The 113391-nt window shown below is 58.1% G+C and carries 102 protein-coding genes and 1 riboswitch (2 of these 103 running past the window's edge); of the genes, 52 read left to right on the top strand and 50 right to left on the bottom strand.

Annotation, left to right across the window (positions count from 1 at the left end):
• The 5 genes from ilvG to ilvA all read left to right on the top strand — a co-directional run.
• Positions 1 to 1487: the 3' portion of an acetolactate synthase 2 catalytic subunit gene (ilvG, locus tag AC6I7A_RS18730; protein ID WP_058956896.1), read on the top strand. It extends 160 nt beyond the left edge of the window; only the last 1487 of its 1647 coding nucleotides appear in the window; the start codon falls outside the window, past its left edge; it ends in the stop codon at positions 1485 to 1487.
• Entirely contained in the window at positions 1484 to 1741 is a 258-nt protein-coding gene (ilvM, locus tag AC6I7A_RS18725; RefSeq protein ID WP_008926359.1) for an acetolactate synthase 2 small subunit, read from the top strand. The genes ilvG and ilvM overlap by 4 nt, the downstream gene beginning before the upstream one ends.
• Positions 1742 to 1759: 18 nt before the next feature.
• Entirely contained in the window at positions 1760 to 2689 is a 930-nt protein-coding gene (locus AC6I7A_RS18720; RefSeq protein WP_009087986.1) for a branched-chain amino acid transaminase, read from the top strand.
• A 62-nt stretch (positions 2690 to 2751) separates the two neighbouring features.
• Positions 2752 to 4602 carry a dihydroxy-acid dehydratase gene (gene ilvD, locus AC6I7A_RS18715; RefSeq protein WP_009087985.1) on the top strand — a complete coding sequence of 617 codons (1851 nt, stop codon included), beginning with the start codon at positions 2752 to 2754 and terminating at the stop codon, positions 4600 to 4602.
• A 2-nt stretch (positions 4603 to 4604) separates the two neighbouring features.
• A complete protein-coding gene (gene ilvA, locus AC6I7A_RS18710; RefSeq protein WP_058956897.1) occupies positions 4605 to 6152 on the top strand; it encodes a threonine ammonia-lyase, biosynthetic in 1548 nt (515 codons plus the stop codon).
• On the opposite strand, the gene ilvY is transcribed toward ilvA, so the two are convergent.
• Entirely contained in the window at positions 6153 to 7034 is an 882-nt protein-coding gene (ilvY, locus tag AC6I7A_RS18705; RefSeq protein WP_058956898.1) for an HTH-type transcriptional activator IlvY, read from the bottom strand.
• 161 nt (positions 7035 to 7195) lie between these two features.
• On the opposite strand from ilvY, the gene ilvC reads away from it, so the two are divergent.
• Positions 7196 to 8671, top strand: coding sequence for a ketol-acid reductoisomerase (gene ilvC / locus AC6I7A_RS18700; protein WP_058956899.1), 1476 nt, complete (start codon positions 7196 to 7198; stop codon positions 8669 to 8671).
• Between the two features lie 649 nt (positions 8672 to 9320).
• Here ilvC and AC6I7A_RS18695 read toward each other — a convergent pair.
• The 3 genes from AC6I7A_RS18695 to AC6I7A_RS18685 form a co-directional block, all read right to left on the bottom strand.
• Complete coding sequence (locus tag AC6I7A_RS18695) at positions 9321 to 10652, bottom strand: MFS transporter (RefSeq protein ID WP_058956900.1); 1332 nt, start codon at positions 10650 to 10652, stop codon at positions 9321 to 9323.
• A 272-nt stretch (positions 10653 to 10924) separates the two neighbouring features.
• Positions 10925 to 11944, bottom strand: a complete 1020-nt coding sequence (gene yhjD, locus AC6I7A_RS18690) for an inner membrane protein YhjD (protein ID WP_009087977.1) — start codon at positions 11942 to 11944, stop codon at positions 10925 to 10927.
• Positions 11945 to 11989: 45 nt separating this feature from the next.
• Complete coding sequence (locus tag AC6I7A_RS18685; RefSeq protein WP_058956901.1) at positions 11990 to 12889, bottom strand: LysR family transcriptional regulator; 900 nt, start codon at positions 12887 to 12889, stop codon at positions 11990 to 11992.
• A gap of 115 nt (positions 12890 to 13004) precedes the next feature.
• Between AC6I7A_RS18685 and AC6I7A_RS18680 the strand changes: the two genes are divergently transcribed.
• A complete protein-coding gene (locus AC6I7A_RS18680) occupies positions 13005 to 13763 on the top strand; it encodes an SDR family NAD(P)-dependent oxidoreductase (RefSeq protein WP_058956902.1) in 759 nt (252 codons plus the stop codon).
• 45 nt (positions 13764 to 13808) lie between these two features.
• On the opposite strand, the gene AC6I7A_RS18675 is transcribed toward AC6I7A_RS18680, so the two are convergent.
• Positions 13809 to 14657, bottom strand: coding sequence for a PhzF family phenazine biosynthesis protein (locus AC6I7A_RS18675; RefSeq protein ID WP_046100810.1), 849 nt, complete (start codon positions 14655 to 14657; stop codon positions 13809 to 13811).
• Between the two features lie 108 nt (positions 14658 to 14765).
• On the opposite strand from AC6I7A_RS18675, the gene AC6I7A_RS18670 reads away from it, so the two are divergent.
• Complete coding sequence (locus AC6I7A_RS18670) at positions 14766 to 15389, top strand: glutathione S-transferase family protein (RefSeq protein ID WP_058956903.1); 624 nt, start codon at positions 14766 to 14768, stop codon at positions 15387 to 15389.
• Here the strand turns inward: AC6I7A_RS18670 and AC6I7A_RS18665 are convergent.
• On the bottom strand, positions 15356 to 16843 hold the full coding sequence (locus AC6I7A_RS18665) for an aminotransferase-like domain-containing protein (protein ID WP_058956904.1): 1488 nt from the start codon (positions 16841 to 16843) through the stop codon (positions 15356 to 15358). The two genes, AC6I7A_RS18670 and AC6I7A_RS18665, sit on opposite strands and share 34 nt — an antisense overlap.
• 134 nt (positions 16844 to 16977) lie before the next feature.
• On the opposite strand from AC6I7A_RS18665, the gene AC6I7A_RS18660 reads away from it, so the two are divergent.
• Positions 16978 to 17565: a LysE family translocator gene (locus tag AC6I7A_RS18660; protein ID WP_058956905.1), complete on the top strand. Its 588-nt coding sequence runs from the start codon at positions 16978 to 16980 to the stop codon at positions 17563 to 17565.
• Here the strand turns inward: AC6I7A_RS18660 and AC6I7A_RS18655 are convergent.
• From AC6I7A_RS18655 to AC6I7A_RS18645, 3 genes are all read right to left on the bottom strand, one after another.
• A complete protein-coding gene (locus tag AC6I7A_RS18655) occupies positions 17562 to 19946 on the bottom strand; it encodes a phosphoketolase family protein (RefSeq protein ID WP_058956906.1) in 2385 nt (794 codons plus the stop codon). The genes AC6I7A_RS18660 and AC6I7A_RS18655 overlap by 4 nt on opposite strands.
• A 126-nt stretch (positions 19947 to 20072) precedes the next feature.
• Positions 20073 to 21686 carry a malate dehydrogenase (quinone) gene (mqo, locus tag AC6I7A_RS18650; RefSeq protein ID WP_058956907.1) on the bottom strand — a complete coding sequence of 538 codons (1614 nt, stop codon included), beginning with the start codon at positions 21684 to 21686 and terminating at the stop codon, positions 20073 to 20075.
• Positions 21687 to 22196: 510 nt separating this feature from the next.
• The gene (locus AC6I7A_RS18645) at positions 22197 to 22652 is read right to left on the bottom strand and encodes a carboxymuconolactone decarboxylase family protein (RefSeq protein WP_058956908.1); all 456 of its coding nucleotides are present in this window, start codon (positions 22650 to 22652) and stop codon (positions 22197 to 22199) included.
• A gap of 57 nt (positions 22653 to 22709) precedes the next feature.
• Here AC6I7A_RS18645 and pdxR point away from each other — a divergent pair, with 57 nt between their 5' ends.
• Entirely contained in the window at positions 22710 to 24155 is a 1446-nt protein-coding gene (gene pdxR / locus AC6I7A_RS18640) for a MocR-like pyridoxine biosynthesis transcription factor PdxR (protein ID WP_058956909.1), read from the top strand.
• Here pdxR and AC6I7A_RS18635 read toward each other — a convergent pair.
• Positions 24145 to 24387: a DUF1158 domain-containing protein gene (locus tag AC6I7A_RS18635; protein ID WP_009087958.1), complete on the bottom strand. Its 243-nt coding sequence runs from the start codon at positions 24385 to 24387 to the stop codon at positions 24145 to 24147. The two genes, pdxR and AC6I7A_RS18635, sit on opposite strands and share 11 nt — an antisense overlap.
• 317 nt (positions 24388 to 24704) lie before the next feature.
• Here AC6I7A_RS18635 and mntP point away from each other — a divergent pair, with 317 nt between their 5' ends.
• The 6 genes from mntP (at position 24705) to AC6I7A_RS18605 (ending at position 30899) form a co-directional block, all read left to right on the top strand.
• Complete coding sequence (gene mntP, locus AC6I7A_RS18630; protein WP_058956910.1) at positions 24705 to 25280, top strand: manganese efflux pump MntP; 576 nt, start codon at positions 24705 to 24707, stop codon at positions 25278 to 25280.
• 117 nt (positions 25281 to 25397) lie between these two features.
• Complete coding sequence (gene azuC / locus AC6I7A_RS18625) at positions 25398 to 25475, top strand: stress response protein AzuC (RefSeq protein ID WP_111207900.1); 78 nt, start codon at positions 25398 to 25400, stop codon at positions 25473 to 25475.
• 614 nt (positions 25476 to 26089) lie between these two features.
• Positions 26090 to 27022: an SMP-30/gluconolactonase/LRE family protein gene (locus tag AC6I7A_RS18620; RefSeq protein ID WP_058956912.1), complete on the top strand. Its 933-nt coding sequence runs from the start codon at positions 26090 to 26092 to the stop codon at positions 27020 to 27022.
• A 38-nt stretch (positions 27023 to 27060) separates the two neighbouring features.
• Positions 27061 to 28416, top strand: a complete 1356-nt coding sequence (locus tag AC6I7A_RS18615) for an MFS transporter (RefSeq protein ID WP_058956913.1) — start codon at positions 27061 to 27063, stop codon at positions 28414 to 28416.
• A 187-nt stretch (positions 28417 to 28603) separates the two neighbouring features.
• Positions 28604 to 29515, top strand: coding sequence for an alpha/beta fold hydrolase (locus AC6I7A_RS18610; RefSeq protein WP_058956914.1), 912 nt, complete (start codon positions 28604 to 28606; stop codon positions 29513 to 29515).
• The gene (locus AC6I7A_RS18605) at positions 29508 to 30899 is read left to right on the top strand and encodes a hypothetical protein (RefSeq protein ID WP_058956915.1); all 1392 of its coding nucleotides are present in this window, start codon (positions 29508 to 29510) and stop codon (positions 30897 to 30899) included. The genes AC6I7A_RS18610 and AC6I7A_RS18605 overlap by 8 nt, the downstream gene beginning before the upstream one ends.
• A 21-nt stretch (positions 30900 to 30920) precedes the next feature.
• Here the strand turns inward: AC6I7A_RS18605 and AC6I7A_RS18600 are convergent, their stop codons facing one another.
• Both AC6I7A_RS18600 and AC6I7A_RS18595 read right to left on the bottom strand, forming a co-directional pair.
• Positions 30921 to 32273: an MFS transporter gene (locus tag AC6I7A_RS18600; protein WP_058956916.1), complete on the bottom strand. Its 1353-nt coding sequence runs from the start codon at positions 32271 to 32273 to the stop codon at positions 30921 to 30923.
• Positions 32274 to 32442: 169 nt separating this feature from the next.
• On the bottom strand, positions 32443 to 33345 hold the full coding sequence (locus AC6I7A_RS18595) for a GntR family transcriptional regulator (RefSeq protein ID WP_009087945.1): 903 nt from the start codon (positions 33343 to 33345) through the stop codon (positions 32443 to 32445).
• A gap of 137 nt (positions 33346 to 33482) precedes the next feature.
• Here AC6I7A_RS18595 and AC6I7A_RS18590 point away from each other — a divergent pair, with 137 nt between their 5' ends.
• Positions 33483 to 34511, top strand: coding sequence for a zinc-binding alcohol dehydrogenase family protein (locus AC6I7A_RS18590; protein WP_058956917.1), 1029 nt, complete (start codon positions 33483 to 33485; stop codon positions 34509 to 34511).
• Positions 34512 to 34528: 17 nt separating this feature from the next.
• On the opposite strand, the gene AC6I7A_RS18585 is transcribed toward AC6I7A_RS18590, so the two are convergent.
• Complete coding sequence (locus AC6I7A_RS18585) at positions 34529 to 35449, bottom strand: nucleoside hydrolase (protein ID WP_058956918.1); 921 nt, start codon at positions 35447 to 35449, stop codon at positions 34529 to 34531.
• A gap of 128 nt (positions 35450 to 35577) precedes the next feature.
• A riboswitch (Fluoride riboswitch) is annotated at positions 35578 to 35653 on the top strand.
• Positions 35654 to 35740: 87 nt separating this feature from the next.
• On the opposite strand from AC6I7A_RS18585, the gene crcB reads away from it, so the two are divergent.
• Together crcB and AC6I7A_RS18575 are read left to right on the top strand one after the other, a co-directional pair.
• A complete protein-coding gene (gene crcB, locus AC6I7A_RS18580) occupies positions 35741 to 36118 on the top strand; it encodes a fluoride efflux transporter CrcB (protein WP_009087940.1) in 378 nt (125 codons plus the stop codon).
• Between the two features lie 117 nt (positions 36119 to 36235).
• A complete protein-coding gene (locus AC6I7A_RS18575) occupies positions 36236 to 37051 on the top strand; it encodes a sugar phosphate isomerase/epimerase family protein (RefSeq protein WP_058956919.1) in 816 nt (271 codons plus the stop codon).
• On the opposite strand, the gene AC6I7A_RS18570 is transcribed toward AC6I7A_RS18575, so the two are convergent.
• The 3 genes from AC6I7A_RS18570 to AC6I7A_RS18560 form a co-directional block, all read right to left on the bottom strand.
• Positions 37048 to 37653: an alpha/beta hydrolase gene (locus tag AC6I7A_RS18570; RefSeq protein WP_009087936.1), complete on the bottom strand. Its 606-nt coding sequence runs from the start codon at positions 37651 to 37653 to the stop codon at positions 37048 to 37050. The genes AC6I7A_RS18575 and AC6I7A_RS18570 overlap by 4 nt on opposite strands.
• A 10-nt stretch (positions 37654 to 37663) precedes the next feature.
• On the bottom strand, positions 37664 to 38605 hold the full coding sequence (locus AC6I7A_RS18565; RefSeq protein WP_046100793.1) for a glutathione S-transferase family protein: 942 nt from the start codon (positions 38603 to 38605) through the stop codon (positions 37664 to 37666).
• A gap of 99 nt (positions 38606 to 38704) precedes the next feature.
• Positions 38705 to 39604 carry a LysR family transcriptional regulator gene (locus AC6I7A_RS18560; protein ID WP_058956920.1) on the bottom strand — a complete coding sequence of 300 codons (900 nt, stop codon included), beginning with the start codon at positions 39602 to 39604 and terminating at the stop codon, positions 38705 to 38707.
• 140 nt (positions 39605 to 39744) lie between these two features.
• On the opposite strand from AC6I7A_RS18560, the gene AC6I7A_RS18555 reads away from it, so the two are divergent.
• Entirely contained in the window at positions 39745 to 40869 is a 1125-nt protein-coding gene (locus AC6I7A_RS18555) for a GNAT family N-acetyltransferase (RefSeq protein WP_046100792.1), read from the top strand.
• Here AC6I7A_RS18555 and AC6I7A_RS18550 read toward each other — a convergent pair.
• Positions 40866 to 42698 carry an ABC transporter ATP-binding protein gene (locus tag AC6I7A_RS18550; protein WP_009087928.1) on the bottom strand — a complete coding sequence of 611 codons (1833 nt, stop codon included), beginning with the start codon at positions 42696 to 42698 and terminating at the stop codon, positions 40866 to 40868. The two genes, AC6I7A_RS18555 and AC6I7A_RS18550, sit on opposite strands and share 4 nt — an antisense overlap.
• A gap of 72 nt (positions 42699 to 42770) precedes the next feature.
• Between AC6I7A_RS18550 and AC6I7A_RS18545 the strand changes: the two genes are divergently transcribed.
• Complete coding sequence (locus AC6I7A_RS18545) at positions 42771 to 43271, top strand: GNAT family N-acetyltransferase (protein WP_058956921.1); 501 nt, start codon at positions 42771 to 42773, stop codon at positions 43269 to 43271.
• 35 nt (positions 43272 to 43306) lie between these two features.
• Here the strand turns inward: AC6I7A_RS18545 and AC6I7A_RS18540 are convergent, their stop codons facing one another.
• From AC6I7A_RS18540 to AC6I7A_RS18525, 4 genes are all read right to left on the bottom strand, one after another.
• Positions 43307 to 44224, bottom strand: a complete 918-nt coding sequence (locus AC6I7A_RS18540; RefSeq protein ID WP_058956922.1) for a sugar ABC transporter substrate-binding protein — start codon at positions 44222 to 44224, stop codon at positions 43307 to 43309.
• 223 nt (positions 44225 to 44447) lie between these two features.
• Positions 44448 to 44834, bottom strand: coding sequence for a hypothetical protein (locus AC6I7A_RS18535; RefSeq protein WP_230200826.1), 387 nt, complete (start codon positions 44832 to 44834; stop codon positions 44448 to 44450).
• Between the two features lie 93 nt (positions 44835 to 44927).
• Positions 44928 to 45317 (bottom strand): hypothetical protein, encoded by a 390-nt coding sequence (locus AC6I7A_RS18530; protein WP_058956923.1) that lies wholly within the window; start codon positions 45315 to 45317, stop codon positions 44928 to 44930.
• Positions 45307 to 46317 (bottom strand): hypothetical protein, encoded by a 1011-nt coding sequence (locus AC6I7A_RS18525; RefSeq protein WP_058956924.1) that lies wholly within the window; start codon positions 46315 to 46317, stop codon positions 45307 to 45309. The genes AC6I7A_RS18530 and AC6I7A_RS18525 overlap by 11 nt, the downstream gene beginning before the upstream one ends.
• A gap of 437 nt (positions 46318 to 46754) precedes the next feature.
• Here AC6I7A_RS18525 and AC6I7A_RS18520 point away from each other — a divergent pair, with 437 nt between their 5' ends.
• The 7 genes from AC6I7A_RS18520 (at position 46755) to AC6I7A_RS18490 (ending at position 55687) form a co-directional block, all read left to right on the top strand.
• Entirely contained in the window at positions 46755 to 47921 is a 1167-nt protein-coding gene (locus AC6I7A_RS18520) for an HD-GYP domain-containing protein (protein ID WP_009087920.1), read from the top strand.
• Between the two features lie 108 nt (positions 47922 to 48029).
• Entirely contained in the window at positions 48030 to 48119 is a 90-nt protein-coding gene (gene kdpF, locus AC6I7A_RS18515; protein WP_009087918.1) for a K(+)-transporting ATPase subunit F, read from the top strand.
• On the top strand, positions 48119 to 49807 hold the full coding sequence (gene kdpA, locus AC6I7A_RS18510) for a potassium-transporting ATPase subunit KdpA (RefSeq protein WP_058956926.1): 1689 nt from the start codon (positions 48119 to 48121) through the stop codon (positions 49805 to 49807). The genes kdpF and kdpA overlap by 1 nt, the downstream gene beginning before the upstream one ends.
• On the top strand, positions 49804 to 51852 hold the full coding sequence (kdpB, locus tag AC6I7A_RS18505; protein ID WP_058956927.1) for a potassium-transporting ATPase subunit KdpB: 2049 nt from the start codon (positions 49804 to 49806) through the stop codon (positions 51850 to 51852). The genes kdpA and kdpB overlap by 4 nt, the downstream gene beginning before the upstream one ends.
• A gap of 10 nt (positions 51853 to 51862) precedes the next feature.
• A complete protein-coding gene (gene kdpC / locus AC6I7A_RS18500) occupies positions 51863 to 52429 on the top strand; it encodes a potassium-transporting ATPase subunit KdpC (protein WP_058956928.1) in 567 nt (188 codons plus the stop codon).
• Between the two features lie 30 nt (positions 52430 to 52459).
• Complete coding sequence (gene kdpD, locus AC6I7A_RS18495) at positions 52460 to 55135, top strand: two-component system sensor histidine kinase KdpD (protein WP_058956929.1); 2676 nt, start codon at positions 52460 to 52462, stop codon at positions 55133 to 55135.
• Positions 55136 to 55189: 54 nt separating this feature from the next.
• The gene (locus AC6I7A_RS18490) at positions 55190 to 55687 is read left to right on the top strand and encodes a TIGR00645 family protein (protein WP_009087908.1); all 498 of its coding nucleotides are present in this window, start codon (positions 55190 to 55192) and stop codon (positions 55685 to 55687) included.
• A gap of 93 nt (positions 55688 to 55780) precedes the next feature.
• On the opposite strand, the gene AC6I7A_RS18485 is transcribed toward AC6I7A_RS18490, so the two are convergent.
• Positions 55781 to 56737, bottom strand: a complete 957-nt coding sequence (locus AC6I7A_RS18485; protein WP_058956930.1) for a LysR family transcriptional regulator — start codon at positions 56735 to 56737, stop codon at positions 55781 to 55783.
• 93 nt (positions 56738 to 56830) lie between these two features.
• Between AC6I7A_RS18485 and AC6I7A_RS18480 the strand changes: the two genes are divergently transcribed.
• The 4 genes from AC6I7A_RS18480 to AC6I7A_RS18465 all read left to right on the top strand — a co-directional run bounded on the left by AC6I7A_RS18480 (position 56831) and on the right by AC6I7A_RS18465 (position 60894).
• Positions 56831 to 58033 (top strand): MFS transporter, encoded by a 1203-nt coding sequence (locus tag AC6I7A_RS18480; RefSeq protein ID WP_009087904.1) that lies wholly within the window; start codon positions 56831 to 56833, stop codon positions 58031 to 58033.
• 62 nt (positions 58034 to 58095) lie between these two features.
• Complete coding sequence (locus tag AC6I7A_RS18475; RefSeq protein ID WP_009087902.1) at positions 58096 to 59442, top strand: cation:proton antiporter; 1347 nt, start codon at positions 58096 to 58098, stop codon at positions 59440 to 59442.
• Positions 59443 to 59464: 22 nt separating this feature from the next.
• A complete protein-coding gene (locus tag AC6I7A_RS18470) occupies positions 59465 to 59809 on the top strand; it encodes a hypothetical protein (RefSeq protein WP_009087900.1) in 345 nt (114 codons plus the stop codon).
• A gap of 167 nt (positions 59810 to 59976) precedes the next feature.
• On the top strand, positions 59977 to 60894 hold the full coding sequence (locus AC6I7A_RS18465) for an alpha/beta hydrolase (protein ID WP_058956931.1): 918 nt from the start codon (positions 59977 to 59979) through the stop codon (positions 60892 to 60894).
• A gap of 104 nt (positions 60895 to 60998) precedes the next feature.
• On the opposite strand, the gene AC6I7A_RS18460 is transcribed toward AC6I7A_RS18465, so the two are convergent.
• From AC6I7A_RS18460 to AC6I7A_RS18430, 7 genes are all read right to left on the bottom strand, one after another.
• Positions 60999 to 62078: a porin gene (locus AC6I7A_RS18460; protein ID WP_058956932.1), complete on the bottom strand. Its 1080-nt coding sequence runs from the start codon at positions 62076 to 62078 to the stop codon at positions 60999 to 61001.
• Positions 62079 to 62276: 198 nt separating this feature from the next.
• Positions 62277 to 63023, bottom strand: a complete 747-nt coding sequence (locus tag AC6I7A_RS18455) for a glycerophosphodiester phosphodiesterase family protein (RefSeq protein ID WP_498004099.1) — start codon at positions 63021 to 63023, stop codon at positions 62277 to 62279.
• A 37-nt stretch (positions 63024 to 63060) separates the two neighbouring features.
• Positions 63061 to 64164: an extracellular solute-binding protein gene (locus AC6I7A_RS18450; protein WP_058956934.1), complete on the bottom strand. Its 1104-nt coding sequence runs from the start codon at positions 64162 to 64164 to the stop codon at positions 63061 to 63063.
• A 31-nt stretch (positions 64165 to 64195) separates the two neighbouring features.
• On the bottom strand, positions 64196 to 65032 hold the full coding sequence (locus tag AC6I7A_RS18445; RefSeq protein ID WP_058956935.1) for an ABC transporter permease: 837 nt from the start codon (positions 65030 to 65032) through the stop codon (positions 64196 to 64198).
• Complete coding sequence (locus AC6I7A_RS18440; RefSeq protein ID WP_058956936.1) at positions 65032 to 65898, bottom strand: ABC transporter permease; 867 nt, start codon at positions 65896 to 65898, stop codon at positions 65032 to 65034. Before AC6I7A_RS18440 ends, AC6I7A_RS18445 begins: the two co-directional genes overlap by 1 nt.
• Complete coding sequence (locus AC6I7A_RS18435; RefSeq protein ID WP_058956937.1) at positions 65895 to 66995, bottom strand: ABC transporter ATP-binding protein; 1101 nt, start codon at positions 66993 to 66995, stop codon at positions 65895 to 65897. The genes AC6I7A_RS18440 and AC6I7A_RS18435 overlap by 4 nt, the downstream gene beginning before the upstream one ends.
• Positions 66996 to 67277: 282 nt before the next feature.
• Positions 67278 to 68051, bottom strand: coding sequence for an inositol monophosphatase family protein (locus AC6I7A_RS18430; protein WP_058956938.1), 774 nt, complete (start codon positions 68049 to 68051; stop codon positions 67278 to 67280).
• Positions 68052 to 68348: 297 nt separating this feature from the next.
• Between AC6I7A_RS18430 and AC6I7A_RS18425 the strand changes: the two genes are divergently transcribed.
• Positions 68349 to 69479: an ROK family transcriptional regulator gene (locus tag AC6I7A_RS18425; protein ID WP_046100819.1), complete on the top strand. Its 1131-nt coding sequence runs from the start codon at positions 68349 to 68351 to the stop codon at positions 69477 to 69479.
• Positions 69480 to 69541: 62 nt separating this feature from the next.
• Here AC6I7A_RS18425 and gorA read toward each other — a convergent pair whose 3' ends face one another.
• On the bottom strand, positions 69542 to 70894 hold the full coding sequence (gene gorA, locus AC6I7A_RS18420) for a glutathione-disulfide reductase (RefSeq protein ID WP_009087879.1): 1353 nt from the start codon (positions 70892 to 70894) through the stop codon (positions 69542 to 69544).
• Positions 70895 to 71021: 127 nt separating this feature from the next.
• Here gorA and rnz point away from each other — a divergent pair, with 127 nt between their 5' ends.
• Complete coding sequence (gene rnz / locus AC6I7A_RS18415; protein ID WP_058956939.1) at positions 71022 to 71933, top strand: ribonuclease Z; 912 nt, start codon at positions 71022 to 71024, stop codon at positions 71931 to 71933.
• On the opposite strand, the gene AC6I7A_RS18410 is transcribed toward rnz, so the two are convergent.
• Both AC6I7A_RS18410 and AC6I7A_RS18405 read right to left on the bottom strand, forming a co-directional pair.
• On the bottom strand, positions 71930 to 72748 hold the full coding sequence (locus AC6I7A_RS18410) for a CPBP family intramembrane glutamic endopeptidase (RefSeq protein ID WP_058956940.1): 819 nt from the start codon (positions 72746 to 72748) through the stop codon (positions 71930 to 71932). The two genes, rnz and AC6I7A_RS18410, sit on opposite strands and share 4 nt — an antisense overlap.
• Before the next feature lie 14 nt (positions 72749 to 72762).
• Positions 72763 to 73605 carry a 23S rRNA (adenine(2030)-N(6))-methyltransferase RlmJ gene (locus AC6I7A_RS18405; protein WP_009087873.1) on the bottom strand — a complete coding sequence of 281 codons (843 nt, stop codon included), beginning with the start codon at positions 73603 to 73605 and terminating at the stop codon, positions 72763 to 72765.
• 112 nt (positions 73606 to 73717) lie between these two features.
• Between AC6I7A_RS18405 and AC6I7A_RS18400 the strand changes: the two genes are divergently transcribed.
• The 3 genes from AC6I7A_RS18400 to rsmJ are packed head-to-tail and all read left to right on the top strand — an operon-like array spanning position 73718 to position 76715.
• Complete coding sequence (locus AC6I7A_RS18400; protein ID WP_058956941.1) at positions 73718 to 73900, top strand: hypothetical protein; 183 nt, start codon at positions 73718 to 73720, stop codon at positions 73898 to 73900.
• Between the two features lie 11 nt (positions 73901 to 73911).
• Positions 73912 to 75954 (top strand): oligopeptidase A, encoded by a 2043-nt coding sequence (gene prlC, locus AC6I7A_RS18395; protein WP_058956942.1) that lies wholly within the window; start codon positions 73912 to 73914, stop codon positions 75952 to 75954.
• A gap of 8 nt (positions 75955 to 75962) precedes the next feature.
• Positions 75963 to 76715 (top strand): 16S rRNA (guanine(1516)-N(2))-methyltransferase RsmJ, encoded by a 753-nt coding sequence (gene rsmJ, locus AC6I7A_RS18390; RefSeq protein ID WP_058956943.1) that lies wholly within the window; start codon positions 75963 to 75965, stop codon positions 76713 to 76715.
• A gap of 120 nt (positions 76716 to 76835) precedes the next feature.
• Here the strand turns inward: rsmJ and AC6I7A_RS18385 are convergent, their stop codons facing one another.
• Entirely contained in the window at positions 76836 to 77078 is a 243-nt protein-coding gene (locus tag AC6I7A_RS18385; RefSeq protein ID WP_058956944.1) for a hypothetical protein, read from the bottom strand.
• A gap of 305 nt (positions 77079 to 77383) precedes the next feature.
• The gene (gene uspA / locus AC6I7A_RS18380) at positions 77384 to 77821 is read right to left on the bottom strand and encodes a universal stress protein UspA (protein ID WP_009087866.1); all 438 of its coding nucleotides are present in this window, start codon (positions 77819 to 77821) and stop codon (positions 77384 to 77386) included.
• Positions 77822 to 78234: 413 nt separating this feature from the next.
• Here uspA and uspB point away from each other — a divergent pair, with 413 nt between their 5' ends.
• Complete coding sequence (uspB, locus tag AC6I7A_RS18375; protein ID WP_009087864.1) at positions 78235 to 78570, top strand: universal stress protein UspB; 336 nt, start codon at positions 78235 to 78237, stop codon at positions 78568 to 78570.
• Between the two features lie 35 nt (positions 78571 to 78605).
• Here uspB and pitA read toward each other — a convergent pair whose 3' ends face one another.
• The gene (gene pitA / locus AC6I7A_RS18370; RefSeq protein ID WP_146239924.1) at positions 78606 to 80108 is read right to left on the bottom strand and encodes an inorganic phosphate transporter PitA; all 1503 of its coding nucleotides are present in this window, start codon (positions 80106 to 80108) and stop codon (positions 78606 to 78608) included.
• A 243-nt stretch (positions 80109 to 80351) separates the two neighbouring features.
• On the opposite strand from pitA, the gene AC6I7A_RS18365 reads away from it, so the two are divergent.
• The gene (locus AC6I7A_RS18365; RefSeq protein WP_072215474.1) at positions 80352 to 81536 is read left to right on the top strand and encodes a BaiN/RdsA family NAD(P)/FAD-dependent oxidoreductase; all 1185 of its coding nucleotides are present in this window, start codon (positions 80352 to 80354) and stop codon (positions 81534 to 81536) included.
• Positions 81537 to 81543: 7 nt separating this feature from the next.
• Here the strand turns inward: AC6I7A_RS18365 and AC6I7A_RS18360 are convergent, their stop codons facing one another.
• On the bottom strand, positions 81544 to 82530 hold the full coding sequence (locus tag AC6I7A_RS18360; protein ID WP_058956945.1) for an aldo/keto reductase: 987 nt from the start codon (positions 82528 to 82530) through the stop codon (positions 81544 to 81546).
• 293 nt (positions 82531 to 82823) lie between these two features.
• Between AC6I7A_RS18360 and AC6I7A_RS18355 the strand changes: the two genes are divergently transcribed.
• The 3 genes from AC6I7A_RS18355 to AC6I7A_RS18345 all read left to right on the top strand — a co-directional run bounded on the left by AC6I7A_RS18355 (position 82824) and on the right by AC6I7A_RS18345 (position 84711).
• A complete protein-coding gene (locus AC6I7A_RS18355) occupies positions 82824 to 83021 on the top strand; it encodes a hypothetical protein (protein ID WP_058956946.1) in 198 nt (65 codons plus the stop codon).
• Between the two features lies 1 nt (position 83022).
• Entirely contained in the window at positions 83023 to 83850 is an 828-nt protein-coding gene (locus AC6I7A_RS18350; protein WP_058956947.1) for a hypothetical protein, read from the top strand.
• A gap of 183 nt (positions 83851 to 84033) precedes the next feature.
• Complete coding sequence (locus AC6I7A_RS18345) at positions 84034 to 84711, top strand: SDR family oxidoreductase (protein WP_058956948.1); 678 nt, start codon at positions 84034 to 84036, stop codon at positions 84709 to 84711.
• A gap of 15 nt (positions 84712 to 84726) precedes the next feature.
• On the opposite strand, the gene AC6I7A_RS18340 is transcribed toward AC6I7A_RS18345, so the two are convergent.
• Positions 84727 to 86115, bottom strand: coding sequence for a sugar porter family MFS transporter (locus AC6I7A_RS18340; RefSeq protein WP_046100768.1), 1389 nt, complete (start codon positions 86113 to 86115; stop codon positions 84727 to 84729).
• A gap of 261 nt (positions 86116 to 86376) precedes the next feature.
• Here AC6I7A_RS18340 and AC6I7A_RS18335 point away from each other — a divergent pair, with 261 nt between their 5' ends.
• Entirely contained in the window at positions 86377 to 87033 is a 657-nt protein-coding gene (locus AC6I7A_RS18335; RefSeq protein ID WP_009087852.1) for an epoxyqueuosine reductase QueH, read from the top strand.
• Here the strand turns inward: AC6I7A_RS18335 and AC6I7A_RS18330 are convergent, their stop codons facing one another.
• The gene (locus AC6I7A_RS18330; protein WP_058956950.1) at positions 87034 to 87537 is read right to left on the bottom strand and encodes a helix-turn-helix domain-containing protein; all 504 of its coding nucleotides are present in this window, start codon (positions 87535 to 87537) and stop codon (positions 87034 to 87036) included.
• A gap of 299 nt (positions 87538 to 87836) precedes the next feature.
• Between AC6I7A_RS18330 and AC6I7A_RS18325 the strand changes: the two genes are divergently transcribed.
• Entirely contained in the window at positions 87837 to 88859 is a 1023-nt protein-coding gene (locus AC6I7A_RS18325; RefSeq protein ID WP_058956951.1) for an alpha/beta fold hydrolase, read from the top strand.
• A 26-nt stretch (positions 88860 to 88885) separates the two neighbouring features.
• On the opposite strand, the gene AC6I7A_RS18320 is transcribed toward AC6I7A_RS18325, so the two are convergent.
• From AC6I7A_RS18320 to uxuA, 5 genes are all read right to left on the bottom strand, one after another.
• Positions 88886 to 89854 (bottom strand): GGDEF domain-containing protein, encoded by a 969-nt coding sequence (locus tag AC6I7A_RS18320; RefSeq protein ID WP_058956952.1) that lies wholly within the window; start codon positions 89852 to 89854, stop codon positions 88886 to 88888.
• Positions 89855 to 89957: 103 nt separating this feature from the next.
• Positions 89958 to 90935 (bottom strand): porphobilinogen synthase, encoded by a 978-nt coding sequence (gene hemB, locus AC6I7A_RS18315; RefSeq protein ID WP_009087843.1) that lies wholly within the window; start codon positions 90933 to 90935, stop codon positions 89958 to 89960.
• Between the two features lie 126 nt (positions 90936 to 91061).
• The gene (proP, locus tag AC6I7A_RS18310; protein ID WP_009087842.1) at positions 91062 to 92567 is read right to left on the bottom strand and encodes a glycine betaine/L-proline transporter ProP; all 1506 of its coding nucleotides are present in this window, start codon (positions 92565 to 92567) and stop codon (positions 91062 to 91064) included.
• 435 nt (positions 92568 to 93002) lie between these two features.
• Positions 93003 to 94592 carry an EAL domain-containing protein gene (locus AC6I7A_RS18305; protein ID WP_058956953.1) on the bottom strand — a complete coding sequence of 530 codons (1590 nt, stop codon included), beginning with the start codon at positions 94590 to 94592 and terminating at the stop codon, positions 93003 to 93005.
• A gap of 288 nt (positions 94593 to 94880) precedes the next feature.
• A complete protein-coding gene (uxuA, locus tag AC6I7A_RS18300; protein WP_009087838.1) occupies positions 94881 to 96065 on the bottom strand; it encodes a mannonate dehydratase in 1185 nt (394 codons plus the stop codon).
• Positions 96066 to 96212: 147 nt separating this feature from the next.
• Here uxuA and AC6I7A_RS18295 point away from each other — a divergent pair, with 147 nt between their 5' ends.
• Positions 96213 to 96896, top strand: coding sequence for a FadR/GntR family transcriptional regulator (locus AC6I7A_RS18295; protein WP_058956954.1), 684 nt, complete (start codon positions 96213 to 96215; stop codon positions 96894 to 96896).
• Here AC6I7A_RS18295 and AC6I7A_RS18290 read toward each other — a convergent pair.
• Positions 96885 to 97940, bottom strand: coding sequence for an AI-2E family transporter (locus AC6I7A_RS18290; protein ID WP_009087834.1), 1056 nt, complete (start codon positions 97938 to 97940; stop codon positions 96885 to 96887). The genes AC6I7A_RS18295 and AC6I7A_RS18290 overlap by 12 nt on opposite strands.
• A gap of 256 nt (positions 97941 to 98196) precedes the next feature.
• On the opposite strand from AC6I7A_RS18290, the gene AC6I7A_RS18285 reads away from it, so the two are divergent.
• The gene (locus tag AC6I7A_RS18285; protein WP_058956955.1) at positions 98197 to 99420 is read left to right on the top strand and encodes an MFS transporter; all 1224 of its coding nucleotides are present in this window, start codon (positions 98197 to 98199) and stop codon (positions 99418 to 99420) included.
• Between the two features lie 46 nt (positions 99421 to 99466).
• On the opposite strand, the gene AC6I7A_RS18280 is transcribed toward AC6I7A_RS18285, so the two are convergent.
• Complete coding sequence (locus tag AC6I7A_RS18280) at positions 99467 to 100282, bottom strand: TIM barrel protein (protein ID WP_058956956.1); 816 nt, start codon at positions 100280 to 100282, stop codon at positions 99467 to 99469.
• 420 nt (positions 100283 to 100702) lie between these two features.
• Between AC6I7A_RS18280 and AC6I7A_RS18275 the strand changes: the two genes are divergently transcribed.
• Both AC6I7A_RS18275 and iolB read left to right on the top strand, forming a co-directional pair.
• The gene (locus AC6I7A_RS18275; protein WP_009087827.1) at positions 100703 to 102208 is read left to right on the top strand and encodes a CoA-acylating methylmalonate-semialdehyde dehydrogenase; all 1506 of its coding nucleotides are present in this window, start codon (positions 100703 to 100705) and stop codon (positions 102206 to 102208) included.
• Positions 102209 to 102335: 127 nt separating this feature from the next.
• Positions 102336 to 103151, top strand: coding sequence for a 5-deoxy-glucuronate isomerase (iolB, locus tag AC6I7A_RS18270; protein ID WP_058956957.1), 816 nt, complete (start codon positions 102336 to 102338; stop codon positions 103149 to 103151).
• A 76-nt stretch (positions 103152 to 103227) separates the two neighbouring features.
• On the opposite strand, the gene AC6I7A_RS18265 is transcribed toward iolB, so the two are convergent.
• On the bottom strand, positions 103228 to 104070 hold the full coding sequence (locus AC6I7A_RS18265; protein ID WP_058956958.1) for a MurR/RpiR family transcriptional regulator: 843 nt from the start codon (positions 104068 to 104070) through the stop codon (positions 103228 to 103230).
• A gap of 399 nt (positions 104071 to 104469) precedes the next feature.
• Positions 104470 to 106383 (bottom strand): bifunctional 5-dehydro-2-deoxygluconokinase/5-dehydro-2-deoxyphosphogluconate aldolase, encoded by a 1914-nt coding sequence (locus AC6I7A_RS18260; RefSeq protein WP_285064223.1) that lies wholly within the window; start codon positions 106381 to 106383, stop codon positions 104470 to 104472.
• A 548-nt stretch (positions 106384 to 106931) separates the two neighbouring features.
• On the opposite strand from AC6I7A_RS18260, the gene iolD reads away from it, so the two are divergent.
• The 3 genes from iolD (at position 106932) to iolE (ending at position 110889) form a co-directional block, all read left to right on the top strand.
• A complete protein-coding gene (iolD, locus tag AC6I7A_RS18255; RefSeq protein WP_058956959.1) occupies positions 106932 to 108872 on the top strand; it encodes a 3D-(3,5/4)-trihydroxycyclohexane-1,2-dione acylhydrolase (decyclizing) in 1941 nt (646 codons plus the stop codon).
• A 62-nt stretch (positions 108873 to 108934) separates the two neighbouring features.
• Positions 108935 to 109945, top strand: a complete 1011-nt coding sequence (iolG, locus tag AC6I7A_RS18250; protein ID WP_009087818.1) for a bifunctional inositol 2-dehydrogenase/D-chiro-inositol 1-dehydrogenase — start codon at positions 108935 to 108937, stop codon at positions 109943 to 109945.
• 47 nt (positions 109946 to 109992) lie between these two features.
• Positions 109993 to 110889, top strand: coding sequence for a myo-inosose-2 dehydratase (gene iolE, locus AC6I7A_RS18245; protein ID WP_009087817.1), 897 nt, complete (start codon positions 109993 to 109995; stop codon positions 110887 to 110889).
• A 52-nt stretch (positions 110890 to 110941) separates the two neighbouring features.
• On the opposite strand, the gene AC6I7A_RS18240 is transcribed toward iolE, so the two are convergent.
• Positions 110942 to 111496, bottom strand: coding sequence for a DcrB family lipoprotein (locus tag AC6I7A_RS18240; RefSeq protein WP_009087815.1), 555 nt, complete (start codon positions 111494 to 111496; stop codon positions 110942 to 110944).
• 117 nt (positions 111497 to 111613) lie between these two features.
• Positions 111614 to 112279, bottom strand: a complete 666-nt coding sequence (locus AC6I7A_RS18235) for a 7-cyano-7-deazaguanine/7-aminomethyl-7-deazaguanine transporter (protein ID WP_058956960.1) — start codon at positions 112277 to 112279, stop codon at positions 111614 to 111616.
• A gap of 204 nt (positions 112280 to 112483) precedes the next feature.
• Here AC6I7A_RS18235 and tusA point away from each other — a divergent pair, with 204 nt between their 5' ends.
• The gene (tusA, locus tag AC6I7A_RS18230; protein WP_009087811.1) at positions 112484 to 112735 is read left to right on the top strand and encodes a sulfurtransferase TusA; all 252 of its coding nucleotides are present in this window, start codon (positions 112484 to 112486) and stop codon (positions 112733 to 112735) included.
• A 52-nt stretch (positions 112736 to 112787) separates the two neighbouring features.
• Here tusA and AC6I7A_RS18225 read toward each other — a convergent pair whose 3' ends face one another.
• A protein-coding gene (locus AC6I7A_RS18225) for a zinc/cadmium/mercury/lead-transporting ATPase (protein WP_058956961.1) crosses the window boundary here: on the bottom strand, positions 112788 to 113391 show its end. The gene runs 1685 nt beyond the window's last position; 604 of the gene's 2289 nt are visible here — the last part of the coding sequence; the start codon falls outside the window, past its right edge — the gene reads right to left on this strand; the stop codon is at positions 112788 to 112790.

Raw genomic sequence — 113391 nt, 5'->3', positions numbered from 1 at the left:
CGATTGGCTATGCGCGCTCCACCGGCAAAACCGGTGTCTGTATTGCCACCTCTGGTCCTGGCGCTACCAACCTGATCACCGGTCTGGCTGATGCCATGATGGACTCCGTGCCGATCGTTGCGGTAACCGGTCAGGTCTCGTCTGCGTTTATCGGTACTGATGCTTTCCAGGAGATCGACGTGCTGGGACTCTCCCTGGCCTGCACCAAACATAGCTTCCTGGTTGAGTCGCTGGATGAGCTGCCCGCTATCATGGCTGAGGCTTTTGCCATGGCGCAGTCAGGGCGTCCGGGGCCGGTACTGGTTGATATTCCCAAGGATATTCAGATTGCGCAGGGGGAACCCGCGCCGCATCTGGTTTCGGTGGAGGAGGAAGAGTCGCTGCCGCATCATGCTATCCGCGAGGCGCGGGCAATAATGACCCAGGCCAGAAAACCGATGCTCTATGTTGGCGGAGGCGTGGGCATGGCGCAGGCGGTTCCGGCACTGCGTGCATTTGCAGAAGAAACCGGCATCCCTGCCGTTGCGACCCTGAAAGGTCTGGGCAGCGTCGATGCGCAGAGCGAGGTTTATCTGGGCATGCTGGGGATGCACGGCACCAAAGCCGCTAACTATGCTGTTCAGGCGTGTGACCTGCTGATTGCGGTCGGTGCCCGTTTTGACGATCGGGTGACCGGCAAGCTGGATACCTTTGCGCCGCACGCCAGCGTGATTCATCTCGACATCGACCCCGCAGAGTTAAATAAGTTACGTCGCGCGCACGTCTCACTGCAGGGCGATCTCAACGCGCTGCTGCCCGCGCTGAGTCAGCCTTTGCACATCGACGCCTGGCGCGACGAGGTGAAGGCACTCAAGGCCAGTCACGCCTGGCGCTACGATCATCCAGGCGAGGCAATTTATGCACCGCTGCTGCTGAAGCAGCTCTCCGAGCGCAAACCGGACAGCGCGGTGGTCACCACCGATGTCGGACAGCACCAGATGTGGACGGCCCAGCATATGGCCTTCAGCGCGCCGGAGAACTTCATCACCTCCAGCGGCTTAGGCACGATGGGCTTTGGTTTGCCTGCCGCCATCGGTGCACAGGTCGCCCGTCCGGAAGATACGGTGATCTGCGTCTCGGGCGACGGCTCAATCATGATGAATATTCAGGAGCTGGGCACCATTAAGCGTGGAAAGCTGCCGGTCAAAATCGTGCTGCTGGATAACCAGCGTCTGGGCATGGTGCGTCAGTGGCAGCAGCTCTTCTTCGACGGTCGCTACAGCGAAACCAATCTCTCTGACAATCCCGACTTCCTCACGCTGGCCAGCGCTTTCAACATTCCCGGCCAGCGCATTACCCGTAAAGATCAGGTCGACGCCGCACTTGATGCTCTGCTGAACAGCGAAGGTCCTTACTTCCTGCATGTTGCAATTGATGAGCATGAAAACGTCTGGCCACTGGTACCGCCGGGTGCCAGCAATGCAAACATGATGGAGAAAACCGTATGAACCAGCATCAATTGTCTATCGAAGCCCGCTTCCGCCCTGAAATATTGGAGCGCATTTTACGCGTCGTGCGCCACCGCGGTTTTCAGGTCTGTTCTATGAACATGGCCTCAGTCGCCAACGCGGAAAACATTAATATTGAAATGACCGTTGCCAGCCAGCGCTCCGTCGATTTACTGTCTTCGCAGTTAAGTAAATTGATTGACGTTGCATGCGTTCAGATTCAACAACAGACAACACAACAAATCCGCGCCTAGCCGCGAGAGGGAATAACAATGAGCACGAAGAAAGCAGACTTTATTTGGTTCAATGGCGAGATGGTTAAGTGGGAAGAGGCGAAGGTCAGCGTCATGTCCCACGCGTTGCACTATGGCACGTCGGTGTTTGAAGGCGTCCGCTGCTACGACTCTCACAAAGGACCGGTTGTGTTCCGCCACCGTGAACACATGCAACGTCTGCACGACTCCGCCAAAATCTACCGTTTCCCGATTAAAAGCAGCGTTGATGAGCTGATGGAAGCGTGCCGCGAAGTCATCCGCGTGAACAAACTGAAAAGTGCTTATATCCGTCCGCTGGCCTTCGTGGGTGATGTGGGCCTGGGCGTGAACCCGCCAGATGGCTTTACCACCGACGTGATCATTGCAGCCTTCCCGTGGGGCGCGTACCTGGGTGCGGAAGCTCTGGAAAACGGCATTGATGCGATGGTCTCCTCCTGGAGCCGTGTGGCGCCGAATACCCTGCCAACTGCCGCAAAAGCGGGCGGTAACTACCTCTCCTCACTGCTGGTGGGCAGCGAAGCCCGTCGTCACGGCTATCAGGAAGGTATCGCGCTGGATACCAATGGCCTGATCTCAGAAGGTGCGGGCGAAAACCTGTTTGAAGTGAAAGATGGCGTGCTCTTTACCCCGCCATTCACCTCTTCAGCTCTGCCGGGCATCACCCGCGATGCCATCATCACCCTGGCGCGTGATATGGGCATTGAAGTGCGCGAGCAGACCCTGTCGCGTGAATCCCTCTATCTGGCTGATGAAGTGTTTATGTCTGGTACCGCTGCAGAAATTACCCCGGTGCGCAGCGTTGACCGCATTCAGGTGGGCGAAGGCAAATGTGGTCCGGTGACCAAACGCATCCAGCAGGCCTTCTTTGGTCTGTTCACCGGCGAAACCGAAGACAAATGGGGCTGGTTAGATCCGGTTAATCCATAATCAGATACAGCGCGGACGTCATCTGACGTCCGCGAGCTTTTTCTTACTGGAGTAAATAGAGCATGCCTAAGTACCGTTCCGCCACCACCACCCACGGCCGTAATATGGCGGGTGCCCGTGCCTTATGGCGCGCGACAGGAATGACCGATGACGATTTCGGTAAGCCGATTATCGCTGTGGTTAACTCATTCACCCAATTTGTCCCGGGCCACGTTCACCTGCGTGACCTTGGTAAACTGGTCGCCGAGCAGATCGAAGCATCAGGCGGTGTGGCTAAAGAGTTCAACACGATCGCGGTGGATGACGGTATTGCCATGGGTCATGGCGGCATGCTGTATTCACTGCCTTCGCGTGAACTGATTGCTGACTCGGTCGAGTACATGGTGAACGCACACTGCGCCGACGCCATGGTCTGTATCTCCAACTGCGACAAAATCACGCCGGGGATGCTGATGGCGTCACTGCGCCTCAATATCCCGGTGATCTTCGTTTCAGGCGGACCGATGGAAGCCGGTAAAACCAAGCTTTCTGACCAGATCATCAAACTGGATCTGGTGGATGCGATGATTCAGGGCGCCAACCCGAACGTCAGCGACGCCGACAGTGAGCAGATCGAACGTTCTGCCTGTCCGACCTGCGGCTCCTGCTCCGGCATGTTTACCGCGAACTCAATGAACTGCCTGACCGAAGCACTCGGCCTGTCGCAGCCAGGCAACGGCTCCCTGCTGGCCACCCACGCCGATCGTAAAGAGCTGTTCATCAACGCCGGTAAGCGCATCGTCAGCCTGACCAAACGTTACTATGAACAGGATGACGTCAACGTGCTGCCGCGGAGCATCGCCAACAAGGCCGCTTTCGAAAACGCCATGACGCTGGATATCGCCATGGGCGGTTCCACTAACACCGTACTGCACCTGCTGGCAGCCGCGCAGGAAGGCGATATCGACTTCAATATCTCTGACATCGATCGCCTGTCACGCAAAGTGCCTCAGCTCTGTAAAGTCGCGCCAAGTACCCCGAAATACCACATGGAAGATGTGCATCGCGCGGGTGGTGTCTACGCGATTCTCGGCGAGCTGGATCGCGCAGGTCTGTTCGACAGCAGCGCCCGAAATATCCTGCAGCAGACGATGCGTGAAACGCTGGATCAGTACGACATCATGCTGACCAGCGATCAGGCGGTAAAAGAGATGTTCCGTGCCGGTCCGGCAGGCATCCGTACCACCCAGGCATTCTCGCAGAGCTGCCGCTGGGACACGCTGGATGATGACCGTGCTGAAGGCTGTATCCGTACCCGCGAAAACGCCTATTCGCAGGATGGTGGTCTGGCCGTACTTTACGGCAACATCGCAGAAGATGGCTGTATCGTTAAAACCGCAGGCGTAGACAAAGAGATCCTGACCTTCACCGGCCCGGCTAAAGTCTACGAAAGTCAGGATGATGCTGTTGAAGCGATCCTGGGCGGCAAAGTGGTGGCGGGCGACGTGGTCGTGATCCGCTACGAAGGGCCAAAAGGCGGGCCGGGCATGCAGGAGATGCTCTATCCGACCACCTATCTGAAATCGATGGGACTGGGCAAAAGCTGCGCCCTGATCACCGATGGTCGTTTCTCTGGTGGCACCTCCGGTCTCTCTATCGGTCACGCCTCACCTGAAGCGGCAAACGGCGGCACCATTGCGCTGGTGAAAGATGGCGACACCATTGAGATCGACATCCCGAACCGCGGCATCAGACTTGCCGTGCCGGATAACGAACTGCACGCCCGCCGTGAAGAGCAGCAGGCACGTGGCGATGCGGCCTATACGCCGATCAATCGTCAGCGTGAAGTCTCGTTCGCGCTGCGTGCTTACGCCTCACTTGCGACCAGTGCTGATAAAGGCGCTGTCCGCGATAAGAGCAAGCTGGGAGGCTGACCATGGCCGAGTCTCAACCGCTACCCGACGCACCCTGCGGCGCCGAGTATTTGCGCGCGGTGTTGCGTTCACCGGTGTACGAAGTCGCACAGGTAACGCCGCTGCAGAAGATGGAAAAAATCTCATCGCGTCTTGGCAACACCATTCTGGTGAAGCGGGAAGATCGCCAGCCAGTGCACAGCTTCAAGCTGCGCGGTGCTTACGCGATGATTGCCGGCCTGAACGAAGAGCAGAAAGCGCGCGGCGTGGTAACGGCCTCCGCCGGTAACCATGCACAGGGCGTGGCGCTCTCCGCCAGCAAGCTGGGCATTAAGTCACTGATCGTGATGCCGCTGGCGACAGCCGATATCAAGGTGGATGCGGTGCGCGCGTTTGGCGGTGAGGCTTACCTGTTTGGTGCCAACTTTGATGAGGCGAAAGCCAAAGCGATCGAACTGTCGGAACAGCGCGGCTACACTTTCGTGCCACCGTTTGACCATCCGGCAGTGATTGCCGGACAGGGCACGCTGGCGATGGAGCTGCTGCAACAGGATGCGCATCTGGATCGGGTCTTTGTCCCGGTTGGCGGGGGCGGTCTGGCAGCCGGTGTGGCGGTGCTGATTAAACAGCTGATGCCGCAAATCAAAGTGATTGCTGTGGAGTCAGAAGATTCAGCCTGTCTGAAGGCGGCGCTGGAGGCGGGTCATCCGGTCGATCTGCCCCGCGTCGGGCTGTTTGCCGAAGGCGTGGCGGTGAAGCGTATTGGCAGCGAGACCTTCCGCCTGTGCAAAGCGTATCTTGACGACATTATCACCGTCGACAGCGATGCCATCTGCGCAGCGATGAAGGATCTGTTCGAAGATGTCCGTGCCGTGGCGGAGCCTTCCGGGGCGCTGGCGCTGGCGGGCATGAAGAAGTATATCCAGCAGCATGAGATCAAAGGCGAACGGCTGGCGCATGTCTTATCCGGGGCCAACGTCAATTTTCACGGTCTGCGATATGTCTCTGAGCGCTGCGAGCTGGGCGAACAGCGAGAGGCGCTGCTGGCTGTGACCATTCCGGAACAGCAGGGGAGCTTTTTACGCTTCTGCCAGACGCTGGGTGGGCGTGCCATCACGGAGTTCAACTACCGCTACGCTGACGCAGATAAAGCCTGCATCTTTGTTGGTGTCAGGCTGACCCGTGGCGTCGAGGAGCGCAGCGAGATTATCAGCGAACTGACCCAGGGCGGCTATCAGGTGGTCGATCTCTCTGATGATGAGATGGCAAAGCTGCACGTGCGTTACATGGTGGGCGGACGACCTTCCAAACCGCTGCGTGAACGGCTTTTCAGCTTTGAATTTCCGGAGGCACCCGGCGCGTTGCTGAAGTTTCTGCAGACGCTTGGCACGCACTGGAATATCTCGCTGTTTCACTACCGCAGCCACGGCACTGATTATGGCCGCGTGCTGGCGGCCTTTGAACTGGGCAGCGATGAGCCGCGTTTCGAAGAGCATCTCACCGATCTGGGCTATGACTTTCATGATGAAAGCCAGAACCCGGCGTTCCGCTTCTTCCTGTCAGGCAACTGATTACAGCTGGCTCCAGAAGGCACTGATCAGCGGCTCACCGAGCCGCTTTTTTTGTACGCAGATGCCGAGTTCAAACGGCGCGACCGATTCAACATTTTCCAGCATCATCACGCGGTTACGCACCGGTTCCGGGCTGTTTTCCAGCACCACATGCGGCAGCAACGCGATGCCGCATCCCAGCGCCACCATTGAGACAATCGCTTCATGCCCCGACACCGTTGCGTAAATCAGCGGGTTAGGAATGCGATAGCGGCGGAACCAGAGATCGATACGCCGCCGTGCCGGGCCCTGGTCCGGCAGAATAAACGGAATCTGTGCCCAGTCTGGCTGTGGCTGTGTAGCCTGAGTGCGAACGGCACAGGGTAAGGCGGGCGCAATCAGGACCAGCGGGATCAGCCCCAGTGGCATAAAATCAATGCTGGCTGGCAGCGTTTCAGGGCGTCCGGCAATCGCCAGATCGGCATCACCGGAGTGAACTTTTTCCAGCGCATCTGCGGCATCGCCGGTATTCAGTTTAATTTCCACCTGCGGATGTTCGGCGCGAAAGCGGTCGAGGATGGGCGGCAGATGGCTGTAGGCCGCCGTTACCGAGCAGAACAGCCGCAGCTCGCCACTGAGCGACGGACCATTGAGATCCATGACATGACGCAGTTGCTGGTACTGCAGCAGCGTCTGCTGGGCAAACTGACGCAGGCGCTCACCCGCCTCCGTCAGCGTGACGGTACGGTTATCACGCAGAAACAGCGCATGGCCGACATCCTCTTCAAGCCGCTGGATCTGGCGTGACAGCGTGGAAGGGCTGACGTGCATAGCACGCGCGCTGCGCCCGAAGTGGCAGCTTTCTGCCAGATGAAGAAACAGTTTCAGATCCCGTAAATCCATGTGCGCGTCGCCTCTGGGTGGTGTTGCATTTATTGCAATGTGACGTTGTTAATATATCAATTTAAGCAACAGAATTCCTGTCATATGATGGGGTCATTCGCGGCGCTGCATGACACGCCGTTCCTGAACAAAAAAAGCAAACACAACTTACCGGAGTACCCATGGCTAACTATTTCAACACACTGAATCTGCGCAATCAGCTGGCGCAATTAGGCAAATGTCGTTTCATGGCGCGCGATGAGTTCGCAGATGGTGCGAGTTTCCTGAAGGGCAAAAAAGTCGTTATCGTTGGCTGTGGCGCACAGGGCCTGAACCAGGGTCTGAACATGCGTGATTCCGGTCTGGATATCGCCTATGCACTGCGTGCTGAAGCGATTGCTGAGAAACGCCCTTCATGGCGCAAAGCGACCGATAACGGTTTCAAAGTGGGAACCTACGAAGAGCTGATCCCGCAGGCGGACCTGGTGGTGAACCTGACGCCAGACAAACAGCACTCCGCGGTGGTTCAGGCTGTTCAGCCGCTGATGAAAGATGGCGCTGCGCTGGGCTACTCACACGGCTTCAACATCGTTGAAGTGGGCGAGAGCATTCGCAAAGATATCACTGTCGTCATGGTGGCACCGAAGTGTCCGGGTACAGAAGTGCGTGAAGAGTATAAGCGTGGCTTCGGTGTTCCGACCCTGATCGCTGTTCACCCGGAAAATGATCCAAAAGGCGAAGGCATGGCGATTGCTAAAGCCTGGGCAGCCGCAACCGGTGGCGATCGTGCTGGCGTGCTGGAATCCTCTTTCGTGGCAGAGGTCAAATCTGACCTGATGGGTGAGCAGACCATTCTGTGTGGCATGCTGCAGGCTGGTTCACTGCTCTGCTTCGACAAGCTGGTGGCGGAAGGTCATGACGCGGCTTACACCGAAAAACTGATTCAGTTCGGCTGGGAAACCATCACCGAATCGCTGAAGTTCGGCGGCATCACCCTGATGATGGATCGCCTCTCAAATCCGGCAAAAATCCGTGCATACGCGCTGTCTGAGCAGCTGAAAACCATCATGGCTCCGCTGTTCCAGAAGCACATGGATGACATCATCTCGGGTGAATTCTCTTCCGGTATGATGGCCGACTGGGCGAACGACGACAAAAACCTGCTCACCTGGCGTGAAGAGACCGGTAAAACTGCGTTTGAAAATGCGCCGCAGTTTGAAGGTAAGATCGACGAGCAGGAGTACTACGACAAAGGTGTCGTCATGGTCGCGATGGTCAAAGCGGGCGTGGAGCTGGCGTTTGAAACCATGGTTGATGCGGGCATCATCGAAGAGTCTGCTTACTATGAATCCCTGCACGAGCTGCCGCTGATTGCTAACACCATTGCCCGTAAGCGTCTGTACGAAATGAACGTGGTTATCTCGGATACCGCCGAATATGGTAACTATCTGTTCTCCTTCGCGGCTGTACCGCTGCTGAAAGAGTTCATGACCACGCTGCAGCCAGGCGACCTGGGTAAAGCCATTGAGGGAACGCAGGTAGACAACGCGCAGCTGCGTGACGTCAACGAAGCGGTTCGCCAGCATCCGATTGAAATCGTGGGCCGCAAACTGCGTGGCTACATGACCGACATGAAGCGTATCGCTGTCGCAGGCTGATAAGCGGCACCCCCGTTTTCAGCAAAACAAACCCCGGCTTGCCGGGGTTTTTTGTTTGCTGACAATGTCTGAGAAGTTCGCTGGTGGAATGGTGCCTGCACTGTCTGCTTCGCTGTGAGACCGAGCCTGCACAGGCAATACGGTCAGATCGGAAAGGCGCTTAAGCCAATCCCTGGCCGCTCGGCCCGCGCGATTACGCACCTCATCCCTGAGGTGCGCCCGTAAAAGGGCCAACGCGTTGCGTTGTTTAAAAACGCTCCCGGCGTTTTTGTCCCTGCGCGGGACGCTTTCCTCTTCTGACCGTGTTCCCTGTGCCCTTAAGCTTCTGCATTGCTGCCAGAATAACCCTGCCCATTAGCACGATGCAGGATCTTCAAACAGACAGCCAATCAACTCAAAGCGATGGGAGCATACGCCTGTAGCCAAAGCATAGCGGGCCAGGGATGGCCCGCGCTGAGCCCGCCAGGGATAGCGTCTTTTGCGTCTTTGCGAAAGGCGTATGCTCCCTGAGCCTGTCGGCTAACCTCAAGGCGACACTTTAAACCCTGCGAAGTAAATGTATGCTCCCTGAACCGCCCTTTATTTACTAAACCCAACCCATAAAAAAACCCGGCATCTGCCGGGTTTTACTGACCTTCATCCCACCGGACTATACGTCATACAGCGTCTGGTGACGCGTCTCTTTACAGGCGAGCAACGCAATCAGTGTCAGCACCGCCATCGACGCCAGATAGAACCCTACCGCCTGTAAGCCATAACTGGCATTCAGCCAGGTGGCGATATAAGGCGCAACCGAGGCACCCAGAATCGAGGAGAGATTGTAGGAGAACGAGGCACCGGTATAACGCACTTCGGTCGGAAACAGCTCCGGCAGCAGTGCGCCCATCGGGCCAAACGTCAGCCCCATAATGCTCAGACCCAGCAGCAGGAACGCCATCACCAGCGCCTGTGAACCCGAACCGAGCATCGCCGGGAACAGGAACGAAAACGCGATAATCATCAGCGTGATGGTAATCATGGTCTTGCGACGACCAAAGCGATCCGCCAGCACGCCCGCAATCGGCACCATCACGCCAAAGCCAATGACCGCCAGCATCAGCATCCACAGCATACTGTTACGCGGAATGCCCAGACCCGCTGGCGCTGGCGTGGTGCCGTAACTCATTGAATAGACCGTCATGATATAGAACAGCGTATAGGTCGCCAGCATGATAAAGGTGCTGAGAATGGTGGCAGTCAGGTGCCTGCTCAGCAGCGCCGCAATTGGTACCCGAACCTGCTTCTGCTCTTTCTGCACTTTGGCAAACACCGGACTTTCATGCAGCGAAACGCGCACATAGAGGCCAATCAGCACCAGTACGGCAGAGAGAATGAAGGGAACGCGCCAGCCCCACTGCATAAACTGCTCGTCAGTCAGCAGCCACGAGAGCAGCAGAAAGGTGCCGTTAGCAAAGAAAAAGCCGATCGGCGCGCCCAGCTGCGGGAAGGAGCCATAGAGCGCACGCTTCTTCGCCGGAGCGTTTTCCGTTGCCAGCAGTGCTGCGCCACCCCATTCGCCGCCCAGCCCCAGCCCCTGACCAAAACGCGCCAGCGCCAGCAGCAGCGGCGCCATCACACCAATGGTTTCATAGCCCGGCAGCAGGCCAATCACCACGGTGGAGATCCCCATGGTCAGCAGCGAGGCAACCAGGGTGGCCTTACGGCCCACGCGGTCGCCAAAGTGGCCAAACAGGGCAGAGCCAATCGGACGCGCAATAAAGGCGATAGCGAAAGTGGCGAGCGACTGTAGCGTGGCGACGGTGGCATCACCCTGCGGGAAGAAAATATGGGGAAAAACAATCACCGCAGCCGTGGCATAAATATAAAAGTCGAAGAATTCGATGGCCGTGCCGACCAGTGAGGCTATCACCACTTTACTGCGTGAGTTAACCGGTGCGGGGTCCTGCTGTTTGTCGAGTGTGTCTGAGAGGGAGGCTTGCATAACTGTTTCTTATTTGTAAATACAGACAAAGAATCTTACGCACCTGACTGACCGCATTCAATGGCGAAAACCCGCGCCGCGCCTGGCTTCAGCGGGCAAAAAGAGGATAATTTCTGTGGTGCGGCGAATGCCGGGTGATACCGGGGTAAACCGGACGATATCTGGCGGGATACTCTGTGAAAGGGCTAAATAAAAGTGACCCCTCAGCTATTCATCCTGTTATCTGAATAAAAAATAGCCGAGGGGAGGTGTTTTCCGCTGTTGTTAACAGATCAGGACGTTTTGCGTCGTGCTGCGCTGCCCGCTTCAGGCATCTGCGGATCGTCTTTATATTTAGCTGTGGCGATCCAGGCCGCACAGAACAGCGTCAGACGGGCGAAGAAGTAGAAGAACGCCATCAGGCCGAGCACGGAACCAAAGGCCGCTCCTGAAGGGGAGGTTGCCAGCTTTGGCAGGGTCAGCGTCATGACAAACTTGATCACCTCAAAACCGATGGCCGCCAGCAGCGTCCCGCGGAACAGCGCCTTCTTGCGTGGCTTATGTCGTGGCAGGATCCAGAAAATCCAGAGAAACAGCAGGTAGTTAGCCAGCACAGAAATCGAGGTGGCGATAATGGTCATCGCAGGCCGCAGCCAGTCGATGCCATCCAGCCCCAGGGCGCTCACGATGGTCGCCTGGGCAGACCCCGCTACTGAGGTCAGCGAAAGCGTAATGATCAGGGCCAGCATCAGGCCGGTCAGTGACAGGAAATCGCGGATGTAGCGTTTCCAGATCTTCTCCTGGTCATCAGGATTGCGTTCCCAGACGTCGCGCGACTGGGCACGAATGGCTTCCCGCAGATTCCCCATCCAGTTCAGACCGGAATAGAGCGCCAGCAGTAAACCGGAGATCCCCACCGTGGCGCGCTGCTGAATGGCGGTATTCACCGTATTCTTCAGCGTGGTCGCCAGCGTCGGGTCGCTGATGCTGCTGACGATTTTATTGATGATATCGGTCAGCAGATCCGGATTGGAGGCGAGTACAAAACCGACGGCGGCAAACGACACCATCAGAATCGGGATCAGCGATAAAAATGAGAAATAGGTAATGGCCGCACCAAACTGGCTGCCGAGCCGGTCGTTAAAGCGCTCAAGGGCACGGATAAAATGCGCCACCGCCGGAATGGCCTGAAACCAGGCGGCAAAACGCGACACGCGGACAATCGACTGGTCCACGGTCTGATTGCCGGTTTTAATGTCGATAAGCGGTTTCTCTGGCTGTGTATCCTGCGAATGTTCCTGCTTGTCTGTCATAGACCTTCACTGTCCTGTTTGTCATTAAAATCAGAGTATAGTCGCTCAGGTGACGTACTCCTGCAGCACCTGACTCAGCCACTCCATAAAAACCCGCACGCGACGCGCCACATTGCGCCGGTGTGGATAGAGCAGGTGGATCGGCATGGGCCTGGCGGGGAAGCGATGCAGCACCTCGACCAGCTCGCCGTTTTCCAGCAGGGGCTGAATGCCGGCCGCTGGCACCTGAATAATGCCTAATCCTGCCAGACAGGCGGCGCGATAGGTTTCAGTGCTGTTCACGGTCACCGTGCCGCCGGTGTGAACATAGTGGCACTGTCTGCCATCAAAATATTCAAAGCCCGGTGCGGCCTGGCCCAGCTGCTGGCTGTAGTGGACCATCGCATGCTGCGACAGCTCCTCCAGCCGGACCGGCATCCCGAAACGCGAAAGGTAGCCAGGGCTGGCGCAGTTGATCAAGGTGTGGGTGCCAATTTTTCGCGCGATCAGTCCCGAATCCTTCAGCTCGCCGACCCGGATAACACAGTCAAAGCCTTCCCGAATCACATCCACCTGACGGTCACTGCTGCTCAGTTCAATCTCTACGCCAGGGTAGTGCTGCAAAAATTCCGGCAGGCGGGGAAGGATAAAACCGGTCGCCATCGCGACGGACATATCGACCCGCAGCTTGCCGCTGAGCGTGGCGGGATCGTGCTGGAACAGACTGTCCAAATCGTCAATCATCGACAGCAGGTCCAGACAGCGATCGTAATAGACCAGTCCATCCTGAGTCAGTTGCACCCGGCGCGTAGTGCGATGCAGCAAACGGGTTGCCATTTGATTCTCCAGCGCCTGTATCTGCCGCGATACGCTGCCTTTAGGCACGCCTAAACTCTCTGCCGCGCGGGTAAAACTGCCCATTTCGGCCACCCGCACAAAAACCTGCATTGCGTGAATTTTGTCCATGTTGTTCACCGATTGTTGTTTTTATTGAAACAGTGATGCGCTTTTTACACTGTTTATAGATCAATAATTCGCGAATATCCTTAACACGTGTTCAACTTTTCAACAGGTGTGAGAGATGAATCAGAAAGTTGCGTTAATTACCGGTGCAAATCGCGGTTTAGGCCGTAACGGCGCGTTAAAACTGGCTGCCAGAGGCACCGATATCATTCTGACCTACCGCACTCATGCCGATGAGGCGCAGGCGGTTGTCAAAGAGATTGAGGCGGTGGGACGGCGTGCAGTGGCGCTGGCGCTGGATGTCGGCGACACCGGTCAGTTCGATCGCTTTGTCGGGCAGGTGAAAGAGGCCCTGCAGCAGCAGTGGCAGCGGGATCGCTTTGACTATTTAGTGAACAACGCCGGGCACGGTCACTATAAGCCGTTTACCGATACCACGGAGGCGGAATTTGACGCCCTGGTGAATGTCCATTTCAAGGGGCCCTACTTTCTGACCCAGAAGCTGCTGCCGCTTATCAACGACGGAGGCCGCATCCTGAACATCTCCAGCGGTCTGACCCGGCTGGTCTATCCGGGCTCTGCGACCTATGCATCGATGAAAGGGGCGATGGAGGTGCTGACCCGCTATCAGGCGAAGGAGCTGGGGGCGAGACGGATTCGCGTCAATATTCTGGCACCCGGGGCGATAGAAACGGACTTCGGCGGAGGCCGGGTGCGCGACACCCGGGAGATTAACGATCAGATTGCTGCACTGACGGCGCTGGGCCGGGTGGGGTTACCGGATGACATCGGCGATGCCATCAGCGCGATTCTCAGTGATGAAACCGGCTGGATCACCGCGCAGCGCATCGAAGCCTCAGGCGGGCAGGGCATTTAACCCCCGGCGGCATCGCGGCAGACCGGCCCGCCGATGCCGCCAGCCTTACAGCGCGATTGTGCCGTCGATGACGGTGACGGTATGGCCGCCAATCCAGATCGTGCCACTATCGAAGGTCACGTTTACCCGACCGGCACGCTGCAGCGCCGTGCCCTGACGCACACGATAGCCCGTGGTCTGTCCCGCCATGGCAAAGTAACGCGCCAGACAGGCGTTGGCACTGCCCGTCACCGGATCTTCGGTCAGGCTGCCATTCTCGACCAGCAGGGCGCGTACTTCATACTGCTCCTCTTCTCCCTGCGGCAGGCGGCCAAACACCATTATCCCCGATACGTCCGCCTGTTTAAGCAGACGATCAAGTTCGCTGACGCTGGGCTGCAGCGCCAGCACCGCGTCGGCGCTGGTCATCGGCACCAGCAGCCAGCGGATACCCATATCAACCACCGTCGGGCTTTGCGTCAGATCGAAAGCCTCGCTGTTTAACGCTTTCGCCATCAGTGCATCCTGCCAGGGTGTCAGCGTGGCAGCCGGGGCGGCAAACGCCAGTTCACCCGTCTCATTAATCTTCACCGTGACGTTACCGACACCGCACTCCTGCACAATCTCACCGGGTGTGCGGGTTGGCCAGCCGGCCTCCAGCAGGGCGTGCGCCGTACCCAGCGTGGGATGACCGGCAAACGGCAGCTCGCCTTCAACGGTAAAAATGCGCACCCGATAGTCGGCTTCCGCATGCTCAGGCGGCAGCACAAAGGTGGTCTCCGACAGGTTAGTCCAGCGGGCAATGGCGGCCAGCTGGCTGTCGCTTAACCCCTGCGCATCCATAATGACCGCCAGCGGATTGCCGTTAAAGGCTGATGAGGTAAACACATCGACTTGCTTAAACGCGACCTGCATGGTGACTCCTTACTGAGGGTGTTCAGGGTGGCCTTTTCTCTGCCAGATGATTGCTTATAACAGCTAACAGCGTTATCAATAAGTTAAAGATTCTACCGGAGACTCTGCATGCTAACGATCCTGGGACGCGCCTCCTCAATCAACGTGCGCAAAGCATTATGGCTGTGTGACGAGCTGGATCTGGATTACCAGCGCGAAGAGTGGGGCGACGGTTTTCGCTCCACGCATCTGCCGGAGTTCATGGCACTCAATCCGAATGCGATGGTGCCGGTGCTGAAAGATGATGACCTGGTCATCTGGGAATCTAACGCCATTCTGCGCTATCTGGCGAATGCCTATGGCGGCGAATGGCTTTATCCGCCCAATCCGCAGGCGCGTGCACCGGTCGATCAGTGGATGGACTGGCAGGCCACAGAACTGAATACCTCCTGGCGCTACGCTTTCATGTCGCTGGTAAGAAACTCTCCGGCTCATCAGGATCCGCGCCTGCTGGCAGCGGCCTGCAAAGGCTGGGCGCACACCATGAGCATCCTTAATCAGCAGCTGGAAAAAACCGGTCGCTACGTTGCCGGACGCAATTTCACCCTGGCCGACATTCCGATTGGTCTGGCGGTAAACCGCTGGTTTGAGACGCCGCTTGAGCATCCCGATTATCCGGCGGTTCGCACCTATTACGAGCGCCTGACCGAACGGCGTGGTTACACTGTCTGGGGCCGCAACGGGACGCCCTGAGCCTCGCCAGCCGGGAGTCCTGACAGTTCACAGGCAATCTCTCCGGCGCGCTGAATCGCTCTGCTATAGCGCGCATCAAACGGATAACAGCAGGAGAGACGCAGCGCATGGTTGTAACGCTCGCTCAGGGAATAGAGCGCGCCAGGCGTGACGCAGATCTGCTCCTGCAGCAGCCGGTCAAACATCTCCGTGGTCTTCACGTTGCCGGGTAACTCGACCCAGAAGACGAATCCTCCGCGCGGCAGCGTGGCGCGGGTGCCCTGCGGGAAGTAGCGGGCGATCAGTCCCCGCGCCTCATCCAGATTGGCTGCGTAGCGACGGCGCAGGGTGCGCAGGTGGTGATCGTAACCGCCGGACGCAAGAAACTCCGCCAGTGTTTCTGACAGCAGGGCCGATTCAGCCATCGACGAAACCGCTTTGAGCCGGGCAATCGCGTCGTGAAAACGGCCGGCAGCGGTCCAGCCAATCCGGAAGTCGGGTGCCACGGTTTTGGTGAAGCTGGTGCAGTAGATTACCCAGCCATCGCGATCAAACGCTTTCACAGCGGGCGAGAGGGGCCAGTCGAACTGCAACTCGTCATACAGTCCATCTTCGATCAGCGGAATATGGTAAGTATTCACTAACTTTGCCAGCCGCTTCTTGTTTGCCAGCGACATGCCGCAGCCCAGCGGGTTCTGCACACCGGGCATGGCAATCAGTGCCTTGATGCGCTGCTCCTGCAGCAGCATCTCCAGCGCATCCAGCGACAGGCCATGCTGCGGATCGGTGGGGATTTCCAGCGCTTTAAGGCCCAGCGACGCCAGCAGTGGAAACAGGAAGAAGTAGGTCGGCGACTCCAGCCCGACACAGTCGCCGGGCTGCGTGACCGCACGTAATGCCAGCTGAAGGGCTTCCATGCAGCCGTGGGTCAGGGTGATCTCATCGGCGGTCAGCCGCTGTCCGGCGTGCAGCGCCCGGCGCGCAATCTCCTCCCGTAAGCGCTCACTACCGGGCGGAAGCGCATAGCGCCCGATCAGATTGGGATGACGGCGCAGCAGTGAAGCCGTGATCCGGGCGATGCGGGTCGCAGGGAAAAGTTCACTGTCCTGCGGGCAGGCCAGCGAGATATTGACGTAGTCGGGATGGTTCTGTGCGGCAAACACCTTATCAATCAGGTCGAGTTTACCGCTGCCGGGGTCGCGTACCCGGGTCTTATGCTCACCGTGACGGGTCACGGCGGGCAGCACGCCGCGCACGTAGTAGCCCGACTGCGGCCGGGCCTCAATCAGACCGCGATCTTCCAGCAGCTGCCAGGCATTCAGCACCGTATTCACACTGACCTGATGGGACTGAGCGACACGCCGGATCGCTGGCAGGCGTTTGCCAGGTTTCAGCGTGCCCTGGTGGATAGCCTCAGCGAAGCTGTCCGCCAGCTGCTGATAAAGACGCTGATCGGAAGAGGGAGCAAGGGACACAGTAGCCTCCGGATTGGATGGGTACAATTACTGCAAACGTAAACTGTAACCATCACAATAGTGATTTTGTGTCACTGTTACCATTCTTTTCCGCGCCGTAGCATAGAGCTCTGTCCACTTTCAGGAGCGCCACTATGCTTGATCCCTCTTTCTTCAGTTATGTCACCGTCATGTCGATTACGCCAGGCCCGAACAATCTGTTGCTGGCGACCTCCGGGGTCAATTTTGGCATGCGTCGCACCCTGCCGATGATGTTCGGCATTTTACTGGGCTGTGCGGTGCAAACGGTGATTGCCGGAATGGCGCTGGAGGTGCTGCTGCACTGGATGTCGGCGATTCGCCTGCCGCTGACGCTGGCAGGCTGCACCTATCTGTTGTGGCTCTCCTGGAAGATCTTTCGTGCTGCCGCTCCCGAAACGCGCACCCGGCCGCAGCCGATGACGCTGCTGGGTGGCGCCTGTTTCCAGGCGATTAACCCCAAAGCCTGGCTGATGGCCAGCAACGTGGCACTGCTCTACAGCGCCAGCAGCGGCGTCGTCACGGTGATGATCTGCTTCATGCTGCTTAATCTGCCCTGCATCCTGATCTGGGCTGCGCTGGGCGACCGCCTGCGCAGCCATCTGCAGATTGCCTGGAAGCGCCAGCTGTTTAACAGCCTGATGGCGCTGTCGCTGGTGGCGACCACCGTCTGGATGGTGACCGACGCGCTGCAGGCCGCTTAGTCAGGCGCGCCTGGTGCAGTGGCGGATGGCCATTTCCAGTTCTGCACCTCCGGCAGATCCTCGCCATGTTCGCGGACATACTGGTGATGCGCGGCCAGACGCTGCTGCAAATCCTCCAGCAGCGCGGGATGAGCATCCGCCAGCCCGGGCACGCGCAGAATCGCCTCCTGCGCCAGATGATAGCGGTCCAGCTCGTTGAGCACCGTCATATCAAATGGCGTGGTGGTGGTGCCCTCTTCATTGAAGCCACGCACGTGGAAGTTGCGATGATTGGTGCGCTGATAGGTCAGGCGATGCACCAGCGTCGGATAGCCGTGGAAGGCAAAAATCACCGGTTTATCCTGCGTAAACAGCGCATCAAATTCCGCGTCGGATTTGCCATGCGGGTGCTGATCCTGCGTCTGCAGCGCCATTAAATCGACCACGTTTACCACCCGGATCCGCAGTTCAGGCAGCATCTCGCGCAGCAGATCGACGGCCGCCAGGGTTTCCATGGTGGGCACATCACCGGCACAGGCCATCACCACATCCGGCTGTGCATTATCGGGCGTGGTGCCCGCCCAGCGCCATTCGCCCATGCCCGCTTCGCAGTGGGTTATGGCACTGGCCATGTGGAGCCACTGCGGCGCAGGCTGTTTGCCCGCCACAATGACATTAATGCGGTCCCAGGTGCGCAGACAGTGGTCGCCTACCCAGAGCAGCGTATTGGCATCGGGCGGCAGATAGATACGCACGATGTCCGCTTTCTTATTGGCAACGTGATCGATAAAGCCGGGGTCCTGATGGCTGTAGCCATTGTGGTCCTGGCGCCAGACGTGCGAAGAGAGCAGATAGTTGAGTGAGGAGATGGGTTTACGCCAGCCCAGCTTACGCGTGACTTTCAGCCACTTGGCATGCTGGTTAAACATGGAATCGATAATGTGGATAAAGGCTTCATAGCAGTTGAACAGCCCGTGACGGCCGGTCAGGAGATAGCCCTCCAGCCAGCCCTGACACTGATGCTCACTGAGAATTTCCATGACGCGGCCATCGCGCGCCAGCTGCTCGTCATAGGGCTCTGTTCTTTCCAGCCAGGTGCGGCTGGTCACGTCGAAGACCGGCGTCAGGCGGTTTGAGGCGGTCTCATCCGGGCCAAACAGCCGGAAGTTGTCGCGGTTTCGCTGAAACAGCACGCTGAGGTAGCGTCCCAGATGCTCGGTGGCCTGCGCCATCTGTGAACCCGGTTCGCCGACCTCGCAGGCAAACGCGGCGAGCTCCGGCGTCTCCAGCTCACGGCGCAGCAGGCCGCCATTAGCGTAAGGCGAAGCCCCCATGCGCTTGTCGCCCTCCGGCGCCAGCGCCTGCAGCTCCGGCTTCAGGCGACCCTGTTCATCGAACAGATCATCCGGCTGGTAGCTTCGCATCCACGTTTCCAGAATCTGACGATGACCTTCATCTTCACGACAGGCGGCGACCGGCACCTGATGCGCCCGCCAGAAATCCTCTACTTTTTTGCCGTCGACCGTTTTGGGGCCGGTCCAGCCTTTGGGGCTGCGCAGGATAATCATCGGCCAGCGCGGCACATCGGTCTTGGCGTTGCCCTGGCGCGCCTCACGCTGGAAGGCGGTGATTTTTGCCAGAGCATTGTCCAGCGCTTCCGCCATCAGCGGATGCATTTTCTCCGGCTCATGCCCGCTGACAAACAGCGGTTCATAGCCGTAACCGCTGAACAGCTGTCGCAGATCTTCATCGCTGCTGCGACCCAGCAGCGTCGGGTTAGCAATCTTGTAGCCGTTGAGATGCAGAATAGGTAACACCGCGCCATCACGTTGCGGATTGAGGAATTTAATGCCGTGCCAGCTGGACGCCAGCGGTCCGGTTTCCGCTTCGCCGTCGCCGATGACGCAGGGCACCACCAGGTCGGGATTATCGAAAGCCGCGCCAAATGCATGAGAGAGCGAATAGCCCAGCTCCCCCCCTTCATGAATTGAGCCGGGCGTCTCCGGGGCCGCGTGGCTGGGAATGCCGCCCGGGAAGGAGAACTGTTTAAACAGGCGCTGCATGCCCGCCGCATCCTGGCTGATGTGCGGATAAATTTCGCTGTAGCTGCCCTCCAGCCAGGTGTTAGCCACCATGCCGGGGCCGCCGTGCCCGGGTCCGCAGATGTAGATCATGTTCAGATTTTGCTGCCGGATAATCCGGTTGAGGTGGGCATAGATAAAATTCAGCCCTGGCGTGGTGCCCCAGTGGCCCAGCAGGCGCGGTTTGATATGTTCCGGCCTGAGTGGCTCGCGCAACAGCGGGTTATCCATCAGGTAGATCTGCCCGACGGAGAGGTAGTTCGCCGCCCGCCAGTAGCGGTCAAGCAGCGTGAATTCCGGTGAAGCAGGGGAGTAAGACATGCCTTTTCCTCCTGAGTGTTCAGCTAAAAGATCTCTTAACCCTAATAGAGAAACCCCAAGACGACCAGGCAACCGCCCAATAAAAAAGGCCCCGCTGTGCGGAGCCTTTTTATCAGCGGTGCGGAATTACTTACCGACAACGAACGCGGTTTCACGTCCTTCATCGTTTGCCGCCATCGGTGTCACCGGCGAGTAGTCGAGCTGCAGAATACGGCTGGTTTCGGCCAACACTTTCTCTGTCAGGGCCACGTCACCGTTCAGCTTACGGCCCCATGAAGGGATGACGGCGCGGATTTTATTCTGCCATTCCGGTGTGGCCATCTGCTCAGGACAGACCTTATGCAGCAGTTCCAGCATAATCGGTGCCGCTGTCGAGGCGCCCGGTGAGGCGCCCAGCAGTGCTGAAATCGTCCCATCCTGTGAGGCGACCACTTCGGTGCCGAGGCGCAATACAGCACCCTCTTTCTCATCCTTCTTGATGATCTGCACACGCTGACCGGCCGTCACTAACCGCCAGTCCTCCTGCTTCGCCTGCGGCACATAGGCGCGCAGGGCGTCCATACGGTCGCGATCGCTTTGCAGCACCTGATCCATCAGGTATTTCACCAGATCGAAACTTTTCAGCCCCACTTTCACCATCGGCAGCATGTTGCTGCTGTTCAGAGAGGTGAACATATCCATCAGCGAACCCTGCTTCAGGAACTTGGTGGAGAAGGTGGCGAACGGGCCAAACAGCAGCACCTGCTTGCCATCCAGTACGCGGGTGTCAACGTGCGGCACGGACATCGGCGGTGCGCCGACGCTGGCTTTGCCGTAGACCTTGGCCATATGCTGCGCCACTACCTGCGGATTTTCCGTCACCAGGAACGAACCCCCTACCGGGAATCCGGCGTAGCCGTTCGCTTCCGGGATACCGGCCTTCTGCAGCAGCGGCAATGCCGCGCCGCCAGCGCCGATAAAGATTTTGCCCGCTGTCAGCGTGCGGCGGTTGCCGCTGTTCAGACACTGCAGCGTCACCTGCCAGCGCCCGTCAGCAAGCTGCTTCAGGTCACGCACTTCCTGACGCAGACGCAGGCGGAAGTTCGGCTTCTTCTCTAAGGAGGCGATCAGCTGACGCGTTACTTCACCGAAGTTCACATCGGTGCCCATCTCCGTCCAGGTCGCGGCCACTTTCTGACGGCGATCGCGGCCATTCATGACCAGCGGGATCCAGCGCGCAATCTGCTGCGGATCTTCGGAGTAGGCCATGCCCCGGAACAGGGTGCTTTTCTGCAACGCCTGATAGCGTTTGCGCAGGAATTCGACGTTGTCGTCTCCCCAGACAAAACTCATGTGTGGCGTGCTGTGAATAAAGCTTTTGGGATTGCGCAGATTGCCTTTCTGGACCTGATAGGCCCAGAACTGGCGGGAAATCTGGAACGATTCGTTGATCGTCACCGCTTTAGAGATGTCGATGCTGCCATCCGCCTGCTGCGGCGTATAGTTCAGCTCGGCCAGGGCGGCATGACCGGTGCCGGCGTTATTCCAGCCGTTGGACGACTCCTCGGCCACGCTGTCCAGCCGCTCCACCATTTCGATGGACCAGTCCGGCGCTAAATCCTGCAGCCATGCACCGAGTGTAGCGCTCATCACACCTGCGCCAATCAGCAGCACGTCAACGTCTTTGCGCTCCTGCGCGATAGTGGTGTCCTTTGCCATGGCACTCATCGCGAGCGCAAGGTTTACAGCTGAATTGCACATGAGGCGACATCTCCTCTTCTGTTGACCTGAAGCCCAACAGTTTTGCAGGCGAAATAGTCACGCTTCTTGCGAGCGCGTTGCGCTATTTCTCAAAGGTTAAGTCTCAGGTATAGGTTAAAGCGGTGATAACGGGTTAACTGCACGTTATGCTTTGTCATCCGAATATAACATTCTCACCCCTGAATTAAACATTTGTTTATTTTTTAAATGCAGAAATGATTCAGCATAAGAATTAATCATCAGCATGGCTGCGCGATTAGGGATTTTTTATTGTTAAGTCAGGGGGTTAACCCGGAAAGGATGTTGCGGAAAAGCGCCATGATGGTGCAACGGCAGAATCGATATGAACGGTGCGGAATTATTTAATTATCTGAATTTTAGCGATTTATTATGCAATGCGGAATAGTTTGAATTGTTGATAAAGCAGCCAGATAGGCTCTTGTGTAAAAATAATGTTACATTTTTGTGAGTCTGAAAATGCGCGCGCAGCGGCGCACGCATCGGTTTCACTTATGACGCATTCGCACTGGCAGGCAGCTTTTTCAGACTTATCGCCATGCGGTTGTAGGTGTTCATCAGGCCAATGGCGATGTTCAGATCGACAATCGCTTTGTCACTGAAGTGCTCCCTCAGCGCGGTATAACTTGTTTCCGGCGCACCATGCTGTGCAATCAGCGTCAGGCACTCCGCCCACTGCAGGGCCGCTTTCTCTTTTTCACTGAACAGGGTGCCGGATTCGTGCCAGACCGACGTCAGTACAATTTTATCCCAGCCGATCCCCGCCTTGTTCAGCGCTTTTGTATGCATATCAATGCAGTAAGCGCAGCCGTTAATCTGCGATATGCGCAGGAACAGCAGTTCCAGTAAAGTGAGCGGCAGATCGGTTTGTGACAGATAACCGTATATGCCGCTCAGTGCTTTCATGCCTGCCGGTGCTGCCTGGTGAAAATCGATACGTTCGCTCATCTTATTGCCTCCTGGGATTGATGAGGCGATTTTCGGCCTTTGAATGGAGCAGATAAAGTGCCAAAAAATGAGAGTCTGACTGGTCCATCGCCCCTTTTCTCGCTGACGCTGCAGCGCGGTACGTCGCGTGGTCTGAGCGAACAGCTGCGCCAGCTGATTGAGCAGGCGATTGGTGAAGGCCGTTTACAGCCGGGGGCGCGTCTGCCTTCCTGTCGCGATCTGGCCGCGCAGCTCGGTGTTGCCCGCGGCACCGTCCGTGCCGGTTATGACATGCTGGCCGATGGTCAGTTTCTGGAGACCCGGGGCGCGGCGGGCACCTTCGTCAGCACCCTGCCGCCATTAAAATCGGTCCGATCCGATGCCGGGTGCCTTCCGCCGCACTCTGAAGGGATCGAGGCGTTTGATGCCCCGCCGCTAACCTTCCAGATGGGGACGCCCGCCAGCGATGCGTTCCCGGCCAAAGTCTGGCTGCGCATCCTGCAGCGGCAGGCGCGAATGCAGGTCAGCCGGCCAGCCAGCTATCCCGATCCGCGTGGCAGTCTGGCACTGCGTCAGGCGCTGGTGGCCTATCTGGCGGTGGCGCGCGGTCTGCGCTGTCAGGCGGAGCAGATCATCATTACCAGTGGCTATGCAGGCGCGATGGGGCTGATTGGCCTGGCGATGGATTTTCAGGGCAAAACCGCCTGGCTGGAAGATCCCGGATTCTGGCTGGCGCGCGGCGCGGTGGAAGCGTTGCGGGTCAGCCCGGTTGCGGTGCCGGTCGACGAGGAGGGGATGCAGGTCGCTGCCGGGGTGACGCGTGCGCCGGACGCCGCTTTCGCGCTGGTGACGCCGGGCCAGCAGGCACCGCTTGGCATGACGATGAGTCTGGCGCGCCGCCATGCCCTGCTTGAGTGGGCCAGCCGCGAACAGCGCTGGATTATTGAAGATGACTATCTGGGTGAGCTCCAGCCTGGTCATCGCGCCGCGCCAGCGCTGGCCGCACTCGACAGCGAGGGACGGGTCCTGCATATCGGCACGTTCAGCAAGACGCTGACGCCACAGCTGCGGCTCGGTTTTATGGTGGTGCCGCCCGCACTGGCTGCCCGGTTCGGTGAGGTGTGCGCGTTACTGGCACCGGCATCGGCAGGATTGCTGCACAATGCGGTCGCGGAGTTTCTGCGGGAAGGTCACTTCATGCGGCATCTGCGGCGGATGAAGCGTGTGTATCACGAGCGGCTGGAGCAGATGGTTGCTGCGCTGCACCCCCATTTTCCGGACCTGCAGCGCGCCGGGCTGGCGGTGATCGTTCGCCTGCCCTCCGGTTCCCCGGACCAGCTTATTGCTCAGCAGGCGGCAGAGTGGGGGATGGCACCCTCGCCGCTGTCAGTCTGGTATCAGGATGCGGATCAGCGCTGCGCAGGCCTGTTGCTGGGCGCGGCACATCTGCCGCGCGAAGGCTATGCCCGCAGCGCCGGACAACTAAAAGCGCTGGTGGACGCCCATTGTGCCGTCAGGCCCTGAACCAGCGACGCCAGACAAAGCGGATAACGAAAAACTCCAGCGCGCCCAGCAGTAAAAACCAGATACAGAACACGACCGTGTAAAGCTGATTAAGATCCTGCAGATGGAACAGCTGCAGCAGATGCTGCGCCACGGTCAGGCTGAAGGCAGGGGCGGGCAGCAGCAGCGCCGAGAGAAAACCCAGCAGCAGAATGCCACCAGGCACGATCAACGTTTCAAAAGGGTTATTCATTACCGGTATCCCATCATTATCAGCCCGGCATTTTCCGGTAATTGGTCGCGCGGTTCAATGGCGGTATCGGGCGCAAAGGCGAAGGGAGCGGGGATTCAGGCACTCAGAGTGGCCAGAAAACGCTTTGCCACCATCGACTTAGGTCCATTCATAGCGGAAGATAAGAGTTATAGCCTTTGCTATACTTAAATCCCTGATTTTGCTGTCTTTTTATCTGCGGGTTTGCATGGTAGACTGCGCGCACTTTTTCATAACTGAACACTTTGTGTGGTGAATTCAGCGTGAATAGCCGCTTTTTCGCCCCAGGTGAATAAATCATGACCTTTATTGCTACGTTAATTCTTGCGCTGGGTATGTCGATGGACGCATTTGCTGCTGCGCTGGGCAAAGGTGCGACGCTGCATCGTCCTGGTTTTAAAGAAGCGCTGCGCACCGGTCTGATTTTCGGCTCTATTGAAGCACTGACTCCGCTGATTGGCTGGGCACTCGGCCTGGCAGCCAGCCGTTACATCATGGCGTGGGACCACTGGGTCGCGTTTACACTGCTGGCGTTCCTGGGTGGCCGTATGATGATGGAAGGCTTCCGTCAGACTGCGGCTGCCGAACCCTGTGAAGCGCCAAAAAGCCACGGCTTTGTGGTACTGGCGACCACTGCGGTAGCCACCAGCCTTGATGCGCTGGCGGTCGGCGTTGGCCTGGCCTTTTTACAGGTGAACATCATCACCACCGCGCTGACGATTGGTGCCGCGACCACGGTAATGGCGACGACCGGTGTCCTGGTCGGGCGCTTTATTGGTCCGGTGCTGGGTAAATGGGCGGAGGTGCTCGGTGGCCTCGTCTTAATTGCCGTTGGTTCCACTATTCTGCTGCAGCATCTCGGCTACACCGCATAGGTTTTATGGCGCGGGAAGCCGTAGTTTTGTGATCGGGTTCAAATTTATTTGCTGTTAAAACGCACAGAAGTTATACTTTTTCAGTATTTCTTCAACTTAATTTGAATCAGGTGCTCCATGAAACGCATTTTCAAATACGTGTTCCGTGCTTACGTTGAGACGTTCAAACACGTACCGCCGGGTGCCATCTCCTGAGCACCCCGCAGGAAACCCTCGATAATCGCGGTCAGGGATCGACCGGTGATTATCACCTCTCTGTTTTGCTTCCGCTGACTGAAACCCGCTTTTTCTACGCCTGAGGTCTGTTCAGGTTGCCGCCTCCGTTTCTCCGTTCCCTTTCTTAAACCCTGGATCGGTTCCATTCCGAAGCATAATTTTCAAATTCGCTTATCTGACAGGGATCGATAACGTATTTGACGTGACAGGTCATCATTCTCCTCCGGGTATAAGAGATTGAAAATTTTATTTTTTATATTCGACTTCAACCTTTTTTCATCATCATTTTAAAAAGCGGCTTCAGCCTTTTTCGCTTTTCGCCCGTCTGCGGTTCATGAACTGGCCGGTACATGTCGGCATAATTTGTGAGTGACATCTTGTTTACATAATAAACAAGCTCATAACACTGGCATCAGCGCCAGTGTCGTCGATATAGTGATTTCATCATGTACACCTGAGTTTTACTTAGTAAAACAGACTGTGAGGCAGGCTATGTTCGCTGATGAGACACCGCTGATTCACCACAGAGACGCACACGTGCGCACGGATTGTGTCAGCCGGGTTAAGGGATTCACTGAAAAGGACACCATTCTATGACTTATCTGACGCAGGCGGATGTCAGGGAGACATCAATTTTTACCCGGCTGCCCGACCACTTTCGTTCCCCTGATCGCAATAATGTCTGGGCTGCCGCCAATCGTGGAGGACAGCTTACCGACTCTTTTCTGGAAGGGCCGGTCTGGCACCCTTCCGGTTGTCTGTACCTGACCGATATCCCGTATGGCCGGATATTCCGGGTCGATATGGCAGGCAACTGGGATCTCGTCGTGCAATATGATGGCGAACCGAACGGCATGAAACTCGTCGATCCGGATACCCTTCTGATTACAGATTATCATCACGGGCTAATGAAGCTCTCGCTTAAAACGCAGGACGTGACGCCGTGGCTGCCTCGCCGCCACAGTGAGAGCTTTCGCGGTGTGAACGATTTAACGCCCGACAGCCGGGGAAACCTCTATTTCACCGATCAGGGTCAGACGGGACTTCACGATCCGACTGGCCGTGTTTATCGTCTCAGCCAGGACGGACGACTGGATATCCTGCTGGATAACTGTCCAAGCCCAAACGGGCTGGTTCTGTCGCCAGATGAAAAAGTGCTTTATGTCGCGATGACGCGCGGCAACGCCATCTGGCGCGTGCCGCTTCAGCGTGATGGGTCGGTCAGCAAAGTGAGTCAATATTTTACCTCGCACGGGCCCAGCGGTCCCGATGGACTGGCCATCAACGCGCAGGGTGAGCTACTGATTGCCAATCCGGGGCTGGGCCGCGTCTGGCTGCTAAACGATCTGGCTGAGCCTGCCGAAATCCTCACCAGTCCCGCCGGACGCTCCACCACCAACCTCTGCTTTGGTGGCGAAAATTTACAGCAACTGTTTATTACCGAATCGGTCAGCGGCAGCATTCTTACCTGTTCAATGAAGACGCCCGGCCATCCACTGTCCTTTATGTCCACTGCATTTCTCTAAGAACAACTCTGCGTTCTCTGAACGCAGCGGAGGCACTCATGAATCTGCATACTGTAAGCACTGGCTCACCTGCGGAGCCGGAAACCGTGTCCGGCGATCGTGAAGAGATGAATCAAAAGGATTTTGAACAAAGTGAACAGGCAGCCGGTAAAGCGTTTCGCCGTATCCTGCCTTTTATTTTCATCTGTTATGTCGTCAGTTATCTGGATCGCACCAACGTCAGCTTTGCGGCGCTGGGCATGAATGCCGATCTGGGCATCACGGCTGAGCAGTTCGGATTCGGCGCCGGGATGTTTTTTATCGGCTATTTTCTGTTTGAAGTGCCCAGCAACCTGATCATGCAAAAAGTGGGCGCCCGTATCTGGATTGCCCGCATCATGATCTCATGGGGACTCATCTCCATGGCGACCGCCTTCGTGTCCGGCCCCCTGAGCTTTGCCTTTGCCCGTTTTTGTCTGGGGGTGGCCGAAGCCGGATTCACGCCCGGTATTTACCTGTTCTTCACATACTGGTTCCCCGGAAGCTGGCGCGCAAAAATTACGGCCGCCTTTTTAGTCGGGATCCCCGTGGCCAATATCATCGGCGCTCCCTTATCGGGGATGCTGATGCAAATCACCGGGCATGAACATATCCGTAACTGGCAGTGGCTGCTGCTGCTGGAAGGGTTCCCGGCGGTGATCCTCGGCGTGCTGTGCCTCTTCTTCCTTAACGACCGCCCGGAGAAGGCAAACTGGCTTAGCGACACGGAAAAGTCCCTGCTGAGCAGACGACTGAAGAACGAGCAACAGCAGATTGAAAAAGCACATGGTTCCAGCCTGCGCGATGCGCTGCGGAATCCGCTGCTTTATCTGCTGGCGTTTATTAACTTCTGCGGGATTGTCGGTTCGATCGGGGTGGGCCTGTGGATGCCGCAGATCATCCGCCAGCTTGGCGTCAGCCACACCACCACCGGTTTCCTGACCGCATTACCCTACATTTGTGCCGCGTTCAGCATGCTGTTCTGGGCACGGCGGGCCAATGCCTCCGGACATCGCATTCGCTGGATCAGTGGTGCACTCGTTATCGCCGCCTTTGCGCTGGCCTGCAGCGCCGTCGTGAATGAGCCCGTTCTGAAGATGCTGGCACTCTGCTTTACCGTCAGCGGCATTCTCGCTTTTCAGGCCTCATTCTGGGCTCTCCCTTCGGGCTTTCTTACCGGCAGCGCAGCGGCAGGTGGATTAGCGATGATCGTCTCTGTCGGGAATCTGGGCGGCTTTGTCGGCCCCTCCCTTATTGGCTATATCCGCCAGAGCAGCGGGGGATTTACCTGGGCACTGCTGGCGGTCTCTGCCGTGCTGCTGATTGGGGCGTTCTCCGTGGCATTAATCAAAGATCCCTATCGCAAAGCACAGTAAAAAGAGGGAAAAGGCGCGCTGGCGCCTTTTCCCCTCTCCGCGAATCCAGGGGCTGAAGACACGCTTTCCGGCGTCCCGCCTCCCCGCAAGAGACACGCTGAACTTTTCCTCGCCATGACACCGATAAACCGCCGCCAACCCGATCCCGGCCTACACTGAATTATTCTCCCCGAAACAGGAGCAGTGGATGATCCAGAAGCAGCGACGAAAACAGGCAGCGATGGTGGCAGGCGTGGGATTAGGTGTGGCGGCCACCCTGTGGGGCATGAAACGCTGGCAGCAGCTGAAACAGACACCGCCGGTGTCACCGCGCAGCCACCATGCCGGCATGGCCGGTTACTTTCAGCAGGTGGGCGACTGGCGGATGTTCACCCGGGTCACGCCCAATGAGGATAAGGGACTGCCGGTGGTGCTGATCCACGGACTGGTGATGTCAGGCCGGGCGATGGAGCCGCTGGCGCTGGCGCTGAGCCGCGACTATCACGTGCTGGTGCCGGACCTGCCTGGTTTCGGAGCCAGTACGCTGCCCGCTTCTGCGCCGGTGATGTCAGTCGACCAGCAGGCGGAGGCGCTCTGGTTATGGCTGCAGCACAACGGCTTTCAGCGCGCAATCTGGGTCGGTAACTCGTTTGGCTGTCAGATTCTGGCCGCGCTGGCGGTGAAGCATCCGCAGGCGGTGGCGGGGCTGGTGCTGCAGGGTCCGACAGTGGACCGCCATGCCCGCAGCCTGCCGCGTCAGCTGTGGCGCGACTGGCGCAATGGCCGGCTGGAAACCCGGCGACCGCCGGGGCCGCTGGCCCGCATCGATTACGCTAAAGCGGGTCTGCGCCGCGCCTTTGGCACGATGCGTGAGATGATGCGCGACCACATCGAGCATCGCCTTACCTACATCAATGCGCCCACGCTGCTGCTGCGCGGCTCGCGCGATCCGGTCTGTCCGGCACGCTGGCTGGATGAGCTTGCCGCGCTGATGCCGCACAGCGAACTGATTACACTGCGCGACGGCACGCACACCCTGCATTACGTCTATCCGTGGAGTTTCTGTCACGCCATTCGCCCGTTCCTGGCGCGCATTCAGCAGGAGAATCAGCATGAGTAAACCCCCGAAAGGTATTGCCCGTTTTGACTCCGCCGCAGCGATGCTGCTGGCGCTGGCGAATGCGCTGCACGATCGCCCCTTTGCCAGTCCCAGCCAGTCTCCGACGCTGGATCGGCTGCTGCCGTCGCTGAACCGGCTGCCGACCGGACTGCGGGAGTGGGGCTACGCGCTGGGCGGGATGGCAGAGGGCATCAGCCTGCGCCAGGCGGGGGAGCTGGATGTGGAGGGCATCGCCGAATGGATGGTCAGTGAGTATCCCCAGCAGGATTATCCCGCCGCCTTTATCGGCTCGTCGAACGGTGCGCTGATGCATCTGGCGGCGGCGATGGGCGTGCCCTGGCTGCCACAAACCTTTCTCTGCCCGGTGCGGGCAACCAGCAGCGATCCCGATGATGCGCAGGCAGGTTTTGAGGAGGGTAAAGAGATTGCCGCTGCGCTGCTCTCGGCCTGGCCGCGGCTGGCGGTTCACCATATGCAGGACCCCAATCAGGATCGGCTGATGCTGGACCAGATGCGCTATTTCCGGCTGAAACTGCGCGACCTGCCGCTGGCCTTTAACGAGTTCCTGATGGGCAGCCTGCCTGCCGGATCCACCCTGTTCATTAATCACTGTACCCGCCAGTGGCCGGTCACGCGCACCAGCGATCGCTCCTTCTTTCAGTTTGGCGCGCTCGGCGGGGCAACCGAGCAGGAGTATTTACAGGGTGGTCCGCGGGTTGCGGAGTATCTGGCACGTTATGGCGTTGACCGCGAGCGCTGGACACCGCCCGCCATCACCGATCGGGTGCCGGAAGCGGAGTGGGGGCTGGATGGCTATCTCATCTCACCACTGAAAAAGCTGGCGGAAGCCCAGAACTGGAAGCTGATGGAGATTCGCTATGAAGATCCGGAAGCGATGAGTTATGTGGTGGCAGAGATCTATCGTGACTGGTATCTGGCTGCCGGTATTTTACCGACCCGTCTGACGGTGGACAGTTTCCTGCTGATGGACCCGTGGAGCAGCATCCGACAGCAGGCTATCCCGTTCTGGCTGGTGTTCTGCACCGAGCCGTCAGCGGCGGCCCTGCAACGCTTCCTGGAAAAACAGCCGCCGTTCCGCAATATCGACATGATGCTCTTTTCTCACGGCACCGACAGCATCGGGCTGGCGGAGATTGATCGCTGGCGGGCGCTGCTGGACCATGCCCGTGATGAGGGGGTCTTCATCGGCGTGGATGAAGAGCGGTTCCCGCGCGATTTTGCTACCTTTGCCCGCTTCGACTCGGCGCTGCGTGAAAGAGCACCGCTGCTGCCACCGCCACCGCCGCTCAGCACGGAGAAGGTGATCGCCGGTATTCAGCGTTACGGGGCGAAACATGGGGTTACACTGACGACGCTGAGCTGACCGCCGCGCCGTCAGCGGGGGTTATTCGCCGTCGGTGATCGGCTTACGCACCAGCAGCAGATAGGCGAGGGCGCCGATGAGCGTGACACAGGCGCAAATCATCAGCGCCAGGCTGAACGATTGGGTGGTGTCGAGCACCCAGCCGGTAATGACCGGCGCAAACGAGGCAAAGATAAAGCTGGCGAAGTTCTGAATGCTGCCGACCGAGGCGGTCATGCGCGCGGTAACGTTGGCGTGGATCAGCCCCCAGCACGACGTACCGGCAAAGTGGATACAGAACAGCGCCATGCCGATCAGCGTCACGGCGCTGGTGGTGTCGGTCGCGCGGGTGACAACGGCGGTAAATCCGGCTGACAGCAGCATGCCGCTGACGATGCAGACTTTGCGGGTTTTCACCGCGTTAAACCCGCGGCGTACCAGCGTATCGACCACATAGCCATTCAGCAGCATACCCGCCGCGCCGAACAGGAACGGAATCGCCGCCAGCAGGCCCGTGCTTTTGAGATCGAGGTGATAAGTCGACTGCAGATAGCCCGGCAGCCAGGCGATATAGAGCCAGGCGGTGTAGTTGATGCCGCTGAAGCCAATCATCATGCCCCACATGGTGCGCTGCTTAAACAGGCCGCGCCACTCCCTGAAGCTGATCGGCTCTTTGCGTGACGCCACGCTGCCCGCCTGCAGATAGTGGATCTCTTCGGCGCTCAGGGTGCGGTTATCGCGGTCGCGATAGACCATGTACCAGCCAATGGCGAGGAAGATGCCGAGGATGCCGATGGTGACAAACATCCCCCGCCAGCCCATCACCAGCATCATTGCCGCCAGAATCGGCGGTGCAACCGACAGCCCAATCATCGAGGCGGCGTTAAACATCCCCATCGGCATGCCGCGATCTTTGATATTGAACCAGTCGTTGATCACTTTGACGCCGCACGGGTTCATCGGCGCTTCGCCAATGCCGAGGCCGATGCGCACCAGCACAAACTGGGTGAAGTTGTGCACCAGGCCAGAGGCCGCCTGAAACAGTGACCAGATGAACATGCCAATGCCGAGCATGATGCGTGGCCCTTTGCGATCCAGCAGCGCACCGCACGGCAGCTGCGCCAGACCATAAGCCAGCGAAAAAGCGGAGAGCAGAACGCCGATTTCGGTGGCGCTCAGTCCCATCTCCTCACGGATAGTCATATTGGCCACCGACAGCGAGCTGCGATCCAGATAGTTGATGACGGCCGCAAACAGCAACAGCAGCATCGCGGTGATCTGAATCTTACGGATGCGCGGTGAGCGCACCACGTCGCTGCGCATGGGCACGAAATCCTGGTCTGGTGTCATCTCACCGGACGCGCGATCACGGCCGGATACTGAGGTCTTTTCCATTGCACTCTCCCGAAACTGGCTGGTTATCGTTATGGTGAGAAGGGTCTGCGCGCAGCGGCAAAAGGCCGCCGTGACGTTACCGTCGAGACTAAGAGCAAAGGGAAAAGGATGTTGCAAAGATGTTTCTGAAGCGTGCGGGAGCTAATGCTTTGTGGTTTTTAATCGGTTTTTAATTGTACTGGCTGATTGATCGCACCATGGAGGTTTTTGCGGTGGCCAGATGGTTGTGCAGGGCGCAGAGCGCGTCGACATCCTGACGGCCAATCAGCGCGGTCAGAATCGCCATATGCTCCTCCAGCGCCACGATATTGCGCTGCTTAAGATCGCTCTCATCCCACTGATAGTGCGAATGAAAGATCACCGAGATGATCTCCAGCGACTGATTAAAGAACGGATTGCTGGCGGCGGATAAGATCAGGGAATGCATCTGCCGATCCAGCGCGGCAAAGTGGCGATAGTTGCTGGCGATGGTGTCGCGCATCGATCGATGGCGATCCAGCAGATCCCGCGCCTGAACCCAGCGCTCATCACTGGCGGGCAGATTCAGGAAGCGGCTCAGGGCGTGGGTTTCCAGCATCTCGCGCAGTTCAAACAGCTTCTCCGCGTAGTCCTGGGTGAATTTCTTCATCCGCCACTGGCCGCGTTTAACCGGCTCCAGCAGGTCATAGCGCATAAAACGCAGCAGAAATTCACGCACCACGACCGGACTGACCTTCACCTGCTGCGCCAGCTGCAGTTCGCTGAACGTGTCACCCGGCACCAGCTGCCGCTGGTTAATCAGATTAAAAAACATCTGCTCTACGTGGCTGGCCTGCTGCTCAATCGGCGGCGTGACGGCGCTGAAACTGTCCTCTTCGCGCGGCTCGCGCACGATAACCCAGGTCTGTTCAACCTTATCCAGTACGCCGCACTGGTGCAGGTAGTGCAGGGTATGGCGCACCGTGGTCCGGCTGATATTGAACATCTCCGCCAGCGCCGCCTGTGGCGGCAGCGGGGAGCGAATATGGCGCTGAGCAATACTTTCCAGCATCTGGTTAACCACGTTCTGACGCAAATTCTGGCTGCGGCTCATCGCACTCTCCGGTTTTTTATGCATTAAAAACCATTCAGAGCCCAAAAAAACCGTGGTGCTTCACACTTCCGGCAAGCGAGACCCGCGTCCGCTGCCGGATTCGGCATAACTGCCTGCAGGACAACCGGAGACTCACCATGACAACAATGAAAGCACTGGTCATCGCTGAACCACGCAGAATGGTCTGGGCCACCCGCGACAGGCCAGCGCCCGCCGCGGGCGAGGCGCTGATTAAAATTCTCACCGCCGGGATCTGCGGAACAGATATTCACGCCTGGTCCGGCAATCAGCCCTTTTTCAGCTATCCCCGGGTGCTGGGCCATGAAATCTGTGCGGAGGTGGTCGCGCTGGGCCGTGGTGCTGAAGGTGTTCAGCCGGGCCAGCGGGTGGCGCTTATGCCCTACATCGCCTGCCTGCACTGCGACGCCTGCCAGAGCGGTAAAACCAACTGCTGTGAGCAGATCTCCGTGATTGGCGTCCATCAGGATGGGGGATTCAGCGACTACTTAAGCGTGCCGGTCAGCACGCTGCTGGCGGTGGATGAAGTGACACCGGAGGCGGCTGCGCTGATTGAGCCGTTTGCCATCAGCGCGCATGCGGTGCGTCGGGCTGGCGTGACCGCTGATGAGCAGGTGCTGGTGGTGGGGGCGGGGCCGATTGGCCTGGGTGTGGCTGCCATTGCCGCTGCCAGCGGCGCGCAGGTGATCGTGACGGACACCAGCGCATTTCGTCGTCAGCATGTCGCTGACCAGCTTGGCCTGGTGGCGCTGAACCCGGCAGACGCGGCATTCGATGCGGCGCTGCGCGAGCAATCGGGCGGGCGGCTGCCGCTGAAAGTGATCGACGCCACCGGCAGCCCGGCGGCCATGAACAATGCGGTCAGCCTGATACGGCACGGCGGCACGGTCGTCTATGTCGGCCTGCACAAAGGCGATCTGGTGATCCCGGACAGTGAGTTTCACAAAAAAGAGGCCACCCTGCTCGGGAGCCGGAACGCTACCCGCGAAGATTTTGATCGGGTCTGCTCCCTGATGGCCAGCGGTCAGCTGCGCGCCAGTATGATGCTGAATCACTCTCTGGCGTTCTCCACGCTGGATGAAACCTTTGAACCGCAGGTCATCAACAATCGCGAACTGATCAAAGGCGTGATTCATTTCGACCGGTAACGCGGCCAGCCAGCGCGTCAGGGCGCGGTGAGGGTGTTAAAGAAGTGCGCCCGCACCGCGTCAGCATCCACGCCGAGCGCGATGCGCTGGGCGGGCAGACCGGCAAACGGGTCCTGCCGGGAGGCCAGTGCGCTCAGCCTGCGCACAGTCTGACCGCAGGCGATCCCTTCGGTGATCGCCCGCAGCGGGCTTTCGGCCAGGGTAAACGCCTCTGGCAGACTGAGCCATGCCACCGCCAGGGTGTCGTGCAGCGCCATGCCGTTAAATCCCTCTTTCGCCAGACTGTAAGCCAGGTAAGGGCGACAGATGGCGCTCAGCACCGGCTGATTCAGCCGCTGAACCTCTTCGCCGGTGATCAGGACCTTGTGGGTAACATCCAGCGGGATCACCACCACATTCAGCGCCGAGGTGAGCACCTGATCGGCAGCATGCGGATCTTTCCAGATATTAAATTCGCTGAAGGGCGTCACGTTGCCACTGTGTCCCCCGGTGCCGAACGCACCGCCCATGATCACCAGCTCTTTCACCAGCGGAATGATGTCGGGTGCCTGATTAATGGCCGAGGCGATGTTGGTCAGCGGACCGATCGCCACCAGGGTGATCTGATGCGGCTGTGCCCGCACGCTGTCGATAATAAACTGCACTGCGCCGGGGGCCTGATCGCTACAGCTGTTTTCAAACGCATCACCCAGCCCGTCCTGACCGTGCAGGGTGGCGGGGGCCGACGGGGCCTGGGCCAGCGGCCGCGCGCAGCCGCGATAAACCTCTGCGTCGATCGCCATCTTCTGGCAGAACAGCCGGGCATTTTTCACCGCCTGACCCACCGCCACGTTGCCGAAAACGGTGGTAATGCCCAGCAGATGCTGGGTGCGCGCCGCATAAGCCAGCGCAAAAGCATCATCCACGCCGATATCAGTATCAAAAATCAGGGTTCGCATCGCCTCTCCGTCACCGACTCTCATCCCTCAGCATTACCCCGCCCGCAGCGTGGGCGTCAAGCATTTACGCCAGCCGGGCCGGTTTCCCGGCGCAAGGTTGCCAGCCTGAAACGGGCGTCGTATTATCACCGGCTCAAGGTGATGGCGTGCCACCTTTCCCAACCGCCGGTGGGCTTAACACCGGCTGATGACGCCTGACACTCAATCCTTTCGCGGGAGCTGAGGCGTCAGGCGCAGTTTATCTCTGCCTCTCCTCTCAGCCCGGCGTTAATCTGCAATCAGGAGCAAGTTATGTTGAAACCGTTACTGGCGGTGATGATCGGCGGCTCGGCCGGCTGTGTGCTGCGCTGGCTGTTCGCGATGCGCTTTAATGCGCTCTTTCCCAATCTGCCACCCGGCACGCTGCTGGTGAATCTGATCGGCGGGCTGGTGATTGGCGGTGCGATGGCCTGGTTTGTTCGCCACCCCGACATCGACCCGATCTGGAAACTGCTGATCGTCACCGGCCTGTGCGGCGGACTGACCACTTTCTCCTCCTTCACGGCAGAATTAATGGTGTTGCTACAATCAGGTAAGTATCTCTGGGCGATGGCCAGCGCGCTGGTCCATGTGATCGGTTCACTGCTGATGGCGTTTGCCGGTTTTGCGCTGGTGACGCTGCTGGGCTGAGCCGGTTAACCGGCCCCTGTGCGCCAGAGAAACAGAGGGGTTCAGGTCACGCCCGTCTCTCACCGGGGGCATGACCTGAACATCACCGATTATTCCGGACGATTAAGGAGCCGAGCAATGCGAACCAACCCCACCTTCCTTAACCTGGTGTTGTTAAACGGTGAACCCGGCCAGAAACTCCAGGCGGCGCGTGACGCCGGTTTCGATCAGGTGGAGATCTGGCGCGAGGATGTTGAGGCGTGCGAGGGCGGTGCGGCGGCGCTGGCTGAGATCGCGGCCCGGCAGGGACCCGGCTTTACCAACCTCCAGGTGCTGCGCGATTTCACCGGCGCACCCATGGCACTGCGCGCACAGAAGCGCGAAGAGCTGCGTCAGTTTATTCAGATCGCCCAGGCGCTGGGCTGCGATACCCTTCAGGCTCCGGCCAGCACCCGGGAAGATTGCTGTGCCGAACTGATCGATGATGACCTGCGCTGGATGGCCTCTGAAGCCGCGCGCTACAACATGCGCATTATGTACGAGCCGATGGCCTGGTGCAGTGTGGATAACACGCTGCCGCTGGCGTGGCAGCGGTTGCAGCGGCTCGACCAGCCGAATATCGGTCTGGTGGTTGACCTGTTCCATATCTGCGCGCGCGGGGGCGACGCCGCCCATCTGGATGGCATTCCGGCCGACCGCATTTATGAGGTGCAGCTGTGTGATATGGCCGCCGTTCCGGCTCAGGACAAACAGAGCCTGATGGCGATGGCGAAGCATCAGCGTCTGCTGCCTGGCGACGGCATTATCGACGTGGATCGCTTTGTCGATAAGCTCAAAAGCGCAGGCTATCAGGGGCCGCTGGGTATTGAAGTCTTCAATGACAGACTGAAACGCCTGCCGCCTGAGGTGGCGGCGGCGCAGGCCTGGCAGGCGTTAGACCGCTACCGGCGTTAATCCTGCAGGCACTGTCCGATAAAGGCGGCGGCGTGCATCGCGCCCGGGCCTGAAATGGTGTGGCCGGTGGCCGGTTCAAAGCGCGCGTCGACCGGCACCCCGGCGGCTCTGAGTCGTGTCGCGGCCGATTCGCTCTCCTGCCACGGGATCACCTCATCGGCCTGGCCGTGGATCAGCAGCGCGGGCACATGAGCCTGCGGAGTTAATTGCCCCTCAACGGCCAGACGACCGGAAAAGGCAACCACGCCTGCCAGCGGATAACGGCCCGAGGCGAGCGCGTCCAGCGCCATAATCGACCCCTGTGAAAAGCCGACCAGCACCACATCCTGCCAGCGGTCGGCGAAGCCATGCTGCTCAACGATAGCGTTCAGGGTTGCGTCAAACGCGGCGCGTGCTGCCCGCACCCGGCCTGGCCGATTTTCTGGCGTCACGTCGGTCAGGCTGAACCACTGCCAGCCAAACCCTGCGGCAAAACGTTCAGGCGCATTGGGCGCGGCAAAAATCACATCCGGCAACAATGTCGCCCAGTGGTGGCCCAGCGGGGCCAGGTCATCGCCGTTACTCCCCACGCCATGCAGAAAAATCACCAGTGCCTTTGCCATCATTGCTCCTTTAAAAACCGTATTCGCTCATATCCGGGCCCGCCGGCACGATGCCGTTCGGGTTGAGCGCTTTGATCGAGTAGTAACCCTGTTTGATGTGATCGATGTTGACCGTCTCACGCACGCCGGAGACCGACAGCATGCTCTTAAGATAGCGGTTGAGCAGCGTATAGTCGCGTAAGCGGCGCAGGTTGCATTTGAACAGGCCGTGATAGGCCACGTCAAAGCGGATCAGGGTCACAAACAGGCGAATGTCGGTTTCGGTCAGCCGTTCCCCCAGCAGAAACGTGCGGCCATCGCTCAGCAGCGCCTCCAGCTCATCCAGCTGGCTGAAGACGTCGTTAAACGCCTGCTGATAGCTGATGGCGGTCGTGGCAAATCCGGCGCGGTAAACCCCGTTATTCAGGCGCGGATAGAGGCTCTCATTGAGCGCATCAATCTCAGCGCGCAGCGCGGCGGGATAGAGGTCGATGCGGTTATCGGCCAGATCGCCAAAGCCGCTGTTGAACATGCGCACGATGTCTGCCGACTCGTTGCTGACAATGGTGCCGGTTTTCTTGTCCCACAGCACCGGCACGGTGGCCCGGCCCGTGTAATCGGGTGCCACGCGGGTATAGATCTCATGCAGGTACTGCGCGTTATTCAGCGGGTCCTGCTGCGCGCCAGGAAAATCACCGAAGCGCCAGCCCTGAGCACCGAGCTGCGGCTCCACCACCGTGACGCCGACGAGCGACTCCAGCCCTTTGAGCCTGCGGGCGATCAGCGCACGTGATGCCCATGGGCAGATCAGCGCCACATAGAGATGGTAGCGGTCGGGCTCTGCCGGGAATGGCGTTGAGCCATCGCTGCTGATGAAGTCGCGGAAACCGGATGTCTGGCGGACGAAACCGCCCTGTTTATCGGTAGCCTGCACCGGATGCCAGTCACTACTCCACTTGCCTTCTACTAACATTGTGCGACTCCTCTGTTGAGATGAGAAGCAGCATAACTGATGACTAAAAGGCTGATAATCCGGTCCTGAAGACAATCATTTCTTCCATATTGGAAGAAATCAGACGGGTGGAAAATGAATGAAATGGGTGACCAGGAAGTCGATAAGCAGGCGCGCCCGGTGGGGCAGATGGCGGGCGGGCGGATAAACCGCAAACAGACCCAGTGGCGGCGTCTCGAAGTTCTCCAGCAGCCGGACGATATCACCGCGTTGCAGCGCAGGGGCCGCGATAAATCCGGGCAGGCGCGCGATGCCCAGGCCCGCGATAGCCGCCTGCAGACAGGCTTCGGTGTTGGCGAAGCGCAGACGGCCCTGCACAGGCACGGTCACGACCTCACCGTCGGAACCGGCAAACGGCCAGTGCCGGGAATCGCGAAAATTGGTGTCGATAATGCACTGATGCTGAGCGATCTCCTGCCAGTGCTGCGGGGTGCCGAACTGTTCAAGATAGGCCGGTGAGGCGGCGAAGCGCACGTGAACCTCGCCCAGCCTGCGCGCCACCAGGCTGCTGTCGCTCAGGTTGCCGATGCGGATCGCCATATCAAATCCTTCATCGACGATGTTCACGGCCCGATCTGAAAAGCTGACGTCCAGCTCAATCAGCGGATAGCGGCGGGCAAAGGCGACCAGCACCTGAGAGAGCACCGCCGTGCCAAAGGAGCCGGGCGCGCTGATTTTCAGCCGGCCGGTCGGCGTCATGGCGCTTTCGCGCACGCTGGCATCCAGCGTCTCAAACGCGTCGAGCAGGTGTTTGACCCGTTCGTAATAGGCGCGCCCGACATCGGTCGGCGACAGGGCGCGGGTGCTGCGCTTAAACAGCTGCACGCCGAGCTGCTGCTCCAGCTTCGATACCAGCTTTGACGCCTGACTGCTGCTGGTGCCGAGACGTAATGCCGCCGCAGAAAAGCTGCCGGTTTCCAGCACCGTGACAAACATCCGGTCACAATCGAGTCGATCCATGGCGATGTCCTGTGGGATAAAGTCGCAGTATAGGGGCTGTGCTCAGCGGATGCAGCCTTCACTTTGCGTGCCTTAGCCCTTTCGCTGACGCGCAAAACCTGCTTGACTGCATCTCTGCCCGCCGTTGTCTGGAGTAATTCATGTCGCTGATTCACCTGAACTCGCTGACGGCGATTCCCGCCGCTGAGTGGGATGCCCTGTTGCCGGATGACCAGCCGTTTCTGCGCCACGCCTTTCTGCTCACGTTAGAAGAGAGCGGCAGCGTGCGGCCTGCATCGGGCTGGCAGCCTGATCATCTGCTGTGGCAGGAAAATGGCGTGACCCGCGCCGCGCTGCCGGGCTACCGCAAACGCCATTCCCAGGGCGAGTATGTCTTTGATCACGCCTGGGCGGATGCCAGCCAGCGCGCCGGGATTCGCTACTACCCGAAGTGGCTGGGGGCGATTCCCTTCAGCCCCGTCAGCGGTGCCCGTCTGCTGGGTGATCCCTCTGCTGCCGCACACCTGCTGGCGGCCCTGCCTGAGCACCTGTTGCAGCAGGGCTTAAGCGGCGCGCACATCAACTTTACCGACGCGCAAGCCAATACCCTGCTGGCTGAGCAGCCCGACTGGCTGTCGCGGCTCGGCTGTCAGTATCACTGGCACAACCGGGGCTACCGTGATTTTCAGGATTTCCTCGATACGCTGATGTCGCGCAAGCGCAAACAGCTGCGCAAAGAGCGTGAACAGGTGGCGCAGAGCGGCTTCGAATTTGACCGCTATCCGGGCCATCAGCTGCGGGAAGATCAGTGGGATTTTGTCTATACCTGTTACGCCAACACCTATGCGGTGCGCGGCCAGCGCCCCTACCTGACGCGGGATTTCTTCAGCCTGCTGGCGGAGCGGATGCCGCAGAATATTGTGGTGGTGATCGCCCGCTTACAGCAGCAACCGGCGGCGATGGCCTTTTATCTGCGCGACAGCAACACGCTCTATGGCCGCTACTGGGGCTGTCTGGCGGAGTTTGACCGGCTGCACTTCGAAACCTGTTTCTATCAGGGGATGGATCTGGCTCTGGATGAAGGGCTGGCGCGGTTTGATGCGGGTGCGCAGGGTGAGCACAAGCTGGTGCGCGGCTTTGAGCCGCAGATCACCCACTCCTGGCACTATCTGCTGCATCCCGGCCTGCGCGATGCTGTCGCCGATTTTCTGCAGCAGGAGCGGGAAGGCGTGCGCGGCTGGGCGGAAGAAGCGCGCGACGCCTTACCCTATCGGCGTGGCGATTAATCGACGCCGACAAACCCCCCGGTCTGATGCTGCCACAGCCGGGCATAGAGGCCGTTTTGCGCCAGCAGTTCCTGATGGCTGCCCATCTCGGCGATGCCGCCCTTATCCAGCACCACCAGCCGGTCCATCTTCGCGATGGTCGACAGGCGGTGCGCGATGGCGATGACGGTTTTACCCTGCATCAGCGACTCCAGACTCTCCTGAATCGCGGCTTCCACTTCTGAGTCGAGCGCCGAGGTAGCCTCATCCATGATCAGAATCGGGGCATCTTTCAGCAGCACGCGGGCGATCGCCACACGCTGACGCTGACCGCCCGACAGCTTCACCCCGCGTTCGCCCACGTGGGCGTCCAGGCCGGTGCGGCCCTGCGGGTCGGAGAGCAGGGGAATAAACTCGTCGGCGCGGGCGCGGCGGATCGCAAGCTGGAGCGCCTCTTCACTGGCGTCGGGACGGCCATACAGCAGGTTTTCGCGGATTGAACGGTGCAGCAGCGAGGTGTCCTGGGTGATCATGCCAATCTGGCTGCGGAGGCTCTCCTGCGTCACGCTGGCGATATCCTGATCGTCGATCACAATCCGGCCACCGTTCAGGTCATAGAGCCGCAGCAGCAGGTTGACCAGCGTCGATTTGCCGGCACCCGAAGGACCAATCAGACCAATCTTCTCGCCGGGCTGAATGGTGAGGTTAAGGTGGTTGATGACCTGACGACCGCCACCATAGTCGAAGCGCACATCTTCATAGCGAATCTGGCCGCGCGTCACCTTCAGCTGCTTCGCCTGCGGCGCATCCTGCACGCTCAGCGGCTGGGCGATGGTGTTCAGGCCATCCTGCACCATGCCGATATTTTCAAAGATGCCGTTGACGACCCACATGATCCAGCCGGACATGTTCACCAGGCGGATCACCAGACCGGTCGCCAGGGCAATCGCCCCGACGCTAATCAGCGACTGGCTCCATAGCCAGAGCGCCAGCCCGGAGGTGGAGACAATCAGCAGGCCGTTCAGCGCTGACAGCGTCAGATCCATGCTGGTGACCATGCGGCTGGCGTGCTGGGTTTTATCGGTCTGCTCCTGAATGGCCTCGCGCGCATACTGACGTTCCAGATCGCTGTGGGCGAACAGCTTGATGGTGGCGATATTGGTATAGCCGTCAACGATGGTGCCCATCAGCTTAGAGCGTGCTTCTGAGGAGACCACCGAACGCGCCTTGACGCGCGGCACAAAGAAACGCAGTGAGGCGCTGTAGGCCACCATCCAGAGGATCAGCGGGATCATCAGCCGCCAGTCGGCATCGGCAAACAGGATCAGCGAGGTCACGGCGTAGATCAGGACATGCCAGATGGCATCCACCAGCTGCACCGCCGAGTCGCGCAGTGAATTGCCGGTCTGCATGATGCGCTGGGCGATACGACCGGCGAAATCATTCTGAAAGAAATTGAGACTCTGACGCAGCACGTAGTTGTGGTGCTGCCAGCGGATCATACTGGTCATGCTCGGGCTGATACTCTGGTGCACCAGCATGTCGTGCAGGCCGATAAAGATCGGCCGCAGAATCAGCGCCACCGCCCCCATCCAGAGCAGCAGCGGCCAGTTATCCCGGAACAGCGTGGCGGGCGTGGCGTGATTGACCATATCAATGAGGCGGCTCAGATAGCCAAACAGCGACACCTCGATCAGCGCGGAGACCAGGCCTACCAGCAGCAGCGCCGCAAAACTGGGCCAGACCTGGCGCAGATAGTAGAGGTAAAAGGGCCAGACCGTGGAGGGCGGTGAATCGGTCGGCGCGTCATGAAAAATATTGATAAAACGCTCAAAACGGCGATACAACATAGCGAGGCTCTTTTCATCCGGTAAAGAGCTACAGCTTAGTGCATGAACCCCATCCGGCTAACAGGAGAAAATATGGAAATTGTCATACGGGCACGGGAACCGCAGGATGCTGCCGCCTATCAGCGGCTTTACAGTCACCCCGATGTTTACCCCTGGACACTGCAACTGCCGTTTCCCAGCGTCGCCCTCTGGGAGAAAAAATTCGCCAGGATGGATGCAGAGGGTTTTGTTGCGTTTGTCGCCGAAATCGACGGCGTGCTGGCCGGTGAGCTGACGCTGTTCGTCGACAGTAAGCCGCGCACCCGCCACTGCATCAGCTTTGGGCTGGGGATACATCCTGACTTTGCCGGACGCGGCGTCGGCGAGCGCCTGATCCGCACCGCGATGAACTATGCCCGCAACTGGCTGGGGATCACCCGGATGGAGCTGGAGGTGTTTCACGACAACGAACGGGCGCTGCGGCTCTACCAGCGGCTGGGCTTTGAACGGGAAGGAATGAAGCGCCAGGCTGCCCTGCGTGACGGGCAGCTGCGCGATGTCGTGATGATGGCGAAGCTGCTGAACGACGCGTAATAAATGGCGCGGTCACGCGGCCGCGCCAGTCTGCGTCACGGATTCTTCGTGCTGTATTGCTGCATATTCTGCTGCGTGACCAGCTCAAACGGGATCCACTGATGGGACGCTACCTTCTGGCCTTTAATCATCTGCTGCGCCACCTCAACCGATTTTCTGCCCTGACCCACGGCATCCTGGAAAACCGTGACCGCCAGTTTGCCGCTCGCCAGCGCTTTCAGGCCATCCGGCGTGGCATCAATACCGCCTACCAGAATGGTTTTCTTCGGCTTCGCCTGCGCGATCGCCATAGTGGCACCAATCGCCATTTCATCGTTGTTGGCGGCGACAATATCGATATCTTCGCCGTTCGACAGCCAGCTAAGCATTAAATCCATTCCCTCGTTGCGCGCATAGTTGGCGGTCTGTTTCAGCACCACTTTCATCCCGGGATACTTTGCGACCACCTGCTCCACATCCCGGGTGCGCTGCAACGCACCCGCATCGCTAAGATTACCGATCATAATGGCGACCCGGCCACGATAGCCGGCCTGTTTTGCCAGCGCCTCCATCTGCAGCGTGCCCGATTCGCGCTCATCTGAGCCGACAAACACCACGCCCGGAGGCAGGGTTTTATCGCCCGGCGTGCGGTTAACGTAAACCAGCGGAATGTGAGCCTGCTGCGCCAGGCGGGTCAGGGCAGGGGTGCTGGCGGAGTCGACCGGATCGACGATAATCGCATCCACTCCGGCGCTGATAAAGCTCTGCACCTGATCGGTCTGACGACCCACATCGCCGCGCGCATCTTCAAACTGCGCATCCAGCTTTTGCGCTTTTGCCTCCTTGTCGATCGCCTGGCGGATAAGGGTGAGAAAGTTCTGGTCGAAATAGGCCATCGACACGCCAATTTTCTCTGCCAGCGCCGACGTGGAAAGAGCGAGCAGACAGAGAATTGCCCATGCACATTTTTTCATTGCGGACTCCCGAGGTTAACCGGATGGAATGGATTTTTCATTTATTTTGAGAATGGACAAATAAGATCATTTGCAGCTTATGAAGGAGAGCCAGCTTTGACAACCGCCTCTTTTCACTCTTGCTGGCGCCGCCACACTTTGCCGGAAAAGCGTGGCGTTATTGCTGCGCGCACTGCGGCAGAGAGACAGGGTTTTCGCGCTTTTGTGCAGCGCCCTGTCTGAATTAAGGCAGCAGCAGACTCAACATTCCGGCAGCAACAAAAAACGCCGTCGCGGTAACCCACAGGTAATAGAAAAACATCATCCAGGCCTGGAGGTTTACATCAGGTTCATCGAAGAAAGAGCAGGCAGGATCATCATGACGCATAAATAAGATTCTTTTTTTATGCGATAGCCTGATAAAAAAGCGTATCACTATAATGGCACCAAAAAATCCCGTCATATGATGAAACGAGGCCGGAGCAGGAAAAAGATATTTTTCTTTATATCGTGCTATCAGATAATAATATTCTTCTCTTTTTAAGAGATAAACAATTAAAGAAAGCAATATCATTGCACTGCCTGATAATGCAAAAAAGAGTCCCATTTCCGCTATTATTTTATTTGTCATTATAAAATGATTAACCACTTTTCGGAGCCTCTGTCTGCTGTGCCTTCCCCGGCAGGCGCTGCGCAGGGAGTTACGCTGACGCCAGCACGGGCTTTAAGGCAAAAGCAGACCAAAAACAGCGAACAGGATATAACATGCCGTAGCGGCAAACCACAGCAGCGAATAAAGTTTCATCCAGGAATGAATCTGATGTTTTTTGTCATCAAAAAAGGCATAACCGGGATCGTTAAGGGAAATAAATCGTATTTTCTTTCTTTGGCTTAATTTTATGAAAAATCGTAAAAGCGGAAACACGCCGAAAAATCCCATCGTGTAATAAAAGGCGCAGGGGCCAGGCAAGGTATATTTTTCCCGATAAGAGGAAACAAGACCATAATAATCCTGTCTTTTGATCAAAAACAGAACAAGCGACAGCACCAGAAGGCAGCAGCCCAGCCCACCAAAAAATAACGCTGTATCAGCCAGTAATGCGTTAGTTATCATAATATTCTATTACTTTCTTAAATATAGCATCTACGCCTGAGCCGACAGCATATCCACCAGCAACAGATCCTACAACTGCGCATGCAACACCACCTGCCCCTGCTGTCGCTATTCCAATAGCTGCACAACCAGCCAGCGCAACAGAACTACCCCATACACCTCCGAGCATTCCACCACCTGTGGCAAGGGCAAATTTTGAATAATCTTTGACAGCAATATTTCCACATTCTCCTTCACGCCCTTTGCTGCAGGCATCAACCACATCATTAGTCGTTCCTGCAAAGGCAAATCCAATACCGATAAGTCCACCCATCTTTAAAAAACGCGCCGCTCTGGCCGCATTGCCGACATAGTATGAATATCCCGGAATGCCTCCTATACCAGCGGTGGACCACTCGTGGACAATCGAACGGCTGGAAAGATTTAATGCGCGCTTCATGTTTTCATATTGTCTGAATTTAATGGTATATCTCGCAAGGGATTTTAACAGCGGCTTATTAACCAGTTCTTTTAGCTGATGCAGTAACTGATTACGTTCAACGAAGAACTGCTGGCCGATTAACGATCCCTGCGTGCGATATTGATTCTGATAGCTGGCCTCGATTTTTCTCAGGATCTGTTCGATAGCATTAAAATATTTTTCACCTGCATCCCCCGCAGTGCTGAAGATCTTGTCTCCGGCACCTGTCAACGCAGCGATTATTCCATAATGTTTTTGCATAAAACTGGCATCATCGCCGTTTACACCAACGAATGCTGAATTGGTCTTATTCTTAGCCTGCCGGAGGGTTGCCAGCATCTGCCTTGTAAGCGAATCCGGCGTGTCAGGATCAGCCACAATGAGGATTTGTCCAGGTTTGAGATAGGGTGTATCCGCATTAAGTGTCATAAACAGACTGGTAGCCGGTGAACGGATATCTCTGAATAGCTCTCGCGCCTGATATTCCAGTGTTCCAGGGTGTTCCACCACGCAATATCCGGGGGCCAGGTTATGTGCCATGCTTCCATTCTCCGCCGTTCAAAACAGGGTTAAGAATATCCTTTTAGTACCAATTATATTCAAGAGATCTGCGTGATAAATCGAAGTAATCCTACTCAATTCTTGCAAAAAATACGTGGTGTGTGATGCATTCTTAATTGTTATGGATACATAATTTTTCTAAGAATTCACCCTTACAATTATGCCATTCGTTAAGAATAGGAGGGCAGGCTTAACCATCCGGCGCCTGTGTGGAAGTGCTAAATCTGACCTGAATGATTACGCGTTTTGATCTGCCTGGTACGAATCCGGGCATTGATCTGTCGTTCTGTTTGAGGACAATCACCTCTCCTCTGACCACTCCCCTGAACGCCGCCGCCGCACAAAACAGCCTGAAGAAAATTTGTCCAGCTGCCGATATCACCTTATCTCCCTCGCTGAGCTTAAGGAGTGATAGCGTGATAAAGCTGATTACCATTGATGAACTGCGCCCGGGGATGTTTATCCACAAGCTGGAAGTCTGGTGGATCAAAGACCAGCGCATTCGTAATGAGATGCTGATCGCCGATCCACGACAAATTGCCCTGTTACGCAGTGAAGGGATCCGCCAGCTCTGGATCGATCTCGATCGTTCAGTGCAGGCCCCGATCGCCACCGTGGTCGCGAAAAAAACCATTGGTCGTACCCCCTTTTTTCAGGAACTCGATCAGGCCCAGCAGATCTTCCAGCAGGGCAAACCGAAAGTCCTGGCGATGTTCAACGAAGCGCGGCTGGGTAACGGCCTGAAGCTCGATTATATGATGAATCTGGTGGATGAAATCGCCGGATCGATCACGCGTGAACCTTCCGCCATGCTGAGCGTGGCGCGGCTGAAGAATCATGATGACTATACCTACCTGCACTCCATGGCGGTCTGCGGGCTGATGATTGCGCTGGGTAAAACACTCGGGCTGAACGACCAGCAGCTGCGGCGGGTGGGCATGGGCGGTTTACTGCATGATGTCGGTAAAGCGGCCGTGCCGCTGGCGATCCTCAACAAAGCCGGCAAGCTGACTGACGAAGAGTTCAGGGTGATGCGCGAGCATCCGGTGGTTGGCACGCAGATGCTGATAGAAGCTGACGCCGATGACGATCTGCTGGATATCGCCCTGCATCATCATGAGAAATATGATGGCAGCGGCTACCCGCACGGCCTGAAAGGGGAGGCGATTTCGCTCTATGCCCGCATGGCGGCGGTGTGTGACGTCTATGATGCTGTGACCTCAACCCGTGCCTATCGCAACGGCTGGACGCCTGCTGAAGCGATGCATCAGATGCTGAGCTGGCGCGGCCATTTTGACCCCGGCCTGCTGCACACCTTTGTGCGTACCATCGGCATCTATCCGGTGGGATCGCTGGTGCGTCTCGCCTCCGGCCGGGTGGCGCTGGTGGTCAGAGCGGGTGAAAAGTCGCTGATGCGTCCCTGTGTGCATGTGTTCTGGTCGCTGCACGCCCAGCGCGAAGTTAAACCGGAGGAGCTCGACCTTGGCGACAGTTTCTGCACTGACAGCATTGTCGGCGCAGAGGACAGCACGCTGTGGGGTAATGTCGATCTTAATCGTATCTGGGCGCTGGAAGTCGCCTGATATTTCGCCATTTTTACACTATTTTTACGCCCGCCCGCTGCATTTTAACCCCTTCTTTATACGCCTCCGCGCAAGCTATGCCCTAAATCCAAACCTCTGGAGGTTCCTGTGAGCGTGGGCGTAATAACCGGCATTCTGCTGGTGGTGTTGTTACTGGGCTATCTGATCTATGCCCTGTTAAATGCGGAGGCCTTCTGATGGCGGCCAATGCTTTCTTACTTATCGCCGTTTATCTGCTGCTGCTGATGGTGCTGGCGCAGCCGCTCGGCCGGGGTCTGGCGTCGTTAGTGGCGGATAAGCCGGTGTTTGCCCGCCTTGAAGCGCCGCTGTGGCGACTGCTGGGGGCACAGCAATCTGACATGCGCTGGCCGCACTATCTGCTGGCCATTCTGCTGTTTAATGCGCTGGGTTTTGTCGTGCTGCTGGCGATTCTGCTGATGCAGGGGGCGCTGCCGCTCAATCCACAGCAGCTGCCTGACCTGAGCTGGCATCTGGCGCTCAACACCGCCATCAGCTTTGTTACCAACACTAACTGGCAGTCCTACAGCGGTGAGAGCACCCTGAGCTATTTCAGTCAGATGGTGGGCCTGACGGTGCAGAACTTCCTCTCTGCCGCGACCGGCATTGCGGTGGCATTTGCCCTGATCCGTGGCTTCGCGAATCGCAGCATCGCCACGCTGGGCAACGCCTGGCGCGACCTGACGCGCATCACGCTCTACGTCTTACTGCCCATCAGCCTGCTGATGGCGCTGTTCTTTGTCAGTCAGGGCAGCATTCAGAACGTCCTGCCTTATCACAGCCTCTCCACGCTGGAAGGCGCGCAGCAGACGCTGTCGATGGGGCCGGTGGCGTCGCAGGAGGCGATCAAAATGCTGGGCACCAACGGTGGCGGCTTCTTTAACGCCAACTCCGCCCATCCGTTTGAAAACCCGAATGTGCTCACCAACTTCGTGCAGATGCTGAGCATCTTCCTGATCCCGGCGGCGCTCTGCTTCGCGTTTGGCGAAAGCGTGCGTGACCGTCGTCAGGGCCACATGCTGCTGTGGGCGATGACGCTGATGTTTGTGGCGGCGGTGGCGGTGGTGATGTGGGCCGAACTGCAGGGCAACCCGCACTTCCTCCAGCTGGGGGCTGACAGCGCCGTCAATATGGAAGGCAAAGAGACGCGCTTTGGCATTCTTAACAGCAGCCTGTTTGCCGTGATCACAACGGCGGCCTCGTGCGGTGCGGTCAATGCCATGCACGACTCCTTTACCGCGCTGGGCGGGATGGTGCCGATGTGGCTGATGCAGCTGGGCGAAGTGGTGTTCGGCGGTGTCGGAGCCGGCCTCTATGGCATGCTGCTGTTTGTGCTGCTGGCGGTGTTTATCGCCGGGCTGATGATTGGCCGCACGCCGGAGTTTCTGGGTAAAAAAGTCGATGTCTGGGAGATGAAAATGACCGCCCTGGCGATTCTGGTCACCCCGGCGCTGGTGCTGATCGGCACCGCTCTGGCGATGATGACCGACGCCGGACGCAGCGCTATGGCAAACCCGGGCATTCACGGCTTTAGCGAAGTGCTTTACGCCGTCTCATCCGCGGCCAACAACAACGGCAGTGCCTTTGCCGGACTCAGCGCCAACACGCCGTTCTGGAACCTGTTACTGGCCGTCTGCATGCTGCTGGGCCGCTTCGGCATCATCATTCCGGTAATGGCGATTGCCGGGGCGATGGCGGCGAAAAAAGTGCAGCCGGTGGGCAATGGCACGCTGCCTACCCACGGCCCGCTGTTTATCGCACTGCTGATCGGTACGGTGCTGCTGGTCGGCGCACTGACCTTTATTCCTGCTCTGGCGCTGGGCCCGGTGGCTGAGCATCTGCAACTTGTTCAGGGACAATCCTCATGAGTCGTCAACAACAGGCGTTATTTGACGCAGCGCTGCTGCGCACCTCAGCCTGGGATGCGGTGAAAAAGCTCGATCCCCGGGTGCAGTTCCGTAACCCGGTGATGTTTGTGGTCTACCTCGGCAGCATCCTGACCTCGCTGCTGGCGCTGGCGATGCTGGCGGGCCGGATCGACGGCAGCGCCAGTTTTACCGGAGCGATTGCGCTCTGGCTCTGGTTTACCGTGCTGTTCGCCAATCTGGCGGAGGCGCTGGCAGAGGGGCGCAGTAAGGCCCAGGCGAGCAGCCTGAAAGGGGTGAAAAAGACCAGCTTTGCCAAAAAACTGTCAGCGGCGCGCTATGGCGCAGAGTGGCAGCAGGTGGCCGCCGATCAGCTGCGCAAAGGCGACGCGGTGCTGGTGGAAGCGGGCGACATCATTCCCTGCGACGGTGAAGTGCTGGAGGGTGGGGCCTCGGTGGATGAGAGCGCCATTACCGGCGAGTCCGCCCCGGTGATCCGCGAGTCGGGCGGGGACTTTGCCTCCGTGACCGGCGGGACCCGCATTCTCTCTGACTGGCTGGTGATCACCTGCAGCGCCAACCCGGGTGAAACCTTCCTCGACCGGATGATCGCCATGGTGGAAGGCGCGAAGCGTCGCAAAACGCCAAACGAGATTGCCCTGACCATCCTGCTGGTTTCGCTGACTATCGTCTTCCTGCTGGCGACCGTGACGCTCTGGCCTTTCTCGGCCTGGGGCGGAACGCCGGTCAGCGTTACGGTGCTGGTGGCGCTGCTGGTCTGTCTGATCCCGACCACGATTGGTGGCCTGCTGTCAGCAATTGGGGTGGCGGGGATGAGCCGGATGCTGGGCGCTAACGTCATCGCCACCAGCGGCCGTGCCGTTGAGGCCGCTGGCGATGTGGATGTGCTGATGCTGGATAAAACCGGCACCATCACCCTGGGTAACCGTCAGGCGACGCAGTTCCTGCCCGCGCCGGGCGTCAGCGAGGAGCAGCTGGCCGACGCGGCGCAGCTGGCGTCGCTGGCCGATGAGACGCCGGAGGGCCGCAGCATCGTGGTGTTGGCTAAACAGCAGTTTAACCTGCGTGAACGCGATCTCAGCAGCATGGGGGCTACCTTTATTCCCTTCTCGGCGCAGACCCGCATGAGCGGCGTCAACGTGCAGGACCGGCTGATCCGTAAAGGGGCGGTGGATGCGGTGCGTCGCCACATCGAAGCCAGTCATGGCCGTTTCCCGGCCGAGGTGAATGCTCAGGTCGAAGAGGTGGCGCGCACCGGGGGCACCCCGCTGGTCGTCGCCGAGGGCGCAAACGTGCTGGGCGTGGTGGCGCTGAAGGATATCGTAAAAGGCGGCATTAAAGAGCGCTTTGCCGAGCTGCGCAAGATGGGTATCAAAACCGTGATGATCACCGGCGATAACCCGCTGACGGCGGCAGCGATTGCGGCGGAAGCGGGCGTGGATGATTTTCTCTCTGAGGCGACGCCGGAAGCGAAGCTGGCGCTGATCCGCCAGTATCAGGCGGAAGGGCGTCTGGTCGCGATGACCGGCGACGGCACCAACGATGCGCCTGCGCTGGCACAGGCCGATGTGGCGGTGGCGATGAACTCCGGTACGCAGGCGGCGAAAGAGGCGGGCAACATGGTCGACCTCGACTCGAACCCGACCAAGCTGCTGGAAGTGGTGCACATCGGTAAACAGATGCTGATGACGCGCGGTTCGCTGACCACCTTCAGTATCGCCAACGACGTGGCGAAATATTTTGCGATCATCCCGGCGGCGTTTGCGGCGACCTATCCGCAGCTCAACATGCTCAACGTCATGCAGCTGCACTCGCCCGCCAGCGCAATCCTCTCAGCGGTGATCTTCAACGCTCTGGTGATTGTCTTTCTGATCCCGCTGGCCCTGAAAGGCGTCAGCTACCGGCCACTGAGTGCCGCTGCGCTGCTGCGCCGCAACCTGTTGATTTATGGGCTGGGCGGCCTGCTGGTGCCGTTTGTCGGCATCAAAGCTATCGATCTGCTGTTAGTGTTATCAGGCATGGCCTGAGGAGCAAAAAATGAGTCAGTTACGTCCGGCAATTTTACTGTTGTTACTGCTTACCCTGGTCACCGGCGTGGTTTATCCTTTCCTCACGACCAGCCTGGCGCAGTGGCTGTTTCCGGCGCAGGCGAATGGATCGCTGCTGGAGGAGGATGGCGTGGTGCGCGGATCCGCGCTGATTGGTCAGAACTTCACGCAGCCCGGTTATTTCTGGGGCCGCCCTTCAGCCACCAGCGACAAACCCGACAATCCGCTGGCCTCAGGGGGCAGCAATCTGGCAGCCAGTAACCCGGCGCTGGACAAAGCCGTCGCGGAGCGCGTCGCGGCGCTGCGGGCTGCTAATCCGCAGGCACCCGCCGCGGTGCCGGTTGAGCTGGTCACCACCTCAGCCAGCGGGCTGGACCCGGATATCTCGGCTGACGCCGCGTTGTGGCAGGCACCGCGCATCGCCGCCAGCCGGAAGCTGCCGTTGGCGCAGGTCGAGGCGCTGATCGACCAGCAGACGCATCGTCCGCTGACGCCATTCCTCGGCTCGCCGACAGTCAATGTGCTGCAGCTCAATATGGCGCTCAACGATCTGTAAGGGTGTTTCTGTTATGCCATTAAGGAAGCTATGAATCACGAACCCCAGCGTCCCGATCCCGACGCGCTGCTGCAGGCTAACCGCGAAACCCATCGCGGTCAGCTGAAAATCTACTTTGGTGCCTGTGCCGGTGTGGGCAAAACCTACGCCATGCTGCAGGAGGCGCAGCGGCTGCGCGCGCAGGGTCTGGATGTGCTGATCGGCGTGGTGGAGACCCATGAACGGCCGGAAACCGCGCAGCTGCTGACGGGATTACCCCTGTTGCCGCGTCGTGCGACCGGTCGCTCGCGTCATGCGGAGTTCGATCTCGATGCGGCACTGGCTCGCCATCCGGCGGTGATCCTGATGGATGAGCTGGCGCACACCAACGTGCAGGGCTCGCGCCATCCCAAGCGCTGGCAGGACATCGAAGAGCTGCTTGAAGCGGGCATCGACGTGCTGACCACCGTCAACGTGCAGCATCTTGAGAGCCTCAACGATGTGGTCGGGGGCGTCACCGGCATTCAGGTGCGCGAAACCGTGCCCGATCCCTTTTTCGACAGCGCCGATGAGGTGGTGCTGGTCGATCTGCCGCCCGACGATCTGCGTCAGCGGCTGAAAGAGGGCAAGGTCTACATTGGTGACCGGGCAGAGCGCGCCATCGAAAACTTTTTCCGCAAAGGTAACCTGTTCGCGCTGCGTGAGCTGGCCCTGCGCCGCACCGCCGATCGGGTGGATGACCAGATGCGCGCCTGGCGCGATCAGCAGGGGCGGGATCGCGTCTGGCACACCCGCGACGCCATTCTGCTCTGCATCGGCGACGACAGCGGCAGTGAGAAGCTGGTGCGCACGGCCGCCCGGCTGGCGGCGCGGCTCGGCAGTGAATGGCATGCGGTCTATGTCGAAACGCCCCGTCTTCACCGGCTGCCGGAAGGACGGCGGCGGGCGATTCTGCGCACGCTGCAGCTGGCGCAGGAGCTGGGGGCGGAAACCGCCACCCTCTCCGAGCCGGATGAAGCCGAAGCGGTGCTGGGCTACGCGCGTGAACATAATCTGGGCAAAATCGTCACCGGCCGCCGTCCGCTGCGGCGCTGGCGGCGTGACAGTTTTGCCGAGCGGCTCGGCCAGCTGGGACCGGATCTCGACCTGCTGGTGGTGGCGCTGGATGAACCGCTGAAGGATGCGCCGCATCCGCTGCCGGATGGCCGCCCGACCAGCGATAAATGGCGGATTCAGCTGCGTGGCGTGATGATGGCGCTGGTGCTCTGCATCGCCGTTACCGCCGCCGGGCAGTCGGTGCTGATCAACTTCGATCCCGCCAACTGCGTGATGATCTACCTGCTGGCGGTGGTGATCGTGGCGCTGCGCTACGGGCGCTGGCCGTCGGTGATCGCCACGGTGATGAATATCGTCGCCTTCGACCTCTTCTTTGTGGCCCCCACCGGCACGGTGGCGGTCTCCGACCTGCAATATCTGGTCACCTTTGGTGTGATGCTGGCGGTCGGGGTCATCGTCGGCAACCTCACGGCGGGCGTCCGCTATCAGGCGCGGGTGGCACGCTACCGTGAACAGCGTGCGCGACAGCTCTATGAGATGGCGAAATCGCTGGGCAGCGCCTTAACGCCTCAGGATATCGCGGCGACCAGCCAGCGGGTGCTGGATGCCACCCTGCAGGCGCGCTGCCTGCTGCTGCTGCCGGATGAGCAGGGCGAACTGCAGCCGGTCGGTGAGGCGTTACCGGCCAGCGAACCGGACCGCGCTATCGCGAAGTGGAGCTACAGCAAAGGCCAGCCGGCGGGAGCGGGCACCGATACGTTACCGGCGGTGCCTTATCAGATCCTGCCGCTGAAAAGCGGCGCGCACTGCCGGGGCCTGCTGGTGGTGGAGCCGCAGAATCTGCGTCAGCTGATGATCCCTGAACAGCAGCGGCTGGTGGAAACCTTCACGGTGCTGATTGCTAACGCGCTGGAGCGGATGGCGCTGTCGCACAGCGAGGCGGCATCGCGGCTGTCGGCGGAGCGGGAACAGCTGCGCAATGCGCTGCTGTCCGCCCTGTCACACGATCTGCGCACCCCGCTGACTGTGCTGTTTGGTCAGGCGGAAATGCTGATGCTCGACCTGGCCAGCGACAACTCAAAATATGTGCCGCAGGCCAGCCAGATCCGCGAGCAGACGCTGAGTACCATCCGGCTGGTCAGCAATATGCTGGATATGGCGCGCATTCAGTCGGGCGGCCTCAATCTGCGTGAAGAGTGGCTGGCGCTGGAGGAGGTGATTGGCGGGGCGCTGAGCAGCATGGCGCCGTCGCTGAAAGGGCATGAGGTGCAGCTCGACCTGCCGGACGATATCGTGCTGATCAAAGGCGACAGCACACTGCTGGAGCGGGTCTTCACTAACCTGATTGAAAACAGCCTGAAGTATGCCGGTAACTGTGCGCCGCGCGGCATCCGGGCGTGGCGTGCCGCAAACCGGCTGGAGATCTCGGTCTGGGATGGCGGGCCGGGCATCGCTGAAGGGGACTTAAGCCGGATATTCGATAAGTTTTCGCGCGGTGATAAGGAGTCTGCCGTACCGGGCGTCGGGCTGGGGCTGGCGATCTGTAAAACCATCATTGAGAGCCACGGCGGCCAGATCTGGGCGGAGAATCGGACCGAAGGCGGCGCGGCCTTTCGTCTCTCGCTTCCCCTGCCGCCGGTTCCGGAAATTTCTGACGACGAGCTGAAATAACTTCACAGTGAATCGGTTATACTCCCGGACCTGTCTGATTACGTGTGGGATTGTATGGAACGTTTTACCGAAAACCTGATGTATGCATCGCGCTGGTTGCTGGCCCCGGTTTACATTGGACTTTCGCTGGGATTGCTGGCGCTGACGATTAAATTTTTCCAGGAAATAGTCCACCTGCTGCCCAACATTTTCAGCATTGCGGAAAACGATCTGATCCTGCTGCTGCTGTCGCTGGTCGATATGACGCTGGTTGGCGGTCTGCTGGTGATGGTGATGCTGTCAGGCTATGAGAACTTTATCTCGAAGCTCGATATCGACGAAGACAAAGAGAAGCTGAGCTGGCTGGGCAAGATGGACTCCGGCTCACTGAAGAACAAAGTGGCCGCCTCTATTGTCGCCATCTCTTCGATTCACCTGCTGCGGGTGTTTATGGAAGCGCGCAACGTCGATAATGATAAGCTGATGTGGTACGTGATTATCCACCTGACCTTCGTGCTCTCCGCCTTTGTCATGGGCTGGCTCGATAAGCTGTCACGCTACGATAAAAAGTAACGCATTCCCTTTCCGGCGCGCCGCTAATGCGGGCGCCTGCTCTGCCTCCTCCTCCCGCGTCTCTCTACCCAAATCCGCTAGCTGTCTCCGTTGTTACTCCGCCCTGTCTGAGTGAGCCGGTTGTGAGGCCGGACGGGTGCCGGTCAGCTGCGGCATCACCTCTTTGATCATGGCAAAGAAGTGTTGCAGCCTGGCCGGGTAGTAACTCGCCCACGGATAGGTCAGCCACACCGGCAGCGGCGGGGCCTGCCACGCGGGCATCAGCTGAATCAGTTTGCCCTCCGCCAGATCCTCCTGCACCGCCCACGATGAGACAATCGCCGCCCCCATGCCGGCCAGTGCCGCTTTACGCACGGCGTAAAGGCTGTCGCTGCTCAGCCGCGGCATAATCGGCAGGTTCAGCGGCTGGCCGTCATCTATTTTCTGCAACGCCACTTCATTACGGTAAAAGCTGGTGAGCGCCAGCCACGGCAGATCGCCCAGCTGTTCCACCCGCTCAATCGGCGGAAACTGGTCCAGCAGGCGCGGCGCCGCCACCACGAAACGCGGCACTTCTGCCAGCAGAACCGCCACGACCGACGGATCGCTGGGCGCGCCGACCTGAATGGCACAGTCCACATTCTCCGCGATGAAGTCGGGTGTGCGGTCATTCAGCATCCACTCTATATTGAGTCGGGGATAGCGGTGCAGATAGTCCACCAGGGGATCGATCAGCTGATCCTGACCAAAGGCGTGCGGGGCGCGAACCCGCAGCGTGCCGATGGGTTCGTCACTGGCCCCGGTCAGCTCATCTTCCAGCGCATGCCACGTGGCCAGCAGCTGCCGCGCCTGGGCGTAGCAGCGTTCGCCATCATCGGTGAGCTTCAGCGCATGGGTCGTGCGCAGAATGAGCTTCAGGCCGAGCCGCTGCTCCAGGATTTGCAGCCGCCGGCTGACGGTAGGCTGGGTGGTGCCGAGCTGTGCTGCAGCGGCGGAGAGGCTGCCGCTCTCAACAATACGGATAAAAGTCTGCATCAGTTCGATGCGGTCGCTGCCACTGGAATGATTCATACGCTCCACGCATAACGGTTTTGCCTGACGTCAGTCTACCGCGTATAACCGCAATGCGCTTAAATAGCGGCACGAAATGATGAGGATGACACCATGTCAGCAATAGAAAACCCAACCCGAAACGAACCGCTCTCCGCTCCGCTGGTCTTCACCCTGGCCGCCGGGGCCGGGCTCAGCGTGGCTTCGATTTACTACAGTCAGCCAATGCTGGATATCATCAGTAAGCAGTTCAGTGCGGGGATCGGCGCGGTCGGCATGGTGCCGATGCTGACGCAGGCGGGCTATGCGCTGGGCATCCTGCTGCTGGCCCCGCTGGGCGATCGCCATGACCGGCGCACGATTATCTTTATCAAGGGTCTGCTGCTGGTCGCCGCACTGCTGCTGTGTGGCTTTTCCGCGGGGCTCAGCGCGCTGCTGATCGCCAGCTTTGTGACCGGCCTGACCGCCACCGTGGCGCAGGATATTGTCCCGGCGTCGGCGGCGCTGGCTCCGGAACGCAGCCGGGGTAAAACGGTCGGCACGGTGATGACCGGCCTGCTGGTGGGGATTCTGCTGTCGCGGGTCGTCAGTGGCGTGGTGGCAGAGTATTTCGGCTGGCGCACCATGTATCTGATTGCGGCGCTGTCGGTGCTGCTGATTACGCTGACGCTCAGGCGGGTGCTGCCACGCTTTACGCCGGGCACCACCGTAAGCTATCCGCGCCTGTTGCTGTCGCTGGTGCATCTGTGGCGTCACCACCAGACGCTGCGCCGCGCCGCCCTGGCTCAGGGACTGCTGTCGGTAGGGTTCAGCGCCTTCTGGTCGACGCTGGCGTTAATGCTCAGCGATCGCTTTCATCTGGACAGCGCCGTGGCCGGGGCCTTTGGCTTAGCCGGGGCGGCGGGGGCGATGGCGGCCCCGCTGGCGGGCAGTTTTGCCGATCGCATCGGCCCGGCGCGGGTCACCCAGGCCGGTGCCGCCCTGGTGACGCTCTCTTTTGCGCTGATGTTCCTGCTGCCCGTGCTGCCTGTCCCGGCGCAGCTGGCGCTGATTGTGATTTGTACCATTGGCTTTGATCTGGGCGTGCAGGCCACGCTGGTCGCGCACCAGACGCTGGTTTATGGCCTGGCACCTGAAGCACGCAGTCGCCTCAATGCGCTGCTGTTCACCGTGGTGTTTATCGGTATGGCCAGCGGGGCGGCACTGGGCAGCCTGGCGCTGGCGCACTGGGGCTGGAATGGGGTGGTTGCGCTCTCTACCTTAGCCGGGGCGGCCGCGCTGGCGGTGCGCTTCGCCAGTCGCCACCTGAAAAACTGATCGTCTCGCCCTTCAAAAAATGTGCCAGGCTTATTGATAAACCCGAAATAAGCTGGAGCATTATGAACTTTTTAGCCTGGACAGCAGCGACGGGCGGCCTTCTGCTGCTGATGTCGCTGGCTTCCGGTTGGATTCACCGGGGGCCAGTCACCTCATTTGGTCTGTTTCTTATCGCGGGCATACTGTGCGGCCCGTGGGCGTTTGATGTGGTCCACATCGATATCGTCACTCATTCCGAGGCCGTGGCCCACATTACCGAAATCACCATGGCCGCCTCGCTGTTTATCACCGGACTCAAGCTGCGTCTGCCGTTACAGAATAACTGCTGGCACACCGGACTGAAACTCGCCTTTCCCGCCATGCTGCTGACCGTGGCGGCAATGACCCTGCTGGCCCATTTCCTGGTGGGATTAGACTGGCCGGTTGCGCTGGCGTTTGGTGCCATTGTCGCGCCGACAGATCCGGTGCTGGCCAGCCTCATCTCGGTAAACGATGCGCAGGATGATGACTCGCTGCGGGTGGCGATCTCCAGCGAAGCGGGCATGAACGACGGCTCCGCGCTGCCGCTGCTGGTGCTGGCGCTGCTGCTGTTCAATGGCGAGAGCCTGAGCGGGGGGATGCTGGCTCACTGGGGCGCGGTCGAGGTGATCTGGGCGATTGGCGCCGGGCTGCTTATCGGCTTTGTCATGGGGCAGATGATTGGTGTGCTGACGACCCGGTTGCGCAATGCCAACGGCGATGTGGCCCCCAACGATTTCCTCGCGCTGGCGCTGATCGCGCTGAGTTATTCGCTGGTGGAGTGGCTGGGCGCCTCTGGCTTCCTGGCCGCCTTTGCCGCCGGACTGGGGCTACGCCGCGCCGAGCTGGGGGTGTTTCGCCGTCATCAGCCTGAGGATCTCTCTGATGATGAACGCGTTCTCCCCTCTGAGGCGCTGGTCAATCCCAATAAGCGGCTGGCGCACCAGGGCAATAACAATATGGTGAAGTCGATTGGGTTTGTAGTAGGCGACGCCCTCTCTTTTGGCGATACTATTGAACGTCTGCTGGCGGCTGGCATGATGGTGGTGCTGGGCGTGACGCTGGCACAGCACTGGAATATCTACGGCGTGCTGCTGGGCCTGGTGCTGTTTGTGGTGGTGCGCCCGCTGGCCGTCTGGCTGGTCACGCTGCGCGCCGGGCTGCCGCTGGGTCAGCGTCTGCTGATTGGCTGGCTGGGCATCCGCGGAATCGGCAGCCTGAACTATATTGCCTATGCCTGGACGCACGGCATGGAAGGCCCGCAGATGGAAATCATGACGAATATGGCGTTAACGCTGGTGGTCTGTAGCGTGGTTGTCCACGGCACCACCGTGTCGCCGCTGCTGAACTGGCGTCAGAAGCGCATCGAAGCCCTTCAGCGCAAAGTTTAATCCGAACAAACAGGAGTGAAGAATGAAAGTAACCCAGATTATCCTGCTGAGCCTGCTCGCCTCCGGCAGCGCGCTGGCGGCGGACGACGCTGACACCGAACAGAATGTCTACGCCAGTCAGCTGTGTCACATCGTCAGCAGTGAAAAAAAGGTCGCCAGCGCGGATCAGTATGTGGAGCAGATGAAATCTGACGTGGCGCGCAGTAAATCCTCATCGGCGATGAATCAGCCCGAATTTGATGAAGAATCGGCGCGGGAAGTCGCCAGTGCCTGGCTGCAGCTGGGTGACGATGAACGCGCCAAACTGCGCGTCAACGAACAGCAGTGTGAGCAGGCTGTGATGGCGCAGTTCCAGCAGGAAGATTAACCGGGCCGCACGGTATAAAACGCGCCTGCGGGGCGCGTTTTTTTATGGCTTTTCACCCGGCATTGCGTACATAATCGCCAGCGTCTGGCACCAGACTTGCATCTGTTGATTCTTTTGCAGCACACCGCAACGGTCTGCTCTCTTACTGGCATCACTTAACAGGCACTATGATTACGCGTCGACGCTTTATTCTCGGCACGGGAGCGCTTGGGCTCTCCATGACCACCGGCAAATTATTTGCCCGCGATGACATTATTCCCCTCTGGCCGGACGACCCGCCCGGCGGCGGTGGCCCGTCGGGCCAGCTGCATATTAACAGCAGCGGTTCGTGGTCCAATATCGTCAGCCCGGCGATCCAGCGTTTCAAACCGGAAAATCCCAACGGCGAAGCGGTGCTGATCGCCGCAGGCGGCGGCTATCGCTGGATCGGCATGGGGCGCGAAGCCTGGCCGGTGGCGCGCTGGCTGAACGCCAATGGCTACACCGCCTACGTGCTCAGCTACCGGCTGCCGCATGAGAAGTGGCAGGCGGGGCGGCTGGCTCCGCTGCAGGATGCGCAGCGTGCTATCCGGCTGGTGCGATCGTTTGAGCGCAGGGTGCATGTGCTGGGCTTCTCGGCCGGTGGCCATCTGCTGGGGCTGGCGGCGGCGCGCCCGGACTTTGAATCCTATCCGGCCATCGACCCGCTGGATGAAGTGGTGCCCGTCGTCGACAGCGTGGGCCTGATCTATCCGGTCATTACCCTGGAAGCGCCCTATCAGCACACCAGCACGCATCTGATGATGGTCGGCAAAAATGCCACCCCACAGGATGAGGCAAACTGGTCAGTGCAGAACTTTGTGACCCGGCGCTATCCGCCCACCTTCCTGGCGCAGGCGGAAGACGATCACACCTCCAACCCGTTTAACACCGAGCTGATGCGCGACACCTGTCGGCGTAATCGCGTGCCGGTTGAGCTGATTCAGATCAGCAAAGGCGGGCATGGGTTTGGTCTGGGCAAAGCGGGAACGCCCGCGGCGTTGTGGGATCAGGCCTATGTTAAGTGGCTGGAAACTCCTCATCAGGCTGCGTCCCCGGCCCTGTAATGTTTCCCCCTGCGGCTGACGTAAAAAAAGCTGGCATGAGCCAGCCTCGCTAAGTGCGTGTTGTCAGGTATGAAGCCATGCTGCACAAAACAGGAGCAGCCGGGTCAGAACTGATAGGTCAGGCCCAGACCGATACTGTTTTTCGTCGTAATGCCGGTGGCACGCGTAAAGTCGTTGTCCTTCAGCAGGTTAATGCGGTAGTCCACGTAGGTCAGCATGTTCTTGTTGAAATAGTAATAGGTGCCCACCGCAATATATTTCTGCATCGTCTGGCTGCCTCCGGCAAAATTCCCTGCGCCCTGCAGGTTTTCGCCACGCTGCATGACAAAACCGACAGAAGGGCGCAAACCGTTCAGGAACTGGTACTGCGCAATCGCCTCAACGTTATGGGTTTTGTCGGCGACCTGTGCCAGCTGTCCATAAGGCGTAACGTCACTGGCTTCGCCATACATGGCGGCCAGATAGAGCTGGCTGGCATCATATTTTGCAGAGGTGACCCAGGCGGTGGCATCGTCTCCCTGACCGTCAGCTTGCTGGATCAGCGTCCGTTTTGCTTTCATCCCTGCCGCCGCAATGCTCAGCCCATCGGTAATGCTGTAAGTCACGCCAGCACCGTAGCCATCCCCGTTAGCCACTTTAGCGGTGGCGCGGTCATTTTTTCCCTGATACTGCAGGGTCAGCTTTAACCCACCCCACGCCGGAGAGTGCCAGGTCGCGAGGCCGGTTGAGCGTTTTGACAGGAAGTTATCGTTGGTAGTCATGGTGCCGGAACCGTAGACCGGTGCCATATCCGTATAGGCAGAGGCAACGTACAGCACCCCAAAGCTACGGCCATAATCGAACGAGCCGAAGTCGGCCAGTTTCAGACCGGCAAATCCTAAGCGTGTGGCATTACCCGTTTGCGCGTCGCTACCGCCTTCACTGTGATTCAGCGGGAAATTATATTCCCATTGACCATAACCGCTAAGCCGATCGTTAATTTGCGTCTCACCTTTAAAACCCAGGCGTGCGTAAGAGTTGTCGCCATCTTCTGCAATATTATCTGAGAAAACATGACGCGCATCGACTTTACCGTACAGGTCGAGCTTATTTCCATCTTTATTATAAATCTCAGCGGAGTATGCAGAAAATGAGGCCAGAAAACAGATTGCATACGGCGCGGCGGCTTTTATTTTATTGTGCATATCATCTACCCTTATCCGTTAACTTAAGCATGAGGAGGTGACCGCTCAGAGCGGCATTTATTTCACTATGACTTTCGTCTTCCAGAATGGCTAAATAATAAAGGCGTTATAGCGGCCATAAAGGTTATGGCCATTTTTATAATGAATTTCCCTGGTGTTACGGGTTTATGGCTGAGAACGTCCTGAACAATTTTTTATTCAGAATGCTAAGTCGGGGATATCGCTTAATACCGTTTGCGCACCCGCATCAATATATTTTCTGGCAAGAACCGGGTCATTGATCGTGGCAATCGCAAATTCAATACCTGAACGAGCCAGTCGCGTCAGGTCTTCGTCCGTCGCGAAGTCACCCAGGAAATGCAGGATCTGGCAACCCGTTCTGGCGAGGAGCGCCTCGGGGTCTTTGGGCGGGACGCAAACTGCCAGGCCGCGCGGGACGTCAGGCATAAGCTGTGCGGCAACCTGCAGCGAAATCTCCGAGAAGCTGCTGATAAAGAGCTTCTTCTCATCTGCAGGCCACAGTGACTTCAGCTGAGCGATAGCAATCTCCGCCGTTTCCACTTCCTGTCCGGAGGTGGGTTTGATCTCCAGTTGCAGCCCGACGCCTTTATCCAGAACAAACGCCACTGTTTCAGCCAGCGTCGGCACTTTTACGCCTCTGAAAAGGTGGCCATAACACACGCCCGCCTCCAGCGATCGGATCTCATCCAGGGTTAAGTTCGCCACATAGCCTTTGCCATTTGTGGTCCGGTCCACGGAATCGTCATGAATGATGACCGGGTGTCTGTCTTTGGTGAGTTTGACATCCACCTCTATCCACGTCGCTCCGCGTTCAACAGCCGCCTGAAACGAAGGCAGCGTGTTTTCCGGTGCCAGCAGCGGTGCTCCCCGATGGGCAATCAGGCGTGAATTCACTACGCGTGCAGGGGTTTTTTTTGTCGACATTCCTGGCTTTACCTTCTGTTAGGGTTTTATCGCAGGTCTACCTGAGCAAAACCTGGTTAGAGAATTCGGTTCTGACTTCATCACCCAGCGGTTTAGGCATGAACTGGGTGCCATGAACGCGCTCTTTGCTGTCGATCAGCCCGGCATCACGATTCACTTCTCTGTTCTGCGGCGTAATGCCATAAACCTGCTGGAATAGCCGCTGGGTGCTGGGCAGCGTCAGCCAGTGGATAAACAGCAACGCTGCCGCTTTATGGGGGGCATTTTGCGGTATCGCCACCATATTTCCGCCGCCGGGCATGCCGAAATCGGGGACATAGAGCCGGATGGTTTTCGGGACTTCACCGTGGTTTTCTAATCCCACCAGGTAATCTTCCCAGGCGGGAACCAGCAGGAATTCACCGCTGACCAGTCGGGTGACGCTGTCGGCGTTGGAGGCCGTAATGATGTAGTTGGGACGCTGCTGTCTGAACCAGTTCCAGGCGGGCTGCAGAGCCGTCAGGCTTTTTACATCCGCGTCGCCTTTGGTGAAATCAAAACCCGGCACCTGCGTGCGCGCCACCGATTCAATAAAGGCCGGGCCGGAACCGCCGTTTTCAACGTTGAAGCCAAATTCCTGAGGATGAGCCTGCAGGAAGGCCGTGAGCTGCGGCAGGGTTCGCGGCAACTCACTTTCTTTCAGGCGGCGCGAATCGTAGGCCAGACCGGTCTGGTTGCCCCAGAATGCCACGCCATAGCCTTTACTGTCCGTTCCCTCAATGGTGTAGTTCAGGGTTTTGCCTTCCGGCAGCAGTCTGTTAATCGGGCCAAAAAACGTCTGCTCAGGCGAGACGGTTCCGAATGCGCCCCCGCCAATCGAAAACAGATCCATATCGCCCATTTCCCGTCCCCGGTCAGCCATGAGCTTATTAATGTTGCCCTGAAGTGTGCCTTCAGACAGGGTAACGTTAATACCGTACTGTTTTTCAAACAGGCTGACCTGCTCTTTTAACCGATCCTGGTAATACCATTGATACCAGGTCAGTTTCCCCTCCTTTTTCGCCTGTCCGACAATCTGTTCCCAGTTCATTGTGTTTAAATCCTGAGCCGGGCTACAGAAAGCCCCGGCCAGCAATAATATTGCAGCAGCGAGTCTGAACATATTTTTCCCCAATAACGCGTATTAAAGAGTGTCAGCCTTTTCCCGCAAAGGAGGCGACAGGATTTTTTGTCAGTAATTTTTCTGCAATCAACATTAAAATGACATTCGGTACAACCAGCATTAAAGAAATGACCGCCGCATTGGGTCGGATAAAGTTATAACCCAGATAAGAATAGAGAATGGCAGGGACGGTAATAAAATCGGGTGAGCCCACAATAAAACTTATGGCGAACTCCTCTATGGATAACGTAAAGACAATAATTAATGCGGCAAATATTCCTGGTCTGAGGGTGGGCAGGCAGGCCACTAAAAACCGGTTCATCGCCGAAGCGCCCATATCTCGTGCCGCATCGAGCGTGTCCTGGCGTATCTGCGAAAACGACAGGGTCAGAATGCGCACGGCATAAGGCATCAGGATAATCATATGCCCCAGCAAAATGCCGCCAAACCGGCTGTGAATGCCCACTACGTTGAGCAACATGGAAAAAAACAGCGCGACGACAAAGCCCGGAACGATAAGCGGCAATAAGATCGCATTCTGTAGAAGGTTTTTGCCCGTAAACGACATTCTGCCAAATGCCCACGCGGCAGGCAGAGACAACATCAGCGTGCAGACGGAGACGGCTGCCGCCAGTAAATAGCTGTTCCTGAGCGCCTGCGGTAACGCGGTCGTGGTCCAGACCTCCACCCAGCGTCCCAGTGAGAGAACCGGCGGCAGGGCATCTGGCCATGCCCACGGATGGGTTTTATCGACCAGGGACCACAGCACGGTCAGCATAAAGGGAATAACCAGCCACAGCATAAACAGGGCGGTGATAAGGGTCATCATGACGATACGCAGCGGGGATAAGGTCGCTCTGGCTCTCATTATCTCTGTTCTCCGGCTTGTTGCAGCCACTTCGCCAGGGCGGCAAGCACGACTGCACCGACAAAAGCCGCCAGCATTAAAATCACCGCGACAACGGCCGCAAGATTCCAGCCCTGTGCGCTGATTTCAGGAAAGCGCAGCATGTATTGCGAAAGAGAGAACACGCTGGTTGGCCCCGCAACGACCTGGAAGGAAAAGTCACCCAGGGCGCCGATGAAGATCAGCACCAGCGATACCTGAACGGATCTGACAGATAAGGGCAGGATGATCTGTAACAACCGGGCACGCTTGCCGGCACCTAAATCCCGCGCGGCATTGAAAATTTCATCGCCAATCGCGCGCAGGCTGCCGGTCATGATCAGCAGCGCATAGGGAAGCTGTTTCCAGACCTGCAAAATAATCACGCCAATGCCCCAGCGGTCATTCTGCATTCTGATGGGGTGAGAGAGGATCCCCAGCCGGACCAGGCCCAGGTTAATAAAGCCCTGCCAGGAAATCAGGTTAATAAACAGCAGCGCAGCCACCAGCCCGTGTACCATCAGCGGGGCTTTGAGTAAGCCGCTCATCAGCATTGAGCCGGGGAAAGGCTTTCTCAGCCAGAGTGCCAGCGGAAGCGCCAGGGCAACGGACAGCACCGCACTGATCACCCCGATTCTGAGCGAGTAGCCTGTCGCGCGCCACAGCTGGCTGTCATTCAGAATGGTTTGCCAGTAATGAAGCGTAAAGCGCGCCGGGGCGCCAAAATTAAACAGGCCAACGGACTGCGCCAGTGCCATGATCACAATCAGCACCAGCGTGATGACGACCGGCGCGACCGCAGGCAGGACCAGCAACCAGCAGAGCCTGTTCCGGGTGCGCGTTTTCATGAATAGCTTTCCCGTAAAAAGCGGATCTTGTCTGGCGGAAGAGAGAAATTAACGTTGTCCCCTTCGCGGATGGCGCTTTTACCGACCAGCTGGATGCACCACTGATATTCCGTTTCTTCATGGCCCAGCGGATGAACCTGGAGTTCAGAAAGGTTGCCCAGAAAACTCACCGCGCCGATCTCAAAGGCCCGCGTATTTTTCCCGGCACGCTGTTCGCTGAGTACGGCATCCTCAGGGCGCCAGAAGGTATAGACCTCGTCCGATACGGGCGGTACAGGGCTATGGATTTCCATTTCGCCCAGTACGCACGCAATGCGATAAATACCGGTGCTGCTGTCGCTCTCCAGTACGCGGGCTTTCATGACGTTAGCCTGACCGACGAAACCGGCGACAAAGCGGTTTACCGGGGAATAGTAGATCTCATCCGGCGTTCCGGTTTGCTCAATCTTTCCGGCATTCATGACCACCACAATGTCAGACATCGACAAGGCTTCTGCACGGTCGTGGGTAACATAAATGGCGGTAAACCCATGGACGCGCTGAAGCTGTCTGATCTCCAGTCGTACCTTGTCGCGTAATCTGGCATCCAGATTTGACAATGGCTCATCAAACAACACGATTTCCGGACGCACGGCCAGCGCTCTGGCCAGTGCTACACGCTGCTGCTGACCGCCGGATAACTGCGCTGGCAGTTTAGACAAATGCGCATTCAGCGAAACCTGTGCGGCGGTCTGCGCGACGCGAACATGAATGTCTGTTTTTTCCATCTTCCGTTGCCTGAGGCCGAACCCGATATTTTCAGCAACGGAGAGGTGAGGAAACAGCGCATAGGACTGGAAGCACATCGCCGTATCGCGATGTTCAGGTTTGACATGATGCATGTCCTGCTGGTGTATCAGGACGTTGCCACTATCAAGCGTGTAGAAGCCGGCAATAACTTTAAGCAGCGTGGTTTTGCCACAGCCAGAGGGGCCAAGCAGGGAAACAAATTGCCCTTTTCTGGCCTGCAGTGAAATGCCGTTCAGCGCGACAAAATCGTCGAACGTCAGCATGGCATTGTGAATTTCTAGCGTGTTCACGTTGAGCGGCTCCGTCATAGAGTGCCAGGGACTTTTTAATTAATGCGAGGCGCATAATAATTTGGCGTATCGGAGTTAAGCAATTTCAGGCGGGTTAAGAATTTATTAACTTTTTAAAACCTATATATAACAGTTTCGTAGGTGTTTACTTTAGAATCGTACGTTTAACACGCTAACCATTTTCATGCGTTGTAATTAATATTCGGGGCAGAGGGCCGGGTGAACATGCATAGTGGGCAGGACAGCGGGGGCACGCTGTCCTGAAATGCCGTGATGAGGTAAGCCGGAGGCAAGGCGTGGTCAGGCGGGCGTAAAACGCGGGTAAGGGATAAACCGGGCGGAGAGGCGATTCATTTCGGCCGTCCCGACACTAACATGTGTTCTGCTCTTTTCCTCTGAACCGGCAAGATGCGCATCCAGTCCCGCTGCTTTACAGAGCGCATAACCCGCAGAAACGTCCCACATGCTGCTAAAACATTCCTGATAACCGTCGACGTAACCCAGCACGCTAAAGCTTAAACCTGCGGTGGTACAGCGATAGCGCACCACATTCCAGCCGTCGTCCCGATACGCCTTTTCAATACAGAGCTGATGGGTGAAATCCCATGATGGACTGTCGCCAATCGCCACGGTTTTCAGCGCTTCGGCGTCCACAGGACGTTGAAAGGGCTCGCCATTCAGATAAAGCCCTGTCTCCTTGCCGCCGCTCAGCATGAGGTTTAAAGCCGGATGGACGATCACGCCCATCACCGGCTCGCCATCGATCACATAGCCAACAGAAATCCCCCACAGGGATGAGCCGCGCAGGAAGTGACTCGTACCATCAATCGGACCAACAGACCAGTAGCTGGCGCCGGGCTCACCACCATGCTCTTCCCCGATAATGGCATCCTGTGGGAAGTGATGTTCCAGGCGCTGCCGAATCAGATTTTCCACTTCCCGATTGGCTTCACTGAAGAGATCCTGCGGCCTTTTTTCGCCGATCTCTGACTCACTTAGCCGTCTGAAATAGTCCAGAGCCAAAAGCGAGGCCTCCTGCGCGATGCGTTCAGCAACCTTTAAGCGCGTTTCCATTGTTCACCTGATGCACAAAAAAAGTGTGAATGAAGGCAGAGCCCTGTGCACGGTGAAAGTGCCAGTCCGTACATAAGGCACGTTTTTAATATCATGCTCATTGCATGATATTGAAGTCTCCCCTCGTAATGTTTCACTATTATGACGCTTTTATGATCGTGTAAGGCAGGGCAGCAGAAGCTGAATATCGGCACATTTAACGAAAATGCCAGGGCAGGGTCTTTAACTATTCGCTATGCATAAAATCATGCTAGGTTGTTAACAGAAGGCATGATTAAACAGGGTGAGGAGAACGCTGTGGTTTATGGATATTCCGCTGGTCATGAAGTCGAACTTAATCGCAGTGAAAAACTCATTCTTGAGCTTGTCCGCCGCAACGATGGCATTTCCCGCTCCTCGCTGGTTTCGCAAACCATTCTGAATCAGTCATCTGTTCACCGCATTGTTGATACGCTGACCGAAAACGGCTTTCTCAGCCTGGGGGAATCGCCATCCCAGGGAAGAGGCAAGCCCAGCCCGTCGTTATCCCTCAATGCGAACGCGCGTTATGGTTACGGCATCTCGATTAATTCAGACAGCGTGGCCGCCAGCCTGATTAATTTCCGGGGCGGCATTACAGAATACTGCGTACTGGATACGCACCCGCGCGATCCTGCCCGGACCTTACTGAATATCAGACATCACTATCTGGATACCTTAAAACAATATGGTATTTCGCCAGAAAAAGTCTGTGGGGTGGGATACAGCATGGCGGGCTTTCTTTATGAATCACGAAAGTATTTCAATCCGCCTGAACCTTTAAAAGCGTGGATGGGCATCGATCTGCATCGTGAAATTACCATGTTATTTGATCGACCGGTATGGATTGAAAATAACGCCACAACGGCGGCGCACGCTGAAGCCTTTTTAGGCGCCGGGCTGAAATATGATACGTTTGGCTATCTCTCTTTTAATTATGGTTTTGGCGGTGGCATCGTGATTAACGGCAAACCGTTCCAGGGGGCATTCGGGAATGCGGGGGAGATCAGCCGTATTTTTACGCCGGAAGAGGGCAAGCTACGCCCGGCCCTCGGGATCCTGATCGATCGGTTACGTGATGGCGGTATTGAAATCAAAGATATACGCGATCTCAATGATAAATTCGATCCGGCCTGGCCGATTGCGCAACAGTGGGTAGAAGACGTAACGCCAAATCTGCATCGGGCAATGGATGCCATGAATGCGGTGATTGATCCCGGCGCCATCATATTAGGGGGTGAAATTCCCCGTCAGCTGGGCGAGATGTTTTTAGCCATGCCGCGCACGAGCTCGGGTGAACGCTGGGGCATTTCTGCGGAATATCCGGATATTCTGCTCAGCGCCATTGAGGGGGACAGCTCGGCACTGGGTGCGGCATTAACGCCGTTGCGGGAAACCTATTTTAATTAAAGCCGCTACCCGCAGAGCAATGTGTCAGCGGGTAACGGTCAGTCATGCGCAGGGGGAGATTGCTAGCGCATGGTCACAAACTCTTCCGCTGCGGTCGGGTGGATCGCCACGGTGTTGTCGAAGTCTTTCTTCGTCGCACCCATTTTCAGCGCCACGGCGAAGCCCTGCAGCATCTCATCCATGCCGAATCCGATACCGTGAATCCCGACAATCTTCTCATCGGCACCCACACAGACCAGCTTCATGCGGCACGGCTGACGATGCTGCGTCACGGCGGTGTACATCGCCGTAAACGACGATTTGTAGACCTTCACCTGATCGTCGCCATACTGTTCACGCGCCTGCGGCTCTGTCAGACCGACGGTGCCAATCGGCGGATGGCTGAACACCACGGTCGGAACATTGCTGTAGTCGAGATGCTCGTCCGGCTTGTTGTTAAACAGGCGCTCAGAGAGGCGACGGCCCGCTGCCACCGCTACCGGGGTCAGTTCAACCGCACCGGTGTTATCACCCACGGCGTAAACGCCTGACACATTGGTGTTCTGGAACTTATCGACGCGGATGTAGCCTTTCTCATCCAGCGCCACGCCCGCGGCCTGAATATTGAGATTGTCCGTTTCAGGCTCACGGCCAATCGCCCAGACCAGGCAGTCCACGGTGTAGTCGCTGCCGTTTTCCAGCTGCAGCGTCAGGCTGCCATCTTCGTTTTTAATCACGGCTTTCGGAACGGCTTCGGTATGCAGCATCGGCCCTTCGCTGTTCATCACTTCTACCAGCGTCTCGCTGAGCAGGGGATCAAAGCTGCGCAGCGGGGCGTGTTTACGCACGAACAGATGGGTTTCCGATCCCAGCGCATTCACCACACCGGCCAGCTCCACCGCGATGTAGCCCGCACCGATCACCGCGGTGCGCTTTGGCAGGGCGTCGAGTTCGAAGAAGCCGTCAGAATCAATACCGTACTCCGCACCCGGAATCGAAGGATGAACCGGGCGGCCGCCCGTGGCGATCAGAATATGGCTGGCTGTGATAATCTCGCCGTTGACTTCCACGCTGTGCGCATCGACAAACCGGGCAAAGCCTTTGATCACTTCGACTTTGTTTTTACCCAGCACGTTGTCATAGGAGTTGTGGATACGGTCGATATAGGCGCTGCGGTTTTTGACCAGCGTGGCCCAGTCGAAACGATTCACGGTGGTGTCGAAGCCATAATCCGGCCCGTACAGATGGATAGCTTCGGCGATTTGCGCGGCGTGCCACATGATTTTCTTCGGCACACAACCTACGTTCACGCAGGTGCCGCCCAGCTCTTTGGCTTCAATCAGGGCACATTTCTGGCCATACATGGCCGCACGGTTAATTGAAGCGATGCCGCCGCTGCCGCCGCCAATGGCGAGATAGTCGAAATGTCGGGTCATTGAAGTATCCATCCGGTTGCATAAAAATTTGGGGTTGAGTGTAACGCTGTCGGTCGAAATGACGCAAAGATTGCGCCTATGATTGTAATAGGGTTCTGTTTTTTCATCGCTTTCAGGGAAGCATACTATGCACCTTACTTTTCTCGGCACCGGCGGCGGTGCGCCCAGCCTGCAACGCAACGTCACCGCCATCGCCTTCACCCGCGCACTGAGCGGGGAAACCTGGCTGTTCGACTGCGGCGAGGGCACGCAGTTACAGTTTATGCGCTCCAGCCTGAAACCGGGCAAGCTGGATAAGATTTTTATCACCCATCTGCATGGCGACCATATTTTTGGTCTGCCGGGGCTGCTCACCAGCCGCTCAATGGCCGGGTTAACCACCCCGATGACGGTCTATGGCCCGAAAGGCTTAAAGACCTTTGTTGAAACGGCGCTGGCGATCAGCGGCTCCTACACCGACTATCCGCTGAACATTGTTGAGATTGAGGCGGGCTGGACGCTGGATGATGGCGAGTTCCGGATCAGTGCCTGGCCGCTGAACCATCCGGTTGCGTGTTTTGGTTATCGCATTGAGCAGCACGACAAACCCGGCCTGCTGGATGCCGCGCGGCTGAAAGCGGAAGGGGTTCCGCGCGGGCCATGGTTTCAGCAGCTGAAACAGGGGGAATGCGTGACGCTGGAAGATGGGCGGGTGGTCAATGGCGCGGATTATCTCGGCCCGTCGACGCCGGGCAAAAAGCTGGCCATCTTTGGCGATACGGCGCCGACCGATGTCGCGTTGCAGCTGGCGGCGGATGTTGACCTGATGGTGCATGAAACTACGCTGGAGGCGGCGATGGAGGAGAAAGCCAACGGACGCGGACATTCTACTACCCTGCAGGCGGCCGACGTGGCGAAGCGCGCCGGAGCCAAACGGCTGATCGCCACTCACTTCAGCTCCCGCTATCTGGCAAAGGATATGAGCCGCCTGCTGGCCGAGTGCCAGACGATTTTCCCCCGCACCGAGCTGGCGAGCGACCTGGCGGTCTTCACCGTTTAGTGTTGCAGCGCGGGATAGGTGAACAGCAGAAGATGGGTAAGATTCAGGGCAAAGTGCAGGAGGGTCGCCAGCCATAAGCGGCCGCTCCAGTGCCACGCCAGACCGTACAATCCTCCCGCCAGGGTGGCAAAAATCACCAGCAGCACGCCGCCGGGGGCGTGCACCAGCCCGAACAGCAGCGCGCTGAGCAGCAGCGCGGGCATCCCCCCCAGCGCCTCTCTCAGCCGCTGTTGCAGATAACCCCGGAACAGCGCCTCTTCGGCCAGCGAAACAAAGAAGAGATTCGCCAGCACAAACGCCCCCAGCCACGGCGGAAAGTGGGGCTCAATCGCCAGGCCGCCCGGCAGCACGGCGCTACCGAGCAGCAGCGGAACCGCGGCGATTAACGCCAGCGCACTGAGCCAGCGAAAGCGCGGCGGGTGGGCAGGGGCGCGGAAGAGGGTGGGCAGCGCGGCCAGCAGCACAAAGGGAACCAGGGCTTTATCGAAGTTAAAGGAAAAACTGAAAGGCACGCTCTGCGCGCCAGCACGCACCTCATCCACCTGGCGGGGATTATCAAAGCCGGGGAACAGATGGAGAAATAACCCCACGGCAATCACTACCAGCAGGGCTTCGCTGAGGCGGTGCCGCCGGGAAGGGGCCGGATGCCAGAGACACAGCGCGGCCAGCACCCCGGTGCCGGCCAGCAGCGGCAGCACCGGCCACGTCAGAACATGCTGATAGAACCCCACTCCGACGGCGAACGCTAACAGCAGGAGAGCCAGCCGTCGGGCGGGTTGCAACGCGGCCAGCGCACCGGCCAGCAGGAGCCACATCAGGCCGGACGCACTTATTCAGGTACGATCTGGTTCACGACCGCGTGGCCGGTTCCGGCGGGCACCAGCTTCTGATGCAGCCACGGCAGCAGGGTTTCCATCTGTTGCGCCAGCTTCCACGGCGGGTTAATCACGATCATGCCGGAAGCGGTCATGCCGCGCTGATCGCTGTCAGGACGGGTCGCCAGTTCAATCTGCAGGATATTGCGGATACCGGTGGCTTCCAGATCGCGCAGCATGTGTTTGATCTGCTGACGTAACACCACCGGATACCACAGCGCAAAAACGCCGGTGCTGAAACGCTTATGGCCTTCCTGAATGCCTTTCACCACCGCCTGATAATCGCTTTTCATCTCGTACGGCGGGTCGATCAGCACCAGACCACGACGCGACAGCGGGGGCAGCTTCGCTTTCAGCTGCTGATAGCCGTCGGCACGATCGACGCGCGCGCGCTTATCTTTGCTGAACTCGTTACGCAGCAGCGGGTAGTCGCTGGAGTGCAGTTCCGTAAGCTGCAGTTTGTCATCTTCACGCAGCAGGTGACGGGCAATCAGCGGCGAGCCGGGATAGTAGCGCAGCGTGCCACTGCGGTTCAGCGCAGCAATCGCATCAAAGTAGGGCTGCAGCAGTTCAGGCGCATCGGGCTGCTGCCAGATGCGGGAGATGCCTTCCAGATATTCGCCGGTGCGCTCGGCGTGTTCACCGCTGAGCTGATAGCGGCCCGCGCCTGCGTGGGTATCCAGGTAGAAAAACGGTTTCTCTTTCTCTTTCAGCGCCGTAATGATCAGACTCAGCACGGTGTGCTTCAGTACGTCGGCGTGGTTGCCAGCATGGAAGCTATGGCGATAACTCAGCATTGTTTATCCTGTTGAATGTATAAGGTTTTAATCGATGGGAAATCAATTTGTACCAATTATTACCTCACGTATTACCCACAGAACGACGCACAGCACCCGACGCAGGAAAAGCATGAGAATCCGCGATTATATCAGGGATGGGCGGGCGATGTGCCAGAAGCGTGACAACAAATCGGGGCGCGCCATCCGGCGGTTTCTTCCTCACCTCATCCTGCCTGCCATTGATTTTCGCTACACTAAGCCGCATGTTATTGAGATTGCGTTGCGCGACCCGCTGCGCCCCATACATCCATAAAGGACTGCGCTATGACCAATCCGCTACTGACATCTTTTACGCTTCCCCCTTTTTCTGCCATCCAGCCTGAACATGTGGTGCCTGCCGTGACTGAAGTGCTCAGTCAGTGTCGCGCAGAAGTTGAAAAGGTCGTGGCGCACGGCGCGCCTTACACCTGGGATAACCTGGTTCAGCCGCTGGCTGAAACGGATGACCGCCTGAGCCGTATCTTCTCGCCGGTCAGCCATCTCAATGCCGTGAAGAACAGCCCGGAGCTGCGCGAAGCCTATGAGCAGACGCTGCCGCTGCTGTCGGAATACAGCACCTGGGTGGGTCAGCATGAGGGACTGTATCAGGCGTATCGCGACCTGAAAGAGGGCGATCAATACGCGACCCTGGATCTGGCGCAGAAAAAAGCGGTAGATAACGCCCTGCGCGATTTTGAGCTTTCCGGTATCGGTCTGCCGAAAGAGAAGCAGCAGCGCTATGGCGAAATCGCCGCGCGCCTCTCCGAGCTGGGCTCGGCGTACAGCAACAACGTGCTGGATGCCACCATGGGCTGGAGCAAACTGATCACCGACGAAAGTGAGCTGGCCGGTATGCCAGAAAGTGCGCTGGCGGCGGCGAAAGCGCAGGCCGAAGCCAAAGAGCAGGAGGGCTGGCTGCTGACGCTGGATATCCCAAGCTATCTGCCGGTGATGACTTACTGCGACAACGCGGCGCTGCGTGAAGAGATGTATCGCGCCTATGCGACTCGCGCCTCCGATCAGGGGCCAAACGCCGGTAAATGGGATAACGGCCCGATCATGGCGGAAGAGCTGGCGCTGCGTCACGAGCTGGCACAGCTGCTGGGCTTTGACTCTTACGCCGACAAATCGCTGGCGACCAAAATGGCCCAGAGCCCGTCTCAGGTGATCGACTTCCTGAATGACCTGGCCGAACGCGCCCGTCCGCAGGGGGAAAAAGAGCTGGAGCAGCTGCGCGCCTTCGCGAAAAAAGAGCATGGCGTTGAAGAGCTGAATCCGTGGGATCTCACCTATTACGGGGAAAAGCAGAAGCAGCATCTCTATACCATCAGTGATGAGCAGCTGCGCCCATACTTCCCGGAAGCGCGTGCGGTCGCTGGCCTGTTTGAAGTGGTCAAACGCATCTACGGCATCAGTGCGAAGCAGCGTAACGACGTTGAGGTCTATCATCCTGACGTGAAGTTCTACGATCTGTTCGACGAAACCGGCGAACTGCGCGGCAGCTTCTATCTCGACCTCTATGCCCGCGAACACAAACGTGGCGGCGCCTGGATGGATGACTGCGTGGGTCAGATGCGTAAAGCCGATGGCACCCTGCAGAAGCCGGTCGCCTATCTGACCTGTAACTTTAACCGTCCGGTGAAGGGGAAACCTGCGCTCTTCACCCATGACGAAGTGATTACCCTGTTCCATGAGTTCGGTCACGGTCTGCACCACATGCTGACCCGCATCGAAGCGCCTGGCGTGTCCGGTATCAGCGGTGTGCCATGGGATGCGGTCGAACTGCCAAGCCAGTTTATGGAAAACTGGTGCTGGAAGCCGGATGCGCTGGCGTTTATCTCCGGACACTATGAGACCGGCGAACCGCTGCCAAAAGCCCTGCTGGATAAAATGCTGGCGGCGAAGAACTATCAGGCCGCGCTGTTTATCCTGCGTCAGCTGGAGTTCGGCCTGTTCGATTTCCGTCTGCATACCGAATTCAACCCGGAAAAAGGCGCGCAGATTCTGGAAACCCTGCGTGAAGTGAAAAGCCGCGTGGCGGTGGTGCCGGGACCGGAATGGGGCCGTTTTCCGCACGCCTTCAGCCACATTTTTGCGGGCGGCTATGCGGCAGGTTACTACAGCTATCTGTGGGCGGACGTGCTGGCGGCGGATGCCTATTCCCGTTTTGAAGAGGAGGGGATCTTCAACCGCGAAACCGGCCAGTCGTTCCTGGATAACATCCTGACGCGCGGCGGTTCGGAAGAGCCAATGGAGCTGTTTAAGCGCTTCCGTGGCCGTGAGCCGCAGCTCGATGCGATGCTGGAACATTACGGCATTCAGGGATAAGTCGGTTCGTGAAAATCTGTTTGCTCGATGAATCAGGCGCCGGAGACGGCGCCTTGTCACGTTTAGCGCAGCGCTGGCAGCTGGAGCAGGATGACACCGCGCTGCTGGCGCTGGTGCAGACCGCAACCCATCTTGAACTGCGAAAGCGGGATGAGCCAAAGCTGGGCGGTATTTTTGTTGATTTCGTCACCGGCGCCATGGCCCACCGCCGTCGTTTCGGCGGAGGACGCGGTGAAGCCGTCGCCAAAGCGGTCGGCATCAAAGGCAGTTATCTGCCGGATGTGGTTGATGCGACCGCCGGTCTGGGACGCGATGCGTTTGTGCTGGCAGCGCTGGGCTGCCGGGTACGGATGCTGGAGCGCCATCCGGTGGTGGCAGCACTGCTGGAAGATGGTCTGCAGCGTGGCTATCAGGATGCGGAAATCGGTCCCTGGCTGCGCGAGCGGCTGACGCTGATTCATGCGGCCAGTGCCCAGGCACTGGGTGATATCACGCCACCACCTGACGTCGTTTATCTCGATCCGATGTATCCCCATCGCCAGAAAAGTGCGCTGGTGAAAAAAGAGATGCGGGTCTTTCAGTCGCTGGTGGGGCCGGATGAGGATGCGGATGCGTTACTGGAGCCTGCCCGCCGGCTGGCAAGAAAACGCATTGTGGTAAAACGGCCAGACTATGCGCCGCCGCTGGCGGGTGTGATTACGCAGGCCGCCGTGGTGACTAAAAGTCATCGCTTTGATATTTATCCCCCGCTTAGCGAATAACGCATGTCAGCGCGAGTGGCTGTTTCGTTTTCTGTTTTTGCTTAAAGAGCATGCCTGATAACGTTTCAGGCATGCTTCAGCCTCTCCTGTTTGCGCTATCGTACAAACAGGGTAAATAAATCAGGCCGATATTGTCGTCAGGAAGCCGGAAAAGGCGGTCAGAAAGCTTTTGGCCACGTTCAGGCCGAGGGCTCTGAAGGTCAGACTCAGTCGCTCTCCGAATGTGGTGCTTTCCTTCAGCGACGTCAGGGTGCTGTCCAGTAAGCCCGAAACGTCCGTCAGTGCGCTGTTCACGTCACCCAGAAATTCAGGCAGGCCAGCACCGCTTACCGCCGCAATTTCTTTCTCGTTAATTTCTCTCATTGTTAATGTCCTTATTGATTAAATAGATCAGATTATCTTTTTCCTGCTCTCTCTGATGTAAACAGATCGGAGAGCAGGCGAAAGATAGCGAATGGGAAAAAGGTTGCCCATAGTAAAATTGTGATAAACAGCGCGCTGCATGTAATAAAACGATTCGCATTAGCGAATCAATAATTCATTAATGTAACGCCGGTTTTAATATGATCTTCAGATAAGCGAAATGAAGCGGATAAATGCGGGGGCCGGGCCGAACCTGAAAGAGACGACAGAGAAAAGCCGGCTGACGCCGGCTTTCAGAAAAGGATTTATTCGTCGTCGGCATCGCGCAGCGGCACAATCAGCATATCGATATGCACCGTGTTAATCAGCTGACGGGCCGAAGACATCAGCTTGCTCCAGAAATCCTGATGATGACCGCAGACCACCAGGTCGACGTCATACTTCTTAATGGCATCGACCAGAACCTGACCCAGGTCGCCGCTGCCGCTCAGCGTTTCACTGATCGGATAACCGGCCGCCTCTGATAACCCTTTCAGGGCAGTGTGCGTCTCTTCCGAGATACGCTTCTGCATATCCCCCAGGTTAACGTCGATCAGACCGGTGTAAAGGTCGGAGTAGTTCACGTCGACGTGAATCAGGGAAATGCGGGCATCGTACGGGCGAGCCAGCGAAACGGCCTTATCCACCAGTAACTGACTTTCGGGGGAAAGGTCTACTGCAATCAGGATATGTTTATAAGCCATGATAAAACTCCTTTCGCGAGATTAAGGATGGCATCCGGTGTTCCTGCCGCGTCACAGCTGAGCGAAATCCCTTGCGCGAGCGGGCGATGAGCGCCACCAAAGTGTCTGCCTGCGTTGCAGGTGATGTAGTTATGCCCTGAGTATAGTCTTCTCTCACCGTAAATGCTGTGGTTGCCGTCTGGCTTGTGAATAAGATCAAGGCTGTGCCGGATTTACTCGCGCTGAACGAAAATCATCGTTGGAAAAAACGTAAAGATTTCTCCTACACTGAAAAAAGGCGGTCCGATTCGCAGCCGCTCAGGGGGTCGAAAACTTTCGCAGTCCGGTGATTCAGTGGCTGGTGATGACGGCAGGTTTGCTCAGGGATTTATCGCTGGGTCAGCGACTGCGCCGCCAGTCGGGAGGGGGAGAATATGATCAGCACGGTTGCGCTTTTCTGGGCGCTTTGTGTGGTATGCATCGTGAATATGGCGCGCTATTTTTCATCTCTGCGCGCACTGCTGGCGGTATTACGGGGGTGCGATCCACTGCTCTATCAGTATGTCGACGGCGCGGGCTTTTTTACCTCTCATGGTCAGCCGAGCAAGCAGGTGAGGCTGGTAACCTATATCTGGGCTAAGCGCTATCTCGACCATCATGACGATGAGTTTATCCGGCGCTGCGAGCGGGTGCGGGGGCAGTTTATTCTGACCAGCGCGCTGTGCGGACTGGTCATTATCAGCCTGGTGGCGCTGGCGATCTGGCATTAAAAAAGGGCGACCGGAGTCGCCCTTTTTAGCTGGCATTACACCAGTTTTAACGCAATCCAGTAGAGCGAACCTGACAGCACAATACAGACCGGCAGGGTGAAGACCCACGCCATCGCGATGTTCTTGATGGTCCGGCTCTGCAATCCGCCACCGTCAACCAGCATGGTACCGGCAACGGATGAGGAGAGGATGTGCGTGGTCGAAACCGGCATACCGGTGTAGCTGGCGACGCCAATCGACAGCGCGGCCGTCACCTGAGCTGACATGCCCTGCGCATAGGTCATGCCTTTTTTACCGATTTTTTCACCAATGGTGGTGGCGACACGACGCCAGCCAATCATGGTGCCGGTGCCCAGCGCCAGCGCCACAGCCATAATGATCCAGACCGGCGCATACTCGATGGTGCCGAGCAGGTCGCTTTTCAGCTTACCGAGGAAGCGTTTGTCATCGGGCGTGGTCTCCGGCAGTTTCGCCGCCTTGTCAGCAGTGTCGGAGATGCAGAGCAGCAGACGACGCATCTGACCGCGCTGTTCAACCGTCAGCTGATCGTAGCTCTGCAGGTTATTCAGCAGTCCCTGAGCACGCTGAACCGCCTGCAGCGCGCGGGCGCTGTCACAGTGGAACTCCTGCGGGCTGGTGGCCGGCACTTCTTCCGGTGTCGGCAGTTTTGGCGGTGCCATCTGGATGATATGCGTCAGCGAGGCGCTATGCTGCTGATAATATTGCTCCAGGTGATTGACCGCATCGCGGGTGCGCGTGATGTCGTAACCGGAGGCATTCATGTTGACCACGAACCCCGCCGGAGCCACACCAATCAGGACCAGCATGATCAGACCAATGCCTTTCTGGCCGTCGTTTGCCCCGTGCGAGTAGCTGACACCGATTGCCGATACAATCAGGGCAATACGGGTCCAGAACGGCGGCTTCTTCTTGCCGTCGATCTTCTCACGGTCAGCAGGCGTCATATGAATACGCGCACGCTTTTTGGTGCTGCTCCAGTAGCGGCGCAGAATAAAGATTAAGCCACCCGCAATCACCAGGCCGATGATCGGCGACAGGATCAGAGAAAGGAAGATATTCAGCACTTTCGGGATGTTGAGGGCATCAACGACCGAGGTGCCGCTCATCAGGGCGTTGGTCAGACCGATACCGATAATGGCGCCGATCAGCGTATGGGAGCTGGAGGCCGGCAGACCGAGATACCAGGTGCCGAGGTTCCAGATAATCGCCGCCAGCAGCATAGAAAACACCATGGCGAGACCGTGTGCCGATCCCACATTTAACAGCAGGTCGGTGGGAAGCATATGAACAATAGCGTAAGCGACACTCAATCCACCGAGCAGCACGCCAAGGAAGTTGAATACGCCTGCCATGACCACAGCAAGCTGGGCACGCATGGCACGGGTATAGATGACCGTCGCAACCGCGTTGGCCGTGTCGTGGAAACCGTTGATCGCTTCGTAAAACAATACAAACAGCAGGGCAAGAACCAATAACAGACTCGTACTGAGGTCTAGACCAGCAAACAGATGTAGCATAAACGTTACGCCATTTTTGGAGGACATGAACGCGGCGCATTATCCGCGACAACGTGCTGTATGGGAAAGGAAAATATAGCCCTAATTTGACCTTTCGTTGTAAGCCTGACGCGTAAGTCAGCGAAAAAGGGTTAGATATTAAGCAGATACATTATGACACATTTACGGCAATTTTTTGACGCTGGCGTCTCAGTGAGCAGATCACTACAATCTGCGCCTTTCCTGTTATATGAGTGAGCTGCAGTGGAACAGTTTGACGTTATCATCATTGGTGCCGGGGCCGCAGGCCTGTTCTGTGCCGCCCAGGCCGGACAGCGGGGACGCCGCGTATTACTGCTGGATAATGGCAAGAAGCCGGGCCGCAAAATTCTGATGTCTGGCGGCGGGCGCTGCAACTTTACCAATCTCTACACAGAACCGGCGGCTTATCTGTCGCACAATCCCCACTTCTGCAAGTCGGCGCTGGCCAGATATACCCAGTGGGATTTCATCGATCTGGTTAATCGCCACGGCATCGCCTGGCACGAGAAAACCCTGGGCCAGCTCTTCTGCGACGACTCTGCGCAGCAGATCGTCGATCTGCTGATGGCCGAGTGTGACAGGGGCAATGTCACTCTGCGGCTGCGCAGTGAAGTGCTCAGCGTCACGCGCGATGAGCGCGGTTATACGCTGCAACTCAACGGCAGCACGGTGCAGGCTGAAAAGCTGGTGATCGCCAGCGGCGGCCTGTCGATGCCGGGTCTGGGTGCCTCGCCGTTTGGCTACAAAATTGCGGAGCAGTTCGGGCTGAGCGTCTTCCCGACGCGGGCCGCACTGGTGCCCTTTACCCTGCATAAACCGTTGCTGGAGCAGTTGCAGACGCTCTCTGGCGTCGCGCTGGACACCACCATCGATGCCGAGGATGGTACCCGCTTTAAAGAGGCGATGCTCTTCACCCATCGCGGGCTATCCGGCCCGGCGGTGTTGCAGATCTCCAGCTACTGGCAGCCGGGTGAGTTCGTGACGGTCGATCTGTCGCCCGCCACCCCGCTGGCATCGTTTCTGACGGCACAGCGCGACGCCCATCCTAACCTCAGCCTGAAAAACAGTCTGGCCAAAATCCTGCCGAAACGGCTGGTGGAAGTGCTGCAGGCGCTGAACGTGGTGCCGGATGTCACGCTGAAGCAGCTCAACAGCCGACAGCAAACGGAACTGGCGCAGACCCTGCACGCCTGGCGCATCCAGCCAAACGGCACCGAGGGGTACCGCACCGCCGAAGTGACGCTGGGCGGCGTGGACACCACGCAGCTCTCCTCAAAAACCATGGAGGCGCGCGCGGTGCCGGGACTCTACTTTATTGGTGAAGTGGCGGACGTGACCGGCTGGCTGGGGGGATATAACTTCCAGTGGGCCTGGAGTTCCGCCTGGGCCTGCGCCCAGGCGTTGTAACGCCCGTTTACCAGCGCTGATGCACGTGGGGCGCGATCTTCTCCTGATAGAGCTGCTTCAGCGCCGCCATCGTTTCCGCAGAGAGCGCGTTAACGCCGCTGGCACGCGCATTCGCTTCCGCCTGCTGGCGATTTTTCGCACCGGGAATGACCACGCTGACATCGTCGTTCATCAGGATCCAGCGCAGCGCGAACAGGGCCATCGTGATGTCGCCCGGAACAAAGCGGCGTATCTCCTCAACCGCCTCCAGCGCCACCTCATAAGGCACGCCGGAAAAGGTCTCTCCTTTATCGAACGCTTCGCCATGACGGTTAAAGGTGCGGTGATCGTCAGCGGCAAACACGCTGTCGGCATGCATTTTGCCGGTCAGCAGGCCTGATGCCAGCGGCACACGGGCGATGATGGCCACATCTCGGCTTTTTGCCTCATGCAAAAGCCGTTCAGCCGGACGCTGGCGGAAAATGTTGTAAATCAGCTGAATGGACGCGACGTTGGGAAACTCCAGCGCCTTCAGACCCTCTTCGACTTTCTCAACGGATACGCCGTAGTGACGGATTTTTCCGGCGGCCACCATCTCATCCATCACCGCAAACACCTCCGGGCTGTAATAGACCTCGGTTGGCGGGCAGTGCAGCTGGACCAGATCCAGCGTGTCGGTTTGCAGATTATCCCGCGAGCGGTCAATGAAATCGTTGAGGTTTTTCGCATTGTAGCCTTCAGCCACATGGGGAGAGAGGCGCCGCCCCAGTTTGGTAGCCACGAAAGGGCGTTCGCCGCCGCGCTGTTTCAGCACTTCGGCAATGATTTTTTCGGAGCGGCCATCGCCATAGACGTCGGCGGTATCGATAAAGGTGACGCCCGCATCCAGCGCGGCATGCAGTGCGGCTCTGGCATCCTCTAGGCTGACCTCTCCCCAGGTTCCGCCGATAGCCCAGGCGCCAAAGCCAATTTCAGAGACGCGCTGACCGGTACGGCCCATTGTTCGTAGTTTCATGCAAACTTTCCTCGATGCGTTTCAGACAGGGTAAGAGTACGCGGATGACCCTTTAGCTTAGTCTTTCCTGGCCGGGAGAGAGAGCCGCGTCCCCGCAGCTCAATCCAACAGAACAGGAGGCGTCTGCGACGCCAGGCCGCTGGTAACGTTGAGGTTTTCAGGAAAAAATCGCCGGAAACAACGCCTTACCGCTTCGCTAATTAGCTGATTTTAAGAAATTTCCCCTGAAATTAATTGGGCGAGAGTGTGGATTCAGTCACATACTTCTTTTTTTGACTCACAAGTGGATCGCTATGTTCAGGTTTGTTAAGTCGGTCTTTGCCAGTCCCGAGAAATTTCTGCAGATCATGACCCGCCAGGATATCAACGACTCGATTGCCGAAGGTGAACGCATCATCATTGATGAGAACGGCAATATCTCGGTCAACACGCTGAGCGAGGAAGTCCACGAAGATTTTTCCCGCCATGTGAACGCGTTAAAGGGAGTCTGAGGTGGGTACCGCAATATTCATGGTCCTGATGGTGAGTGGTTACTGGTACACCAGCCGCGATCTCAACAGCCGTTTTAAAATCCGCCGCTCATCAGGCTGGGACGTCTATTTCCTGGTCGCGCTGTATGGCTGTATTTTTGTCCTGCAGGGGGTCTTTGCCACCGGCCTTGTCTGGCTGCTGCTGCTGGGCATCTCCGCGCTGGCAAATGCTGTTCAGGTCATACCGGGCGCCCATCTGAAGTGGCAGGTGGAGTTCATGAACTGGAGCTTTCTCGGCATCCAGGCTCCGGTCGTCATTATGCTGGCTTTCGCGATCCTGCTCTGTCTCTACCGCTCCAACTGGGCGGGCAGCGCACGGCTGAACGTTTCAGGCCGTAAAGATCTCTATCAGCGACTTTCCCGGTCTAATGGCGTGGAGCAACTGCTGTTTCAGTGCATGGAAGAGGGTGAACTGGCGTGGATCACGCTGAAGTCCCGCCGTATCTACATCGGCATGGTTCACGCCTCCACGTTCGAATATGAGAGCACCAAAAACATTGTGCTGATTCCGATGCTGAGCGGCTATCGCGACAGCAAGACGCTGAAGCTGGCGGTGGAGCACAACTACAGCAAATGGTATGCCGAGCATGACATCACCCTCAACTCGAAACCCAAAGATGCGATGTCGTTTCGTAAGGTGATCATGGTTGACCAGATTGAAAGCCTGTCACTGTTCGATCCGGCCAGCGCCACGGCGCTCTCAATGGGCCATCCCCAGGAAGTGGAGAAGAGCCAGGGGAATGAGAACGGCGACAGTCCGGATGATAAAAGCCGGGACACGCAGGGATAATCAAAACCCGCTCTTTTCCCTTCATCAGGCGCGCTCATCAGGCGCCTGAAACCTGCCTTCATCCCCTCTGCGAGCAGCGAAAAGTTACCTGACGTGCGGTGGCCCGGCGAAAAAGCACGGCGGGCCGCGCTCTGCGCCGATTTGCCGTTAAGCTTGTGATGAGACCACTAACGAGGAGTGAATATGGCTCAGCAAAATAAGGTACTGGTTATCGGCGCCTCACGCGGTATCGGCCTGGCGGTGGCGCAGGCGTTCGCCGGGCAGGGCTGGCAGGTTACGGCCACCCATCGCAGCGGCATCCCGGCGCAGGGCAACCGGCCCGAAATCCGCTGGCACGCGCTGGATATGACCCAGGCGTCAGCGGTGGAAGAGCTGGCTGGCCAGCTCACCGGTGAGGGGTTCGATGCCATTCTGATTAATGCCGGCATTTCCGGGCCGTCGCACCAGAGCCTGTCGCAGAGTGACGATCAGGAACTGGCGCAGCTCTTCCTGACCAATGCCATCGCGCCGGTACGCAGCGCAGAGAGATTACTGCCACTGCTGAAGCCGAGTGGTGTGCTGGCACTGACCTCCTCCCAGCTCGGCAGCCTGAATGAAAACCCGGATGCGCAGATGCCGATTTATGCTGCCAGCAAAGCGGCACTGAACATGTTAAGCCGCACCCTGACCGCTGCTGTGGACGCGCAGGGCGGAACGCTGCTGACGCTGCACCCCGGCTGGGTAAAAACCGACATGGGTGGCGAAAGCGCGCCCCTGACGGCAGAAGAGAGCGCGGAAGGTATTGTCCGGCAGCTGACCCACTGGCGCGGTCGTGGAGGACATCACTACGTCGATTACGCCGGCCAGTCATTGCAGTGGTAAGCCGCGTCGGGGCGGTTACGCCCCGATATCACGCAGCGCTTTGCCCTTCATCAGATTGCGTTCGATGTGCTCCAGCGTCACATGTTTGGTCTCCGGCACCAGCATCATCGTCAGCACGATAAACACCAGATTCAGCGCGCCGTAGAACCAGAAGGTGTTGGCATTCCCCAACTGATCGAGCAGGGTGAGGAAGGTTGCCCCTACAATCATATTGCCGACCCAGTTGGTGGTCGTGGAGGCAGTAATCCCGAAGTCGCGCCCTTTCAGCGGCTGGATCTCGGAACAGAGCAGCCAGACAACCGGACCGGCTGCCATCGCAAAGCCCACGATAAACATCAGCAGCATCGCCACCGCAAAATATTTGCGGAAGTCGGTCTCAACGCCGATGTGCAGCAGCGTGCCCAGCACCCCCATCCCCACGGCCATCACCAGAAAGCTGGTGGTAAGCATGGGTTTGCGGCCCCAGCGATCCACAAAGAAGATGGCAATCAGCGTCGCCAGCATGTTGACCAGCCCGACAATCACCGTGCCCCACATCTGCTCACTGGTGCTGGAGAACCCGGCGATGTTGAAGATTTTAGGGGCGTAATACATCACGACGTTCATGCCGGTAAATTGCTGCATCACCTGCAGCAGCATGCCGAGCCACACCGCGCGGCGGAAATTGCCATTCGAGCGGAACAGTGACCAGCCGCGCTGCTTCACCTGCAGGCTTTCCCGGATCTCCTCCAGCTCCTCTCGGGCCTGCTCGCTGCTGTTACGCAGCCGGTCCAGAACCCGCTGCGCCTCATTAAACCGACCGTGTGCCGCCAGCCAGCGCGGGCTATTGGGCAGAAACAGCACGCCGATAAACAGGATCACCGCCGGAATCGCGATGACCCCGAGCATGCCGCGCCAGTTACCGCTGTAGCTGAAAGCCGTGTCGGAGAGATAGGCCACCACGATGCCGGTGGTCAGCATCAGCTGATACATGGAGATCATTGAGCCGCGAATACGCTCAGGCGCAATCTCGGCCAGATAGAGTGGCGCGGTGTAGGAGGCGATGCCTACCGCCAGTCCCAGAATCACGCGCGCGCAGACCAGCGAGGTCACATCCGGTGAGAAGGCTGACCAGAGCGAGCCAATCACAAACAGCGTCGCGCCTGCCAGCATACTTTTCTTGCGTCCCAGCTTTGATGACATCCAGCCCGCCGCCAGCGCACCCAGCGCCGCGCCAAACATCATCGAACTGACCACCCACTCCTGCTGATGGTTGGTGATCTGCAAATCCTTCGCCAGAAACGGCAGGGCACCGGCGATGACGCCAATATCCAGGCCAAACAGCAGGCCGGACAGCGCAGCCATAAAACAGACGAACCAGGTAAAGCGGTTCTGCGTACTTCCCGATTTTTTTGCCGCGCCCATGCGAGTCTCCTTGCGGTAGTCCAGTGTCAACATTGTTAATGTTATGTAAACATAGTCGACGTCAGTGTGTTACCGATCACACTTCCGACCACTGTTACCGCTCAGTCAGACAGAGCCGCAAAATAAAGCATGAGAGATCAATGGGGTGGCGACGAAGGCAAAACAGGGGCAGGGGCACGATTACACAAAGCCGCGCAGATTTTGCAACTCGTCACTGGCGGCATTACACTGCCGCTTTCCTGCTATTGATTGAAGGTGTTTATGTCTGAACCTTTCCAGCGTCAGCCGCTGCCTCTGCCGGGCGGTCACAATAAAGTCCTGCTGCACTCCTGCTGCGCCCCCTGTTCGGGTGAGGTGATGGAAGCGATGCTGGCATCCGGCATCGATTACACGATCTATTTCTACAACCCGAATATTCATCCGCTCAAAGAGTATGAGCTGCGCAAAGAGGAGAATATTCGTTTTGCTGAAAAATTTGGCGTGCCGTTTGTGGATGCTGACTACGACCGGGACAACTGGTTTGAGCGGGCGCGCGGTCTGGAGTGGTCTCCGGAGCGCGGTGAACGCTGCACCATGTGCTTTGATATGCGCTTTGAGCGAACCGCGCTCTATGCGCATGAAAACGGCTTTCCCGTTATGACCAGCTGTCTGGGGATTTCACGCTGGAAAGACATGAAGCAGATTAACAGCTGCGGTGTCCGTGCAGCGGCTGCTTATCCCGATCTGCTCTACTGGGAATTTAACTGGCGTAAAGGTGGCGGGTCGGCGCGCATGATCGAAATCAGCAAGCGCGAAAGTTTCTATCAGCAGGAATATTGCGGCTGTGTCTATTCACTGCGCGACACCAATCGTCATCGCGTTGCTCAGGGACGTGAGCGGATTCAGATTGGTGTGCAGTATTATCAGCCGGATGAGTGATTAACCGGCATCGCGGAAAGTGTCGGCCTGCGCATAACCGTGTGCCGGGCGCGTAACAGGGCGCACCGTGACGGCACAGCGCGGCTGAATCTCCGCGTCGGGCCGCGCGTAGCCGCACAGGGCACAGGGATTCTGCGCGTCTGCCAGCGCTGCGCTGCTCCCATTATTCAGCGGACGCTTGCGGCAGGCGCTCGGCGTGCAGCCCATCATCTGTTTGAATGAGCGGGTAAAGGATTGCTGGCTTTCAAAATGGTATTTCAGCGCCAGGCTGATAATGGGTGTACGGCTTTTTTTTAAATCATGAATACAGGCGTTAAGCTTTTTTCTGCGGATATAGCGCGCCAGTGTTTCATTATGATAGCGGGCAAAAAGTTTCTGCAGATACCATTTGGAATAACCCGCCTTTTCCGAAATATCATCAATACTTAAACGCTGATCGAGATTGTGATTAATCCACTCAGTGATGGAGACAATTACGCTTTCATTATATTTATTGTCGTTCATAGGCACCCCCCGTTTAACGTGCGGGCATTCTGAATTATTTATCTTAATGTGCTTATTCTTTGCGTAAAGATTCTTCAGGATTTGAATCGCAACCTCTCATGAGGTTCATTTAAACGGTGCTTATTAATAAATAAGATGAGATGTAATTAATCTGTTGGTTTTTTTGGCGGAATAAGGCGGCGACCGGCGCGGATGCAGCGCCAGCCCGGGTGAGCACTTCGCCACCGCACAGCGCATCAATAGATTTTTTTCCGCGACCTGCCAGGCTTACGACTCACCTTTAACCTGGAGAATCCCGGATGGGCCCGACATTTCTGCTGAAGAAACCGCTTGCTGTGCTGCTGACCTCGCTGACCTTACTGACCTCCCTCCCCACCCGTGCCGCCACAACCTATGGCGAACAGCTGGAAGGCTTTCACTACCCTTATCCTCTGCACCATTTTGATTTTTTATCGCAGCAGCAGTCGCTCAGCATGGGCTATATGGATGTGAAACCCGTCGCGCGTGCCAACGGGAAAACCGTGGTGCTGATGCACGGTAAAAACTTCTGTGGTGCCACCTGGGAAGAGACCATCCGCGCCCTCAGTCAGCAGGGATACCGCGTTATCGCGCCCGATCAGATTGGCTTCTGCAGCGCCACCAAACCCGCCCGCTATCAGTACAGCTTTCAGCAATTGGCCGACAATACGCATCAGCTGCTCGCCCGTTTGGGTGTGGAGAAGGCGGTAATTGTGGGTCACTCCACCGGCGGGATGCTGGCGACGCGCTATGCGCTGATGTACCCGCAGCAGACGCAGAAGCTGGTGCTGGTTAATCCGATAGGGCTGGAGGACTGGAAAGCGAAAGGGGCGCCGTGGCGTTCCGTCGATCAGTGGTATCAGCGGGAACTCAGGCTCAGCGCAGAGGGCATTAAGAAGTATGAGCAGCAGACCTACTACGCGGGCCGCTGGAAACCTGAATATGACAAATGGGTCGATATGCTGGCCGGACTCAACAGCGGGCCGGGGCATGAGAAGGTGGCGTGGAACTCCGCCTTAATCTACGACATGATTTTCACGCAGCCGGTGTTTTATGAGTTCGGCGATCTGAAGGTGCCGACCACGCTGATGATCGGTACGTCCGACACCACGGCTATCGGCAGCGATATCGCCCCACCGGCGGTGAAAGCGCGGCTGGGCGATTACAGGGTGCTCGGTAAAGCGATCGCAAAACGCATTCCGGGGGCGCGGCTGATTGAGTTTCCGGGCCTGGGGCACGCGCCGCAAATGGAAGAGCCTGCAAAGTTTAATCAGACCCTGCTCGACGATCTGGCGCGTCCCTGACCCTTCAGCCGCGGCGGCGGCTGAGGTTACACCGCGACACGCTTCTGCTTTTTACTCTGGTACATCCGCTCATCGCTGTCGTGCAGCAGCTGTTCCAGCGACTGCGGCTGCGCCGGATCGAATTCGACGATGCCGGAAGAGAACTGCAGGTGGTAACGACGATTCAGGCTGATCGACTGCTGACGCAGATAGCAGGCAAACTGCTGTAACAGCGCTTCGCTCTGCTGCTGCGACATGCCATTGAGCAGCACCACAAACTCGTCGCCGCCCAGTCGGGCAAAGAGATCGGAGTGTTTAAACACCACTTTCATCGCGTCGGCAAAGTCCATCAGCGCACGGTCGCCTTCGCGATGGCCCAGCGAGTCGTTGATCTGCTTGAACTTGTCGAGGTCGAGAAACGTCAGCGAGGCTGGCCGGTTCTTCATCCGGCACTCGTTCAGCACCATCTGTCCCAGGGTCATAAAGCCGCGGCGATTGGTTATCTGCGTCAGTTCGTCGCAGGTGGCGGTCTGAAAGGCGACCAGCTCCGCTTCAGCCATCGCGGCCAGGTCACGCATGGTAGCCTGATCCTCTTCATCAAACTGGCGCGGCTCGCGTCCGATGATGCAGAGCGTACCCAGTTTGGCGCCGCCCGGTGCACGCAGCGGACAGCCGGCATAAAAACGGATGTGTGGATCGCCGGTGACGAGCGGGTTGTCGTGAAAACGCTCATCTTTATGCGCATCTTCAACAATCATGATCTCATCCTGCAGGATAGCGTGTCCGCAGAAGGAGATATTGCGCGGCGATCCCGGCGGTGCAAAGCCCTGAGCCGATTTAAACCATTGATGGTCAGCTTCCAGCAGGCTGACTAACGCGATAGGCACGTCAAACAGGCGGCGGGCCAGACGGGTTAAACGATCAAAACGTTCCTCCGCGGTGGTGTTCATGATGTTCAGCGCACGCAGCTGCGATAAACGTTGTGCCTCGTCGGCAGGAATGTCAGGTGCTTTCATCACAGAGACCTTTGTTGGTTTAGCCGAAGCCAGGTTCTGGTGTTTGCCTTTTGGCGGAGAAGAAGAGCGTGACATCGCGATCACGCTCTTTATGAGGAGGGGATCAGAGCACCTTTTGTTCGGCGAGATCAAGAGCGAAATAGCTGAAAATCAGGTCTGCACCGGCACGTTTTATCGCCCCGAGGCTTTCCAGCACCACATTACGCTCGTCAATGGCACCGGCCGCTGCGGCAAACTTGATCATCGCGTATTCGCCACTCACCTGATAAGCCGCCAGAGGCAGTTCGGTGCGCTCACGGATGTCACGCAGGATATCCAGATAGGCACCTGCCGGTTTCACCATCAGTGAATCTGCGCCCTGAGCCGCGTCGAGCAGTGATTCACGAATCGCTTCACGGCGGTTCATCGGGTTCATCTGATACGTTTTACGGTCGCCTTTCAGCGCCGTACCCGCGGCTTCACGGAACGGGCCGTAGAAGGAGGAGGCAAACTTGGTGGAGTAGGACATGATTGCGGTCTGGGTGAAGCCCGCCGCGTCCAGCGCGCGACGAATCGCCTCAACCTGCCCATCCATCGCCGCCGACGGGGCGATAAAATCGGCTCCGGCTGCGGCAGCAACGACCGCCTGCTTACCCAGGTTTTCCAGGGTGGCATCGTTGTCGACACCGTGATCGCAGAGCACGCCACAGTGGCCGTGGCTGGTGTATTCGCAGAAGCAGGTGTCAGACATGACGATCATCTCCGGCACGGTCTCTTTGCAGATGCGCGACATGCGGGCCACCAGACCGTTTTCGTTCCACGCATCGCTGCCGGTGGCATCGGTGTGGTGCGAAATACCAAAGGTCATGACCGAGCGGATACCGGCTTTGGCGATACGCTCAATCTCATAAGCGAGACGTTTTTCCGGAATACGCATCACGCCAGGCATCGCCTGAATCGGTTTGTAGTCGTCGACCTCTTCTTCAACAAAAATGGGCAGAGCCAGATCGTTCAGGCTCAGGGATGACTCCTGGAACATTTCACGCATTGACGCGCTGGCGCGCAATCTTCTTGGGCGCTGGATAAGGGAATAATCAGACATTTTCATTCTTACGCAGGTGAAAAAAGTGACAACAGTTTACTCCCTTTGCCCGCAGGGCATGAAGGATTGTGTGCGGTAGGGAGGGGGAAAAATGCTCTCCCGCCGGGCGGCGGGAGAGCAGAACGATTACTCGTTGATATCCGGATGCTGCTGCACCAGATTTTTACGTTTCGCTTCCAGACGGGCGATCTCTGCGTCGATATCTTCGATTTTATTCTCGATGTTATCGTGATGCTCCTGCAGAATCTCGCGCGCTTCTTCCATATCCGACGCGGCCGGTGTGGCCCCCTTCAGCGGCTTGTTCGCAGTCTCTTTCATGAACAGACCGGTAATCAGACCAATCACGGCCACGACCATCAGATAGTAGGCAGGCATGTAGAGGTTGTCGGTTGACTCGACCAGCCAGGCGGCCAGCGTAGGGGTCAGACCGGCAACCAGTACCGAGATGTTAAAGGCACTGGCCAGCGCACTGTAGCGGATGTGGGTCGGGAACATGGCAGGCAGTGACGAAGCCATCACACCGGTGAAGGAGTTCAGGATCACCGCCATCAGCAGCAGACCACCAAAAATCATCCCCAGCACGCCACTGTTGATCATCATGAAGGCAGGGATCGAGAAGACCATCAGGGCGAGACTGCCGATGATAACAAACGGGCGGCGGCCAAAACGGTCACTCATCATGCCGATCATCGGCTGAACAAACAGCATCCCGATCATGATGGCGATAATAATCATCACACCGTGATCTTCGCTGTAGTGCAGGTTATGCGACAGGTAGCTCGGCATATACGTCAGCAACATGTAGTAGGTGACGTTTGTGGCGATGACCAGACCGATACAGGAGAGCAGGCTGCGCCAGTGTTTGGTCGCAATCTCTTTGAAGGAGACTTTCGGGCCATCCTGCAGACCTTCGCGGTCACCCTGTTCCAGCTTGTCCACGTGCTGCTGGAATGCCGGGGTCTCTTCCAGCGCATGACGCAGGTAAAGACCGATGATGCCCAGCGGCAGCGCAACGAAGAATGGCAGACGCCAGCCCCACTCAAGGAAGTTCGCTTCCCCGATAATGGAAGAGATCAGCACGACCAGACCCGCACCCAGCACGAAGCCGGCAATGGAGCCAAAGTCGAGCCAGCTTCCCATGAAGCCGCGTTTGCGGTCAGGCGAATATTCGGCCACGAAGATCGAGGCACCGGTATATTCACCGCCCACCGAGAAGCCCTGTGCCATCTTCGCTAACAGCAGCAGAATCGGCGCCCAGATGCCAATAGAGGCATAAGAGGGGATCAGGCCGATACAGAAGGTACTGACCGACATGATGATAATGGTGATGGAAAGAATTTTCTGACGACCATATTTGTCGCCCAGCATACCGAAGAACAGACCACCCAGCGGTCGGATCAGGAAGGGCACAGAGAAGGTACCCAGCGCCGCGATCATCTGAACGCCTGGCGACGCATCCGGGAAGAAGACTTTACCCAGCGCATAGGCCACAAAGCCGTAAACGCCGAAGTCAAACCACTCCATCGCGTTACCCAGAGAGGCCGCCGTGATGGCTTTACGTAAACGGGCATCATCAATGATGGTGACATCATTGATCCCAATTGGTTTTACACGCTTCCTACGCAATTTCATAGAATTACCCTGTAATGGAACACGAAAGTTCTCAACGGCGCGAGCCGGATGAATCGTACAGACCGCCACGTTGAGAAATTTAAGCATAGCCGTAAATACGCGCTGTTTTAGCGCCCGTTAACACAATAATTACTGTTGTGATTATTGCGAACAGCGACAGAGTATACCGTTTTTGTGTGATATCTGTCATGTTTGGGCTACATGTAGCCTCTTTTTGCCACTGATAAGGCTATTTCTCTCCGCAAAAAAATTATCACTCTGCGTGACAATCGCCGCTTTTTTCAGCACTTGAGCGGCGGTCCTCACGCTTTTCCGGACGGGAGAAATGACGGGCTGGAGGAGGGAGGGAGCGCGAAGAAGATGACCCTGACAAAAAAGATAATCGCGACGGGCCAATCGGCTATCGGCGTTCTGTCGTCAGACGCCGGTAGCCGGTCAGGTCGTAAGGGCCAGGTCCGGCTCCACGGGCTGGTCGCCCTGTTCGGCCAGCCAGGCGATCAGTCCCGCATTGTCCAGCGGGCGCGCGTAATAGTAGCCCTGAATAAAGACCACGCCGCGCTGTTGCAGATAACGGAACTGCAAGGCGGTTTCGACCCCTTCGCCCAGGACTTCCAGCTCCAGCTCATGACTGAGCTGGATAATGGCATCCAGAACGGGTGTTCTGCCCTCAAGCGACTCGATGGTGTTGATAAAGCCCCGATCAATCTTGAGATAATCCAGCGTGAAGGTCTGTAAATAGCTCAGCGAACAGTGACCCGTGCCAAAATCGTCAATCGCGACTTTCATGCCGCAGTGACGCAGGTGTTCCAGTTTGCGTGCCACCGCCGCGCCCTCTTTGATCAGGCTGCGCTCGGTCAGCTCCAGCGTAATCAGGAACTGCTTATCCCTGACCTGTTCAGCAAAGTGCAGCATATCGTCGACAAAGTCAGGATGCTGCAGGTGCTCCGCCGCCACGTTAATTCCCAGGTGGAAATGGGGCTCTACCTGCCAGCTCCGGACATCCTCTGCGACCAACGCCAGCAGGTGGCGGGTCAGCGGCACAATCATGCCTTCCGCTTCTGCGGCACCGATAAAAATATCCGGCCGCACGCCGTTGCCGTCCGGGGTTGTCCAGCGCAGCAGCGCCTCAACACCGACGCAGCGCTGCAGCCGGTTGTCATAGACCGGCTGATAGTGCGCCCTGAACTGGCCGCTGGCGATAGCGCGCCGGATCTCATCGCGCCAGGAAATACGTCGCTGCAGCCAGTTCGCCATTATCATCATCAGCAGAATAGAGAAGATTGCCGCCATCGGCATAATGATAAACATCACCTGACGCCAGGCCGAAATCAGCTCCGTGGGCGAGGCTATCAGCGTGACCGTCAGTGGATAGCGCTGGGAGGATGCCTGATAAATCGACGGTTTGAACCAGCTGTCGGCGGCGATTTGCGGATCGCCATAGGAGATGGGCGCACCATCACTGAAATCCATGCTGAAATGGTAGCGATGGGTGCTGCTGATGGCGCGCATAAAATCGATCAGATACTGCCCATCGATCACCGCCCAGAAACTTTCGCCGTCGGGCAGGTCGCGCACAAAAATCACGGCGGGACGCGTCGGCACACCGGCGGTACCGGCAATCGACAGGCTCCACCAGGCTTTACCGGTGACGGGGGCATCACGCAGGATCATCGCTTTCAGCGGGGCAGGACGTGAACCATACACCGATGAACAGGCAATTTTTCCCTGCTCCATTTTACCGATAGCGCGAAAGTAGGGATTAAGTGAGCCGATGCGCTGCAGCTGGTTTTCAATCTGGCTGCAGGGCACCTGATCAAACTGGCGCAGCTCGGTAATCATATCCCAGGCGCTGTCGCTCATTCTCTCCGCCTGGGATAGCAGGGTTTCTGCCGCGCTCATCTGCTGCTGATGAACGGTGTGGCGCGCATCCAGTGCGGTAAAAAACAGGCCAATAACCAGAGGCAGCAGGCCGGAGATAATAATCACCAGCCTGGCGTAGTCGCGTTTTCGTTTCAGTAGCGGCACCGCAAAATCCTCTGAATATTATTGGTGTTATCAGGAGGCGCTAATCCGCTGCGCAGAATAACATCTCTCCGGGCGGAGCAGATTAGCGTTTTTGCAATCAATCAGACTGACTCAGGTCAATTATCGAACAGTGCGTGTCATTTATGTGACGTTTGTTTTGTCTTTATTGCGATTCAGCGACACAAATTCAGCAGGCAGGACGCGGGGGATAACGGGCGATGCGCAGCGGTGGGCGAAAGGCCCTGCGCCGTCACGGGACGGTCGCAGGGCGGGCGCGTGAATGAAGAATTAATCAGTAAAAAAGATCTGCTTCAGCGCCACTTCCACCCCGCGCAGTTCAGCCAGTCCTTTCAGGCGGCCAATGGCGGAATAGCCGGGGTTGGTGCGTTTATGCAGGTCATCCAGCATCTGATGGCCGTGGTCGGGGCGCATAGGAATGGCCCGCAGGTTGCCCGCCCGACGACGGCGCTGCTCTTCGGCCAGAATGACCCTGATCACCCCCACCATATCGACATCCCCCGCCAGATGCGCCGCCTCATGGAAACTGGCGGGATTCTCTTCACGCTTCGTGGCGCGCAGATGGACAAAGTTGATGCGGTCGGCGTAGGTTTCCGCCATCTCAACCAGCGCATTGTCGGCCCGCACGCCGTAGGAGCCGGTGCAGAAACAGAATCCGTTGTGCAGGCTGTCGACGGTTTCCTTCAGCCACTGCATATCTTCCTGCGTGGAGATAATGCGCGGCAGGCCCAGGATAGGACGCGGTGGATCGTCCGGGTGCACCGCCAGTTTTACGCCAGCCTCTTCCGCCACTGGCACGATGGCGCGCAGGAAGGTCGCCATATGTTCACGCAGTTTTGCTTTGTCGATGCCGTCATACTGCGCCAGCTGCGCCTGAAACTGCTCCAGCGTGTACCCCTCTTCGGCGCCGGGCAGGCCCGCGATGATATTGCGCACCAGCGTGTTTTTCTCTTCCTCGCTCATCGCGGCAAAGCGCGCTCTGGCCGCCTGCTGCTCGGTCGCGCTGTAGTCCTGCTCTGCACCCGGACGTTTTAACAGGCAGAGTTCAAACGCGGCGAACGCGTCGGCATCGAAGCGCAGCGCCTTAGCGCCATCGGGCAGCGTCCAGGCGAGGTCGGTCCGCGTCCAGTCCAGCACCGGCATGAAGTTGTAGCAGACGGTATCAATGCCGCAGGCGGCCAGATTGCGGATCGACTGCTGATAATTGGCGATATAGCGCAGGTAGTCGCCGCGCTGGGTTTTAATCGCCTCATGAACCGGAATGCTCTCCACGACTGACCAGACCAGCCCTTTTTCCGCCAGCAGGGCCTGCCGGGCTTTGATCTCCTCAACCGGCCAGATCTCGCCGTTGGGAATGTGATGCAGTGCGGTAACGATGCCGGTCGCGCCTGCCTGACGCGCATCATCCAGTGAAACCGGATCGTTCGGGCCGTACCATCGCCAGGTATGTTCCATGTTTGCTCCTTAACTGTGATGTGGCCCAGTGGTCAGGCCGCTGGACCAAGAGTATGATAGTGTGCAAAACAAGGCCGTGATCCGGATCGCAGCATCATAAACTGCATCGGCCAGCGGGCCGATTGAGCAGGACAGGAGGAGAGGACAATGACCCTGGCAGCCATTAAAACGGAGCGGCTCTACCGTCAGATAGCCAACGCCATTATGGCCGGTATCACGCGTGGTGACTTTGTCGCTGGCGGGCTGCTGCCGCCGGAGCGCGAGCTGGCAAAACAGCTGGGCGTCAGCCGATCATCCGTGCGTGAAGCGCTGATTGCGCTGGAGATGACCGGCTGGGTCGATATCCGCACCGGCACCGGGGTGTTTGTCGCCCAGCCGCTGCCGCAGGCCGGGGACACGCAGGAGAGTGAGGCCTGCAGTCTGCAGGATCTGTTGCAGGCCCGTGAAGCCTTCGAGGGGATGCTGGCGGGCTTTGCCGCCCGAAACGGCACGCCGGCACAGCGGGCGGCCCTGCTGGCGCTGGCCGCTGAGCTGCAGCAGCATCAGGAAAACGATGCGGCCTTTCTGGCTAAGGACAAACGCTTCCACCTGCTGATCAGCGAAATGAGTGGCAATGATGTGCTGCGCGACCTGCTGGAACAGCTCTGGAACAAGCGCCACAGCCCCCATGTCGAGCGGCTGGAGCGCCATTTTGCTGATAACAGCTTTGCGCTGGAGATGAACGCTGACCATCAGCAGATTGCCAGCGCGATCGTGGCGGGGGATGAGGCGGCTGCCCGTCAGGCCATGGAGAACCATCTGCGGCACGTCCAGCAGCGCTTACTTGGTTAAGCCCCGCACCCGTTTAGGTCGCCCGGTGCCCAGCAGAATGGCCAGACGGCTGCCGCCGGGCGTGGTTTCCATCAGGATTTTCGTGATGCTGGTAAGCGGCACCGACAGCAGCATGCCAACCGGGCCCAGCAGCCAGCCCCAGAAGACCAGGGAGAGGAATACCACCAGCGTCGACAGGCCCAGACCCCGGCCCATCAGGCGCGGTTCCAGCATATTGCCAAACACCATATGAATGGCCGTAAACAGGGCGGCCACCATCGCAGCATCAAACAGGCTGTTCAGCAGGAGCGCCTGCAGGAAGGGCGGGATACCGGCAATGATCGGGCCGATGTTGGGAATGAAGTTGAGGATAAACGCCACCACGCCCCACAGCAGTGCGAACTTCACATCCAGCAGAAAGAGCGTCAGCCAGACCGCCACGCCGGTGATCAGGCTCACCAGGGTTTTCAGCGCCAGATAGTGGGTCACCCCTTTCAGCGCTTTGTGCAGCCCGGCGATGCGAATCTTGGGATTCACCAGCGCGTTACGCATTTTGTAGGGCAGGTGATGGACCTCAAACAGCATAAAGACGACGGTCAGTACCAGCAGCACGGTGTTAGTCATCGCGCCGGAAAAGCCGCTCAGCGCCACCGTGGCCAGATTCATCATGGTGTTGGGGTCGAAATGTTTGATCAGGACGTCGGTTGAGATGTTGAGATGAAAGCCTGCGGCCAGATGCTGCAGCACCGTCATTTTCTGCTCCATGGTGGCGCGCAGCTGCGGGTAGAGATCGGAAAACTCACTCATTGAGCTGGCGATGATGGCGCCCAGCAGCACCATGACGCAGAAGATCACCGTGATCACCAGCCCGATCGCCAGCCCACGGCGGAAGCCACGCCGCATCAGCATCGTCACCAGCGGGTTGAGTACAATGGCAAAGAAAGCCGCCAGCAGCAGCGGGACCAGAATGTCGGACGCTGCCCGCACTCCGGCGAGGATAATGACCAGCATTGCCAGTTTGATCAGAATATTTTGTCCGATCTTTTCCCGTTGCAGCTCGCTCATTCCCTCTCCCGTGACGTAAATTGGCTGTTGACAGTGTAGCTGAAAGAAAATTAACAATCTGATTTATCAGAGAAACGGTAAAGCGCGGCGGCAGAAGGGGGCCTTAATCAGCGCCACCACACTCCACTTTCGCGGCAGGGTTTTTGTCCGGCACGCTGCATCCGGTTGATGGCGCAGCGCCGATACGTCAGCGGTGAAAGCGGGTATAGTCGACGGATAAACCTTATCATTCAGTCTAATACGAGCGGGATCTCTCATGCCTGAACAGCCCACAGTGGAACCGGCCACCCCAACCGGCAATCTCCGCCTCACGCTGCTGATCCTCTCTATTGTGGCCTATAACTTTGCCAGCTATCTCACTATCGGTCTGCCGCTGGCGGTTCTGCCGGGATGGGTACATGACCAGCTGGGATTCAGCGCCTTCTGGGCGGGGGTGGTGATCAGCCTGCAGTATGTGGCGACGCTGCTGAGCCGCCCCCACGCCGGGCGTTATGCCGACCTCTGGGGACCAAAGAAGGTCGTGGTGATCGGGCTGGTGGGCTGCCTGATCAGCGGTCTCTGTATTCTGCTGGCGGCGCTGAGCGACTCGCCGATGACAAGCCTGACGCTGCTCTGTGCGGGACGGGTGATTCTGGGTCTGGGCCAGAGCTTTACCGGCACCGGCACCTCGTTATGGGGCGTTGCGCGGGTCGGTTCGCTGCATATTGGCCGGGTCATCTCCTGGAATGGCATCGTCACCTATGGCGCGATGGCGATTGGCGCGCCGCTCGGCGTGGTGATCTTCCGGGCGGGTGGCCTGCTCTGGCTGTCGCTGGTCATTGTCGCTATCTGTGTGGCGGGCATTGTCTGCGCCGTACCACGTCCGGCCGTCAAAGCCAGCCGGGCCAGGCCGCTGCCGTTTCGGGCGGTGCTGGGAAAAATTGCCGGCTTTGGCGCGATACTGGCGATGGGCTCGGCGGGGTTCGGGGTTATTGCCACCTTTATTACGCTGTTCTATCAGGATAAAGGCTGGGAGGGTGCCGCCTTTGCCCTCTCCCTGTTCAGTGCCGCCTTTGTTGGCACGCGCCTGCTGTTCCCGAATGCCATTAACCGCCACGGCGGCCTGCGCGTTGCCAGCCTCTGTCTGGCGGCGGAAGCTGCCGGACTCTTTCTGGTCGCGGCGGCGGGCGACCCCTGGATGGCAAAAGCGGGCGCGTTTCTGACCGGCGCCGGTTTTTCGCTGGTCTTCCCGGCGCTGGGAGTTGTGGCGGTGAAGGTGGTGCCGCAGCAGAATCAGGGCAGTGCGCTGGCGACTTACACCGCGTTTATGGATCTGTCGCTGGGCATTACCGGGCCGATCGCCGGATTTATCATGAACTATGCAGGCGTGTCGCAGGTGTATCTGCTCACGGCGCTGCTGGTCTGCGTGGCGTTTGTCTGCACGCTGCGCCTGCAACGGCGTCAGGCGCTGTCACCGGCAGCCGACGAGACTGCGCCGTAAAACGCGCCCGGGCGGGCCATGTTTTCAGCGCCTGCCAACACCGGCTTCAGGCCTGCAGCAGTTCGATACTGTGGCGGATCTGCCGTTCCGTTTCATCCGGTGTCCAGCTGTTGAGCTGGCTTGAGAAGGGCTCAAAGGCGTAGATCCCCTTATAGCCCAGCATCTCCAGCCGTTTAACCTGCACGACGCTGTTCAGCACATCGCTGTCACTCAGCATAATGCGCTCCTCATCGGTCAGCTCAGCGGTGGGCCGCCGATCTTCCACGCCCGACAGGTGAACCAGCCCAATCTGTTGCACGTCGACACCCGTGAGGAACTCCTCTTCCGCCTTTTCATAGAGATGGTGATGGAAGGTATCCAGCACCAGCTTAAAGGGTACGCCCGCGGCGGCGATGAGTCGCTGCGCCTCTGCGGCCGAGCGCAGTGAGCTGACCGGGAATCCCAGCGGCTCCACCAGCCCCTGAATGCCATAATGTTCAAAGCGCGGCGCCAGCTGCTGCATCGCCGCCTGCGTCTCCTGAGGCGACAGGGCAATCCCCTCATTCAGTGGACACATCACCAGCGCCTTCGCACCCGTCTGCTGTGCGGTCTGCAGCAACAGCTCTGCGCGGGTCAGCAGATCGTCATCAATACGGTTAAACGGATAGAGCGCATTAATGGTGACGATATCAATCTGATATCTGTCGGTCAGGGCGCGCAGCTGCTCGGGCGTCAGATCGTCTGTCACGCTGCCACCCGGCATGTCATTGCGCAACTCAACCTTGCTCAGCCCCAGGCGATGAACCAGCTGAAAAAAGGCCTCCAGCGAGAGCCGGGGAGCAATTTTGCAGTTGATACAGAAACGGGTCGGATCGATAGCCATGTGATTACCCCGAAACAGAAGAAGATTGCGACTAAAGAAAACATTTATTTCATTAATAGTGAATTATGAAATGGAGATTATTGGATCTGCCTCGCATTAATTTCATATTTCGTTTCAGCCGGGTGCTGTTTCGCGGGGTTTATCCCGCAGAGAACCGCGCCGTGATCGGCCTAAACCGCGCCTGCCGGGCTGAGGATTGCGGCAATGGGCGCTCTCCGGACGTCAGGAGCGCGCCAGGCGCAAGCCGACGGAGAAAATGCGATCTGTGCCGCTAAAAGCAAATCTTCCAAAAAGAATTATTTGAAAAATTTATTCCAATGCAATAGCTTCATAGCACGCTTTCAGCTTTGCCTGGTCAGGCAGCGCGGCAGGTCGCATGGTTCGTCTGCAGGGAACTTAACCATCTAAAGAGGCAACATCATGACAATCACAGGTAACTTTATTGGCGGCAAAATTACGTTCAGCGCCAGCAACGAAACCATTCCTGTTTACGACCCGGCAACCGGCAAAGTGGTACGTGAACTGACGCAGAGTACCGCCGATGAAGTGGCTCAGGCGATTGGCGTCGCGCATGCGGCCTTTGCCGAATGGTCAAAAACCTCGCCCCTGCGCCGTGCCCGTGTCCTGTTCAACTTTAAGGCCCTGATGGAGCAGCATCGTGACGAGCTGGCGGCGCTGATTGTGTCTGAGCATGGCAAAGTCTGGTCTGATGCGCTAGGTGAACTGACGCGTGGCATTGAAGTGATCGAGTTTGCCTGCGGCATCCCGCACCTGCTGAAAGGCGAATACTCCCCTAACGTCGGCGGCGGCGTTGACAGCTATTCGCTGATGCAGCCGGTCGGCGTCGTGGCGGGCATTACGCCGTTTAACTTCCCGGCGATGGTGCCGCTCTGGATGTTCCCGATCGCACTGGCCTGCGGCAACACCTTTGTCCTGAAGCCACCGGCGCTGGATCCCTCGGCGTCTGTGCGGATGGCTGAACTGCTGACCGAGGCGGGCCTGCCTGATGGGGTCTTCAACGTGGTGCACAGCTCAAATGAAGACGCGGAGCAGCTCTACAAAGATCCGCGTATCGCCGCCGTCAGCTTCGTCGGTTCCTCCGGCGTGGCTGAGCACATCTACAAAACCGCCAGCGCGCATGGCAAACGGGTGCAGGCATTTGGCGCGGCGAAGAACCACGCTATCGTGATGCCGGATGCCGATCTGGATGCCACCGTCAACGCCATCATGGGCGGTGCCTTTGGTTCTGCCGGTGAACGCTGCATGGCGCTGCCGGTCGTGGTCGCCGTGGGCGATGATACCGCCGACAAGCTGATTGCCCGCCTGACCCCGCTGGTGCAGGCACTGCGCATCGGCCCCGGTATGAATCAGGGGGCTCTGGAGAATGAGATGGGGCCGGTGGTTTCAGCGGCGCACCAGAAGAAGGTGCTGGGCTACATCGACAAAGGCGAACAGGAAGGCGCGAAGCTGGTGGTCGATGGGCGTCATGTCCAGGTCGAAGGGCATGCTGAGGGATACTACGTCGGCGGCACGCTGTTTGATAACGTCACCTCTGACATGGTGATCTGGCGTGAAGAGATTTTTGGTCCGGTGCTGAGCATCATGCGCGCGGCGGATTACGACAGTGCGCTGCAGCTGGTTAACAGCCATGAGTTTGGCAACGGCAGCGCCATTTTTACCAGCAACGGTCACACCGCGCGTGACTTTGTGCAGAACGTTGAAGCGGGCATGGTGGGCGTCAACGTGCCGGTTCCGGTGCCGATGGCATTTCACAGCTTTGGCGGCTGGAAGCGCTCGGTGTTTGGCGCGCTCAACGTGCACGGGCCGGATGGCGTGCGTTTCTACACCCGCATGAAAACCGCCACCGTGCGCTGGCCATCCGGTCAGCAGACCGTGTCTGAATTCAGTATGCCGACCTTAGGCTGATTTATTTCCACGCTGGCAGGATGCGCGACCGGCAGATCCCTCTGCCGGTCTTTCTGTTCGCAGGCGGGCTGCACGTCACGCCCGCGCGGCAACTGCAGCGATAACCGTGACAGAGAGGAGGATCAGGATGTCTTTACTGTCGAAAGCCCAGGCCCCTGATGCGCAGGGTCGTATTCAGCATGTGACGCCTGAACGCGCCGGCTGGCGCTATGTCGGGTTTGATGCTTATCTGCTGAAAAAAGGGGAAACCCTGCAGCTTACCAGCGGGGATAAAGAGCTCTGTCTGGTGCTGGTGGCCGGACTCGCCTCGGTGAAAACCCGTCACGCGGCGTTTCCCGGGATTGGTCAGCGCATGTCGCCCTTTGAGCGCGTGCCGCCTTACTCCGTTTATGTGCCGCACGATGATGAGGTGGTGGTTTACGCTGACAGCGATCTGGAGCTGGCGGTCTGCAGCGCGCCCGGTCACGGGCATCTGCCTGCACGACTGATTGCGCCCGCAGACGTGGGCGTTGAGCATCGCGGCAAAGGGCGCAATCAGCGTCTGGTGCACAATATTCTGCCCGATGACAAACCGGCTGACAGCCTGCTGGTGGTCGAGGTTTATACCAATGAGGGCGACACCAGCTCTTACCCCAGCCACAAGCATGATGAAGAGAGTGAAAACGAAACCCTTCTGGAAGAGACTTACTATCACCGTTTCGATCCGGAACCCGGCTTCGCCATGCAGCGCGTTTATACCGACGATCGCTCACTGGATGCCTGTATGGCACCTTACAATCGCGATGTGGTGATGGTGCCGCGCGGCTATCATCCGGTTGCGACGCTGGCGGGATACAACAACTACTATCTGAACGTGATGGCGGGGCCTGTGCGGCTGTGGAAGTTTACCTGGGAGAAAGATCACGCCTGGGTGAACAGCGAGAATTATCCGCGTAACACCTAGCCCACGGCGGCGTCAGAAAAGCAGTCGCTCAGCTATGAGGGCAGCGGGTCATGCTGCCCTTTTTTGCGCCCTGAAATCAGCTGGTGCCGACGTTGTTGAGCGCCAGCGACACCGCCAGCGTCTGCGCCAGGCAGAGAGAGGCAACCTGCGAACGGAAGCCATCCACCTGGGCTTCACGCACGACAAAGCAGACGTCGCTGAAGGCGGCCAGCGGACTGACCTGGCTGTCGGTAATCGCAATCTGATGTGCGCCGCGTCGGGCGCCCATCTCCACCACTTCGACCGCTTCACGCGCATAGGGTGAATAGCTGATGGCAATCACCACATCTTTAGGGTTAACGAGGCTGAGCTGCTCGGTAAACATCCCGCCCAGGCCATCAATCAAAAACGCGCGCCGCTCCAGATGACGCAGCGCGTAGACCAGATAGGAGGCGACGCTGAAGGAGCGGCGCAGGCCAATCACATAGATATTCTCTGCCTCGCTCAGCAGTTTTACCGCCTTGTTCAGCTGTTCAGGATTCACCTGCATCGCCAGCTGCTGCAGCGCCTGGCTGTTTACCATCGTAAAGACGTTGAGGATCTCTGACGGACTCTCAGGGGCGCTGGCGTTGTCATCGGTGGATGTCTGACGGAACAGACGCGCACGCTCGGTGTAGTTGACCGTCTCTTCCATCAGGTGCTGACGAAAAACCTGTTTCATTTCGTTGAAACCGCTGAAGCCAAAAGCATTAGCAAAGCGAATCAGGGTAGAGGGGGGCACATCGGCCTGCTGGGCAATCGAGGCGACGGTATCAAACGCAATACTGTTACTGTTATCAAGAATGTAGCGCGCAACCTGTTTAAGACGTTTGCTCAACGTTTCGTAGCGGCGACGAATATCGTCCTGCAACAGAGAAAGTTGGGTGGGATTATTGTTCATCACTTCTGCCCGAATAATTAGAATAATGGCTGTATAATGAGCGCTATAGTATCAGATGGATGGAAAATTTCATTTGTTTGCGTCAATCGCGCGGTTTATTTCATGGCTTTATGAAATGGTTCACAGATTGGCTTGAGAGCCCGGTATGCGCCTCTTCACAGGCGATAAGCGGGTGAAAACCGGCGTTAAATATCTGTGGCGGGTGAGAAATGCGGTCAGGATCTATCTGGCAACAACGCATCAGCCAGATGAGCAGGGAACACGGTCAGAAGAGGAAAGCGTCCCGCGTCAGGGATGACGCGGGCCGAGCATGCCATGGATGGCGGGTGTCGCGTCTTTCCGATCTGACCGTGTTCCCGGCGTCTGCACTTTCTCAAAGCGGCTTTTAGCAGAACAGCATCAGGCGCGCGCCGCGCGCCAGTATTCAATCAGCCGCAGATAGTTTCCTTTGACGCGCGCAATCAGCGCCTGATCGTCCAGTTCCCCCTGCAGCCACTCGCGTGAAGGCTGACCAAAAATAGTCCGGCCCACCGCAAAGCCTTTTACCCAGGGCGCGCTGGCCGCTGCGGCAAAACCCGCTTTCAGCGTCTCTTCGGGCGCATCCAGACCCAGTAGCAGAATGCCGCGACAGTACGGGTCCTGCTGCTCAATCAGCGTCCCGATCGCCTCCCAGCACGCTGCGGACAGCGGCGGCAGTTTCCACCAGTCAGGCTGGATGCCCAGAGAGTAAAAATGGCGCAGAATGTCCACGTAATGCGCTTCATTCCTGTCCGGATTGCTCTCAGGCAGGATCACTTCCAGCAGCAGCTCATGGCCGCTTTTGTTACAGCCCTGCCAGACGTCGAGTATCAGATCATCCTGCTCTTTGCGCAGTTCTGCGCTGTCGTGAGGATGGTAAAACACCAGACACTTCACCACATGCTCGGCGGGCCAGTCGATCAGCTGCGAACCGATATTGCCATGCTCCAGACGCAGCGGACGTGAGCCGGGCTGCTCAATCGGACGGCCAATCCACCACTGCTTACCGGTAATCGCATTTAGCGCTTTCTGCCCGTAGGTGGTATCCGCCAGAATCCCGCTTTTATTCTCTAACCCCGCCTCTTCGGCAGCCTGCTGAGCGGCTTTCAGCAGCAGCAGCTTCAGCGGCGGGATCCGGCTGGCATCCACGCCCGCCTCCTGTGCCATCTCTGCCAGCTGCTTGCGGTGGTCAAAGGCAAAAACATTCAGCTCCGGCCACTGCTGTTTGCGGGTGGTGACCCGGTGCAGATGATTCAGACGGCTGTCGAGATCGGGGCGCTTCACCGCATCGTCGCGGCTCAGGAAATCATCCAGTTCGGCTTTGGTCGGCATGGCGGGTGCACAACCGTGGCGTGAGACCACCAGCGCCCCACAGGCATTGGCGTAACGGCACGCCTGCTCCCAGCCTTCATCATTCAGCCAGCCGCGCAGCAGTCCCGACATAAAGGCGTCACCTGCACCCAGCACGTTGAGTACGTCGACGCGCACGCCGGTGTGCAGGCGGGTCTCTTCCCAGCTATCCGGGATCGCTCCCTCAAACACCACGCAACCCAGCGGACCGCGTTTGCAGACCAGCGTCGCCTGACTCGCCTGACGCACATTTTTCAGCGCGGTCAGGGTGTCCGTGCTGCCACCGGCGATGTGAAACTCCTCTTCGGTGCCCACGATCAGATCGAAATAGTGCACCACTTCCTGCAACTGCTGCGTCACCTGGGAGGATTCAATGAAACGCGTTTCACCGTCACCCGGCGAGGTCAGCCCCCATAATACCGGGCGGTAATCGATATCCAGCGCGGTGCGAAGGCCGTTCTGGCGGGCAATCTGCAGCGCTTTCAGCACCGCTTCACGGGTCTGCGGATGGGAGAGGTGGGTTCCGGTCACCGCCACGGCGCGGGCTGAGGTAATGAAAGCCTCATCCACGTCATCCGGCACCAGGCCCATATCCGCGCAGTTATCGCGGTAGAAAATCAGCGGAAAAGTCTCTTCATCTTTGATGCCGAGGATCACCAGCGCGGTCAGGCGCCGCGGATCGGTAATCAGCGCATCCGTGTTACAGCCGACGCGCTGCAGTTCTTCACGCAGAAAGCGACCATTGTGCTCATCCCCGACCCGCGCCAGCATGGCCGATTTCAGCCCCTGAATCGCGGTGCCATAGGCGACGTTGCCTGACGATCCGCCCAGATACTTCGCAAAGGAGGTGACATCTTCCAGCCGTGCTCCAATCTGCTGACCATAAAAATCAACGGCAATACGCCCGATACAAATCACATCAAGCGGCTTCTGTTGTGCATTCATACCTGTGGTTTCCTTCTGTGACTGGCAGAGCCGGCGGGCAAAACGCGCGACGTCAGATGCGCGCTGCGTTCGGGTCTGTAAGAGCCTGACTGGCGATGAGGGCAGTATGAGGAATAAAAATTCCACATTCAATGTGAAATGAAATATCCATCGCAAATTTGTGAACCAGGTAAAAATCCTGAATCTCCTCTCTCCGCCTGCTTGCTGAGAGGATGATGCCCGCTGCAGCAGGGGTATGAAGGCGAACGCACCTGCTGGCTTGCCGTTCAGCCAGGCGGTGGAAACGGAATGAATTTTTTTATCGTACCCGGCTCATGGCTAAACGTTCCGCTTTTCACCCTCGCGACAGCCCGCCGGGGCTGTCGCAGCGGCTAAATTTGATCTCACTCGCAAAATGAAATGTTTCTTCTGTAAGCGTGTTTTATGAAAAATATATTTGTTTATAATCGCCTCACGTTTCAGTTATTCCGGTCGCCTTTTCCGCCGATGACAGCGCCTGGCGCGGTGTTACGGGAGTCGGGGTCCGCCAGCATGTAAAGGAAAAGCATATGGGCACAATCAGACTGACCACGGCACAGGCGCTGGTTAAATTTCTGGATAACCAGTTCATTGATGTTGATGGCACTGAGACGAAATTCGTCAAAGGCATCTTCGCCATCTTCGGTCATGGCAACGTGCTGGGGCTGGGCCAGGCGCTGGAACAGGATAGCGGCGATCTGGTGGTCTGGCAGGGGCGTAATGAGCAGGGGATGGCCCATGCCGCTACGGGCTTTGCCCGCCAGTCGCTGCGCCGGCAGATTATCGCCTGCAGTTCGTCAGTGGGACCGGGTGCAGCCAACATGATCACCGCCGCGGGCACCGCGACGGCCAACCGCATTCCTCTGCTGCTGCTGCCCGGCGACGTCTTCGCCACGCGCCAGCCCGATCCGGTGCTGCAACAGATTGAACAGAGCTACGACCTCAGCATCAGCACCAACGATGCGTTCCGCGCGGTCAGCAAATACTGGGACCGCGTCAGCCGTCCGGAGCAGCTGATGTCCGCCTGTATTAACGCCATGCGGGTGCTGACCGATCCCGCTGAAACCGGTGCGGTTACCCTGTCGCTGCCGCAGGATGTGCAGGGCGAAGCCTGGGATTACCCCGACTACTTCTTCCAGAAACGGGTGCACCGGCTCGATCGCCGCCTGCCCGTCGCCGCGCAGCTGGCGGATGCGCTGACCCTGATTTCCCGCAAGCGTAAACCGCTCATTATCTGCGGCGGCGGGGTGAAATATTCTGAGGCGGGTGAGGCGCTGCGCCAGTTTGCCGAGCGCTATCAGATCCCCTTTGCGGAAACCCAGGCGGGCAAGGGCACGCTGGTTTCTGACCATCCGCTGAATGTCGGCGGCGTCGGTGAAACCGGCTCGCTGGCCGCTAACCTGCTGGCGAAAGAGGCCGATCTGGTGATCGGCATCGGCACCCGCTACACCGACTTCACCACCGCCTCCAAATGGATTTTCCGCCATCCTGATGTCAGCTTCCTGAACATCAACGTCAGCAACTTCGACAGCTACAAGCTGGATGGCGTGCAGTTGCTGGCCGATGCCCGTGAGGGGCTGACAGCGCTCACCGCCGGGCTGGCATCACAGCACTACAGTAACGACTGGGGCAGCCAGATTGAAGAGGCGCAGAGCCAGCTGCTGAAAGAGACGCAGCGCGTCTATCAGGTGGCCTGGCATGATGGCGACTTTGTGCCGGAGATTGCGGATCATCTCGACCGCGACGCGGTGTTTGCTGAGTTTAACCAGCTGACCCACTCCTGGCTGACGCAGAGCAGCGTGCTTGGCACCCTGAATGAACAGCTGCCCAAAGAGGCAGTGGTGGTGGCGGCGGCGGGCAGCCTGCCGGGTGACCTGCAGCGCGTCTGGCGCACCAAAGATTACAACGCCTACCACGTCGAATATGGCTACTCCTGCATGGGCTATGAGGTCAATGCCGCGCTGGGCGTGAAGCTCGCCCAGCCGCAGCGTGAGGTCTATGCGCTGGTCGGGGATGGCTCCTTCATGATGCTGCACTCCGAACTGGTTACCTCCATTCAGGAGGGGGCGAAGATCAACGTGGTGCTGCTGGATAACATGACCAACGGCTGCATCAATAACCTGCAGATGGAACATGGCATGGACAGCTTCACCACCGAGTTCCGCTTCCGCAACCCGGAAGGGGGCAGGCTCGATGGCGGCTTTATCCCGGTCGATTTCGCCGCGATTGCCGCAGGCTATGGCTGTAAAACCTACCGGGTTACCACGCTTGAAGAGCTCAGGGCGGCGCTGGAAGATGCCCGCACCCAGACGGTTTCTACCCTTATCGACATCAAAGTGCTGCCAAAAACCATGATCCACAAATATTTCAGCTGGTGGCATGTCGGGGTAGCGCAGGCTTCGCAGACCGAACGCGCCCAGGCGGTAGCGGACAAGCTCAACACGCATCTCGGCCAGGCGCGAAAATATTAATGTCAGGGCCGTATCGCGGCCCGTTTTCCTCTTCTCCGTACGAACCCTACACAGGTGTAATTATGACTTTGAAACTTGGCGTCATCGGTACAGGTGCAATCGGTCAGGAACATATTCGTCGCTGCAGCCATGTGCTGCAGGGGGCACAGGTGGTGGCGGTCTCTGACATTAATGTCGAGGGTGCGCGTGCCGCCCTGCAGCGCCTGAACATTGAAGCGGAGGTTTTCCAGAACGGTCACGACGTGATTCAGTCACCGGATGTCGAGGCGGTGCTGGTCACCTCATGGGACCCCACCCATGAAGAGTTCACCCTGGCGGCGATTGCCGCCGGAAAGCCGGTGTTCTGCGAGAAGCCGCTGGCGATGAGTGCCGAAGGCTGCCGCCGGGTGGTGGAGGCGGAGATGAAGGCGGGAAAACGGCTGGTGCAGGTCGGCTTTATGCGGCCTTACGATGCGGGCTACCGCGCGCTGAAAAAAGTGATCACCGATGGCGATATTGGTGAGCCGCTGATGCTGCACTGCGCGCACCGCAACCCGACGGTGCCGGAGAACTACACCACGCCGATGGCGATCACTAACACCCTGATCCATGAGCTGGATGTGCTGCGCTGGCTGACAAATGATGACTACAAAACGGTGCAGGTGGTCTTCCCGCGCGTCACATCGAAGACGCATGGGCAGCTGAAAGATCCACAGATCGTTCTGTTCGAAACCCGGAAAGGGGTGCGCATCGACGTCGAGATTTTTGTGAACTGCGCCTACGGCTACGACATCCAGTGTGAAGTGGTGGGGGAGGAGGGCATTGCGCGTCTGCCCGAACCCTCCTCCGTGCAGCTGCGCAAAGAGGCGCGCCTGTCGAACACGATCCTGGTCGACTGGAAAGATCGTTTTATCGAGGCGTATGACGTGGAGCTGCAGGCCTTTATTAATGACATCAGAGCAGGCCAACTGACCGGCCCTTCGGCCTGGGATGGTTTTGCCGCCTCGGTGGCCGCCGATGCCTGCATCAAAGCGCAGAACAGCGGGGCGATTGAGCCGGTAGAGATGCCGCCACGTCCTGATTTCTATCGCTGATTCAGCCCTGTATGCGGCCTCGCCGCGCTCCGTCCGGGAATAAGATGATGAACAAAGAAAATGTAAAACTGGCGATCGCGCCGATTGGCTGGACCAACGATGACATGCCAGATCTCGGCCATGAAAACACCTTTCAGCAGACCGTCAGTGAGATGGCGCTGGCGGGCTTTACTGGCAGCGAAGTGGGCAGCAAATACCCGCGCGATCCGGCGATCCTGAAACCGATGCTCGATATCCGCGGCATCGAAATCTGCAACGCCTGGTTCAGTACCTTCTTCGCCAACGGCGATAAAGCAAAAACCATCGATGAGTTCATCAATCACATGAACTTTCTCCATGCGATGGGGGCGCGGGTGATTGGCTGTTCTGAGCAGAGCAAAAGTATTCAGGGCACCCCGCTGGCGGTGTTTGAGCAGAAACCCATTTTCAGTGATGAGGAGTGGCAGTTAACGGCCGACGGCTACAACGAACTGGCACGCCTCGCGGCAGAGAAGGGGATGCGCGTCACGCTGCATCACCACATGGGCACCGGCATTCAGACCACCGAAGAGATTGACCGCTTTATGGCCATGACTGACGATCGGGTCGGATTGCTCTATGACACCGGCCACATCTACTACTCCGAGGGGTCACAGCAGCAGATGCTGGCGGTGCTGGAGAACTATCTGCCGCGCATCTTCCATGTTCATCTCAAGGATGTACGTGATGAGGTGGTCGCGGCGGTTCGCGAGAATCATCTCTCCTTCCTGGAGGGGGTGAAAAAGGGCACCTTCACCGTTCCGGGTGATGGCGTAATCGACTTTAAGCCGGTGTTTAAAATTCTGGATGAGTATGGCTATCAGGGCTGGATGGTCGTGGAAGCGGAGCAGGACCCGGCACTGGCTAATCCGTTTGAATATGCGGTCAAAGCGCGAAAATATATTCGTGAGAATGCGGGGTTATAAACAGCTCTGAGAATGCTGGCCTCCCTGCAATGCAGAGAGGCCAGCGATCGGCTTATTTCAGCGAGATGCTCTTCACGATGTTGTCAGCATCGCTCTGCGCCTGCTGCTGATTATCGCCTGGCAGCGTAATCTGCAGCGTCACCAGCTTGCCGTCCACCTTCGCCAGTACCACCGAAGACCAGGAGGTCTGGTTGTTGGCAGAGATCACCGTATCCAGCTGCTGAGCAGGCTGATCTTTCAGCGTTACCGCTTTGTTCGACACCACCTGCAGCTGCGGGTCGCGGTTACGCTGCTGCTGCTCCATACGCTGCGACAGCACATCCAGCGCTTCGCTGGTCGGCTCACCGGCAATCACGATGATGGCGCGGGCTCCGGTTTCATCCGCATAGACATGCATATTGGTCGTCTGCGAACCCAGTTTGCCGCTTTTGTCTGACATGCCTGGCGGCAGTGAGAAGCTCAGTTTGCCATCCATCAGCGTCACGGTTTGCGCCGACTGACTGGCGCTGACGCCGTTGTCATTCGCCGCGTCATCTTTCTTCTGATCGCAGGCCGCTAAGCCCAGAACCAGTAAGCCCATTCCTACATATTTCACCAGGTTACGCATCAGAATCCCTTTTTAAATTTCCGGTCAGGCATCAGTACAACAGGAATCAGGCTGCAAACGCAACCTGATGATTGTCAGAAGATCTTAGCGGGTAATGGCGGAAAAATGTATGGCGGATTAGCCGAAATTTACCTGGCGGGCAGTCTGGCGCTCAGCCAGACGTTTCAGCGCGGCGTTAAGCAGCACACCGTAAGCGGGCAGGAAGAAGACCATGCAGATCAGCACCTTGAAGCTGTAATCCACCAGCGCAATCTCCACCCAGTGCTGCGCCATAAACGCATCGGGACTTTTATAAAAGGCGATAAAGAAGAAGGCCAGCGTATCGCTGATATTTCCCAGGAACATGGCGCAGCCCGGTGCGACCCACCACTGCGGCAGGCGGCGCAGGCGGTTGAAGACGTGAACGTCGAGGATCTGCCCCAGTGCGTAGGCCATAAAGCTGGCGCAGGCGATGCGGGCCACGAACAGGTTCATCTCTTTCAGTGCCTGCCAGTCCTGCCACTCTCCCTGATAAAACAGCGACGAAACGCCGTAAGAGATAAACAACGCCGGGATCATCACCGCCAGGATAATACGACGGGCCAGCGGTGCGCCAAAAATACGCACGGTGAGATCGGTCGCCAGGAAGATAAACGGGAAGCTGAACGCGCCCCACGTGGTGTGGAAGCCAAAGACAGAAACAGGCAGCTGAACCAGGTAGTTGCTCGATGTGATCACCAGCAGGTGAAACAGCGACAACCAGAAAAGCGCATGCATGCGCTGACGCGAAGAAAATGCGAGCATAGTCAACCTTTTTAATGTTGGGGTGAGGGAACCCATTGCGGGACACCGTTCGGGCGGTGCCAGGCAGTTTTATGAGCAAAAAGCGGCGGCATATTACCGCGTTGTGCTTTTTATGCAATGGTTAATTTTAGCGCAATCGTTATCGCCTTGCGTCACGGTCAGCACGCGCTAGAATGAGCGCCCCTGACCTGAAGCGAGTTGAATATGAGCGATCTTTTTTCCTCTGCCGACCATCAGCTGGATGCCCGCGGCCTGCGTTGCCCGGAGCCGGTGATGATGGTGCGCAAAACCGTACGTGGCCTGCAGGAGGGTGAGACCTTACTGATCATTGCCGACGATCCCGCCACAACCCGCGATATTCCCGGCTTTTGCCGCTTTATGGAACATGGTCTGCTGGCGCAGCAGACGGAGACGCTGCCCTATCAGTTTCTGATCCGCAAAGGGATGGCGGGATAACCCCAGCCGCACCGGCCGCTGTTATCCCCGGCCCCTGGCCAGCGCTGCGCGCTCAGTCGCGGTGGCGCAGCAGGCGCAGCGCGTTGGCCGTCACCAGCGCGGTCGCACCGGAATCCGCCAGCACCGCCAGCCAGAGTCCGGTCAGGCCCAGCAGGGTCGTGACCAGAAAAATCGCCTTCAGCCCCAGCGCAATGCCGATATTCTGACGGATAATGCGGCGTGTCCGGCGCGCCAGCGCAATCATCGGGGCCAGTTGCGTGAGCTGATTCCGCGTCAGCGCCGCATCGGCCGCTTCCAGTGCCACATCGGTGCCGCTGCCCATGGCAATGCCCAGCGTTGCTGCTTTCATTGCCGGTGCATCATTGATGCCATCCCCGACCATCGCCAGCGGCTGCTGCTGACTCAGCTCACGGATAGCGGCCACTTTATCGGCGGGCAGCAGGCTGGCGCGATAATCGATCCCCAGCTCGCGGGCGAGCGTCGCGGCGGCGCGCGGGTTATCGCCGGTCAGCATCAGGCTCTCAATGCCGAGCCGGTTCAGCCCCTGAATGGCCGCCACTGCATCGCTGCGCAGCCGATCGCGCAATGCCAGCGCACCCAGCGCCTCACCGTCGCGCATCAGCACCACCAGGGTGTTACCTTCCTCCTCCTGCTGT

The sequence above is a fragment of the Type-F symbiont of Plautia stali genome, from assembly GCF_059731105.1.
This window is presented reverse-complemented; position numbering and strand designations above follow the sequence as displayed.

What these genes read in the sequence shown, in the direction of transcription:
- ilvM (WP_008926359.1), top strand. Translation starts at nt 1,484, where the DNA reads ATGAACCAGCATCAATTGTCTATCGAAGCCCGCTTCCGCCCTGAAATA.
- AC6I7A_RS18720 (WP_009087986.1), top strand. Translation starts at nt 1,760, where the DNA reads ATGAGCACGAAGAAAGCAGACTTTATTTGGTTCAATGGCGAGATGGTT.
- ilvD (WP_009087985.1), top strand. Translation starts at nt 2,752, where the DNA reads ATGCCTAAGTACCGTTCCGCCACCACCACCCACGGCCGTAATATGGCG.
- ilvA (WP_058956897.1), top strand. Translation starts at nt 4,605, where the DNA reads ATGGCCGAGTCTCAACCGCTACCCGACGCACCCTGCGGCGCCGAGTAT.
- ilvY (WP_058956898.1), bottom strand. Translation starts at nt 7,034, where the DNA reads ATGGATTTACGGGATCTGAAACTGTTTCTTCATCTGGCAGAAAGCTGC.
- ilvC (WP_058956899.1), top strand. Translation starts at nt 7,196, where the DNA reads ATGGCTAACTATTTCAACACACTGAATCTGCGCAATCAGCTGGCGCAA.
- AC6I7A_RS18695 (WP_058956900.1), bottom strand. Translation starts at nt 10,652, where the DNA reads ATGCAAGCCTCCCTCTCAGACACACTCGACAAACAGCAGGACCCCGCA.
- yhjD (WP_009087977.1), bottom strand. Translation starts at nt 11,944, where the DNA reads ATGACAGACAAGCAGGAACATTCGCAGGATACACAGCCAGAGAAACCG.
- AC6I7A_RS18685 (WP_058956901.1), bottom strand. Translation starts at nt 12,889, where the DNA reads ATGGACAAAATTCACGCAATGCAGGTTTTTGTGCGGGTGGCCGAAATG.
- AC6I7A_RS18680 (WP_058956902.1), top strand. Translation starts at nt 13,005, where the DNA reads ATGAATCAGAAAGTTGCGTTAATTACCGGTGCAAATCGCGGTTTAGGC.
- AC6I7A_RS18675 (WP_046100810.1), bottom strand. Translation starts at nt 14,657, where the DNA reads ATGCAGGTCGCGTTTAAGCAAGTCGATGTGTTTACCTCATCAGCCTTT.
- AC6I7A_RS18670 (WP_058956903.1), top strand. Translation starts at nt 14,766, where the DNA reads ATGCTAACGATCCTGGGACGCGCCTCCTCAATCAACGTGCGCAAAGCA.
- AC6I7A_RS18660 (WP_058956905.1), top strand. Translation starts at nt 16,978, where the DNA reads ATGCTTGATCCCTCTTTCTTCAGTTATGTCACCGTCATGTCGATTACG.
- AC6I7A_RS18655 (WP_058956906.1), bottom strand. Translation starts at nt 19,946, where the DNA reads ATGTCTTACTCCCCTGCTTCACCGGAATTCACGCTGCTTGACCGCTAC.
- mqo (WP_058956907.1), bottom strand. Translation starts at nt 21,686, where the DNA reads ATGTGCAATTCAGCTGTAAACCTTGCGCTCGCGATGAGTGCCATGGCA.
- AC6I7A_RS18645 (WP_058956908.1), bottom strand. Translation starts at nt 22,652, where the DNA reads ATGAGCGAACGTATCGATTTTCACCAGGCAGCACCGGCAGGCATGAAA.
- AC6I7A_RS18635 (WP_009087958.1), bottom strand. Translation starts at nt 24,387, where the DNA reads ATGAATAACCCTTTTGAAACGTTGATCGTGCCTGGTGGCATTCTGCTG.
- mntP (WP_058956910.1), top strand. Translation starts at nt 24,705, where the DNA reads ATGACCTTTATTGCTACGTTAATTCTTGCGCTGGGTATGTCGATGGAC.
- azuC (WP_111207900.1), top strand. Translation starts at nt 25,398, where the DNA reads ATGAAACGCATTTTCAAATACGTGTTCCGTGCTTACGTTGAGACGTTC.
- AC6I7A_RS18620 (WP_058956912.1), top strand. Translation starts at nt 26,090, where the DNA reads ATGACTTATCTGACGCAGGCGGATGTCAGGGAGACATCAATTTTTACC.
- AC6I7A_RS18615 (WP_058956913.1), top strand. Translation starts at nt 27,061, where the DNA reads ATGAATCTGCATACTGTAAGCACTGGCTCACCTGCGGAGCCGGAAACC.
- AC6I7A_RS18610 (WP_058956914.1), top strand. Translation starts at nt 28,604, where the DNA reads ATGATCCAGAAGCAGCGACGAAAACAGGCAGCGATGGTGGCAGGCGTG.
- AC6I7A_RS18605 (WP_058956915.1), top strand. Translation starts at nt 29,508, where the DNA reads ATGAGTAAACCCCCGAAAGGTATTGCCCGTTTTGACTCCGCCGCAGCG.
- AC6I7A_RS18600 (WP_058956916.1), bottom strand. Translation starts at nt 32,273, where the DNA reads ATGGAAAAGACCTCAGTATCCGGCCGTGATCGCGCGTCCGGTGAGATG.
- AC6I7A_RS18595 (WP_009087945.1), bottom strand. Translation starts at nt 33,345, where the DNA reads ATGAGCCGCAGCCAGAATTTGCGTCAGAACGTGGTTAACCAGATGCTG.
- AC6I7A_RS18590 (WP_058956917.1), top strand. Translation starts at nt 33,483, where the DNA reads ATGACAACAATGAAAGCACTGGTCATCGCTGAACCACGCAGAATGGTC.
- AC6I7A_RS18585 (WP_058956918.1), bottom strand. Translation starts at nt 35,449, where the DNA reads ATGCGAACCCTGATTTTTGATACTGATATCGGCGTGGATGATGCTTTT.
- crcB (WP_009087940.1), top strand. Translation starts at nt 35,741, where the DNA reads ATGTTGAAACCGTTACTGGCGGTGATGATCGGCGGCTCGGCCGGCTGT.
- AC6I7A_RS18575 (WP_058956919.1), top strand. Translation starts at nt 36,236, where the DNA reads ATGCGAACCAACCCCACCTTCCTTAACCTGGTGTTGTTAAACGGTGAA.
- AC6I7A_RS18570 (WP_009087936.1), bottom strand. Translation starts at nt 37,653, where the DNA reads ATGGCAAAGGCACTGGTGATTTTTCTGCATGGCGTGGGGAGTAACGGC.
- AC6I7A_RS18565 (WP_046100793.1), bottom strand. Translation starts at nt 38,605, where the DNA reads ATGTTAGTAGAAGGCAAGTGGAGTAGTGACTGGCATCCGGTGCAGGCT.
- AC6I7A_RS18560 (WP_058956920.1), bottom strand. Translation starts at nt 39,604, where the DNA reads ATGGATCGACTCGATTGTGACCGGATGTTTGTCACGGTGCTGGAAACC.
- AC6I7A_RS18555 (WP_046100792.1), top strand. Translation starts at nt 39,745, where the DNA reads ATGTCGCTGATTCACCTGAACTCGCTGACGGCGATTCCCGCCGCTGAG.
- AC6I7A_RS18550 (WP_009087928.1), bottom strand. Translation starts at nt 42,698, where the DNA reads ATGTTGTATCGCCGTTTTGAGCGTTTTATCAATATTTTTCATGACGCG.
- AC6I7A_RS18545 (WP_058956921.1), top strand. Translation starts at nt 42,771, where the DNA reads ATGGAAATTGTCATACGGGCACGGGAACCGCAGGATGCTGCCGCCTAT.
- AC6I7A_RS18540 (WP_058956922.1), bottom strand. Translation starts at nt 44,224, where the DNA reads ATGAAAAAATGTGCATGGGCAATTCTCTGTCTGCTCGCTCTTTCCACG.
- AC6I7A_RS18535 (WP_230200826.1), bottom strand. Translation starts at nt 44,834, where the DNA reads ATGACAAATAAAATAATAGCGGAAATGGGACTCTTTTTTGCATTATCA.
- AC6I7A_RS18530 (WP_058956923.1), bottom strand. Translation starts at nt 45,317, where the DNA reads ATGATAACTAACGCATTACTGGCTGATACAGCGTTATTTTTTGGTGGG.
- AC6I7A_RS18525 (WP_058956924.1), bottom strand. Translation starts at nt 46,317, where the DNA reads ATGGCACATAACCTGGCCCCCGGATATTGCGTGGTGGAACACCCTGGA.
- kdpA (WP_058956926.1), top strand. Translation starts at nt 48,119, where the DNA reads ATGGCGGCCAATGCTTTCTTACTTATCGCCGTTTATCTGCTGCTGCTG.
- kdpB (WP_058956927.1), top strand. Translation starts at nt 49,804, where the DNA reads ATGAGTCGTCAACAACAGGCGTTATTTGACGCAGCGCTGCTGCGCACC.
- kdpC (WP_058956928.1), top strand. Translation starts at nt 51,863, where the DNA reads ATGAGTCAGTTACGTCCGGCAATTTTACTGTTGTTACTGCTTACCCTG.
- kdpD (WP_058956929.1), top strand. Translation starts at nt 52,460, where the DNA reads ATGAATCACGAACCCCAGCGTCCCGATCCCGACGCGCTGCTGCAGGCT.
- AC6I7A_RS18490 (WP_009087908.1), top strand. Translation starts at nt 55,190, where the DNA reads ATGGAACGTTTTACCGAAAACCTGATGTATGCATCGCGCTGGTTGCTG.
- AC6I7A_RS18485 (WP_058956930.1), bottom strand. Translation starts at nt 56,737, where the DNA reads ATGAATCATTCCAGTGGCAGCGACCGCATCGAACTGATGCAGACTTTT.
- AC6I7A_RS18480 (WP_009087904.1), top strand. Translation starts at nt 56,831, where the DNA reads ATGTCAGCAATAGAAAACCCAACCCGAAACGAACCGCTCTCCGCTCCG.
- AC6I7A_RS18475 (WP_009087902.1), top strand. Translation starts at nt 58,096, where the DNA reads ATGAACTTTTTAGCCTGGACAGCAGCGACGGGCGGCCTTCTGCTGCTG.
- AC6I7A_RS18470 (WP_009087900.1), top strand. Translation starts at nt 59,465, where the DNA reads ATGAAAGTAACCCAGATTATCCTGCTGAGCCTGCTCGCCTCCGGCAGC.
- AC6I7A_RS18465 (WP_058956931.1), top strand. Translation starts at nt 59,977, where the DNA reads ATGATTACGCGTCGACGCTTTATTCTCGGCACGGGAGCGCTTGGGCTC.
- AC6I7A_RS18460 (WP_058956932.1), bottom strand. Translation starts at nt 62,078, where the DNA reads ATGCACAATAAAATAAAAGCCGCCGCGCCGTATGCAATCTGTTTTCTG.
- AC6I7A_RS18455 (WP_498004099.1), bottom strand. Translation starts at nt 63,023, where the DNA reads ATGTCGACAAAAAAAACCCCTGCACGCGTAGTGAATTCACGCCTGATT.
- AC6I7A_RS18450 (WP_058956934.1), bottom strand. Translation starts at nt 64,164, where the DNA reads ATGTTCAGACTCGCTGCTGCAATATTATTGCTGGCCGGGGCTTTCTGT.
- AC6I7A_RS18445 (WP_058956935.1), bottom strand. Translation starts at nt 65,032, where the DNA reads ATGAGAGCCAGAGCGACCTTATCCCCGCTGCGTATCGTCATGATGACC.
- AC6I7A_RS18440 (WP_058956936.1), bottom strand. Translation starts at nt 65,898, where the DNA reads ATGAAAACGCGCACCCGGAACAGGCTCTGCTGGTTGCTGGTCCTGCCT.
- AC6I7A_RS18435 (WP_058956937.1), bottom strand. Translation starts at nt 66,995, where the DNA reads ATGACGGAGCCGCTCAACGTGAACACGCTAGAAATTCACAATGCCATG.
- AC6I7A_RS18430 (WP_058956938.1), bottom strand. Translation starts at nt 68,051, where the DNA reads ATGGAAACGCGCTTAAAGGTTGCTGAACGCATCGCGCAGGAGGCCTCG.
- gorA (WP_009087879.1), bottom strand. Translation starts at nt 70,894, where the DNA reads ATGACCCGACATTTCGACTATCTCGCCATTGGCGGCGGCAGCGGCGGC.
- rnz (WP_058956939.1), top strand. Translation starts at nt 71,022, where the DNA reads ATGCACCTTACTTTTCTCGGCACCGGCGGCGGTGCGCCCAGCCTGCAA.
- AC6I7A_RS18410 (WP_058956940.1), bottom strand. Translation starts at nt 72,748, where the DNA reads ATGTGGCTCCTGCTGGCCGGTGCGCTGGCCGCGTTGCAACCCGCCCGA.
- AC6I7A_RS18405 (WP_009087873.1), bottom strand. Translation starts at nt 73,605, where the DNA reads ATGCTGAGTTATCGCCATAGCTTCCATGCTGGCAACCACGCCGACGTA.
- AC6I7A_RS18400 (WP_058956941.1), top strand. Translation starts at nt 73,718, where the DNA reads ATGAGAATCCGCGATTATATCAGGGATGGGCGGGCGATGTGCCAGAAG.
- prlC (WP_058956942.1), top strand. Translation starts at nt 73,912, where the DNA reads ATGACCAATCCGCTACTGACATCTTTTACGCTTCCCCCTTTTTCTGCC.
- AC6I7A_RS18385 (WP_058956944.1), bottom strand. Translation starts at nt 77,078, where the DNA reads ATGAGAGAAATTAACGAGAAAGAAATTGCGGCGGTAAGCGGTGCTGGC.
- uspA (WP_009087866.1), bottom strand. Translation starts at nt 77,821, where the DNA reads ATGGCTTATAAACATATCCTGATTGCAGTAGACCTTTCCCCCGAAAGT.
- uspB (WP_009087864.1), top strand. Translation starts at nt 78,235, where the DNA reads ATGATCAGCACGGTTGCGCTTTTCTGGGCGCTTTGTGTGGTATGCATC.
- pitA (WP_146239924.1), bottom strand. Translation starts at nt 80,108, where the DNA reads ATGCTACATCTGTTTGCTGGTCTAGACCTCAGTACGAGTCTGTTATTG.
- AC6I7A_RS18360 (WP_058956945.1), bottom strand. Translation starts at nt 82,530, where the DNA reads ATGAAACTACGAACAATGGGCCGTACCGGTCAGCGCGTCTCTGAAATT.
- AC6I7A_RS18355 (WP_058956946.1), top strand. Translation starts at nt 82,824, where the DNA reads ATGTTCAGGTTTGTTAAGTCGGTCTTTGCCAGTCCCGAGAAATTTCTG.
- AC6I7A_RS18345 (WP_058956948.1), top strand. Translation starts at nt 84,034, where the DNA reads ATGGCTCAGCAAAATAAGGTACTGGTTATCGGCGCCTCACGCGGTATC.
- AC6I7A_RS18340 (WP_046100768.1), bottom strand. Translation starts at nt 86,115, where the DNA reads ATGGGCGCGGCAAAAAAATCGGGAAGTACGCAGAACCGCTTTACCTGG.
- AC6I7A_RS18335 (WP_009087852.1), top strand. Translation starts at nt 86,377, where the DNA reads ATGTCTGAACCTTTCCAGCGTCAGCCGCTGCCTCTGCCGGGCGGTCAC.
- AC6I7A_RS18330 (WP_058956950.1), bottom strand. Translation starts at nt 87,537, where the DNA reads ATGAACGACAATAAATATAATGAAAGCGTAATTGTCTCCATCACTGAG.
- AC6I7A_RS18325 (WP_058956951.1), top strand. Translation starts at nt 87,837, where the DNA reads ATGGGCCCGACATTTCTGCTGAAGAAACCGCTTGCTGTGCTGCTGACC.
- AC6I7A_RS18320 (WP_058956952.1), bottom strand. Translation starts at nt 89,854, where the DNA reads ATGAAAGCACCTGACATTCCTGCCGACGAGGCACAACGTTTATCGCAG.
- hemB (WP_009087843.1), bottom strand. Translation starts at nt 90,935, where the DNA reads ATGTCTGATTATTCCCTTATCCAGCGCCCAAGAAGATTGCGCGCCAGC.
- proP (WP_009087842.1), bottom strand. Translation starts at nt 92,567, where the DNA reads ATGAAATTGCGTAGGAAGCGTGTAAAACCAATTGGGATCAATGATGTC.
- uxuA (WP_009087838.1), bottom strand. Translation starts at nt 96,065, where the DNA reads ATGGAACATACCTGGCGATGGTACGGCCCGAACGATCCGGTTTCACTG.
- AC6I7A_RS18295 (WP_058956954.1), top strand. Translation starts at nt 96,213, where the DNA reads ATGACCCTGGCAGCCATTAAAACGGAGCGGCTCTACCGTCAGATAGCC.
- AC6I7A_RS18290 (WP_009087834.1), bottom strand. Translation starts at nt 97,940, where the DNA reads ATGAGCGAGCTGCAACGGGAAAAGATCGGACAAAATATTCTGATCAAA.
- AC6I7A_RS18285 (WP_058956955.1), top strand. Translation starts at nt 98,197, where the DNA reads ATGCCTGAACAGCCCACAGTGGAACCGGCCACCCCAACCGGCAATCTC.
- AC6I7A_RS18280 (WP_058956956.1), bottom strand. Translation starts at nt 100,282, where the DNA reads ATGGCTATCGATCCGACCCGTTTCTGTATCAACTGCAAAATTGCTCCC.
- AC6I7A_RS18275 (WP_009087827.1), top strand. Translation starts at nt 100,703, where the DNA reads ATGACAATCACAGGTAACTTTATTGGCGGCAAAATTACGTTCAGCGCC.
- iolB (WP_058956957.1), top strand. Translation starts at nt 102,336, where the DNA reads ATGTCTTTACTGTCGAAAGCCCAGGCCCCTGATGCGCAGGGTCGTATT.
- AC6I7A_RS18265 (WP_058956958.1), bottom strand. Translation starts at nt 104,070, where the DNA reads ATGAACAATAATCCCACCCAACTTTCTCTGTTGCAGGACGATATTCGT.
- AC6I7A_RS18260 (WP_285064223.1), bottom strand. Translation starts at nt 106,383, where the DNA reads ATGAATGCACAACAGAAGCCGCTTGATGTGATTTGTATCGGGCGTATT.
- iolD (WP_058956959.1), top strand. Translation starts at nt 106,932, where the DNA reads ATGGGCACAATCAGACTGACCACGGCACAGGCGCTGGTTAAATTTCTG.
- iolG (WP_009087818.1), top strand. Translation starts at nt 108,935, where the DNA reads ATGACTTTGAAACTTGGCGTCATCGGTACAGGTGCAATCGGTCAGGAA.
- iolE (WP_009087817.1), top strand. Translation starts at nt 109,993, where the DNA reads ATGAACAAAGAAAATGTAAAACTGGCGATCGCGCCGATTGGCTGGACC.
- AC6I7A_RS18240 (WP_009087815.1), bottom strand. Translation starts at nt 111,496, where the DNA reads ATGCGTAACCTGGTGAAATATGTAGGAATGGGCTTACTGGTTCTGGGC.
- AC6I7A_RS18235 (WP_058956960.1), bottom strand. Translation starts at nt 112,279, where the DNA reads ATGCTCGCATTTTCTTCGCGTCAGCGCATGCATGCGCTTTTCTGGTTG.
- tusA (WP_009087811.1), top strand. Translation starts at nt 112,484, where the DNA reads ATGAGCGATCTTTTTTCCTCTGCCGACCATCAGCTGGATGCCCGCGGC.